Here is a 115,343-nt window from a genome sequence, read left to right as displayed (position 1 = left end):
AATGATGAAGTTCCCTTGCTCTCCGCAGATAGTCCTACTCCAGCAGAGAATTATTACACCCTTATAACGAAGGAGTATAATAGCCATTATAAAACCGATACTGATGGAATATTGAATTTAAGAATACCTCAGAATTTTTTTGATGGAAATGAAGTCTCGGTTGAAGTTGGTTTTTGGGATGTGCCTATATTTTTGGAAGAGATAAAAGGAGATTCACGAACAAATCCTGTAAGACGTAATCATTTTGGATACGGAACCCCTATGATACCTCTACTTGAGGCTCCACAATTTAAAATAGTTTGGAATACCAATGGACAAAATAACGAATGGAATGGAAACTGGGGATGGGAAGCTCAAAAACAAGTGATGAGACAGAACCAAAATACTTCAACTATTCCAGGTTATTCTTTTCCAACAGCACCCGAGCCTAGTGACTCCAATACAGAATTTAAAGTATCGGAAACCATTGTCATTAAAAACTCCACCGCTACATTTAACGATGACAGTCGTTTAGAAATTGACTTCAACTCAATTATGTCGGTTTTTTTTAATCCGAGTATTGTACCTTTTACCGATCCTCATTTTGTATTGTTTGGAATGCAATGGTGTCAACCGGTTTATGATGGAATAGAGGATCCTGATCCTGATGAAGGGCAACGTAGCAATAATATGTCATTTGTAAATATGAAGTGTAACAATCACTGGGTAAAGGGCTTGAATATGCATATTCCTTCAAAACATACTATTGGTAGTGGGCCGTATTATGGAACGTTTTCGAACACACCGCCTCACCCTAGAGGTACTAGACGACATACGGGGGTTGATCTTTACTCAGGAGAGGAAGGGCATAATGATGCTTACGCTATTCATGCTGGAGTGCTTTCTAAGCATACGGGTGGAGATTTTGGTCATCGAGCGTTTGTGCGTTTGGGAGGGATTGGTGAACCAGCATTTCATTATGCCCATCTAGATGAGGAGACGACACCTAAAGATTGGGTGATGTGTGGGGAAATAATTGGCACTTGCGGTTTAACAAGGAGTGCGACAAGTTATTTCAATGGTGAGCCTTACCATTTGCATCTTGAATATTATCCTACCATTACAAGCCTGACAGGCACCTTAGGTGTTTTAAATTCAAATAAGGTCGACTTTAGTGAGGTGGAAAATATGAATCCACCAGAAGGAGCTACTTATACTGCACCTACAGGTGCTAATGCTTTTTTGTTTCAGGGAAATAGACTCCCATTAATTATGCCATGTAGATCGGTCTATTGTAACGAGCCCAATGGAGTCCCTTCCTTTAAAGGATGTAGACTAAATGTAAATAGTATTGATTACAAGACTTGTTTTGCTATAAAAAGCTTCCCGTACTCTAACAATCTCTTACTTTCGAATATACCTTATCTTATTTCAGATGATTTGCACCCCGATACTGGATTGATTCGTTACATTTGTCCGTATATGGCGAATCTATCTGGAAAAGACGATGTTCGTTTGCAGATGAAAATTAAATTTATTTTGGTCAATAAGGAACGTTTTGCTCCTGAAATATTTACCTATGGAGCAAGTGAGCAAACAACTTTTAATTCATTCTTTAATTTTAACATAAATAACTTTAGCATAGACGGAGATATCGGAAATTGCACGAAAACTGGCATAAGAGCTTTAATTAGGGCACATTATTATTGTGAACACAGTAGTTTGGTTGATGCAGAACGAATACTTACGGAAGCTAATTCAGATATAAGTAATACAAAAATTCAAGATTTTATAGATTGCTGTATTGATGGTACAGCTATCTCTACAGATGAATCTTTCCAAAAAATCCGTGATTTCAATACGTGGTTTAATAATGAAGTAGACTTTGCCAACATGTATATGAATATTTAAATCAAAGAACAATGAAGAAAATAGCAATTGTAATCTTTGGACTGTGCATTTGTTTTATGGCAAATGCCCAAGTTCTAGGAAGTGGAGCTTATGCCAACGAGCTTGACTCCTTATTAAGGGAAAATAAAAGACAAGTAGATGAAATTGATAGTATGACGCTTTATAAAGCTATTAACGGAGATGATTATGGTTACAAAGCCCAGAGTAGTCAAGGTGCTTCAGTTGAGAACGAATATATTTTTTATTTTGATGAATCAGGTAACTTAAGAAAATACCATCTTTGGTCAAGTGATACGGATGCTGTTAATACAAGCTACTTTAATACTGAAGGTGGTGCTATACGATGTAGTTTTTTCACTTCATCTTATGATGAAGGTTATTCTATATATCATCTCTTTGATAAAGAGGGAGCTACTATCTTGTTTGATTTTAAACAAAAGATGTATACTCCAGATGAATACTTGTTAAAACATATTTTTTTATCAGAGATTTTTGGTCAATCATCCATAATTAAAAAGGATTCTGACGTTTATTATTATACTTCTATACAATCTACTAATAAGCTAGAGGATTTTTTATTAAAATGGAACAGGGTGGATAGTTTGTACAAACCACAATGCAGTATTTTGGTAAAGTTTATTCCAGCCAAAGTTGGTGATTTCACTTTTATAAACTGTAATTCTGTACCTGTATATGCAAAGCTTTCTGAATTTTCGGAGCCTATCGCCTTGTTTGATTATGGTAATATAGTCACTCTAATATGCAAAGAGGAAGAATGGTGTAAAGTTCAATACAATAACAACTATGGGAAAGTGGTTGTTGGCTATGTGAAAAAAGAATTTTTAGCTCCAATAGAGCTTACTCTAGATTAAAAAAATAATTACTGTATTAGCAAGGTTGTCAATATTGGGTGGCTAGTAAATACATTGGGGCTTTAGTTGATGAGTACGATAACTTTTTTAAAGAAGCAGTTAAAAAAGACGCAAAAGGAAAAGCTTTAGCCAATCAGAAAGAATTAGATGAAATAAAACAGGAGCGTTTAGATGCTCTAAAAGCAAAAGTGTCCGATTTAGAAATTTGGGAAGGTGTCGAAATTCGAAAAAGTAGCTACCGAACTAAATTTGTGAATGGTGCCCTTATGAGTTCTCCGATTATTATGGGGGAATATCTAATCTACAAATTAGGAAAATGGGTCTACGAGCGAATGGCTTATGGCGATAAAAAGGAAGAAGAAATTCCATTAAGCCCATTCCCTATTGCTAACCCAGTGGTTACCCATTTTCACCCAGTAGCTTTTGTGGAGCAGATGAGGAGGATGAGTGTAGATAGGGCTCCTTGGGTAGAAATTGCGATAAATGAGTGGAATTTATACAAAGGAGTTAGGCAAACTGAGAGTCCTTTAAAAGAACAAATATACAAGTACTTCGATTCTAGTAGTTACCCATCAGGAACCAATAAGACAAATTGGTGTGCTGCTTTCGTAAATTGGTGTTTTGAAGAAACTAAAGAATATAAGGGAACAAATCCAATAGCTAATGTTGCTGCGTATGATTGGTTACCTCCAAGTTCAGCTAAAGAACTTAGGGATGATGTGGACGGATGGAAAGAAGGCATAAAATTAGATAGTGTGGATGAAGCATTCGTTGGTGCTATTATTGTGTTTTCTCATTCACATGTTGCCTTTGTTGTTGGGCAAACTGAAGATAAAAAAAGCTTAATTTATTTAGGCGGGAATCAATCAGATGGCGCACCTAATGATGGCAAAGGGAAAAGAACAATATGCACAAATCCTAAGTTAAAAACAGGGTTTAATAGTTCCTTTTGGTTGATAAAACCTAAAAATTATAAGGTAGTAGGTAAAACACATTTGCCTATTATTTCATCCGAAGGAGCTGAATTGTCATATGAGGATACACATAGTTAAAACAAAGCAATGAATAAAATAATGAAATTTGTAATAGCATTGGTTTTAATAGGTTCGTTGACTGGTGCTCAGATGTTTGACTTTCAGAGGTCTGATAGAAAATCAAATGTATTAAGGAAAAATGAGATTCTCAAACAGAAACTTTGGGAACAACTACAAAATGGAGAATCTGCTTTGTATGATAACGCATTTGATATTGAGACATACAAATATACTAAAGATGATTATGAATGTTTAATTTCTTATTTGAAAGAGACTCTAAAGGAAGAAGGTTATAATACACCGAGCAAGGAAGTTTTTGCTCAAAAAGTAAGAAAGATATTTGGGCGTACAATAGATTACAGTACCTGCCTAAAGTATTTATATGTTAACATGGATAATCCAAAGGATAGAAAGCATAAGTATTTTCGTTCTGATAACTCTATAGAAATACACCCTTTGGGTATTTTTGTTAATAAGGAATACTGTTTCATTACTCAACTATATGCAATCCCTGAGATTATAGATTATAAGAAAGAATTTCCTGAAATTTATCAAAGGGAGTGTAAATTAAAGATAAACCAAAAGGACAAAAATAGTGAATCATTAAAACTATCTCTATGGAAAGATAATAAAGGTATTACTGTTGGTGATAATCTTAAAACGTTTATAGCAAGGAATCGATATTTACTAAATAATGACACTACTCAACTTGTATGGTTATTAAAACATGATGAATTATTCATGGAGGCCCTAATTAAGACGTATGGATATTATGAAAATAAAAAACATGTAGATTGGTATAATAAACGAAGATAATCCTACAAAGAGCCCTAAACAATCATTATATAGCTGATAAACTCTCTCATTTAGTTTGTAAACATTTTAACGAGTGGGCCTATGGAAGTAAATACATTGGGGCTTTAGTTGATGAGTACGATAACTTTTTTAAAGAAGCAGTTAAAAAAGACGCAAAAGGAAAAGCTTTAGCCAATCAGCAGGAATTAGATGAAATAAAACAAGAGCGTTTAGATGCTCTAAAAGCAAAAGTGTCCGATTTAGAAATTTGGGAAGGTGTCGAAATTCGAAAAAGTAGCTACCGAACTAAGTTTGTGAATGGTGCCCTAATGAGTTCTCCGATTATTATGGGGGAATATCTAATCTATAAATTAGGAAAATGGGTTTACGAGCGAATGGCTTATGGCGATAAAAAGGAAGAAGAAATTCCATTAAGCCCATTCCCTATAGCTAACCCAGTGGTTACCCATTTTCACCCAGTAGTTTTCGAAGATGTGTTGATATGTTAAATTCATGTGAATATACAGCTGTGTCTTCAACTGATAAATCGGTCGTACAAATGACAAAATATAAAAGTCAAGAAGATCAAACGTTAGTTCTTTAAAAAGTGATATAAAAGGGAATTGAGGTAATATATCAACATTTGGATGATGATATCCTTAGAAACGATTACCTGTTATTGATGAATTTTGATGTTTCTGGGAATAGTTTCGAACGAATCCAAAGGAGATAAAAGCAGCTAAACTATCGCTAAGTACAAAAGCCATCCAAATTCCCTGTAAGCCATTTGTCCAATTTAAAAAGTATACTATCGGAACAAAAAGAAGAACGGGACGAAGTATGGCTAAAAATGCAGCAATTTTATTGGCATGCATGGCCTGAAAGTATCGCGTAATAACAATTTGCAACATATAAAATGGAATGGATAAGGCAAATATTAGCAATGCCGGTTTAGTAATGCGAAGGATATTTTCGTTGTTGTGAATAAAAACACTGGTGATTTGAGTGGGAAATAATTCTATGATTGCGCTTCCTAGTAAAGCTACTAATCCTACCACTTTTAAGGCATAATCCAGAGTTTTTTTAGTGCGATCGGGGCGTTTTGCTCCAAAATTAAAACTAATAATGGGTTGCATGCCATCTCCTGTTCCCAAGGCAGTCATCATAAAAAAAGTATTGACAGCAAAGATAATTCCCATTGCTGCTACGGCGTGTATTCCGCCCGATTTAAGAAGTAAATTATTGGCAATTGCATTTTGAATACCCATGGCACTATCCATAATGAAAGGAGCCAATCCAACAGCAAGAATGGGTAGAATAATGTGTTTTTGAAGTTTGATATTTTTCCAAGCCAGTTTTACCAGACTCTTTCCCCTTATGTAATAGTGGAGCATAAGAAGTGAATTTACAGCTTGCGCAATAATGGTAGCCAAAGCCGCACCACTAACTCCCATCTTAAATATTTTCATAAATACAATATCTAAACAGATATTGATTAACGATGAGATAAGAATAAGTATAGCAGGCAAACGTGGATTTCCTTCGGCACGACAGGTAAATTCTAAAGCAAGAAAAAAAGAGAACGGAAAACCCATAATGATGATTAAAAGGTAATCGGACGATAAATTTAGAAGTGTTCCTTTAGCACCAAAAGCAGATAAAAGTGGTTTATAAAAGAGAAATCCGGCAAGAGTGAAAAGAATAGTAGTAATAAAAAGTCCAGCCATCATATTGCCAAGAACTTTTTCAGCTTCTTCTGGTTTTTCTTGTCCCAAATATTTAGCGATTAAAACTCCAGTACCACTTCCAAATAAAAGCACAAAAGCAAACTGGAAAATAGTGATTGGAAAAACAAATGTAACGGCCGACAAACCTTCTGCTCCCACAAATTGCCCAACAAATATGCGATCTACAATATTATAAAGGGCATTTACCAAAAGTCCTATTACGGCAGGACCCGCAAAAACGAAAAGTAGTTTACGAATGGGGTCGTCTTTAAGAGAATATTGTTGTGTATAATTTTTGCGTTTATTCTGATCCATTTTTCCCCCTCGAGTAGTATCGTTTACCGTTTTTCTTTGTTCCAGGTTCATTTAAATAAGGAAACAAAAGTATTTAAATATAGGCAGACTGAGCATTAGTAGATGGAAAAAAATAGAATTTTCTATTGATTTTGATACAAAAAAGAAATGGAGAGAGAGAAGGGGAATATTAGTATTTAGAGGAATACTTTTGCTCCTTTCGATATTGCAATAAGATATGTTCTAACTTTTTTTTGTTCGAGAAGAATAAATCTTTTTTATCATTTTGTTTTCCAAATGGATTACCAACAATTTCATATATAATAATTTTGCCTCCTAAAGTAAAATCGTTGTCGCACACATTGGTTTCTACCAAAATATCTTTTCCATTTTTTTGAATTGTACCTGTAAAGGTAGAGGGAATAGTTTTTATGAAAGCACCATCAAGTTTTGCTGTTCGTAAAATTATATTACCTAAACAATCAACTTCACCTTTGTATAAGGAAGTAAATTCAAAGCTTGCGAAAAGGTTTATAATGGGAAAATTACTTTTTTTTGTTCTACAGTAAACAACTCCATTTTGATTAATATTGCCTTGTAGTTCAGAGGAATAGTAGCCAAAAACAGAACCGGCTAAAGTGCGTGTTTTAAGCTGAAAATTTAGGTTTTTGAGTAATTCGTAATTCTCATTTGCAATTTGTCTAAATTCAGGATTGTTTGCTTCCAGTAAGGGTGCTAAAAGTTGATTTATAGTGTTTTTTAGTTCTATTTCTTTTTGTTTATACCTTATATATGTAATTATTGAGTCTCCAAACTCCTTTAGGCCATTCAATTTATTATTAATCTTTCGATATTGTTTTTCTAACTTTTCAATTTCCATTTTTTCGTAGAATTATAGCGAAGGGTAGTTTTTCGTTTGTAAGCTATTGACATTAATAATTAAGCTCTTTTTAGTGCAATTAATTTAGTATCATACGGTTTCTATTGCTCACAATCTTTTATTTATTTCTTCAAATCTTTGTTTAATTATTTGTACCTCTTTGTATTGCAAATTATCAAGTTTTACTGTTTTTTGATCTTCTGCTAATTCAATATTTATTTCTAATGTATCTATTGTAACTCTTTTCATCTCCGACCATTTTATTGTCTCAACAAGTTGGTTGTTTGGAAATAGATATCTGAATTCTTCAGTATCCCATTCTATAAAATACTTTTCATTTTTTCGAATTACATACCCAATAGTACAGAATATGATTCCTTGTAAGCAATAAATAATAGCATTCCAATTGCCTCCAGGAAAATCTGTATTAAAGCCCGTTTTAACTGTTTTAATTAAAAGAATAGAACCCATTACGATGCTAAAAAGTCCGAAAATTAGATAGAACCAAGCTAATCCCTTTTGTCTCTTGTAAATTTGAATTCTTTCCATGCTTTATCCATATTCGTTGTAAAAAAACTTTTGTGCTATGTTAGGTATTAGGTGCTACTCGTTTAATTTAGCTGATTTTGAGCTAAAATATGAAGACGGCGGTATTTTTCTTGAGCAATTTTCACCTTTGTTTTAATCACCTTTCTTGCCTGATAATCAATAAAAAGACTAATCCACCAAGCTGGCAGAAGTAAATATTGCCAAAAGTGAATTTGTGTTAGTTCGTAGTGAATTGTTGGAATTTCGTTGCATGCTTTTCGAAAAGCTTCATCTTCTATTCGTTCATCCACATATCTTTTCAGTTCGTTAGAGTATCTGGCAAAGGATTCTAGCTCTTCGGAGGAGTCGTTTCCATTCAGAATTCGTTCCGAGTTGGCTATAATATCTATAAGTTGCCTATTTAATAACAAATAAGCCTTTTCTTGTTTCATTGGGTAGGTTAGGTTTAGATGCATTTGTTAAGTGAGTATCGAATTTTAATGGATGGTTACTCTCTGTAACAAGTGCTAGTTTACTTCAAACTGCACAGGATCAATTTGAACGTAATCTGGTAAATCTTTAAACAAATCTTTATTCAATTGAAACACGCCTTTTTTCTTAAGAATTACCGTAAAGCTAGCTCCATTGGTATAATTTCCATTAAGGTAGCTGGTGGAATGAGATTGACTATTGATTGTAAAAATGTCGTTTTCAATAAAAGAAATGGAATAAGCTCTACTCATTAAACCACTTATTTTTATTTGGATTTTTTCCCCAACCACTCCTTGTCTAGGCATCTCAATCTGCACATTTTCACTAGCCGGTTTTATTACCTCCACTAATAATATATTCGATTGGTACTCTTTGCCCAAAAGTTTAATTTTAAAAGGACCAATAAGATTTTCTCCTAGCAATTCAGGTTTAATATCAATAAAGGTTCTAAAATCGTTTCCTTCCTGATGATCTTCAAAAAAGGCAACTTGACTTTTCTTGTTTTTAAAGATATCGCTCTCTACTCCTTGTAAGGATAAACGTACGCTAAGGCTTTCGCCCTCATAAATAGTATCTTGTGAAGTACTTGCTTCCAACTTTAAGTCATGTTGAACGCAAGTATTTTTTTGTACACAAGCATTTAATACTAGGCAAAATAGGAGCGTTGCCATTAAATTTAATCGATTCATAATTATAAAAAACCCTTCTTTAGTTTATAAATTAAGCACAATAGACCTGTTTGCACTTTCAAATTTTCTATAGTTAGCTTTAAGCTATTACTTGTTTTTCTAGTGTGATTGGGAAAAGGACAGAATAAATTTACATATTATTTTATTATGGATTACTAGTATGGTTAAATTAAGACAGTTTTTAAATAGGGAAGTTTGTAGAAACCTACAAATATGGCTTCCGAAAAACCTGCAAATAAAAAATAAAGCGGAACTGTTACTTATTGTAGTATAAAAATTAATGGTGTCACGGGTGTCCGTCTAGTTTGGGTATATTTTTCGGAAGTAGTGGGTTTTCAACGAGTTTTCTGTTCAGTCTTTTGCTTTAAGAAATACATCCAATGAGTGTTTTTGTGCAGTCTTTTGTTACAAGAAACACGTCTAACGATTATTATGTGCAGTCTTATGTTACAAGAAACACGCCTAACGAGTTTTTTATGCGGTGTTTTGTTATAAGAAACACGTCTAACGAGTTTTCTGTACAATCTTATGTTACAAGAAACACGTCTAACGATTTTTATGTGCAGTCTTATGTTACAAGAAACACGCCTAACGAGTTTTCTGTGCAGTCTTATGTTACAAGATATACCTTCAATAAGTTTTCCAACTTCTATTTTAATTGAAGATGATGCACTTTTTATTCTAACTCTAAATAATAAGAGGGTAGCTAGTAGTAGTCTTGAGTACTAAGCACTAGTAAATCTGGAAAGGAAACGAACAGGGAATAAATTGGTAAATACCACACTTTAAAATGGGATAGTGGCTTTTAGGTATAAGATGAAAGCATCCTTTTGGTGAGGATGCTTTAGTATTTTAGTTACGGATGCGATCAATTAAGTCCTGCATCTCTTTCATGGTATTTATTTTTGGTTTTCTACTCATTACCTTTTTCGTAGTAGGAACGTATTGATGTTTTGGTTTTAAGGCTCTTAGCTTTTGTTCTTCTCTTTTTTGAACAATTAATTCTAATTTTTTTAATTGTTTCAATCGTTTCTCTTCTTTCGCCAGTTCTGCAAGTTTATCTCTGTGTTTGTTAAAAGCCTGAATTGCCTTTTCGGAATCTTGCTCCATAGGAGCCGTTTGAGAGGCAAGAAAGTTGAAAAAATCTGTTAGGGTATTGTGTTCTTTGCTCATAAAGATCTGTTTAAATAGGGGTAACTTTAAAAAATAGTGACTTTAGAATGATATTGCTAAAACTTAAAACAGGAATATTGTTTAGCTTGATTATCCGAAAGTAATCATTTTTCTGTAATATGAATAATATTAGACAACATTAAAATCTGAAAAAAGCACGAAAAAGCAAGCTTTTCGATCTGTTTTTAGAAAAAATGAATGTAATTTTGCGATTCATAATACTTAGCAAGCTTAAAAAAAACCATTTATAAATCGAAAGTAATTTTATGCTAAAGAAGATTTTATTGCTTGGCTCGGGAGAGCTGGGGAAAGAATTTGCGATTGCAGCCCAGCGATTGGGACAAAATGTAGTTGCAGTAGATAGCTACGAGGGAGCACCAGCTATGCAGGTGGCCGATGCATTTGAAGTAATTAATATGCTCGATGGAGAAGCACTCGATGCTGTGGTAGCCAGACACCAACCCGATTTAATTGTACCCGAAATTGAAGCCATTCGCACCGAACGATTCTATGACTACGAGAAGCAAGGTATTCAGGTAGTTCCGAGCGCAAAAGCAGCTAATTTCACGATGGACAGAAGAGCTATTCGCGATTTGGCAGCTAAGGATTTAGGAATTAGAACTGCAAATTATTTGTATGCAAAATCGTTAGAGGAAATGTACGCGGTAGTCGAAAAAGTCGGAATGCCTTGTGTGGTGAAACCACTAATGTCATCCTCAGGAAAAGGCCAGTCGGTAATTAAATGCTACGAGGATATCGAAAAGGCATGGAATATTGCTGGTTCAAAAGGTCGCGGCGATTCGGGTGATGTAATTGTAGAAGCATTTGTGAAATTTACTTCGGAGATAACTTTGCTTACCGTAACTCAAAAAAATGGTGCTACTTTATTCTGTCCGCCAATTGGTCATGTGCAGGAGCGTGGCGATTATCAGCAAAGCTGGCAACCAGCGGTAATTTCCGATAAAGACGTAAAAGCAGCGCAGGAAATGGCCGCCAAAGTAACTAGCGAATTGGGAGGAGCTGGACTTTGGGGCGTAGAATTCTTTATCTGCGAAGATGGGGTGGTTTTTTCAGAATTATCGCCTCGTCCGCACGATACTGGAATGGTTACCCTTGCCGGAACACAAAACTTTAGTGAATTCGAATTGCATTGTCGTGCCGTGTTGGGTTTACCAATTTCCGAAATTACATTGGAAAGAGTAGGAGCGAGTGCCGTGATATTAGCCACTACCGAAGGAGTAAATCCTTACTTTGAAGGATTAGAGAAAGCAGCTATTTACAGCAAGTCGGATATCCGTTTGTTTGGCAAACCAACTAGTCGCGAATTTCGTCGCATGGGAGTGTGTTTAGCGTATAATACTATCGGCACCAATGTTTTTACTTGCGTAGATCAGGCCAAAGAAATGGCGGCTTTAATTAAGGTGAAGAATAAGTAGACGAAGGGTCGAAAAGTCTGGAACATCCTCTTTGTTCTTTGCTTGTTGCAATGTCAATTACTATTTTCGAGCCCGAAGGGCTCAAACCTGAATAGCCCGGGGTAAATGAGCACAGCGAATGTAAGCCCGGGATATGAATACAGCAGTACGTACCGGCGCAGTTTTAAAAATCATTTGGAAAGCAATTTTCATTTGCGTCGGAATAGCAAAAGGCAGATAATAGAAGGGTAATAGAGTAGAAAAAATGAATACCCTTCTTAATACAAAAGGAAAAGGATGTTCATCTGTTTAAGCGTCCTTTTTTCTCAATATTGTATTTAATTACTATTTTCGAGCCCGAAGGGCTCAAACCTGAATAGCCCGGGGTAAATGAGCACAGCGAATGTAAGCCCGGGATATGAATACAGTAGTACGTACCGGCGCAGTTTTAAAAATCATTTGGAAAGCAATTTTCATTTGCGACGGAATAGCAAAAGGCGGATAGTAGAAGGGTAAAAGAGTAGAAAAAATGAATACCCCGTCGAACTTAATACAAAAGGAAAAGGATGTTCATCGGTTTGAGCGTCCTCTTTGGTTTTCAGATTATATAAAGGCCACGGTATTTGTACCTAATCCGAAAATATATTAAATATGCCACAAATACCGCAGTGCTCTGCACCTAAAAAAATTAAGATTGCCTAATTCCTAATTCATCACTATTTTTTATCGTACGCATACCAGTATGCCGCACCAACAAACAATCCACCTCCAACAATATTACCAAGAGTAGCTGGAATTAAGTTTTTCACAATAAAATCGATCCAAGTAATTTCGGCACCATGAAAAATAGCAACCGGAATAAAGAACATGTTGGCTACGCAATGTTCAAAACCCATTGCCACAAATGCCATTACAGGAAACCAGATGCCAAGAATTTTGCCAGTGATATCTTTTGCTGCATAGGCCAGCCACATGGCTAAGGCTACCATCCAGTTACAGGCAATTCCTTTTAAAAATGTTTTGTAGAATGGGTTAGAAGTCTTTGCGATTGCTATATTAATTGCCGAATCAACCGATGGAGAATTTAGTAATGCTCCGGTGAGGTAAACCAAAAAGTAAGCAACAATAAGGGAGCCAATAAAGTTTCCGATGTAAACAATTCCCCAATTCTTTAGAGGTACTTTAAACGACATGCGTTTCGATAGTACCGATGGAATAAAGTAGGCGGTGTTTCCGGTGAAAAGCTCGGCTCCTGCAACCGCACAAAGAATTAGTCCTAAGGGGAAAACGGCTCCAAAAAAGAATTTTTGCAAACCTGGGTTACTCTGCGCTAACCCAGGCATAGCTCCACCAATTACTAAAGCAAGCAAACTTCCCATGGCAATGTATCCACCCGCTAAAACAGCAAGAACAAATACTTTATTGGCAGGAGTATTTTGTTTTGCTACTGCCGTATGGTTTACTACCTCAACAGTTTCGATAGGCGAATAGTAGCCCAATTGCGCTTTAGTAACTGTTTTTTTGTTTTCTATTTCAATACGATCAATTGATTTTGGAAAGGACATGTTTATTCAATTAATAATTAATAACTAGAAATTTCGATCTGTTGGAACAAATCTTTTCATTCATAATTGTTAATTCGTAATTTTTTAATTAATGATTACTTCTTTAAAGTAGGGAGAGAAAATATCTTTTGCAGCTTGAAGTTGTTCTCGTGTGTTTTCAGGAACACCGTGTAGTTTGTACTCCATTTTTAAATGCTCGTATTTATGAACTCCTAATTTGTGGTAAGGTTGAATTTCCAGTTTTTCGATATTATCGTATTCCTTAAAGTAGTTTCCCATTTCATGCATATATTCAGGCTGATCGGAGTAACCAGGAACCAATACGTATCGCATCCACACTTTCACATTTTTTTCGCGAAGGTAAGCTGCTAATTTAAGTGTAGTATCGTTTCGTTTTCCGGTAATTTTTTGGTGCCAATCGGGGTTGATATGTTTGATGTCCAGTAGTACCAAATCGGTATACTCCATTAGCTCCTTAACATCATCGGTAAGCACATTTCCATTACTATCGATACAGGTGTTAAAGCCTTCCTCTTTTAATTGCTTGAAAAGAATTTTTAGTTCTTTTGCTTGCCAAAGAGGTTCTCCTCCGGATATGGTAATTCCGCCAATTTTCCCGAAAAAAGGACGCTGATTACGTGCCATTCTCATAATTTCTTCGAGGGGAGTAGGTGTTCCTCCTTCAAAAGTTATGGTGTCGGGGTTGGCGCAATACAAACATTTAAAAGCGCATCCTTGTAAAAAAACAACCAATCGAATACCGGGGCCATCGTAAGTTCCTAATGATTCAAAAGAGTGAACGTTTAACATACTTGTTTAATAAATGTGTGAATGAGTATCCCATTAGTTATTGGGATTGTGAATGAGTGGTAAAAATAATTCAGGTCGCTGGTCACACACCAACGACCTTATTATTAATTCTTAACTGCTCATTATTAATCAAAAGAACAATTTGTTCTTTTCTACATTCTCTCGAAAAAGCTACGAGAGATTACCTCCAATTGCTGTTCACGAGTTAAACGTACAAAGTTCACAGCATATCCCGATACACGGATGGTAAGCTGAGGATACTCTTCAGGATGCTCCATTGCATCTTCCAACATAGCACGATCCAAAACATTTACGTTTAAGTGATGAGCTCCTTTCATAAAGTAAGCATCCATCATGGTAACTAGGTTATCCTGACGAGTTGCTGAAGTTGCACCCAAGGATTTAGGAACAATTGAGAACGTGTTAGAAATACCATCTAATGAATCTTCGTAGTTGATTTTCGCAACAGAGTTCAAAGAAGCAATTGCACCATGAGAATCACGTCCGTGCATTGGATTAGCGCCAGGAGCAAAAGGCACACCTGCAGCTCTTCCATCAGGAGTAGCACCTGTTTTAATTCCGTACACTACGTTCGAGGTAATGGTAAGAATCGACATGGTTGGTTCTGCATTTTTGTAGGTATGCAATTCTTTTAGTAAACCATTAAACAGATTAGGGATCTCAACTGCGAAACAATCTACTGCATCATCATCGTTGCCATAATATGGGAAATCGCCTTCAATTTTAAAATCGCAAGTTAAACCTTCCTCGTTACGAATAGCAGTTACTTTTGCATTCTTAATTGCAGATAAGGAATCGGCAACAATCGAAAGACCAGCAATTCCGTAGGCCAAATTAACCTTAGGGTTGGTATCTACCAATGCCATTTGAGCTTTTTCGTAGTAATATTTATCGTGCATGTAATGAATGATGTTCATGGAATCGTTGTAAACACGAGCCATTTCCTTCATTGCAATCATGTAATTTTTCATTACTTCCTCGTAGGTCAACTCATCGCTGCTCATTGCAGGAATACCATTAATCAATTGAGTTCCTGTTTTTTCACATCGTCCGCCGTTTAATGCTAAAAGTAATGTTTTGGCCAAGTTACAACGAGCACCAAAGAACTGGATTTGTTTTCCAATTTCTTGATAAGAAACGCAACAAGCAATACCATAATCATCCGATTTACGAGTATCACACATCAATTGGTCATTCTCGTACTGAATAGAGGAGGTGTCGATAGAAACCTTAGCACAAAATCTCTTGAATCCTTCAGGTAAAGTTTCCGACCAAAGCACGGTCATGTTTGGTTCTGGTGAAGCTCCTAAAGTATATAATGTATTTAAAAAACGGAACGAAGTTTTGGTAACTTTTGTTCTGCCATCAAGAGTGTTTCCTCCGATCGATTCAGTAACCCAAGTAGGATCGCCAGCAAAAATCTCATCGTAAGCATTCATACGAAGGTGACGAACCATACGCAATTTCATTACGAATTGGTCTAGCATTTCCTGAGCAAATTCCTCAGTAATAAAACCTGCCTCTAAATCTCTGTTGATATAAGCATCCAAAAAAGTAGAAACATTACCAAGCGACATAGCAGCACCATCTTGTTCTTTTACTGCAGCAAGATAACCCATATAAACCCATTGAATTGCTTCTTGAGCAGTTTCCGCCGGGCGATTTAATTCTAAGCCATATTTTTGGCCCAATTCTTTTATATGTCCTAGTGCTTTAATTTGCTCTGCTACTTCCTCACGAAGACGAATTAAATGATCCGTCATGGTTCCAGTTAAACCATCCAAATCTGCTTTTTTAGCTACTATCAAACGATCAATACCATATAAAGCAACACGACGGTAATCTCCAATAATACGACCACGAGCATAGTTATCTGGCAAGCCAGTAAGGAAACCTAAGGAACGAAACTTACGAATTTCGGCGGTATAAGCATCAAAAACACCATCGTTATGCGTTTTTGCATAATTGCGGAAGATATCTTTCACACGGTCCGATACTTCAAGACCTTGTTCGGTACAAGCTTTTTCAACAACGGCAATACCACCATAAGGCTTCATTGCTCTGCGAAGAAGTTCATCGGCTTGCAAACCAACAATTAACTCCAATGATTTATCGATATATCCAGCTCCATGAGAAGCAATGGTTGATACTGTTTCTGTATCAATTGAGCGAACTCCGTTATTTTCACGTTCTTCTTTTACTGCTTCTTTACAGATATCCCAAAGCTTTTTTGTACGTTCTGTTGCTCCTGTTAAAAAAGAGGCATCTCCTGTGTAAGAAGTTAAATTGTTACTAACGAAATCTCTAACGTTAATTGTTTTTTGCCATTCACCGGCTTTGAATTCAATTCTTTTCATTTGAATAATGATTTTTTCCAATGGTTGAATGGAACAAGCATCCGTCTTGTATTGGTTCAAAAAACCAAAAATACGATCTGACTCTTGGTGTTTGTTCGCTTAAAATTTTGGTATTATAGGTTCTCTAATTTTATTTTTTTGATGAGCAAAAGAAGAAGACCTAAGACTCTTTTTTGCTTTAAGTGGGCAAAGGAACTGTTTTCTATTTTCTCATACAATACCTAGTTATAGGGAGTTTTTTATTTGCAAACGATATTGTTCTTGCAAACGATCTGGTATTGGCTTACTTAGTGATTTTGATAAAACCTGTTAAAAAACATGTTATTTAGAATGATTAAAGTTAACATAGTAGTTTGAATTGGTGTTGGGAAAATTACTGACTACCCGAAAGCAGAAAGTAGAAAAGTGAAATTTTTGCTTCTTGATTAGTAAGAATTTAATACTAGAATAAGAACTTACATTAATTTGAAAAAGATGCTTAGCTACCAAATATAATGGCACAAAAATGGGCAGATTTCGGGAAAGAGAAAGCGTTGAAATCTCAATTTGTCTAATAGATAGGGAAAAGGGACGGATGAGGTAGGAGTAAGGAAGATTTTTGCTTGAAATAATTTGAAAATTATTTTGATGCGCTACATTTGTCGTTTATATTATGAGCTGGAATGAAATTTCGTAATAAATCAATTATACTGGTCGGGATCATTATTATTCTGAGTTTTGGGGCTGTTGCTTATCTAATAGGCGAAAAAATGGCTGTTACTGCCCGAAAAATGAGTCTCGATCTTGCTGTATCTAAAGCACAAAATAGTTTTCTAATCGTAAAAAACGAGCTAGATGCTAGTGTTGTGCGTACAGGTTTAATGGCAAATGCAATTGCTGAAGCGATTAACTTTACGAGTCAGGATCAAATTATTATTGAAAAAACGCTTCAGTCCGAACTAAAAATTAGAAATGAGCTGAATGCTTGCTGGTATTCGTCCATTCATCAAGAGGTTGATTCGGAGAAAAGTAGTCTGAAAATGTATTTCCGAAAAGTGGCGGATCAAATTGTTACAAGTGAGCTACAGGAGAAACAATTGTTACTACTTAAAAAAGTAATGCTACAGGGAAAAGAAATGATTTCGGCTCCCTATTGGAGCTTGGATAATCGTTTGCTTGCAACCGTGCTTGTGCCGGTGGTGAAGGGAGATAAAATGGTGGGAGTTATCGCAACAGATTTGGATTTGTATCATTTTCAGCAACGTTTTTACGACAACGAATCATTAGGAAGAGCTTATGTGACGATTATTTCGGAACAAGGATATTGCATTTCTCATCCCGACGAAAAATTAATAGGAAAACGAATGGATACTTTGGCTGAAGGGCTTAGGATTCATGAGGTGCTAAAATTGGGAGAAAAATACCAGGAAGAGGTTCATTCGGAGTTTTTGCAAGTTCCGGTAATAAGAGTTTATCAGCCAGTTACAATTGGTAATTTGGATAAGCAATGGTTGGTAACGGTAAGTGTGCCACTATTTAATGTGAGCGAATCGGTTCAGGAAATTCGTAATTCAACTTTTCTGATCGGTTTGGTGTTGGCCCTACTATTAATGGTATTTCTTTACTTTTCTCAGCGCAGATGGTTTCATGAATTTAACAAACGACAACGTGCCGAGAGCAAACATCGCAACGAGGTTAGTAAATTGTCTTCCATTATGGAGAGTACCGATCAAATCATGATTTTTTCGGTCGATAAGAATTATAAATACACTAGTTTTAATAGCGTTCATAAATTAGATCTAGAGAAAAATGAGGCCGATTCTATTCGTTTGGGAAGTAATTTATTGGATACTTATTCGGGCGATTTCCAAATTCAAATGAAAAAGTATTTGGATCGTGCAATTACAGGCGATCATTTTTTAGTGGAATTTCAACGGCACGGCATCGATTATCAGCAGATTTTTAATGCCGTATCCGATTCGGAAGGCAAAGTGATTGGTGTTTCGAGCTTTCGATTCGATATTAGTGAGACATTGGAGCTTCGGCGCAGGGCAGTGCAGGAGGAGGAAGAGAAAGTAAAAGCACAGCTAAAGAATATCAAAAATCAAATCAATCCTCATTTCTTATTCAACTCCTTAAATTCTCTTTATGCTTTAGTAGAAGGGGAGCCAGAACTGGCTAGGAAGTTTATTTTAAACTTATCGAAGGTGTATCGTTATTTGTTGGATAGCAATAACAGTAATCTGATAAGCTTAAAACAGGAGATGGATTTTATTAAGCAGTATCTTTTTCTGCAGAAAATTCGTTTTGGCGATCATTTACTTTTAGAATATGACATTAAAGATGAAGCGCTAAATAGAAAGTTGCCATCGGTAAGTATTCAATCTTTGGTCGAAAATGCCATTAAGCACAATATCATCACAAAAGAAAAGCCACTCACCATTCGGATATCCGTTTCCAACGAAAATTATTTACTAGTTGAAAATCCATATCAACCTCGTAAGGATAAAAGTCAAACTTCGGGCACTGGCTTAAAAACGCTCGGAGCCTTGTATGCTTTTTTAGGCGATAAACAACCTGTTTATGGAATTGAAAATGGTATTTTTCGGGTGAAATTACCTTTGTTTTAGTACCGAAAAGCAATTTTTCTATTTGTAGCGAAGTCTTCATACCTGTTTTTTTGCCATTCACTCCTTAATCTTTCCGGTTCACTCCTTTCTTTTTTCTTGTAGATAAGAATTAATTCATTTTTGTTTCGAATTTATTGCGTCACGCTACTTTCGACGCAATAGATAAAATAAAGCAAGTTTCATTATGTAGTTGAGTGAGTATTCGCATAGGGCGATGCTCACGACTACAATCAAAATATAGTAAATGATCTTAAGTACAATCACACCAAATCACACAATTACGCGACTGTTTTTAATGGCATGTATTCTGGGGGGAATAAGTTTGCCATCGCAAGCGTCGCATAAAATTACAACATCTTCCGAGGATGGAATTTTTACCTTCTGGAAAAAGAAGAAAGCGGAAACCGAATCGGATACTACGAAAGGAAAAGACAAAACGTCTAAGCTAAAAAAGTACGAGGAAATAGTTACTTCCGAAGCAACTACTAAAAAGGGAGTAATTGATATCCATAGAGTAAAAAAGGATTACTATTTCGAGATTTCCGATTCTTTATTAAGCCGAGACTTTTTGCTGGTAAATAAAATATCTAAAGTTCCTTCGGAAATAAATGAGTTGGGTTTTAACAAGGGAATCAATTACCAGAATTTATTAATTCGTTTCGAGTTGGATACTTTAGCCGAAAAAATTTGGGTGAAGACTTATCATCCTTACTACGAAGGAAAAGCTGGAGATGCAATTACTCAATCGGTGGAAGATAATTACATACCTTCTATCCGAGAAAGTTTCGATTTAGCTTGTTTTGGTAAAGATTCTTCGACTTACGTGTTTAAAGTAAATAAGGTATTCGACGGATCGGAAAAAAGCCTAAATGATTTGTTCGGAATATTAGGAATGCCAGGAGCTGCCGTGAAGGATCTTTCGACGATTAGTGCTGCAAAAAGCTTTCCTGAAAATTTAGTAATGAAGTCATTGCTAACAACTAAAGCAGAGGGGATTACGATAACCATAGAGGTAACATCCAATATCGTTTTGTTAGCGAAAGAAGCAATGAAACCACGATTTGCCGATCAAAGAATAGGATATTTTACTACAAAGCATTTTTATTATAGCGACGATCAGCAGGCTGTTGAGAATAGAGAGTTTGTGAATCGTTGGAGAATGGAGCCAAAACCCGAAGATGTGGAAAAATATTTGAACGGAGAGTTGGTAGAGCCTAAAAAACAAATTGTTTATTATATCGATCCATCTACACCACCACAGTGGCGGCAGGCTATAAAAAATGGAATTACCGATTGGCAAGCGGCTTTTGAAAAGGCTGGTTTTAAAAATGCTATTTTGGCAAAAGATGCACCGGCAAACGATGCTGATTTTGATGGAGATGATGTTCGTTATTCAATGATTACTTATGCTGCATCTAGTCAGGCAAATGCCATGGGACCATCTGTTATCGATCCTCGATCGGGCGAAATAATTGAAGCAGATGTTATTTGGTGGCACAACGTAATGACTGCCTTACATTCCTGGATTCGTATTCAAACTGGAGTAATTGATCCAAAAGCAAGAGATAATAAGTTTAGCGACGAACACATGGCTCATGCCATCCGATTTGTTTCCTCGCACGAAATAGGACATACCCTTGGTTTAATGCACAATATGGGAGCATCGGCCGCATTTCCTGTCGATTCATTGCGTTCCAAAACTTTTACAACAAAAATGGGAGGAACTGCCACATCGATTATGGATTATGCACGTTTTAATTACGTAGCGCAACCAAACGATGGAGTGGTAAATATTACTCCTCAAATTGGAGTGTACGATAAATATGCAATTGCTTGGGCTTACCGTTGGATTGATGAAGAAACTCCTTGGGATGAAGTAAAAGTGCTGAGTCAAATGATAAGGAAGCACGAGAATGACCCATTCTATCATTATGGTCCTCAGCAAGATGGAAAGAATACGATTGATCCATCCGCACAAAGCGAAGACTTGGGAGATAATTCGATGAAAGCTAGTCGTTATGGCTTGGAAAACTTAAAACGAATTGTTCCTGAAGTAGAAAAATGGACCTATGAAGAGGGAAAAGGCTACGAAAAAGCTGGTAAAATGATGATGGGAATAATCGGACAGTGGTTTACTTATGCCAATCATGTACTTGCAAATGTGGGCGGTGTTTATTTAGATCAACCAGTATATGGAGAAACTAAATCGGCTTACATTCAGGTTGAAAAAGCAAAACAAAAGGATGCCATAAAATATTTAATCGACGAGGTAATTAATATTCCTCAATGGATTGCTAATGCCGAGATTTATAAAAAGTCTTATCCTATTAAGGAATCGGTGATTGGTGATATTGAATATGCACCAACCACATTATTTAGAGATTTGCATGCACGTATTTTTTACTCATTATTAGAAAAAGAACGTTTATTGCGCATGCAGCAAAACGAGGCTGAAAATGGGGAGGATGCTTATACTTTAACAGAAATGATGAGCGATTTGCATCAAGGAATATTTAGCGAGACAATTAAAAATAAGAAGTTGGACGTGTTTACGCGTCAGTCGCAAAAAAACTTTGTAGATGTTTTAATTATTTCTCAAAATCAGACGCTTGAAAAGACGAGTAAAAAGTCTCTTCAAGAAAATCAGAAAGCAAATTGTTGCCCATTTCATCAGCACATGCCATTACTTTGCGATTATGGAGTAAAAAGCCGCGAATTGTTTCAGGATCACGAACAAGAGGATGAAACCAGTCGTTATGCTAATCGAAATTTATTTTATGCTACTATGAACCGAGTGTCGGATGATGTGTCGGTGAAGCGTGGGGAGATGCTGCGAATTAAAGACTTATTAACGAATAGGTTGAAGATTGCTGATGAAGCTACTCGCTTTCATTATCAGGATTTAATCCTTCGAATTGAAGAAGCAATGAATACACATTGAAAATAGACCCGACAGATAAAGTGTTTGAAAAAACGCTTTGTCTGTTTTTTTGTACGAATTAACCACTATTTTAATAATCTATAAAACTACAAATTTATGAAAAGACTGCTAAGCTTGCTTTTAATCTTGCTTCCCGTTTTCGGATGGGCACAGGAAATGAAGCAGATTAAAGGAACGGTTCTATCTGCTGGCGATGGTGAAGTTCTAATTGGCGCTTCGGTTTATATCGATAAATCGACCATTGGCACCGAAACCAACATGAAAGGGATTATCGAGAACATAACCTTAGGAACTATAACCGATTTTGATGGAAATTTTACCTTGGAAGTTCCTAAAGAATTAAATACAATTGCCTGTAGTTTTTTGGGTTTCGAAACTCAAATGGTTGATATTACAGGAAAATCATCTGTTACAATTAAACTTAGCGATTCAACAAGTGAGTTGGGCGAGGTGATCGTTACTGGATATCAGAAAATTGAAAAACGAAAATTAACTTCGGCAGTTGTTAAAGTTAATGCGGATAATATCAGACAAGCTGGTGTACCTAACGTAGATCAGATGTTGAGTGGGCAAATTGCCGGTGTAACTAGTGTGGTTCAAGGAGGAGCGCCTGGAGCTCCAGCAAAAATACGTATTCGTGGTACTGCTTCATTAAACGGAACACAAGATCCATTATGGGTTTTAGATGGAATTCCTTTGGAAGGAAATGAAGTGCCTGATTATAACGACAAAGATAATATCGATCAACTATATAACTCATCGGTTGGTGGATTAAATCCTCAGGATATTGCTGATATTACAATTTTAAAAGATGCAGCAGCTACCGCAATTTATGGAGCGCGTGCGGCAAATGGAGTGATTGTGATTACCACAAAAAAAGGAAAAGTTGGTAAAATGATAGTGAATTTAACCAGCAATACTTCTTTTATTTCTCGTCCCGATTTTGACAAGTTGAATTTGATGAATTCCGATGAGAAAGTTGATTTAGAGATGGCTTTAGCTGCTCGTACCGATCTTACTTATAACAGTCAATATGGTGGTGTATCTCAAATTTTAAATGCAAATAGCGATTGGGACAATTATCAATCTGGTGGCGTTTCTGCAATTTCATCTGAATCCTTAGATGCAATTAATGCATTAAGAAGTGTGGATGCTAATTTGGAAGATGAATTGTATCAAAATGCAGTGAATCAGGATCATTCTTTGAGCATTTCCGGAGGAAGCGACTTAGCAACTTATTATTTTTCATTAGGCGCTCATACCGAAAAAGGAACTACTATTGGTACTTCGCTGAATCGTTACAATGTAACTTTAAAAACAGATTTTAACTTACGTGATAATTTAAGATTAGGGGTTAGCTTATTTGCCAACGAACGCAAAAGTAAATCTTATCTTACCGGATCAAGTAAATTAACAAATCCTGCAAACTACGTGCGTTTAGCGAATCCATATTTAAAATTGCGCGATGAGGATAACAACTATGTGTATAATGTTGACGAGGATGGCTTGTATAATATCGCCTACATTCCTTTCAATATTTTAGAGGAAAGAGCAGGAACACAAAACAAATTAAAAGGACAAAGTATTAATGCTATTTTTGATTTAGAGTGGGATCTAAATGCTCATCTTAAATTCCGTACCCAATATGGCATTCAAATAGACAAAACAAATACTAAAAAAGAAGCAGAGGAGGAGACTTTCTTTGCAAGAAAAAGTCGTCATTTAAGTCGTTATTTTGAAGGTGGAGAACCATTTTATTTTATCCCTGAAGGTGGAGTTCTTCAAAATTGGGAAGCCGACAATACTGCTTATAATTGGAAGAATATAGTAGAGTACAATCAACTTTTTAACGAAAAACACGAAGTTGAATTGATGATTGGAAACGAGTTGCGTCAGAATGAATACACACAGGTTTTTTCCGCTGCTTACGGATGGAATGCAGAGAGAATGACTTCCAAGCCTGTTATTTTCAGAGATGAAGCAGATGCCGCATCTTTTCCATTATTTAATAAAACCTATAGAAAGAACCGTTATGCTTCCTTTTTTGCAACCGGTTCGTACACTTACGACCGACGTTATACTTTCTTTGGAAGTATTCGTTTCGATGGTTCGGATCTTTTTGGTGTAGATCCAAAATATAGATATTTACCATTATATGCTTTGAGTGGTGCATGGAATGCAAGCGAAGAGAGTTTTTTGACTAATGTCGATTGGTTAAGTTCTTTAAAGTTTCGTGCTTCCTACGGATTGCAAGGAAATATCGATAAAGAAAGTTCTCCATACATTATCGGCACACCAACTACAGTATCTAATCTTCCAGGAACTAACGAAGATGGGATAGATATTAGTGGTTTGCCAAACGAAAAATTACGTTGGGAAAAAACTTCTACCTATAATATTGGTGCTGATCTTTCTTTATTTCGTCATGCTATTCGTATGAGTTTTGATTATTACGAAAGAAAAGGAACCGATTTAATCGGAACTCAGAGTTTACCATACGAAACTGGTTTTAGTTCCATGTCGGTAAATTGGGCCGAAATGACTAATAAGGGATGGGAATTGAGTATATCTACCCGAAATATTAAAACAGATAATTTTGAGTGGAATACCAATTTTAATATTGCTCATAACGAGAACAAAGTATTAAAAGAAAAGATTCCGGCAAGTCAGTTTTTACCTTCTCGCGAAGGATACTCTGCAAATTCTGTATGGGTAATTAAAACAAAAGGTTTAGATGAGAACGGATATCCCTTGTTCGATAAAAATGGTACTGCAGTAACAGGTAAGGAATTATTCGATCTGTACGACCAATATGCCGATTTTTGGCCAGGTAATTATGCAGGATCAAATCTAAACACCGAGCAGGTACGAGATCTTTTCACCTATGCCGGCGATTCCGATCCTGAATATTCAGGCGGTATCATCAATACGTTTAAGTACAAAAATATCGATCTGTCAATTTCTGCTAATTTTAATTTAGGGATGGATATTTTGGCACAACCAACTTATAGCATGACCGAGTACGATCGTGGAAGAAATACATCTCGTAAATTATTAGATGTAATCAATGGAACCAATAAAACGCTTCCAAATTTGTTAGGGTCAACTTCAGCCGATGGTGCTTATTGGATGGAAAAACAATGGTACGATAATATTGATAATGCTGGTACATACCGTCATTTAGATACTTGGTTAAAAGAGGTAAACTACATGAGAATTAGCAGTATCCGTTTAGGTTATACCTTGCCGAATGAGATGCTAAAACGTGTCAGATTATCGAATGTAAGATTTAGTTTAGAAGCACGTAATCCATTTGTTATTTCAAATGGTTACGATGGTTATTTCGATCCAGAATCGTATGGTAATATCTATGCGCAACCACAGCAAAAATCTTATACTTTAGGTGTTAATTTAACTTTCTAATGACTTACACAATGAAAAAAATAAATAGATACATTGCACTATTGTTGGCAGTAGTATGCTTTTCTGCTTGCGACGATTATTTGGATGTGAAGCCAAAAGACAGGTTGATTCCAACAACAACAGATGATTTTCGAGCTTTATTAACAAGCGCATATAATGGTGTTCCTGCTGATAAAGCACGATTAACCTTCCGTACCGATGAATTAAAATTAGATAACAATGCCTGGGATTTAACTCAGGTGCAGGATATCTATTTATGGAAGGATGTCAACCAATCATCAAATACATTACTTTTTTCCTATCAGTCTTTTTATAAGGTGATTATGTATGCCAATCATATTATCGATGCAGGGGAAGATGCAACCGAAGGTACATCCGAAGAAATTGATCAGATTGTTGGAGAGGCATATCTTTTAAGAGCTTTGATGCACTTTAACTTGGTAAATCAATACGGATTAGCCTATAATGCTGCTACAGCAGCTACCGATCGAGGAGTTCCAATTTCTTTAAAAATTGATACCGAAGCCACTTATGCTGCAAGTAGTGTAGGTAAAGTGTATACTCAAATTTTGGCCGATATTACCAGTGCATTAAATAAAATTAATGTGGATACGTACGAAGAAGGTCTAAATTATCGTTTTAGTAGAATTGCAGCTTTAGCATTTCAATCAAGAGTATATTTATATATGAATGATACAGAGAATGCAAGAGCGACAGCGCTCGAGGTTTTAAAGCTTAAAGCCGATTTACAGGATTTAGTTGCCGATAATTCTCTTTCGGCTCATAAATACAATTCTGTGGAGAGTATTTTAGCATTAGAGGAAGTGTTTTCATACGAAATAGGAGGTTCTTCGTTTGTTTCCGATAAATTAGTTGGAATGTACGATCAGACGAACGATTTACGTTTTGCATTGTATTTTACTGATAATGGAGGTGGCGAGTTTAGCGTTAATAAAGGAACAGATGCCGCTTCAAAATGTACATTTAGAACCTCCGAAATGTATTTAACGATTGCCGAAAGTGCAGCCAAACTTAATGATTTAGATCAGGCCAAAAACTACTTAAATCAGTTGAAAGCAAAACGTTTGAGTGTTGATTTTTACAATGCCGAAGTTTTACGTGTTGCTACATTAAATAAAGAAGAGCTAATTGCTGAAATTGCTAACGAGCGTTATCGGGAATTTGCTTTTGAAGGACATCGTTGGTTCGATTTAAGAAGAACTACTCAGGAACAAATTATTCATGAGTACAAAACAGAATCTGCAACACTTCAAGTTGGAGATCCTCGTTATACCCTTCGTTTTCCGGATGAAGCAATTAATAACAATCCAAATTTGAGTAATTAGGTTAATTTGCATACCAATAAATCAAAATTAGGGGTTTTCCATTACGGATTACCCCTTTTCTTTTGTACTTTGGTCGGGGTAAAAATGGAAGGAAAATGATCAAAATAGCTATCGTTGAAGATGAACATTTGGCCGCACGCGAATTGGAAAAAATGCTGTGGAGTATTCGTCCGAATAAAATCGAAATTAAAGCCCATTTAGAGAATGTTGAACAGGCGGTAAACTACCTTTCTCAACATACTGTAGATTTAATCTTTATGGATATTCATTTGGGCGATGGAAATAGTTTTGAGATTTTCGAAAGTCTGAATATTGCAACACCTGTTATTTTTACCACTGCATACGATCAGTATGCAATACAAGCTTTTAAACAATGCAGTGTCGATTATTTATTAAAACCAATGGATACTGACGATTTGGAGGCTGCAATGGTAAAATTTGAAACATTGTTTCAGGAAAAAGAGTCTCTCGATTTTACTGCACTTCAAAAATCTTTAAATAGTCTTATGTCTGGCGATCAGTACCAAGAAAGATTTATGGTGAGTCGTGGCGACAGACTTAGTTCTTTAGAAGCTGAAAAAGTGGCCTATTTTATGGCCGATGGTAAAGCTTTGTATTTGTTTGGTTTCGATGGCAATCGTTATCTTTTTGATGGGACTTTGACTGCTTTAGAAAATAAGCTTAATCCCAAAAGCTTTTTTCGAATTAATCGCAAATTTATGGTCAGTTACCCTGCCATAGAGGATATGCACTACTATTCCAAAAATCGAATTAAATTAAATTTAAAGCCCAATCATGCCGAATGTATCGATGCCATTGTTAGTCAGGATCGGTGTTCCGAATTTAAAAAATGGATAAATCAGTAAACTTATATATCGGTTTTACCATAAAAGTGTGAATTATTTAACAGCAAGCTGTAATTATTGAATTCTATACAGATAAAAATAATTCGAACACGTATTATTGCATAATTTTTATTTATTGATAATTATAAAATAATATTGTGTTATGAAGAACTGTGTTCTTGTATCTATTTGTATTCTCTTTTTGTTCTGTTCATCTTCTTGTTCAAGCGATGATGGTTTATCTAAGAATGATTATTACAATCTTTCAAATTTGCCTGTAGATACTGGTGGAACTCATACCGGTCATATACTTACAGAAGCAAATGCTCCCTATGGTTATTATGCCTATCAACCTTTCGGATACAATGATGATTCTGATTCCATGTATCCTTTACTGATTTTTTTACATGGTTCGGGCGAAAAGGGGAATAGTTTAAAACATCCCGAATATTTAGAGCGAATTTTGGTAAATGGTATTCCTAAAATGATCGAAAATGGAAACTGGTCTCCGAAGTATCCTATGTTGGTAGTTTCTCCGCAATGTCACGATGATGGATGGCAACCAGCTACAATAAAGCGTTTTGTCGAATTTATTGTAGAAAAATATAAAGTGAACGAACGAAGAATTTATATTACTGGTTTAAGTATGGGCGGTTTTGGATGTTTTAGTTATGTAGGCACTTACGGTGACGATTCTCATATTACAGCAGTAGTTCCTATTTGCGGTGGCGGAAATGTTAGTCAAGCCGAAAATTTCAAAAATATACCAGTATGGGCTTTTCACGGCGAAAGCGATGCAACGGTAGCACCTTCCAAATCAAAAAGTATGATTGAGGCAATAAATAGTAGCAATCCTGTCGAAAAAGCGAAAATCACACTCTATCCTGATGTTGCACATGACTCTTGGACTTATACTTACGAAGGAACAGGAATGGGAAAAGAAAATGCAAACTACGATGCTTTCAATTCCGATATTTATACTTGGATGTTATCGCATGAGAATAAAGAGTAACAACTAGTTGACTAAATAGAAAAAAGCCATTATTTTTAATGAATAATGGCTTTTATTTCGTGTAAATAATTGCTGTATAGATTATTGTGCAGTTTTAATGCGAAAAATATCGTACGATTGGCGAAGGTTCTCTGGTAAGTGAATTTGTGAAGTTGTAAAGTAGATATTTCCATCTTTATCTTCGGCAAATGAATCTGCCCAACGTATTTTAGAATCTTGAATTACAGGAACCAGCTTCCCTTTGGAATCAATTTTACCTATCGAATTGTTCTCTAATCCTCCTAGCCAAAGATTTCCCTGTTTATCGAACAGCATTCCATCAGTTGCAGGAATTGTCATTACTTTGTTTACATTAACTGTAATCTGTTCCTCAGAAAGAGTTTCGTTTAATAAATCTGCTGTTGGTATCTGGTATAAGGAATGACCTGTTAGTGCCGTGTAAAACAAGTAATTCCTATCTGTGCTTAGTGCAATTCCGTCGGAGTGAACACTATTTTTCCATTGGTGACCATCACAAATCAGCGAATCAACTTCACTCTCTGTTGAATAATGATTATCGAGCAATCGACGAGATTCACCTGATTGTAAATTCAGCACAATAATAGCACCATTACCAGAATCAGTTAGGTAAGCAATCTCTTTATGAGTATCAATTCGAACATCATTAAAATAAGAATTTGCCATAAATACACCTTGAGGGAAAGTGTAAGCTTTCTCTTTCTGGTTGTTTTTTAAGTTGAACTGATATAAAACCGGTCCGCTTTCTAAAACACCAGCAAATAGAGGGTTTTTTGTGTCTAATATCCAAAGTCGATTTTTTTTATCAACGACTACCGATTGAACGGCGGTAAATACTTCTGGATTATCACTTTTATTCCACTCTTTATCAGGATAAGCAATTGCTTTTCCATCCACAATTTCAGCTACACTTATTAGCACATTATCCGACCATTTAGGGTAATTCACAAAAATCCTACCTTCCTGACTTACTGCGACTCCCGTCCATTGTAAATCCGAGGAGGCAACAAGTTCAAATTTTTGTTCTTGTATTGGTTTGCTATTCTGGCAGGCTCCAAAAGCCATTAGTAGAGCAAGTAATATTGATTGATTTACTTTTTTTATCATCGTGTGGTGTAAAATTTTAATGAGTTATACAAGTTAGTAATTTCTTACCTTTGTTAACAATTTAAAAGTTCGATATGAAAGAGAATACTTGCACCCCTAAAATAATTCAGTACGATGGAAAGGAATACATCTGTTCCCTTGCCTTTGCGCTTCATTTAATTGGAGACAAATATAAATCACTAATTCTTTTTCATTTAAAGGATGGTGAGATGCGATCTGGCGAACTTCAAAAATCCATAAATGGACTTTCAAATCGAATGTTTACATTTTCGATAAGAGCACTAGAGAACGATTTGTTGGTGAGTCGGGAAGTATTTCCCGAGGTTCCTCCTCGTGTGGTATATCGATTAACCGATTCGGGCAAAGCAATAATCCCCATTATCCTCGAATTGGATAAATGGGGACAACAATTTGCGAAAGATCATCATTTATATGCTCCTGGCGAATAATGCAATTCGTAGGAGTGAGAATAAATTTCAAATACATTTCCAAAAGGATCTTCTACATAACACATGCGATAAGGTTTTTCTCCAGGATAATATTCTCTGATAGGCATACGTTGTTTGCCACCATGTTCTACAATTTTAGCAACTAAACCTTCTACATCAGGGTCCTGAACCGAGAAGTGAAACAAACCAGTTTTAAACGGTTCAAATGTTGGTTTTTCCTCTTTACTTTCTTTAAACTCAAATAATTCAATTCCTATTCGATCTCCGGTAGAAAGGTGAGCAATGCGAAATGTGCCCCATCCTTTGCCAAATACATCAATACACATTTGACCAATGGCGGTTTCATTTTCTTCGGTAACCTCGGTGGGTGGCATAATAATATAAAATCCCATTACTTCGGTGTAAAACGCCACTGCTTTATCTAAATCCGGAACTGTAATCCCAATATGGGAAAAAGCTCTTGGGTACTCTTTTTTTCCTTCTTTCATATGATTATAATTTGTTTTTTAGTTGCCATATGGAACTTACCATGCTGGGATAATCATCTCCCTGTGTGTCAAAACACCCTTGTCATGGACGTTTCATATGATTATAATTTGTTTTTTAGTTGCCATATGGAACTTACCATGCTGGGATAATCATCTCCCTGTGTGTAGAAAGCTTTATACATGGACGTTTCATATCTTTCTTTTTTGCATCAGCATTGGTCGAAAAAAATAGACTAATGCTCAATAATAAAATTAAACTAACTCTCCTGTTTAGTTTTTTAAATACAATGCAATTTTAGTTTGATTTTAGGTCGCAAACAATATCTTACATGAATGATCTTTGGTTACATGAATGTGTAAAATACTGAATAGTAAGACTATGCGGACTTGTTAATGATTTGTTAAGAACAAAAAAACTGCCAACGGGTAAATTTGGCAGTTTGTAATTTCGTGATTAAAACAACTTATCGAATAAAGTTGGTGTATATTTTTTTCTCTTGAGTAGGAGCTTCTACTGTTTCTTTTCCATTTTCAACCAATTGCATAAGGTAAGCCATATTTTTGCCTAAAACTCTCATAATTTGCATCCCTTCTTCGTCTTGCAAAGCTTCCCCCGGAGAGGTTCCGTGAATTACATTCCAATAGTTCGAAGTAGGAATCATCATCTCAGAATAAGTAAGATAATTATTCAATTCGTTAAAGGTTGGTAAACCACCTGATCGACGAACGGCTACTACCGAAGCGCCAACTTTATGGCGTAATAAGTTTCCATTTGCACCACTCACATAGAAAGCACGGTCTAAAAACGATTTCATATTTGCTCCTAAAGATGCATAATGAACAGGTGAACCAAGCAAAATACCATCGGCTTCTTTCATCTTTTGAATCCAAAGATTCACGTCATCTCCTGTTAGGATACATTTTTCATCTTTATTTTTAGCGCATTGACCGCAGGCGGTACAACCTTTCACACCTTTGTTGCCAATAGGCACGATCTCGGTTTCAATACCTTGTATTTCCAATTGCTCTGTTACTAATTTAAGAGCATGGTAAGTGTTTCCTTCTTTTTTCGGACTTCCGTTAAATGCAACTACTTTCATATTTTAAGTTTTTTTTTCTGATTTCAGATTTGTGGAAAATGGAATGATTCTCACTAATCTGAAAGTGCAAAAATAAGTGTGAATCGAATACAATTTGTATAACGAAATGTTAATAGAATTATTCTATGGTAGGAATCTGATGTAAAACTAGAGTCTTTTATTAAAATTTAATCCGATTCACTTTTAAACCTTCCGATTGAATTCCTCTGGTATATTTCACTGCCGATTTACCAAATATCATAACATAGCCAATCGTATGATTTTTTGGTATGCCAACTAAAGTGCGCAATTCAGGATCAATATCATCAATAGCCCATTTTATCATTCCATTCCAAAGAGTACCAATTCCGTGAGAATTAGCTATTAGTTCAAAATAGCACAATGAAATTAAGCAATCGGCTAGTGGTGAGGCATCTGCTGATGGGGCAGATGCAATAATTAAGTGCGGAGCATCGCGAAAGATGATATCGGTACCATTAGCTTCCCATAATTTTTGGTAGGAGAGCAGGAATTGAAATCGCTTTTCAAGTGTGCCGGTCTCCCTGGCATTTTTTAGTGAGTCGTATACTTTTGATCGAAACAAATCTAAATCCTCTTTATTATCAATTAATGATATCAAAACAGCATTGTCATTATGTCCTGTTGGAGCATGTGCGGCCGTTTCAATCAATTCCTGAATTAATTCTTTATCAACATTTTCCTTTTTGTATTTTCGAATAGAGCGTCTGGTTTTCATCCATCTGCTAATTGCTTCGGGCTTTGGAATTTCCCCCGTTACAGAAATGCTATCTTCCGGATTTTTGCCTAAAATTGAAAGTGCCGCTGTCGGGCAAATAGCCAAACAGTGTTGGCATTTCAAGCAATTTTTTTCTTTTTCTTTGCGGATAATAGGTTTTGGATTCATCTCGATAATTCGAACGGGACAATCCTCGGCACATAAACCACATTCAATACATTTTTCTTCGTCAATCTTAAAATCTAACATTCTTTGCAAGCTTACTGTTTGTAGGCAAAGTTAATTTTTCCTCAGAATTAAATCGAAAAAGATTTACAGGAGACGTGCCAATTCAGGTTTTTTATTTTACATTTGTATTTATATAAACTAGGGGTGCCTAACTTTAAGGCTGAGATCATACCCTTTACCTGATCAGGATAATGCCTGCGTAGGAAAGTAAAGACAAGTCTACTTTATTTAGAGTAGGATAGCCCCTGTTTATTAATAGTATTTACTTAATAAACAATAAAATGGAGCAAATTGTATCAGCAGGAATCGTTGATTCCTATTTTAAAAAACTCAAAGAAAATTTATCGGTTGATGTGGCAATAGTTGGAGGAGGACCTTCAGGATTGGTAGCGTCCTATTATCTTGCCAAAAAAGGTTTTAAAGTCGCTTTGTACGAAAGTAAATTGGCTCCAGGAGGAGGCATGTGGGGCGGTGCTATGATGTTTAATGAGATTATCGTGCAAAAAGATGCCTTACATATTTTGAACGAATTAGGAGTTTCCTACCAACACTATCAGGAAGATTATTACACGCTCGATTCAGTACATGCAACCTCTGCATTAATTTATCATGCAACGCAAGCTGGCGTAAAAATATTCAATTGTTCATTTATCGAAGATGTGGTTTTTCAGAATGATAAAGTGTGTGGGGTTGTTTTAAATTGGTCTCCGGTTCGCAGAGAAGGATTGCATGTCGATCCTCTGGTAGTTATGGCAAAAGCCGTTGTGGATGGTACAGGTCACGATTGTGATATTGCTCGAACTTTGGAACGTAAAAATGACGTGAAACTAAATACCAAAACTGGTAAGGTGATGGGAGAGTGTTCCTTATCTATTGATGAAGCGGAGCGCACTACTGTTGAGAATACGAAAGAGATTTATCCAGGATTGTATGTGTCGGGAATGGCATCGAATGGCGTGAGTGGAGGTTTTCGAATGGGACCGATATTTGGAGGAATGCTACGTTCGGGGGAAAAATTAGCTGGTTTAATTGCTGAAAATCTAAGTAAATAAGATGGAAGACTTTGGTTTATACATTATTATTACAAACCCACAATCTACTTATCGTCAAATAGCAGAATCTTGTGTTAAACATGGAGTTAAGATGTTGCAATTGCGCGAAAAAGCCTTATCCGACAAGGATTTAATTAGGATTGGGAAAGAGATTCGTGCTATTACAAAAGGAAGCAAAACTAGTTTTGTGATGAACGATCGAGCGGATATTGCTGCAATTTGCGAAGCTGACTTTTTGCACCTTGGGCAAGATGATATGACGATGCAGGAAGCCCGCAAAATTGTGGGCGACATGAAAATTGGTTTGTCAACCCATTCGATACAACAGGTGAAAGATGCCTTGGTTCAACAACCCGATTATATTGGTTTTGGCCCAGTTTATCCTACCAATGCAAAAGCAAAACCAGATCAGCCAGTAGGTACTGAACAATTAAAACAAGTATTGGATTTAGTGAATATTCCTGTGGTTGCAATTGGTGGTATATTTCCGGAAAACATAGAAAATGTGCTGAAAGTGGGAGCTAAAAACATTGCGATGGTACGACATTTTATGCAAACAGATCAGATGGATCGGAGAATTCAAGACTATACTAATTTACTAAACAAAAAATAATGACTACACAAATACAGAAAGCCAAAGAAGGGGTTATTACACCTGAAATGAATATTGTAGCTCAGCAGGAAAATGTTGATATAGAGTGGTTGCGAAATGAAATTGCTCTGGGACACATTGTAATTCCTAAAAACAAGAATCATGATTTTCCGGTTATAGCAATTGGTAATGGTTTACGAACCAAAGTAAATGCGAATATGGGAACCTCCGAAAAACATTGTTTTTTTAAAGAGGAATTGGAGAAAATGGATGTGGCTATTGCCAATGGTGCTGATGCAATTATGGATTTATCAACTGGTGGCGATTTGCATATTATTTTGCAACGAATACTTCAGAAATCATCCGTAATGGTTGGAACTGTACCTATTTATGGTGTTGCTACACGTTTGTTGGCCGAAGGAAAAGAAATCAAGGAACTTGACCCAGAGGATCTGTTTCGCGAAATCGAAATTCAGGCAAAAATGGGTGTTGATTTCATGACCTTACATTGTGGAGTAACCAATGTTTCTCTTTCTTTTTTAGAGAATGAAAATAGAGTTTGTGGAATTGTGAGTCGTGGAGGAGCTTTGCTAAAACGATGGATGAAGGAGAACAAGAAAGAAAATCCTTTGTATGAGCAGTACGATCGAGTATTGGATATTTGCAAGCAATACGATGTTACCATCAGTTTAGGCGATGGTTTACGTCCGGGCGCTGGTGCTGATGCAACAGATCGTGCGCAGGTTGCTGAATTGTTGGTTTTAGGGGAATTGGTCGATCGTGCCAGAGAGAAAGGCGTTCAGATTATGGTGGAAGGTCCTGGACATATGCCATTGGATCAGATTGAGGCCAATATGAAATTAATGAAAAGACTTTGTGGCGAAGCACCATTTTATGTGCTAGGTCCTTTGGTTACCGATGCTGCACCAGGATACGATCATATTGTAGGAGCAATTGGGGGAACAATAGCAGCCATTCATGGAGCCGATTTTCTGTGCTATGTAACGCCTGCCGAGCATTTATGTTTGCCCGATGTGCAAGATGTAAAAGAAGGTGTAATTGCCAGTCGAATTGCTGCGCATGCTGCCGATTTAGTGAATAATGTAGCAGGTGCTCGTCAACGAGATTTAACTGTTTCGAAGGCGCGTTACGATCTCGATTGGGAAACCATGTTTCAGAATAGTATCGATCCTGTATTGGCTCGAAAACGAAAAATGGAATCGGAGAGTAGCGAAGAGGACCATTGCACGATGTGTGGAAACCTATGTGCAGTGAAAAACGACAAAAATATGTAGTTATGGAGTACTTTTTAACAATTGCAGCCTCGGATAGTAGTGGGGGCGAAGGAATACAACAAGATTGCAGCGTAGCACACGACTAAGTCCTTTGGGATGCATTGTGTATCTTTTTATTTAATATGGTTGTAGTAAGAAATCACAAGAAAAGATATTCGTAAGTATTTTGGTTGTTAGTGAGTTTTGTTATTAAAAGCGCCGTCAGGGGGAAAAAAACCACTGACGGGCTTATTCTAAAATTAAATTTTGGATGTTGATGTATTCTTGTTTTTGTTGATGGTAGCCAATAAAATTTTCTTCATCATCAAACCAATTGATTAATTCTTCACGTTTCAGATTACTCGTTTTTTTCGATAAGGCAGAATGGTAAGATGTCCATGGATAATCAATGGAGTTTTTACAAAATCCATGATGTGAAGGCTTGTTATGAATGTAGCTAAACAGTTCTTTAAAATAACTATCTGATGTAACTTGTTTTCGTTTGAAAGGACTTTCAAATAGACTCCCACTTCGTTTGTATTCCTTATTTATTGACTGAGCATATGCATTAAATAAGTGGGAGAACTGACGTGAGGGATCGTATTGTTTGGAAGAAACCCCGTCAGCGGTTTTTATCCCTGACGGTGGTGTTGTAATTATATGATTACTTCTTCGAACAGGAATAAATCCAATTTCATTTTTCTCTTTTATTCGCACTAAAATATGAAAGTGATTTTTCATAAGGCACCATGCGAAAGTATCAGCAATTTCTTCTATATATTTTTCATACAAATGAAGAAAATGGGCATGATTGTCGTTATTTCGAAATAAATCTTCACCGTTAATACCTCTGTTGTAGATATGATAATACTTGCCATGCTCAATTGCTTCAAGAAGTCTCATTTATAATAGATTTAGATGTTGCTACCTCTAGTTAATTTATAAGAATATTATTGTTAGCCCTCTACATAGGGACGCATTGTTAATAATTTTATATTTAATAGAATCCGAAAGTAACCATCTTTCCCTCTTGTTGCAAGAAATCACAAGAAAAGATATTTGTAAGTATTTTGGTTGTTGGTGAGTTTTGTTATTGAAAGCGCCGTCAGGGATAAAAAAAACCGCTGACGGGCTTTGTCTACTTGTATTTTTTTCCTTTGTGTGTCTTTATGACCTAGTGTTCTTGTGGTAAAATTAGATTTTTATTCAATCTCAAAACCATTAAAAGTTTCAAGCTTCCAAATTTCAATGGCATTCTTAATAGGCAATTCGTAAGGTTTATAGTTGCGGTTCGAGGATACCAAAAGGAGTGTTTGGTTTTTCTCTAATTGTTTGTACACCACTTTAAAAACAATCCCCTCTTCAAGTGTTACTATAATGCAGGGAGTGCCATCTTTAATTTGTTCCCAGTTTTGAATAAAGGATGCCGTAACCCATGCACCTTCGGGTATCGGAAGCATAGAATCTCCTGCAATTTGAAAAGTTCGGTAGGTTTTATCTTTGGGTAGAAAAGGCAATGAAAACTTGGGCAACGAGCCAATAAACTCTAAATCGCCATAGCTGTTTGTGTAACCGGCCTGGGCTTTTAAGGGAACCATTTCTATATTTTCTTCTCCATCACGATCGACCGATATGGTAAGCAAACGTAATTTTTTTCCGGTAACATCAATATCGAATCCATCTTCTATCTGCGAAAGCTGAAATTCCGATAATTCCTGCAAATTATAGCGCAACAATGCATCTATGGATACCCCAAAGTATTCTGCGAATTTAATTAACACTTTAAAAGGTGGCTGAACGCTTTTTTCATATCCTGCCAAAGTAGTTCTTGTAATGTCCAGTTGATCAGCTAAACTAAGCTGTGATCTTTTTCTTCGCTGACGAAGGAATTTAATATTTTCTGCAAAAAACATCGCTTTTTTTTCAAAGATAAGCAGAAAAGACTAAATTATAGTCAGAAAAATGACGAAAATATCGACAATTAGTGAGAAAGACAATATTACATATGGATTTGGATACTTTTTTTGTGTCCTGTGAACGGCTTTTAGACAGCAGGTTGAATAATCGTCCGGTACTGATTGGAGGAACATCGGATAGAGGTGTTGTTGCTGCCTGTAGTTACGAAGCGCGTGTGTATGGCATTCATTCTGCCATGCCAATGAAAATGGCTCGGCTATTATGTCCAGATGCCGTTGTGATAAGAGGAGATAGCGGGACTTACAGTAAGTTTTCGGATATGGTGACTGAAATTGTAAAGGAACGTTCGCCTATCTTCGAAAAATCTTCGATTGACGAATTCTATATTGACATTACGGGAATGGATCGTTTTGTGCAGACCAGTTATTTGTGGTCGAGGGAATTACGGGAGACGATTTTAAAAGAGACACACTTGCCTATTTCGTTTGGATTATCAACTAGCAAAACGGTTTCGAAAGTAGGAACAGGAGAGGCCAAACCCAATAATCATATCGAAATTCCGGAAGGCAACGAAATGCATTTTTTGGCACCGCTTTCCATCAAGAAAATTCCCATGGTGGGCGATAAAACTTATCAGAAGTTACGAAGTATGGGAGTAGAGAAAATACGAACCGTACAGGAAATGCCCATGGAATTAATGGAACGGGTATTGGGAAAAAATGGAACGGTAATCTGGAAAAAGGCACAAGGAATTGATAATACTCCTGTGGTGGCTTGGAACGAGCGAAAATCGATATCTAGCGAGCGAACTTTTGAGAAAGACACTACTGATATTGTAAAATTGCGCAGTTTGTTGGTAGCGATGGCCGAAAATATGTGTTATCAGCTACGAAATGGAAACAAACTAACTGCTTGTGTGATGGTTAAGATCAGATATTCCGATTTTCAGACCTACACCAAACAGAAGCGAATTCCCTATACATCTTTAGATCATACGCTAATCGCAGTAGTGCTCGACTTGTTTGAGAAGATGTATGAGCGCAGAGTACTGATTCGTTTGATTGGTGTTAGTTTTAGCAATTTGGTGGGTGGAACTTATCAAATTCGTTTGTTCGAGGATTCGGAGAAGCTAATTAAATTGTATCAAGCCATGGATCATGTGCGCAACCGTTACGGACAAAGTGCGGTGAAACGAGCCATTTCCATGGGGTCAAAAACCATTGGTGGCATGAATCCTTTTAACGGACAAGCGCCAATTATTCCAGCACACCGAAGGCGGTAATAAATTAGGAATTAATGATTACGAATTAAGAATGATGAATTAAAAATTTAAAGGGTGAAAATTACAATTGTTGGATTCTCCCTTTTCAGGGGAGATACCGATAGTGATTAAAATTAATAATGATGAATTAGAAATTATGAATTACGGCTTGTCGTATTGTTTTAGCTCAGGAATGAAGAGTTAAATCCTGAATTCTCCCTTTTCAGGGGAGATCCCGACAGGGAGAGGGGTGTTGAGTGAAGCAAATTAGGAATTATGAATTAGCAAGACCTTTCAAGACTTTGTCTGTTTTTACCCCAAACCCCTAAAGGGGCTTAAAAAGAATGCTGAAATTTAAATTAATAAGAAAAAGTCCCCTTTAGGGATCCCGATTTTTGGGCTAGGGGTAATAATTTAGTAGACCTTTCGACTGTTCAACTGTTCGACCTTTCGACTGTTCGACTTTTCAACCTTTCCAGACTTTTATAGACTTTATAACCATGCTTTTAAATTGCCATAGCTACTACAGTTTTAAATACGGAACACTTTCTGTTGAGGATCTTTTAAAAGAGGTTGTTACAGGAGGATTTTCTGCTGTTGCCTTAACGGATATCAATAATACCGCAGCAAGTCTCGATTTTGTGAGGCGATGCGAAGAGTTTGCTATTCGACCTGTGGTTGGTGTTGATTTTCGAAACGGAACGCAACAACAATATGTTGCAATTGCTAAAAATGCAAATGGATTTCGTGAAATCAATGAGTTTTTAACACCACATTTGCATGAAAAAAAGGAATTTTCGCCCATTGCTCCTGATTTTAAGCATGCCTGCATTGTATATCCTTTCACCTCAGAACTTCGTGATTTAAAGGAGAATGAATACCTGGGTGTGAGTCCAAAGGACTTACTTCGTTTGCCGTTTACCGCATGGAAAAACCAACCAGATAAATTGGTTGTTTTGCAAACGGCTAGTTTTCGGAATAAGCGCGATTACAATATTCATCGTTTGTTGCGAGCTATCGATAAGAATAGCTTATTAAGTAAGCTCTCTAAGAATGAGCAAGCCGATTTTGAAGATCAATATCGAAGTAAAAGCGAACTGTTGGAGGTGTATAAAGAATATCCGAAGCTAATAGAGAATACAGAAAATTTACTGAATTCTTGTAGCATGAAGTTTGAGTTTGGTACCAATAAAAACAAAAAGCGCTTTACCTTTTCCGAGGAGGAAGATTTTCAATTGTTAAAGCAGAAGGCTTGTGAGGGATTAAAATATCGTTACGAAGAGGTGACCGATGAAATTCTGGATCGTTTAAACAAAGAATTGAAAGTGATTCGGGAGTTGAATTTTTGTTCCTATTTTCTGATTAATTGGGATTTGGTAAAATATGCCATGAGTAGGGGATTTTATCATGTGGGACGAGGAAGTGGAGCCAATAGTTTAGTTGCTTACCTTCTAAGAATCACTAATGTTGATCCTGTTGACTTAGACCTTTACTTTGAGCGCTTCATTAATCCTTTTCGAACATCGCCACCCGACTTCGATATCGATTTTTCATGGACCGACAGGGATGATGTGACTCGTTATTTGTTTGATAAATATGGCTGGGATCGCGTGGTTTTGCTTGGCACTTTTATCACCTTTAATCACAAGTCTGCCTTTCGCGAAATAGGCAAGGTGTTTGGTTTGCCCGATGAAGAAATAACGCGCCTACAAAGGAATCCCAATCCTGATGATGCCGATGAATATGGCAAATGGGTAATTCGTTACAGCGAGTACATTGCAGGCTTTCCGAGTCATGGAAGTATCCACTCCAGTGGGATTTTAATAGCCGATAAACCAATAAGCAACTACTCGGCCACCGAACTTTTGCCCAAAGGCTTTCCATCTACTCAGTTCGATATGTATATTGCTGAAGATTTGGGTTTGCACAAATTCGATATTCTGAGTCAGCGGGGATTGGGAAAAATTAAAGACACGCTTAGCATTATCAAGCAAAATCATGGTATTGATATCGACATTCACAACACCAAACTGTTTATGGAAGATGTGCGGGTAAAGCGCATGTTGAAGAGAGGAGAAGCCATTGGTTGTTTTTATGTAGAATCGCCGGCCATGCGCATGCTTTTAACCAAACTAAAGGCCGAAGATTATAAGCGACTGGTGGCCGCAAGCTCTATTATTAGACCCGGAGTAGCCAAAAGCGGAATGATGCGGGAGTATATTCTCCGTTTTCAGGATGAAGGACGAAGGGAGCAAGCCAAACGCGAAATTCCCGATTTGTATCGGATTTTAGAAGAAACTTATGGTGTAATGGTGTATCAGGAAGATGTGATAAAGGTGGCGCATTATTTTGCCGGATTATCGCTCGACGAAGCAGATGTTTTGCGACGAGGAATGTCTTGGAAGTTCAAACAACGGAATGAGTTTGCTAAAATTAAAGACAAGTTTTTCTCTAACTGCAAACAAAAAGGCTACGTAGACTCTATTGTGCAGGATATTTGGCGACAAATTGAAAGTTTTGCCAATTATGCTTTTGCTAAAGGACATTCGGCCAGCTATGCTGTGGAGAGTTTTCAGGCGCTGTATTTAAAGGCATATTATCCTTTAGAATATATGGTGGCAACACTAAATAATGGCGGTGGCTACTATTCAGCACAGCTTTATCTGCACGATGCGATCATGCACGGAGCTACGGTCGAAGCTCCATGTGTGAATCAAAGTTGGTGGGAGAACAAAATTCAGGGCAGAACTATTTGGCTGGGTTTCTATTTGTTACACGATTTAGATAGAGCAACAGGAAGAAGTCTTATGAAGGAGCGGAAGGAAAATGGCTTGTTTTTAAGTTTGCGCGATTTTGTGAAGCGATTTCCTCTTAGTTTGGAGCAATTAATTATTTTAATACGAGTGGGAGCTTTCCGTTTTACGGGAAAAGAGAAAAAAGAATTGCTTTGGGATGCTCATTACCTATTGGGAAACAGCAAAAAGACCAAGCCCGAAAAAACATTATTCCAGACCGAAGTAAAAGAATTTAAGCTTCCCGAACTTTGGAAACATCAATTGGAAGATGCTTTTGATGAAATAGAATTGCTGGGTTTATCGATACAATCGCCTTTTGAATTGCTGAAAGATGAGCTTCCTTCCGATTTAAAAGCCTGCCATTTACCTCGATTGATTAATCGTTATATTCGCATTGTTGGTTTTTTAATTACCCGGAAACCCAGCAAAACAAGTAATGGGAAAATCATGTATTTTGGAACTTGGATCGATTTGGATGGACATTGGCTTGATACAGTCCATTTTCCGCCTGCAGCTAAAGAGTATCCATTTCGTGGACCGGGTTGCTACTGTATTGAAGGAAAAGTAACGGAGGAATACGGATTTATTAGTATCGAAGTTAGTAAAATGGAGCGGATGCCAAATTTAAGCTTGGAAGAGGTGGTGAAATAATTAAGAATTAATAATGATGAATTAAGAATTTGCAAAGTGTAAGGAAGGTGACTATTTTATCTTCGAGCTAAAATTGAAGACTAATATATTGAACTGTAGTTACTTGCGCACATCTACCCCAAACCACTAAAGCTTTCGGGATAGGGATCATAATTAGTAAGCTTTCGACCTTTCCAGACTTTTATAGACTGTTCGACGTTTGACTATTCGACCTTTTGACTGCTTGACTTTTCCAGACCTTTCAAGACCCTTTTCTAACCAACTCCTTATTGATAGATTTTACTAGTGCAGGTCCTTCATAAATAAAGCCAGTATATATTTGCACAAGCGATGCTCCAGCAGCCAATTTTTCCAAGGCATCTTCTTTTGTTAAGATTCCACCAACGCCAATAATTGGAATTCGGCCTTCAGATTTTTCATGGATGTATCGAATTACTTGCGTAGATTTTTCACGAAGAGGTTGTCCACTTAAACCGCCGGCGCCAACATGTTTAATTATACTTTCCGGATCGGATAATCCTTCTCGTGAAATGGTGGTGTTGGTAGCAACAATTCCATCAATTTTAGTTTCCTGAACAATTTCAATGATATCATCCAATTGTGAATTATTAACGTCTGGAGCAATTTTTAAAAGCACAGGTTTCGTTTTTTCCTTGCTTCGGTTCAATTCCATTATTTCATTCAAAAGCTTCTTTAAAGGTTCTTTTCCTTGTAGCTCTCTCAGGTTAGGAGTATTGGGAGAACTTACATTTACAACAAAATAATCAACGTAAGGAAATAAGGCATCAAAACATGTTAAGTAATCGCTTGTGGCTTCTTCGTTAGGCGTATTTTTGTTCTTTCCGATATTTCCTCCAATGATAATTTTGGTTCTTTTCTTGCGCAATCGGTTAACAGCATCTTCAACGCCTTCGTTATTAAAGCCCATGCGGTTCACCAATGCTTTATCGTTTACAAAACGGAACAACCTAGGTTTTGGATTTCCTGCTTGTCCTTTTGGAGTAAGTGTGCCAATTTCAATAAACCCAAAGCCCATACTTCCTAAAAAATCAAAAGCTTCGGCATTTTTGTCCAATCCAGCAGCCAAACCAACCGGATTTGGAAATTTCAGACCAAAAAGTTCTCTTTCCAAAGAGGAGTCTTTCACTTTAAACTGTGCAGAAACTAAAGAGCGAATGATTTTAAATTTTTGAAAGAATTTAAAACAAGTAAAAGTGAATCGATGAATTGTTTCAGGATCGAACTGAATTAAAAGAGGACGTATGAATAATCGGTATAAGCTCATTTAAAAATATATTTTACACAAAGATAATCAGGAATACGAATAGAAAAAGAGTTTTAAGTCTTATTTTATCGATGAAAGCTTTAAAGTGCTAACTTATGACAAATAGAAAAAAAGTGTTTTATTCACTTACTATAAGCACAAAAAATAATTTTGATTGATTAAGTTAAAATTTATTAAGGAAGTGCATATCAGGAATTAATATTTTATTTTTTGCTTTACCGAAGAATTTATCTTCAACATAATTTCTTTTTTATGAATGTTTTGTTACTTTTGTGCTCGGTTTTAAAAATCAATTGAAAAAAGATCTTTTTTTTTATTGAAAATTTAGAAAATAAAACGATGAAAACGGAATTTGAAAGCTGGTTAAAATTAGCTGCAGGTAAATTTATAAAAATTTATACAGGGCATAAGTCTATCATTCGAATGAAGTTTCTATTGGTAATTTTGCGAATTTTTTTTGCCGTACTGGCCATAATGTCGGCATTTCTAATATTCGGTTCCAATTTTATCGATATTAATAAAATTATAGGAACCAATTTGGGTTTTGTAACTATTCAGAAAATAGCAACTGAATACCCGATGTTTTTGAATGTTGTTTTTACTATTTCAGGAGTTTTATCTATATTAAATTGCTGGTTATTAAAGATGCTTTGGGCTAGTAATAAGCATGTCACAGAATTTTATTACTTTTGGGATAAGCATATAGAATCTGGCAGAAAGTTGTTGAAGGAAAATTTCTAATAGAAACAGGAAACGGGATTATATATTAAAAAATACAGATTTATTAATCTGTTTACGATACAAATAAGCAAAAAATGAGCGCATTAAAAGAAATATATTTAAATCAATTTCAGTTAAATATTTTATTGGACGAAGAGGAGAAGGAAGCCTATCGTTATATAGTACAGGAAGGTACATATTGTGTGCATTGTAAAGATGTGTGTAAAGAAGGAGTGGAAGTTCACGAAAATATTTTGAATGATATGAACGACATTTTAATAAAAGGAATTTGTAAAAAGTGTGGAGGACATGTAAGTCGTTTTATAGAATATGGAGAGTTTGAAGATTTTGTAGTTAAAGCAAATTCTTTTCGAAAAGCAATAGGGGAATAAAATTAGTAAGAATAAATTCTTATAAAATATAAAAAGGAATCCAGACAGGTTGAAAAACAAGTCTGGATTTTTTTTTAATGCTGATATCTTCTAAATATATAAGTGTTTGCGAGAAATTTCCTTGCACAAAAAGTAAAATAGCGTGGGAAGATAAATTTGTAAAAAACACCTTTTTGTGCGAGATTATTCTGGAATAAGCTAAAATTGCTTATTGAACCTCAATAAGCTGAATATCGAAAATGAGAACAGAACCTGCAGGTATAGATCCATAGTCGGTATTCCCATAAGCAAGTCGCGAGGGAATAAATAGAATACCTTCGCCGCCTTCTTTAAAATACTGAATTCCTTCCGTCCATCCTGGAATAACTGCCTCCATATTAATTTCTAGTCGTTCATTGGAATCGAAAGTTTCTCCATTGCTAAAATATCCGATGTAGCTAATGGTGATATTTGAATTACAGGAAGGATGCTTGCCTTTTCCTTCCTTGGATATCAGATAGTACAAGCCGCTTTCGCTACGTTGAGCTAATAGCTTATTTTTGGCAATATAAGTTTTTATTTCTTCTTCGTTTTTTAATCCAAATTTGTGTTTTTTCATTTTATATAATATGGTAAAAATTGAGTTCTTTAATTTATTAGTTTCCAAAATTGTTTCGAAACAAGATAAAGAGGACTTTTTTGCATAAAAATAGATAATTAATGTTCGAAGAGAATAATTTGGAGAGGAACAATTAAAATTTATTACAATTGTAGTTTACTCAATAATAGGAGAGGAAACTATTTTACAAGTCAATTTCGATAAATTAGAGCTTCCATTATTGCAAAACATCGTAAAATAATGCTTGGTTTATTTGAAAAAATGCTTTGTTTTGTATCATTAAATTAAAAAACACCAATCATGATAAGAAAATACTTACGGCTAATTATCGCCGGCATTCTATTTTTAGGATCTATCGCTCTTTTTGTTAAGGCTTTAGTGTCTTTAGGCATTTTAATACTTTTCGTTTCCGGATTATTTGTTTTGTTCCATTTTAAAAATGAGATGAACCTTTTTGCTTTTTATTTTGTTAGAAAAAATAAGTTTCAATCTGCAAGTAAAATTTTGGGACGTGTAAAGAGACCTGAAATGATGATTAAAACTCAGGAAGCGTACTACTATTTTCTTTCAGGTTTAATTGAGTCGCAAAAACAAAAGAATTCGGCAGCTGAAAAACACTTTAAAAAAGCATTGAATACAGGTCTTCGAATGGATACGGATCGAGCAATGGCGAATTTGAATTTGTCTGGAATTACATTGTCTAAACGAAATAAAAAGTTGGCTAACTATTATTTGTTGGAAGCTAAGAAATTAGACAAGCAAAAAATGTTGACAGCTCAAATACGAGAAATAGAAGGTATGATGAAGCGTATTTAATTATTGAAAGCTTTGTTTTCGAGCAATTCAAGTTTAAATAACGATATAAGTGATTTGAATGAGTCCGGAATTTTCCCGGACTCATTTTTTTTTGATACTCAAAATAGTTTAGCTAGAGTCGAAGCAAAATGAATCGGGATTTAAAAGCTCGTTTTTTGTTTAGAATTGGATAAAGGCTCCGTAAAAATTAGAATCATTTTACTTACATGTTGCAGATAGCTAAACTGTTTGCAGTTTCTTATCTATTTGATTAGAAATTATTCCCGCCCATTTTTCTAGCGTTTGCAATTCCCCGTTAAGATCAAGGCTTACTTCTGAATTGTAAAACTCCAACTCGATAGTGGATTGCTGTTTATGCAGAGGCTGAAAAGCCAATGCTAACCTATCGATATGTGTTGATTTATCTTTTGTACTATTTGCACGTCTAGCGATTAGTGCCTTAGCACTTTTAAAATCAGATAGATTAATTTGTTTTATTGTATGGTAGGGATCCTCTTTTTGAAAAAAGAAAACAACCTTAGTGTTTTTATCGATTCCGATTATAAATTTTCCACTAAACTCGTATTCATCGATAAGACAATTGTATTGTTTTGCAATATCCGATAAGATATTTGCGATTTGTTTATTGTTTCTTTTTTTGATGTATCCTAGTATAATAACTGGGATGATGAAGCACGACAACATAAGGATGCCGGCTATTGCTGTTCCTAATTCCATTCTATTTATTTTTTGAAAATTAATGCATTGAAGTTTCGGTAATGTTGACAAACAAAACCGTTAATAATAAGATTCGAAAGTGCTAAGCGAGTATGCTTACCAGAAATAATGGAAAGGAAAAATCAGATCTGATTTTCGGTATTGAATAATGAGAATTCTCGCAAGATTGAAATAGTGAGAATTTTCTGATATTAGGATTCTATTTTTAGAATCGAAAGCCACAGGAAAAACATGGGAAAATTCTTGTATGTTTTTGCTGGAAAAACAATTCAGGCTTTCGGCTAGATTTTCTATTTGAGGAATTTGACAATAAGGAGCGTTGGCCGTTTTTGTTAAATAGTTCTCAAAAGAATGTGATGATAAATCTTTTAAATCTGGCTGTGTTGACGAAATACTAGTTTGGCTTGTAACAAAGTAAAAGATTGTTACGAGTAAAATTGCTAGTGAGTATTTTAAAAGCCTATTCAATGTTGGTATTGTTACTTGTACATTTAATCAAACAAACAACTTGAGAGGTTGTGTTTGTGTAAGTAGGTATTTTCTAATATTTATTCTGTCAATACTTCTGTTCGTCAAAAAAAAGCCGTCCTATTTTTGTAATGATATTGCTTTTTGGTGCTTGCAAATCTACAAACTAGAAACTACATTTTTACAATTTTGAATAAAAATTTATACCATTTCTATTTAAGATATATGGAAACTTATCGCGCAGGAAAAATTAAGCTGACATTAGCTCCTTTGTCCTTGTTATTGGTGGCTTCAATTTCTCCATGGTGAGCATCCATAATTAATCTCACCAAAGCCAAGTCCAGGCCTTTATTTTGGTCGGAATACTCAGGACCTTGCGAAAATAGAGCAAATAAGTTTTTAATAGTTTCGGAATCAAATCCAATTCCCTGATCGATAAAGGAAATGCGTGTTTGTTTTTGATCGGTATCAATTTTCACCTGAATAGTACTTCCATTAGGTGAGTATTTAATGGCATTGTCAAGAATACTTTCCACACTAAATTCAAGTAATCCGATATCGCCATTTATAAATTTATTGTTTGTGCTTTCCTCGAAATGAATGTTTATATTTTTTGTGTTGAGTTTTTCAATAAGATGTTCCGTACTGGATTTAAGTAGGTTGTCGATATTTACTTCTCTTTTATCCAGCGCTAGTTGTTTGGTTTTTAATTCGGTTATTTTTAAACTCACTTTTGCAAAAGAATCGAGTCTATTTGCCGAAACTTCAAGGTAAGAGAACATTTCCTGCATGTGAGGATCGGTAAGTTCATTTTTCAAGATATCGATAAATCCAAGAATTCCATTTAATGGAGTATTAATTTGATGACTAATCATTGCTAAAAAATCTGATTTTGATTGATCGAGAACTTTTAGTTCCTGATAGGCTTTTTCTAATTTGAGATGGGATTCTTGAAGAGCTTGGGTTCGTTCTTCTACTTTTTCTTCAAGCCATTGGTTTACTTTCTTAAGTTGATCTTTACTTCGTTTTAATTCTACATGAGTTTTAACCCGCGACAAAATTTCATTGGAGCTAAATGGTTTGGTAACATAGTCTTGTCCACCTGCTTCAAAACCTGCAATAACATCTTTAGTATCGTTTAAGGCGGTAAGAAAAATGACTGGAATTTCTTTTAGAATTTCATTTTTGCGCATCGCCACACATGCCTCCAATCCATTCATTATGGGCATGTTAATATCTAAAAGCACTAAATCGAAATTAGGTGATTCCTCTAAAATAGTAAGCGCTTGTTGTCCATCGTAAGCAAATCCTATAGAATATCCGGCATCTCGCAGAATGCTACCAAGTACCTGAATGTTTTTCGGATTATCATCAACCGCTAAAATATTTATTTTTGGGTTTTCATTACCAGTATTCATGTACGTTTTATTTAGAGGTATAATTTTTCAGTTGCTCTGTAATGCTAGGAAATCGTTTCAATGATTGGCTTAGTTTGTCTATTTCAAAGTTATCAACAAAACGGCAAATTTCCTTGGCATAATTACTAAGAAACTCAATTTTATAATCTTCGGCAAGTTTTTTTAATTCTTTTCCAAATTTCTCAATATGATCGATCATCTGTGATTTACTTATTTTTGCATGCATGGGAATAAGTTGATTATCAAGAATAAATATAAGGTTTGGTAGTTGCTGAATTTGTTCTTTATTAAGGTGTATGCTTTTTTTAGGAGATTTTACCGGAGCAATTATCTCTGGTGTTTTGTAAGCAAGGTAGTTTTGCATTTTTTGAAATAAATCAGAAACATTTAAAGGTTTCATAAGGTATTCATTAAAAATATTTTTGGACCTACCTTCCCGCATAATTTTACGGGTAGAGGCAGAAATTGCAAATACCGGTATTGCTTTAGTTTTGGAGTTTTGTCTGAGTATTTCGGTTGCTTCGTAACCATCCATTATAGGCATACGCAAATCCATAAAAATAAGATCGGGAAGCTCTTTCGAAGCTATATTTACAGCTTCCTTACCATTTACAGCTTCGAAAAAATGTATTGGAGAGCAGTCTAATAAATCCTTAATTAGTTTTCTATTTTCAGAATTGTCATCGGCCAATAAAATTTTAGCAGCTTTAAATTCAATTCCTGTATGATCGAAAGTATCATCAGCAATTTCAATATCATCAGCGCATATGGTAATATTTTGAATTAGCACAGAAAAACTACTTCCTTCACCAATTTTACTTTCCAAACGGATGCTTCCGTCCATTTTTTCGATCAATTTTTTGGTAATCGATAAGCCCAAACCAGTGCCTCCGTATTTTGAACTTTGATTCTCTTGCTGACTGAAAGGCTCAAAGATCATTTCTTGCTGATTGGTAGGAATTCCTATACCAGTATCTTCTACTCGAAATAATAAATCTAATTTATCTTTAATAGGTGATGTATGTTGGGCATCAACAGTTACAATAACATGTCCTTTATCCGTAAATTTAATAGCGTTCCCAATTAAATTAAATAGAATTTGACGTATCCGAACTTCATCGAGCATTAGCAATTTAGGAATTACACTTTCGTATTCCACCGTAAAATAAATCTGTTTTTCTTTTGCGATTTGAACAAACATGTTTTTGATTTCGCTCATTAATGCCGGAAGATTTATCACTACAGGTAAAATATCAATTTTACCGGCTTCTATTTTCGAAAGATCCAGAATATCATTAATTATTTTAAGTAAGTTTTTACCACTGCTGCGTATCGATTCAACTTGCGAAAGTTGCTTTTCATTTTTAACCGATTTAGCAAGCAATTCCGAAAATCCGATCACCGCATTCATAGGAGTACGAATTTCATGACTCATATTGGCCAAAAATTCACTTTTTGCTCGGTTGGCCAAATCGGCGGCTTCTTTTGCACTAATAATAGCCTCTTCCGTAATTTTTTTGGTAGTGATATCGAATCGTACCGCCATGTACTGATAAGGTTTTCCCTTTTCATCCAGAAATGGTACAATGGTGGAGTCTACCCAATAAATACTTCCATCTTTGGCTTTGTTTTTAATTTCCCCTCTCCATACATTTCCATTGGCGATGGTATGCCATAAGTCGATAAAAAAGCTTTTGGGATGATATCCAGAATTGATAATACGATGATTCTGACCAATTAATTCAGTTTCGCTAAATTTGGAAATACTACAAAATAGATCGTTTACATAGTTAATCGTTCCTTTATTATCTGTTATTGCCACTATGCTTGATTCATCTAAAGCAAATTTGTAATCGGTAATTTCTTTAAAACTCCTTTTTAATTTTTGTTCAGAAATGGTTAGTTCTTTAGTACGTTCGGCAACCTTAATTTCTAAATTTTCCTGATGTTTTTTAATTAACTCGTTGGCTTGTTTTTGTTCCGTAATGTCCATATCAATTCCAAGAATTCGAACTGGGTTCTCCTCTTCATCAAAACTAACAATTCCATATCCTCTTACATAATGTATGGTTTTATCAGGCCAAACCACTCTAAATTCAGTATGGTATTCTTTTTTGCCATTGATAGCTTCTTCAATTTCTGATTCCAGTCTAGCTTTATCTTCGGGATGTAGTGCTGTTTCCCATGCCGTTGTTGGATCGATGGACATATCGGTAAAACCAAAAATTTCGTACATGGTATCGTCCCAAATTATTTCAGATGTTTTCAAATCTCTATCCCAAACACCAATATGAGCGGCGCTTGTTGCTAGTTGCAGACGGTTCGAGATATTTTGAATTTCTATTTCGGCTAATTTTCGTTCTGTGATATCTCGCATGGTGCCAATCATTCTTAATGGCCTACTTTTTTCATCCAATTCAAGTTGTCCCAGTCCATGTACCCAACGCACCTGTTTATCTATATTTCTAACGATTTTGTACTCTCTATCGAAAAAACGTTTATCCGTGATTGTTTCTTTCAGATAGATTTCTAGCTGGTCGCGATGATCGGCATGCAAAAGATCTAGCCATACATCAACAGAATGACTTTCTTTTGGTTCAATGCCAAGAATTCCATCAAGTACTTTTGAGCTGGACCAATGTCCCGAAAGAATATCTAAAGAGTAGCGTCCTAAGTTGGCTATTTTTTGTGATTGATTTAGCTGTCTTTCGTTTTCCTTTAACTCAAAGGTTAGACTTTCCGCTATTTTTTGCGCTTGGTATTTTGTGTCAATTAAGGATCTAGCAAGGAAAAGTAAGAGAATACTAATAACTATTCCCCCAAAAAAAACGGTCCACGCCGCAATGTAATCCGTAAATACATTCCCTTTTTCTTGAGCAAATATCAAACTCCAGTTATGACCGTTAAAGTTGATGATTGATTTGGAGGTGAAACGTATTTCTGTTGAGTCTTGTAAGGTTTTTGTATCGGCAGACGCGAATAGGAGCGATCTACTGTTACAATCCAATCCATCGTAAATGCTTAGATGTAGTGTTCTTTCCTCCTTTTTAAAATCCCAATCGTCTAATATCCCCCGAACTAGGTCGTTCATACGATAAGGGCTATATATCCAGCCAATAATAGCCGCTCGACGCTCTTTCAAATTGGTGGTTGGCATTCCTTTTTTATAGACTGGAACATACATAAGGTTTCCTGCCTGAACATCCGTATCCGTTTCCTGTACCAACAGTACTTTTCCCGAAAGAGCAGCGATATCTTCATCACGAGCTCGTTCCATTGCGTTTCTGCGCACAGGTTCGGTCATCATATCGTAACCAAAAGCACGTAAATTTTGTTCGTTGAATGGTTCCAATAGAACAATGGAGGTATAAGTATCTCTTTTTTGTTCAGGCCAAACTTTGTAATCGGGGAAGCCTGTATTTCTAACTTGTTTGCAATGTTCTTCCAGATCTTTCGACCGAATTAGTTTTGAAAATCCAGTGCCTAAAATTCCAGGTAAATCCTCCTTAATTTTAGATTTTGTTACAAATTCGCGCCAATCGTCACGCTCTACCATATCGGAAGCGCTCCAAAAAGCAACCCCACTTTGTAACAATCGGGCATGAGCATGTAGTCGCAGATCTGTTCTATTTGAAATTTCCTTACACTCAAAACCAAATTCTGTTTCGTTAATTTTATCAATATCTAATTTAATAAAGAATGTGGCTAAAAACGTACTTAGGATACCTACCATAAATAATAACAATACTCGCCAATCACTTCTTGTTCTCATAATTATTTTTTTATAGCGATATAGGAGTAAGTCATTACTATATTACCCCAACTAAAATGCTAAGTATTACTATACGCTCATAAAGAGTAAAAGATACGCATATCGCATATTAATTTCTACGATTCTATTTTTTATAACGCTAAGAAATTATAGTGCTAGTAACAAGTATATTAAAGGTTTTAATTAGATTGTTTTATTATAACAAGTAAAGCTTTATTTTAATGCTGATGCGAATATTTATTTATAATAGACGAGTAGTGGGTTTAGGAATAGACACTTCGAGAAAGGATGATTTAATTTCTACTTTCTATTTTTTAGGAGCTTTACTAGAAACCATATTGGGAACCGGAAGAAGGATAGCTTTTATCTGTAAATTTAAATCTATCTTTGCACTCCGCAAGGATAAAAAAAGAAGAATTTCTCTTAGCTTGCAATAATTTGGTGGTTACAGAGAGTGTTTTTCTCCTAATTAAAGAGATAAGCACAATTAGTCGATATACAATTAAGTAACATGAATATGAAAGATCTTTCCCAAGTAGAAAAGATAAACACAGTAATTGAGGAATATTTTAAGACAAATGCATCAATTACCATCGTGCCAGTAAAAAATTTGATGCCTGCTTTTATTCAAGCTGGAATATTTGCAAAAGATGTAAAAAAAGGATTGCCAATTCGTTTAGTTCTTAGAGATTTAGATGCAAGTAATCAGTTAGCTTTAATCCCCTTCGTGTATGCTGAAAGACACGGAGAACATACCTATTGGTATTTTGTGCCAGCCAATGTAAGCGCACCAAAAACGCCCTACAAACAGGAAAAGAAGAAGCCCGAAAATGATCCGATCGCCATTCGCTTAAATAGTGATGAAACCTATGTGATTGATTTGTGTGATAAAGTTTTAGCATTGACATCGGATCGTCAAAAAAGATTCGATTTTCTTTTGGGTGATTTGCACAAGAATGGAAAAAAACAGACCATGCTTCCTGTAGATGCTTATTATGAAGAGTTGCAATTGGTAGTAGAATATAAAGAAATACAGAATTTTAGACCACGTGCTGGTTTCGACAGAGACGAAGAAGAGCAAGACGAGGAAAGCACGAAGACAGTATCGAGAGAGGAGCAACGAAGAATTTACGATGAACGCAGAGCCAAAGTTCTTCCCGAGCATGAAATTTCATTGGTTGTAATTGCTTATTCTGATTTTGACTACGATGTGAATAACAAAATTATCCGCAAGGAAGAAAGTGATTTGAAAATAGTGCAAAAAGCATTGAAAGCTTTCTGCTAGCAAACGAAAAAGCACAAGAATTTTTAAGCTTGACAGAACTGAATGCTCAGACCTGTCAAGCTTTTTTTTGTGCGAAGGAGTAAGGATTTCCGGTTCATAGAAAGTCTAAGTCTGCTTCTTTTTTTCCAATTCTAGTTAATTAATTATCCTAACAAGTTTCTAAACTATTTTAGTATTGTTAAAGCTTGATCAGAAGTGATTTGGAATTTTTTTGCAACTTGGCAGGTTTGACAGCAGAATATTTATTTTGTTTTAATTACTATTGTTTCATAAATAATACTCAAAATACTATGAAAATTAAGAATCTTTTTGCAGTGGCTGTTTTAGCCTTGTTTAGTACCGGTTGCGGATCATCTGTTTTTTATCAGGTTTATAATGTTAAACCCGTAAATGTGGATACAACGAATAGTAATTCGTTAAAATTCGAAGATGAGAATTGTGTTGTAAATTATAATTTATGGGGCGAATATGGAAACATGAATTTTCGATTTTATAATAAAACGGATAAGAACATCTACCTTGATATGAGCGAAAGTTTTTTTATTATAAATAATGAGGCTCATGATTACTTTCAGAATAGAGTTTATAGCGAGTCTTCAAGTCAAGGAGTAGCCGCAAAAAAAACGCTTGCAGTTTCTGAAACTTCTTCGGTTTTGTCTCAAATAAGTCAACAGACTTTGGTAGCTTCTGGTACTGCAGCAATTTCAAAAGGCTATTCGGTATCAACTAGCGAGCAAAGAATTGTTTGTATTCCAGCAAAAACTTCCAAGTTATTTTCAGAATTTAAAATTAATAGCACCATACTCCGCGATTGCGATTTACTACGCTTCCCGAAACGAAAAGAAATAACTCCTAAAGCTTATGATATTTCGGATAGTCCTTTGGTTTTTTCGAACAGATTTCTTTACACGATTGGGAACTCGACAGAAGCAGTAAGCTTGGAAAATAAATTTTATGTTTCTGAAATTGCTAATTACCCACAAGAGGAAATGTTTGATATGGATTATGAAGAATTTTGTGGCGAGAAAAGTTTCGCGAAACGTAGCTATAATAAATATGTTTCTTCCAAAAGCTTTTACATTCAATATTCAAAAGGGATAGAGACTTGGAAACACTAGAAAGTACGGGACATTAGTATGCACTAAATTAAAGTATATTAAGACTCGCGGACAAGTTGTTATTCTAGGAATCAGGTTTTGAACCTTTAGTCAAGAATGCAAAACTGACATCCAACCAAGCAGATTAATTTTTAGGAAGAACTTAAATTCAGATCACTTAAAAATGAAGGTGTCCAAAAAAAATGGACATCTTCATTTATTATTTAATAGTTAGGTCTATGTGAAATACAGGTTTCTCGTCAGACCATTAATGCAATTGAGAAGGGAAAGTTTATTCCCTCTGCCATGTTGGCTTTAAAAATGGCACGTTTTTTCGAATGCAGAGTAGAAGATATCTTTAGACTTGAAGAAAACGATTAAATACAAAAAAGAGTCGGATAGCAGTTAGTTATTCGACTCTTTAAATTTGACTAATTAACAAGAGTTATTTGCCGATGCAAAAAGTAATTTAACTTGATAATCAATGAGTTATGTAGATTGGGCAACAAATAGGCAACAAAATCTGTAAAATTGGTGGCAAATAAGAGAAAATGCCTTTGTTGAATTAGAACCTATCTACGAGCAAATATAATCCTTTTTTCCTTGTTTTAGCTCTCAAATTGAGTTCTTGATACTTTGGTAGTTCGGAGCAATAAAGTTTATCATAAGGCTTTGCAAAGCCGTTCTTGACCATTATCTCGTTTAAGGTGTTGCCGTTAGGCAATACCACATAAGCCAAAGTTCTGCCGTATGGGTCTTGCTCGTTGCCTACTTCTTGAATTAATGTAATCCGCTTTCCAATCTTTGCCTTAGTTCTTAAAAATTCATAAGACTGGTGTGCAAGCTCTATCAAAAAACGCCCTGATAAATGAGTTTCTCTTTCGTCCTGCTTTAGTTTTTTGCAAGGTGTCAACTCTGGTGCATCAATACCATAAAAACGTATTTCTTCCTCTTTATTTGAGATTATATTCTTTGCGATTATACCGTCACCATCTACAACTTTTACTATTTCGTAGTTGGTTTTGATTGTGGTCTGACACTTTACATCTAATTGCTTCATATTGCACTATTTAAGTAATTGATTAACAGCTATTTATGTCGTAAATTTACAATAAATTTTTAACATAAAATACGTATTATTATGGCAAGACAGAAAGGACATATTAAATATGTCGGAACACTCGGAGAAGTTAGACACTTCAAAATTAAAGGTAATGATGGTTACTTTGCAGGCTTAAAGGGCGGACCATCTTCCGAACAGATTGCATCAGATCCAGCCTTTGTTCGTACTCGTGAGAATATGAACGAATTTGGTGGAAGTGCAATTGCAGGTAAATCCCTAAGAACAAGTATTGCAGGTTTAATTCGTAACAATGGCGATAGCCAAGTTACAGGAAGAGTAACCGCAATAATGAAAAAAATCAATCTGGAAGATGGTTCAGAGGCAAGAGGGCAAAGAGCTATTTTGGTAACTGTTGCACCTCAGTACTTACAAGGATTTGAGTTTAACAAATTCACTTCTTTCAATGGTGCTTTTAATGCTCCTTACACCATTACTCCATCAGGTGCAAGAGATAGTTCAACTTTGGATATTCCTTCTTTTAATCCTTTGGATAGAATGTATATACCTGCTGGTGCTACTCACTTCAAAATCATCAATGCTATTGCTGTTTTGTCCGACTTTGAATATAACAATGTAACTGGAGTATATGAGCCAAAAGATGCCACAACAAACGGTTTAACAGATGTGCAAGATTCAGGTTATCTTCCTGTTAATGCTGCAACTGGTTTGATTAGTGTTGTAAGTACTCTACCGGGTGCTCCTACTGTTTCTGCGGATGTGTCGGTTGTGAATGTGTTGGCAGTAGAATTTTATCAGGAAGTGAACTCAAACTACTATTTATTTTCGCAAGGAAATGCAATGAAAGTAGCTAAGATATTCTAATTCTTCATCAGTGAATTAGACGATTTCGGAAAATCGGGAAAGCCTGCTCAAATTGAGTGGGCTTTTTTCGTTTGCACCTTTTTTCCTATAATGGCGAAATATGGTTTAAATATATGTACCTAAACCATAAGACAACCATAGGAAAGGTTTTTTACCTCCTTTTGATGTAGCGGTAAAAAATTGCTCTTTTTGCATCATTGATAAGTAGCAAAGTTTCTTTGTATTTTTTCTCTTGCTGTTCTAAAATTTCCAATGCTTTTACTGACTTGTTGAAGCCTTTTAAATCCTTTTTGGCTTGCTCTAATCCGTTATTTATGGCTTGTTTACAATCGCCAATGGTAATGAATGGAATAACGGAACCTTTTAAGAAATATTCAAAGGATTTTGCCTTCCATAAGCCGAAACAAAGCGAGTAAAAAAACTGCTTTTCTTCTTCGGTTTTGGCGGTTAAAACAAAGCAATTCGGGCAAGGCTCGGAAAGTGGTTTTCCGCTGTTTTTTCCTTTGCATAGGATGTAAAAATGTGGCTCATTTATTTGAGCTTTTGGGCTGTACGTTTTAAGTGAGAATTTTGCCATTTTGAGATGATTTTGTTTGCTTCCGAAATCCCCTCTGACAAAAAATTTTTTGACAAAGAAAAAAACGAAAAAAAAAGAAAGCCATCTCATCAGGTGGTGGAGATTGGACAAGCAAGTTTTTTTGAAAAAATACTACCCGATAGGGTGGAGATTTTTTTAAAAACCCGTAGGGCTTGAACTTGAAGGGCCAATTGTAGCCACCTACTTTTGCTTCCTTTTTTATTCTTTTTGTTAAAACATCTCTTTAAACTCTAATCTTAATTGATACTTCTTTTTTTCAATTCCAATGGGGTAAACACTTCCAGAAAAAAAATAAACTATACCTTATTTGTGCGGTGGCTTGTGTGTGGCAAGTGTGGTGACTGAACGGAATGGAACGATTGCTTGGGTATGGAATGGAGCAATACTGTATGCTTTTGCAGGGTTGCAAACTTTGCAATCTTTACATTTCTGCAAAGTTTTATTGCGTTGGGGAAAGCATACGGATTGCGTAATGGAATTGTGCGGTGGGTTCGTGTAATGGAGGGCAGACACTACTCTTGCTGGCAAATTAGGCTGTAGTGGGTGCTATGTAGAGAAACGGAATAGTACCTACTAAAAGCCGATACTAAACTTCATAGTTTATTTTTTTTCTGACCGCTGAAAGGGTGGTGGGGAATTGGGTTTTTGGGTGGGTGCGGCTGGTTAAAACACGGCTCTGGACTGATAAGGACAGCTATGGTGCTGGATACTTAACATAATGTTATTATAGGACTGACTGTGCGGTTGGATGCTTGCATAAGCAGGGGAAAAGGCAGTACTATAATGCCACATTATGTTAATGTAGCTTCCGACATTTTTAATACTGGCATAAGCGAAATGGTGGTGGTGGTTGGAATGTAGCGGCTTTTTGTTTGGGCTGTGGAGGGTTGGCAACAGCTCTTTGCTTTTTTAGTTTATACCACTAAAAAAATAAATGCTTTAAACAAAAAAGCAATGTGCTGTATAGCGTGGGGAACAGCCCACACAAAAAGTATGACAGTTTAAAAATGGCGGCAGTACCATAGGATGCACTGAAGCGTTGGCATTGTGCGGTTGGCAGTGCATAAGCCGTGTTTTGTGCGGTTGCTGGGTGGGTCTTAATAAATTCGTGGCTCTGCTACATCTATTAAAAAAGGGTGCAAAGATACAATAATTAAGTTTGAAATACGTATCTTTGTGGTGTCGATATTAACGAAATAAATGGATTATTCAGCACTTGCAAGGTCATATAATACTCTAAGCTATACCAATCAGCTTAGAGACCTTCTTGCTGCTTTTTTCCAAACAGATAAATACAAAGATTGCAATAAATTTGAGCTTGCAAAAACGGTAAATGATGCTGTTTTTAAAAATTATGATGGTGAGCAAATTTTGAAATATCGTCTTGCTAAAGAGTTTGTAACCAAAAAATATGTTGCTGCATTTGAAGTAAAAGCAAAGACAAGTAGAACAGATTTTTTAGTTATCAATGGAGACACCAAATCATTTGAGGTAAAATCAAAAATTGATACTCTTAATAGACTTAAAAAGCAAGTCGAAGACTATGGAGATGTATTTGAATATAACACTGTCGTAATTGATAAAACTCATCTTGAAAAGGTTATTGAATTAATACCTGATTATTATGGAGTTTGGTATTATGAAAAATTAAAGAAAGTTGTCTATAGAGAAGCAAAATATAGCCCTAAGATTAATGCAGCTGAACAGCTTACTTTAATGAATAAAAAAGAGCTACAAAAGTATTTTGGCAGCACTAATAATGAACAAATCTTAAAAAACTGCAATGCTGCACAAATCAATAATACATTAAAACAAGCCTTAAAAGACAGGTATGATAAAAGGTGGTCATTTGTTCAAACCAATTGGAATAGCATTTTACCAATCGATTTACAATTCTTCTTTAACACAAATGTTAAGCCTGAAATAATTTACGGTAACTGATTGTTAGTTTGATGTAGATTATTAGATTCAATATTTACTTTCATACAATATAAATAATGGTCCATTGCTATTTTTTTGAATTTAGCTTGACTTTTGCCACTTTCCCCTCCAGAATTAATGTTTAATAAAGTTGAATAACCATTATTTGTAGGAGATAAATATGGAGGTGCTGCTGCTAACATACGTACCGTAGAATCTGAACTTAATATATCAGGAACAATTTTGTTTTCAAACTGGCTTAATTCTTTTATATCAGCTCTGTAACCGTAGTATTGATTTTCCGTAGCATCATAATAAATAAATCCAGGGCTTATAGTACCACCAGCTGTAAGGTCATCTTTTTTGACACCCACAAAATCACCAGTCGCATTTACTCCAAAATCAGTCATAATATCTACATCAATATGGCTATTGTCTGCTTCAAACACAACTTGACCGTGATCAAGTTTAATATTTTGTATTTCTGTATTAATTGCACTACGCAAGAGGATTTTACAACAACCTTCAAATGCTTTAAGAGCATTTACAATTGGTCGCAAAGGCGGACTTTTTGGATATGGTGTAATTTGGTCTAAGTCTATTATTATATAATCATTAGGTCTTACTAATCCTTGAACTATTGGGAAATCAACACTAAATGAAATGGGAAAAAGTCTGTACGCCAATCTTTCAAAATTAGGTTGTAAAAGATTTGTTTGCCTTTCAATACTATCAATTTCGCCTGTTTTGAATAAATAAGATGAAATAACTGGAATAGCTTTAGGGCTTGATACACTTAAACGATTGATGTACTCACTACGTTTTTCAATATCATTTATTACACTAAATGAAAATGACACTACTTCATCCTTTACTGAGCCCGATTGTTTTAAGTAAATTGGCAAGTCAATAAAAACGTGTTGAGCTGTTATTTCATTTATCAATTCATTATGAATTTCTTCAAATGTCTTTTGAGTATCTGCCTTTCTCGCTCTATCGTGCTCCTTTACAATTTCTAATAAAGGATATATATTGTTTCCAAAATCAAATGATTTTAAAACAATGGTTTCTTGTTGCCTAACTCTAAAAGTTGGCATATATATTAAGTTATTGTCCATAAGATACTTTTAGTTGTTTTATTGATTCAATATACTCTTCAGTTGGGTCAAAATTTTCATCATAAAAAGCTAATGTTGATGTGTAGGTTTCTATAAATGAATTAAATTCATCTGCTAACCATTTGTATTTAAGAAATATACTTTCAGAAATGGAGCTGGATAAGAGGTTTTCAGAAATGTAATGATTGTATTTCTCAAAGAAATATTCTTTGTCTTCTACTTTAAAAATATGATTAAAAACGTTTAAATATTGTATTTCGCAACTGACCTTTACCAAACTTGAATTTAGAATTGAATCAATTTCATATTCATCAATTGCTATGTGGTTGCTTAACTGTTTTACAAAGTCTTTAGAAAGGATAATACGAGGAAATACAGCAAGTGAAGATTCCATTTTATATGCTGTGGCTAATGGAACACCTAATGCAATTGAAGCCTTATCGATAAATAAACCATAATCAATACCACCTCTAAGAAAATAGCCTTTTTGAACAAATTCAAAATACAATTCTGAAATTACTAATAGAAGTTCAACAAGTGACTTTTCGCCATCATTACTAATGTTTTTTGCTGTAATGCAAATATTATCACTAAATAAGTAATAGCTAAATTTATCATTATCAAGCTTAGAGATAGCCTTGTTAAACGTTTCAATAAAATCAGTTGCTTTTTGAGAATAATATACCCGACCACCAACTTCATCTTCATCTGTATCATCTTCTATATTATCCGCTACAAAATCAGAATAGAATTGAATGGCTTCATCTTCAAATTCCTTTAGCTTGTTTTGAAAGCCAAGAACATCTAAGAATGCAACTGCACGATTTGTATATATGTAGTTTGGTTGCTCCATATTATTGCTCCGGTTCTGCTGCTATCGAAATATCACTGCTTGGGTTTATTTTATACTCCTTCGTTTTTGAAAATTCACTTGCCATCATTTTTGCTTGCTCAATTACTGTTTCTGTTGCTTTTAATTCTAAGTCTGGTGGATAGCCGTGTTTACGCAATATTTTCTTCACTGCTATTCTCATTTTGGCTTGTACGTTTTCTCTAACTGTCCAATCGATACTGCTGTTTTTACGAATGGTATCTACTAATTCTCTGGCAATGTGTCTTAAAATTTCATCTCCTAAAACAGCTACTGCACTATCGTTTACTTCTAATGCTGAGTAAAACGCAAACTCTCTAAAGTCTAAGCCCAAACCTTCTCCTTTACGGTCTGCTTCTTTTATTTCTTTAGCAAGATTGATTAGTTCTTCTATTACTTGTGCTGATGTGATTAAGTTATTTTGGTAGTTGCGTACCGCATTTTCTATCATTTCAGAAAACTTCTTGGATTGTACTATATTGGTTTTCTGTCTTGTCTTTATTTCATCATTCAATAATTTTTTAAGCAGTTCTAAGGCTAAGTTTTTATGCTGCATTCCTTTTACTTCTGCCAAAAACTCATCTGATAGAATAGAAATATCGGGTTTCTTGATACCTGCTGCATCAAAAATATCTACTACCTCATCTGCAACTACGGCATCTGATAAAATTTGCTTAATGGCTGTTTCTATTTCTTCATCACTCTTTGTTTTACTACTTTGGGTAACTTTTACAATTCTTGCTTTAATAGCTTGGAACAAGCCTACTTCGTCTCTTATATCACTTGTGTATGGATGCGGTACTGAAATTGCAAATGATTTTGAAAGTGCAGTTACGGAATTGGTATATCTTGCCTTGCCATCTTCTAAGCCTAAAATGTAGTTGGCTGCTTGAATAGGGAAATACAATTTTTCTTTTGGCGTAAGCCCAAAGAAACTTTTGTAATCAAAACCTTTAGGTTGAGATTTGTCTGTGGGTTGCTCTTCAAACATTTGAGCCACTATCTCATACTTACTCATCATTACTGATGCTGCTTCTTCCTGGTCAAAAGCTGGTTTTCCTTTACCACCGCTTTCTGTGTAAACAGAAAGGGCTTTTTTAAGGTCTGTTGCTATACCAATATAATCTACTACCAAACCGCCTTCTTTGTCTTTGTAAACACGGTTTACTCTTGCAATGGCTTGCATTAAGTTATGGCCTTTCATAGGCTTATCAATGTACAAGGTGTGCATACTTGGAGCATCAAAGCCTGTAAGCCACATATCCCGAACAATGGCTAATTTAAGGCTGTCTTTTGGGTCTTTTAATCTATCGCCTAATGCTTTGCGTTTTGGTTTGTTTCTTACGTGAGGTTGGAAGTTTAAGGGGTCTGATGATGAACCTGTCATAACAACTTTTATAGTTCCTTCTGCATCATCATCACTGTGCCAATCTGGTCTTATTTTAATGATTTCAGCATATAAATCCACACATATTCTACGGCTCATACAAACTATCATTGCTTTACCGTCTAATATGGAGTTTCGTTCTTCAAAGTGTTTCACAATATCAGCTGCTATGAGTGATAAACGGTGCTGATTACCAACAATTGCTTCTAATCTTGCCCATTTGGCTTTTAGTTTTTGTTGGTCTGTGAGTTCTTCGCTTTCCGTGAGTTCTTCAAACTCTGCATCAACTCTTGGTTTTTCTTCGTCTTTGAGATTAATTTTTGCTAAACGGTTTTCATAGAAAATACGAACCGTTGCACCGTCTTCAACTGCTTGTTGAATGTCGTACACATCTATATAATCGCCAAAAACAGCTTGGGTATTTTTATCTGTGTTTTCAATGGGTGTTCCTGTGAAACCTATAAATGAAGCATTGGGCAAAGCATCTCTCATATGTTTGGCAAAACCATCCATAAAATCGTATTGACTTCTGTGAGCTTCGTCTGCTATAACTACAATATTTCTGCGGTCTGATAATTCTTCAAATTGCCCTTTGATATTTTTAAATTGACCATTTCCTAAATCAATTTTTTCTTCTATTTCGGGTAAAAACTTTTGAATGGTTGTGAATACAATCCCACCTGATGTAACTGATAATAAATTTTTTAAATGGTCTCTGTTTTCGGCTTGTACAGGTGTTTGTCTTAGTATATCTTGACTTAATGAAAAGGTATCGAATAATTGGTCGTCAAGGTCGTTTCTATCGGTTAAAATAACTAATGTGGGGTTGTTGAGTGCCAACACTAATTTACCTGCGTAAAACGCCATAGAAAGGCTTTTACCGCTTCCTTGTGTGTGCCAAATAACACCTGCTCTTTGGTCTCCGTTATCTGCTGTTGCTTTACGTGCTGCTTCTACCGCTTTATTAACTGCAAAGTATTGATGATAACGAGGTACTATTTTGGTAATCTGTTCTTTGTTTTGGTGGAATATGGTAAAATGACGAATTAGGTCTGGCAATACTTCTTTATTGAGCATCCCTTTTGCCATTACTTCCATTTGAGGGATATTCTCGTCTGCTACTAATTGCCCATCAATAGATTTCCAAGGCACAAAAAACTGTTTGGGTGAAGTAAGCGAACCATATAAGGCATCCCACCCATCAGAAGCTATTAGTAAAGCATTGTATTGAAATAGGCTTGGTATGGTTTGTTTGTAGGTTTGTAACTGATTGAAAGCTGCATTGACATCTGCATTTTCGTCTGCTGCATTTTTAAGCTCTATCACAACCAAAGGCAAGCCGTTTACAAACAAAATAACATCAGGTCTTTTATTAGTATTGCCTTCTATCACGGTGAACTGGTTAATGACTAAAAACTCATTATTGCTTGGGGATTCATAATCTATGAGCCAAACTTTATCACCTGCAATACGGTCTGTTTTTCGGTATTCTACATCTACACCTTCGGTTAAGTATTTATGGAATTGGTAGTTGTTTTGAAATAACTCTGGACTATCAGAACGCAATACTTTACGCAAGGCTTCTTCTTGTGCTTCATAGGGGATAGTGGGGTTGAGTTTGGCAATGGCTTCTTGTAAACGGTTTTTGAGTACAACTTCGTTGTACTCTCTTTCAGGCATTGAGCCATCAGGCGAAATGTCTGTGCCATTGATGTACTGGTAGCCTAACTCAATAAACTCCTGTATGATTACTTGCTCTATGTTGTCTTCTGATATTACTGCCATAGGGTTATGCTTTTTCTGCCATTACTTCTGCTACTTCCAACTCTCCCGAAATGAGCTTGGGTAATAGCGTATCTCTTAGGTTGGTTAGTTCTTGGTTTTCTTTAGTGTTATTAAAAATTGATTCAAAAAATGCCTTTACGCAATTATCAAATGCAACATTAATCGCTTTAGGAGGCAATAATACTTTTGACACTTTTATTTCACTTGTTGAGAGATTAACTTGCACACCACTATTTGCTCTACTTCTTAAATCTTCTATAAAGTCATTACTATTAGTAAGAATGTATAAGTAAGGAAAATCAATACCTAAAGCATTGTTTGGTCTCAATAAGCCTACACGTTGATTAACTATGTATTTGTCATTTTCATTCATTAAAGCTGTATGCCCAAGTAAAGCAACATTGCCTTTCATATCTGTCATACACATTAATAAATCGCCAACTCTTAAAACATATTTGTTAAGTTTTTTAGCTTTTGATTTCTCATAATAACTTTTTGTACCGTCAGCATTTAAACCGCCACCTTTTTTGATATGACCCATTTTAAAAACGTGATAGCAATCGCCTATATCTTCTTTCAGTAATTCTTTACTCTTAAAAGCATTACCATTTGAAAAATCAATTAAATCTTCAAGTACGCCAACTTCCCACCCCTTCGGAATTTCGCCTAACTCACTATCTACCAAAGCACCACCTGATGATTTGTACGGTTCTCCCTTTTCGTTTGGAAACTCAAAATCTATAAACCACTGCTTAAATAGGGTTTGGGCAAGGTTTTCTAACTCTTGGTTTATTTTGTTGTTGAGTTCTATTTTATCGTCAAGAGAAGAAAGGATTTCTGCAATGGCAGTTTGTGTGGGTAGGTCGGGGATAGATAATTTTATTCCTTTCAAACCTGCAATAGTTAAGGCTGCTTGTGTTGATCCAATTGTTATACTATTAAAACCTTCTTTACCAAGCGGTGAACGCAGCCAATACAATAGAAACTTTGTATTAATCTCATCTGAAAAATCTTTAAACCAAGTTAGATTTCCATCTTTAAAATAGAAATAATCACTTTCTTGAACTTGATATGATACACCAAGTGTACCAACAGACGTTAAAAGAATATCACCTGCCAGTGGTACGCCAAACTTGTCTTTAATTTCTTGAAACTTGTCTTTTGTGATAAATAATTCAGTAGAAATATCGTTTCCATTTGCCTTTTCAATTATTTCTTTAGATCTAAAGAAAGGCACACCTTCTGAAACATACTCTTTATAAAAGATACGTTTACTTGATGTTATTGTACAAAGTTCTCCTAATTTATATTCTTTCCAGTTGGTCATATCTTAATCTTGCTCAATAAATGAGATTAATAAATCTGTTATTTTTGGGTCTTTTGAACCTGTTTTGAGTTCCTCTTTACGCTTCACAATAATATCATAAGTTTTATCCCATTTTATCTTGTATGCTACTTCTAAACGGTCGCTATCTAAGTATCCTTTTGATCTGTTTGTTTCATCTTCAAAATCTTCAAATTCGTAATGTCCCGTTTTTAAATTCAAGGCAGTAAAACGCCCTGTTATTTTTATATCATCGGTATCAGAAAACTCTAATGTTTCTAAATTTTGAAGAATAACCTTTGCCTTTTTATAATCAATATCACTATTTATAAAATGCTCTGAGATAGCATTTACATAGTTCAATTTAAAGTTTGTTTTTGCTCCTGTTATTGTTTTTAAAAGGCTTTTGTAACTATTGACTACCTTTTTATCTAAAGTAGAGATATAGGCTTTGAAATCCTCTATGTTGTTTGAAGATTCGTAAAAGCCAATTACAAATTCTACAAATTTATCCTCGGTTGATTTAGTGCCTGGAAAATTAATTTCATTGCCAACTGGCTTGAATAATGCACCAAAAGAATTTCTGGTATTGCCAATGTAATGAAAGGTTGATGCTCCTTGTAAAAGTGCTGTATCAATCTTGACATTATCTTCTTTAGCTTTACGCTTTGTTTTGTTTATATAGTCTTTTTTTAGCCCTTTGTTAATTGCAACAAATTGTATTAATGAGTTTGCCCATAATTCGGCATCAATAGTGCCATAACCTACTTTTTCGGAGTTACCGAAATATGCTTGAAATATACCTTGATTGTGTTTTTTGGAATAGCTGCTTAAATCAACTTGTTGTTTGAGTGGCTCAAAACTGTATAGGCTGTTTTTATTCGGCAAATAAGATTCTGGTAACTCATAAATATATAATAATTCAAAATTGTGATACTGAATATCTTTATCAATATCTACCTTATACACTAAGCCAGCATCTAATTCTGTAATAAGTTGATGTAGTGATATTTTACGATTTAAGTAGTCTTGAAGTTTAACTATGCTAATATTGATAATGAGCCATCTATTATAAGTAGCATCGGTATCTACCCAATAAAATAAATAATCTTCACCCGATAAACTTTGATAATGAGAAAGCAAAGGGCCATCATAATATATGAGGTCGCTTACTTTGACTAAGTCTTTTAGCCAATCGGACTTAATTGATATGCCTTTTACTTTTTCCATTATAGCTTTTCTATAACATTAAATTTGTTCTTTAATTCTACATTTTCAAACTCATAGAGACCAAAGTGAGATGAGTAGTTTTCTTCTGTAATTAAACCATCCTCAGCATCAAGAATACCATTAGCAAGGTGTGTGCCTGCTGTTTTATTGAAATTTGGAAAAGAATTTGCTAATTCATAATATTTCTCTTTTGCACCTTCAATTTTAGAATACATTGATAAGTTTAAATAATCACATTTTTTCTTACCATTTGCATCTATAAATCTTGCAGGGTCATCTTTTAATTGTGGTAAAAAATTGCTCTTATAATTTATGTCTTCAAATACATAGCGGTATGCTTCAAAAGTGGTTATTGCTTTTAAATCTTTATTTGGACAATCACAATTATGTTCATTTTTGATATTGTCCATATCTTCTTGATATTTGAATTTTTTAGCCATTATATCTCAATACCTACTTTTACCAAATTCGTTTTAATACGCTGTTGCAACTCAATAGATTTTTCAAAATAACCTTTTAGGTTTTCTGAAATGGTGGCTACTTTTTCTTCATAGGGTATGCCGTCATCTTCTACTTCTTCAGTGCCTACATATCTTCCCGGAGTTAGTACAAAGTTGTTGGCTTCTACTTCTGCAAGGTTTGCAGACTTGCAAAAACCTTGAACATCTTCATAATTACCGTCTATGTTTCTCCAGTTGTGATAGGCATCTGCTATTTGGGCAATGTCTGTGTCTTCAAATGCTTTGTTTTTACGGCTGGTCATAGTGCCTAATTTTCGGGCATCTATAAACAGTATTTCGCCAGAACGATTGCGGAATTTGTGATTGGTTCGGTTACGAGCCAAGAACCACAAACAAGCGGGTATTTGTGTGTTGTAGAATAGTTGCGTTGGTAAAGCAACCATACAATCTACTAAACCCTCTGTAATGAGTTGTTTTCTTATTTCGTTTTCTGTACCTGCATTGGTAGTCATAGAGCCATTGGCTAATACAATACCTGCTGTTCCTGTGGTGCTTAGTTTATTAATAAAAAGTTGTAACCAACCGTAATTTGCATTACCTACTGGTGGTACTCCGTACTTCCATATATGGCTGTCTTGCAATTGCTCACCACCCCAATCTGAAATATTAAACGGTGGATTGGCAATGATATAATCTGCTTTTAAGTCTTTGTGTCTATCGTTGTGGAAGGTGTCGCCTAATTCAATTTTTGCATCAATACCTCTAATGGCTAAATTCATTTTTGCCAATTTGTAAGTAGTTGGGTTGCTTTCTTGACCATAAACTGCTATATCTCCAATTCTACCACCGTGAGCTTTTAAGAACTTCTCACTTTGCACAAACATACCACCACTACCACAACAGCCATCATAAATACGACCATTGTAGGGTTCGAGCATTTCAACTAAAAGTTTTACGATACTTTCAGGTGTGTAAAACTGACCGCCTCTTTTACCTTCGGCATCAGCAAACATTCCTAAAAAATATTCATATACTCTACCTAATAAATCTTTACTGCTGTGTCCTTCTTGTTTGAAACCTACATTACCAATTAAATCTACCAATTCGCCTAAACGTTTTTTGTCTAATGCTGGTCTTGCATAATCCTTTGGCAAAACTCCTTTAAGTGTAGGGTTGTCTTTTTCGATGGCATCCATAGCATCATCAATATCTTTTCCTATGCTTGGAAGTTTGGCTCTTTGGTGTTGTAGATAGTTCCATCTTGCAGACGGTGGCACATAAAAAACATTTTCTGCCAAGTACTCGTCTTTATCTTCTGCATCAGAAAGTTTGTCTTCTTTGAGCCTGTTGTATAAATCTTCAAAGCTGTCTGAAATGTATTTTAGGAAAATCAAGCCCAATACAATATGCTTGTATTCTGCTGCATCCATATTGTTACGCAACTTATCAGCCGTAGCCCAAAGGGTTTTTTCGAGTTCTTGATCCATATTTATTTCTTATCGATTTCAGTTAATACTATTTTTAAAGCATCTGTTGCACAATCTTCATTATGTACCACAGTCAGCACTTTTTCGGCAAGCCAAAAGGGCAAAAGGGTTTTTTCTGTTACGTGGTAAAACTTTGCTAACGATTTCAGTTTTGTACGACTAACTGGTTTATCGTTGTTTTCCATTTTACTCACATAGGCAGTATCTACGCCTAAAGCGGCTGCTACTTGCCTTTGAACTAATCCGTTGCTTTCTCTTAACTCTTTGAGTTTTTCTCCAAGCATATTTCCCTTATTTGTTCTTGTCCTTAAAAGGACAAATGTACTGAGTTATTTACAATTTTTGTTAGTTATTCACAATCTTTCGATAATGCCCTGTCTTTGGTTTCTCCAAAAGCATTGGTACAGAGTTGTTTAGGAAATCATCAACTGACCTTTCGGATAATCCTAACTTTTTACCAAGTGCAACTGCTTCTTTGCGTTGAAACTCCTGTGGCAACTGGTCTAAGAGCTGTTTTTTGTTGTTTGGCATCTTGTACAGAATAGGGTCTTTGTTTTCTTCCAGATTGTTGAACATTAAAAGACTGTGTTGCAAATAGACTTCTGAAAGCATCAAAGATGCTTCAAAGTCATCATCAGTACAGGTTACATCTTTTGAGCAATCGCCATTTTCAAACTTCCGCAAGGAAGTGAAAATCATACAAAAGCGGTAAAGGATTAAGCCCAAACGAAATACCACACTTGCTGCATCTTCCCCTGTAAAAATCACTACGTTTTTGAGCTTGTCGAAAAAAACTTGATTGAGTTTATTCCATTGGTTCTGCGTTAAAAATACTTCTGTTGGGTACTGGTTTAAAAAATCAACAATCTTTAGTACTTCGTTTGACAATGCTTCAAAGTGGTCATTGTAAACTATTCCGCCTGGTCTTGGTGATGGGTCTTGCCAAACGATTTCGTTTTTAAACGCATAGAAAATAAAGCGACTAAACAAACCATCTTCTGCCGAAGCGATTAGCTTTGGCACTTGGGCAGGTGTGCCTGACAAGGCCACCGCCAATTGTGGGTGTTTTATTTCTAAAAGTTCTCGGTTGGTTTTTCTTGCTGCTGATATTTTTTCGTGATGAAAAGCGGCTCGCATAATGTGAGAATAGTTGCCCCAATCTTGTTTGTTTGCTCCACTCATTGCATCTGCTTCTGTTTCGCAAATAATGCCTCTACCGTCATTGTCTTGAAGTATTTGCATCATCATAGCCTGACTGCAATCGGCAGGAATGAAAAGCAATTTAAAGGCAGGTTCTTGTGGCTTTTCGGGTATTGGGTCGTCTTTCTTACGCTTGCTTAATTGGGCTTTGTATTCAACCATTTCGTTTTCGTGTTGGTCTTTGGCTTGTTTGCTGCTTTCCACCATTCTTTCGTGGATTTTATCGCCTAACCTTTTGGCATTTTTTAAAACGCCTTTACCACTTGCAGCTGGAGCAATAATGAAAGAAAATAAATGTGGATAAACCCGTTCTTGATGATATACCCCTTGAACATCAGGCAGGCAACCGCTTATGATACACAAAGCACTGGTTAAGAAAACATCTCTTTTTCTTGGGTCGGCATCAAAAGCTCTTGCACCTTCTTGAAATAAATCGGGCATTAAATTGATAGCTTCTATCGGAATGGTTGGTGTTGTTTTTAGGTAGTCTTCTGTAGTATCGTTTGTAATTTCTTTTTTTTGCGAACCTGCAAGGTTTGCAAACTTGCCAAACTCTGCTGCATTGTTTTGATAGGCACTTTCAATTGACTTGCGTATTTCGGTTTGGTCTTCGTGGTAGAAATTTGATGTAATCAAAGTTTCTGCCTCTGGATGTGGTATGCCTCTGCGGTTGCAATTGCAAGCCAACTGATATAAGTAGTTGTTTCGGTTGCCGTTATTGAAAGTTAGGATGTTGTTAGTGAAACTAACACATTCATCAAAAATAGTATTGAACGAATTTTGAGCTTGCTCAAAAAGAGGTTCGCTTAAAGGAGCTTGCTCCTGCAAAGCAATTTCAAAAGTGCTTGCACTTTCATTTATAAAGGCGTTTTTGTCGTCAGACACAAAACAAAGCCTTGTAATATCTTTACATTTTGGGTCGGCTTCAATACCTATTTCTTTTTCATAAAAAATTTGTACTTGCTTATATACCAATTCGTGGAAGCCTTGATCTGTATTTACCTTAATGAAGATTTTTAAACCATCACCACTTGGGCTTGTGAAACAAGCAAAAGTGAAAGGAATTTTGACCACAAGGTCAAAAGACTGTTTTAATTCTTCGGGTGTTAGTTTATCAAAATCAAGATGAACGTAACCGCTGTAAGCGGTAAGTAAATCTTTTTTACGTCCATCCTTAAAGGTAGCTGAAGGCGTGAACGCCAAAAGCTCTTTTTTAAGTTGGTCGGCTCTTTCGGGTTTACCCATACTTTTAGCCATACGAATAGCATTTATGCTATCGTGGTAAGTGCCGGATTTGATATTAGAAATGATTGAGGATAGTGAAACGTCCTCAATAGGTATATTGAAATTTTTATAAGTCGTTATTGTCGCCATCAGTTGAAATTTTAAGGTTATTGATACTATTTGCAGGAATGGTACTTTTTTGGAGTAAGTCCATTATGTCAGAAAGTCGGTAGTAGATTTTGTTACCTACTTGCGAATACGTTATGACATTTTCGGTACGCCAATAAGCTGCGGTACGCTTGCTTATGTTCATAATCTGGAGGAACTCCTGATTGTCGTACCAAATTTGGTCGGGTTCTGTTCTTTGCTTTTGCTTTAAAGTCAAAGCAATATCATCTAAACGCAGTTTGATGTCTTGAACCTCTTCTTCGGAAAATCTATAAAAACCCATAATTATTTACGTTTATTTCTGATTAAATAATTAGCGGCTGCTGTTTCTATGTCTTCCGAAGTTTCCTGCTTATTACGCATTAACCATTCGTCTATTTCTTGGCGGTTGAAATAGAGTTTCTTTCCCTGTGGGCAAAAATGCGGGATTTGCTTTTGAGAGGTAAGTTTGTAGAGATGTGATGCACTTATGTCAAGATACTTGCAGGCATCATTAAAATTGAATACTTCTTTTTTAAGAAGATTTTGCTCGTCAATTTTTAGTTCTAATTGACTTAGCTTTTCGAGAATTTGATTTACTTCCATCATTGTATATTTTTATGATTACGGAAGCAAAACAAGGCACTTTATGAGTGCTATGGTAGTTGCATAGGGTTGTACAACCTTATGTTATTGTATTTGTTATCAGTTACTTATCTTGTTTATTTTTGTTTATCTTTTTTTACATTGTCTCTTAATCTGATAAATTTTTCAAACCAAAAATCCATTGCGTTGAAGTCTGGAGTATCAAAAGCGTTCTTGATTGAGTTGACACTAACATCTTCTTTTTGCTTGGATGAAAAGCTCTCGGCAATGAAATTGAAAATGTCGGTTTTGTGTTTAGCATCAATGATACCTTCATCATTTAATACTCTGAATAAATAAGCTATTTCTTTAACTGTTAGATTAGTTTTTAGCTTTGCTTTAGGCTCTTGCTGGGCTTGAATAGAGAAGTCGGCAAATGAACCTAAATAGCCTTTTTTGAAGTCTTGCAGGGCTTGTTCTGTGGCTTCTTGAAATAAGTGGAAATGTTTCTCATACCATTTGAAAACGTGACCGAAATACTTGTTTTCATACTCTGACATTTTAGAGTAATGATCTGGTTCAACATTAGGATACCAGTAATCTCTATAATACTGTTCTTTCATAGCTTCAAAGCGTAGCTTTGGACTATGGGTTTTAAACTGGCTCAATGATACCGTAAGGTATTTATTGATTTCATTGTTGTTGAGGTGTTGGGTTCTTTTGTAAATGGTTTGAACAAATTCACTCAATAAAGGACCTTCCATAAATCGGTTGAAATAATCAGGGTCGAATTTGTATTGCTCCCAAAAGTTGTCAAACTTATGTTTGTACTCAACAGCTTCAATTGAAATTCTCAATTCAAGTTCTTCTACTAAAAATATTTGCGGTGCTTCCATACTTATAATTTGATTTTGATTTTGTTGGCAGCTTCCACCTTTTTCTCGTTGATAACCTTTGCGTATATCTCGGTAGTAGAAAGGTTTTTATGCCCTAATAATTTTGAAACGGTGTAAATGTCTGTGCCTAAAGTCAACTGAAGCGTAGCGTAAGTATGACGAGCACAGTGGAATGTGATGTGCTTATTGATGCCTGCATCAATTAACCAATCCTTTAAGTAGGTTTTGTTCCAGTTGCCATATTTAAGCCCTGTAAAAACCTTTTCTTTTGGCTCTTTCTGTTCGCCTAACAATTCTCTTGCTTCTTCTGCAATAGGTAAGGTTTCTGCTCCGTTGGTTTTTTGCTGACGAAAACGAATGAAGTAGCCTAAATTTTCTGAGTGCTGAATTTCTGACCATTTAAGTTTCTCAATGTCTGACCATCTTAAACCAGTTAGACAAGAAAAAATGAACATCCGCTTTAGCGTTTCATTTCGGCAATGGGTGTTGGCTAATTTTTGTAATTCTTCAAGGGTTAAAAATTCACGTTCTACATCATCCTGTTGGAATGGTTCTACTTGCTCCGCAGGATTGAATTTGATTAGACCTTCTTTTAATGCTTGTTTGAGTGCAGCTCTTAATTTGTTGAAATAGCTGTACTTGGTATTTAGTGAAATGCCGTCACCTGTTTTTGTTTTGGTTTCATAGTCCAGGTAATCTTTGAACCCTTCAACCCAATCTTTATCCAATCGCTCAAAGGTTACATCTTTAGGATTGTAGGCTTTTATCAGAATACGGACTGCATTCCAATTGCCATAATTGCCTAAGCTTGCTTTTTTCTTTTCGGTAAGTGCATCAAAAAATTCAAAGAAACTGCCTTTCAATTTCTCTTTATCTCGGAAACCGTAAATACTGTTTTGAACTTCTAAATGTCTTTTACTTCGGATGCTCTCTGCCAATTCAAGGATTTTTTTGTTCTCGTCCTTTTGGGCTTTGGTTAAACTTCCTTTGTCGGGTTCGGGTGTGAGGTATAAACCTAAATGCTCATACTCTCGCTTGCCTTGGTCGTAGTAGTCAAGGTAGAGGGTAATCTTGTTACCCTTTTTGCGTTGTCTTAATGTTATTTTCATTGCTCATCAGTTAAAAAGATTATCAATTTCGGAACGTGGTATAATGGTTCTTCTGCCCAGCTTACCTGCTTTTATGTCTTCTCTTTGAATCATTCGTTGAATTGTCCATCTGCTTGCACCTAATAAAATGGCAGCTTCTTGAACGCTTAAAAACTCCTTATCTCTAAGATTGATAAAATTGCCTGTTTGAATTGGCAGACTTTGCAGACTTTGCAAGTTTTCGGAATTTGCAGAAGTAACGGATTTGATTTGCTCCTTTAGAGTAGCCTGTACTTTTTCCTCTCTCTTGATTTGCTTGTAGTGTCGGGAATTACAAGTTTTTGAGCAATACCGTGTTGTAGTGGTTTGGGCAACAAATGCCTGACCACAATATTGACAGAATTTCGGAATTTTAATGTTACTACTCATTTGGTGCTTATTAGTGCCTGATATTGCTCGGTGGTGCTGATTGGTGCATCATTTCACCAGTACCTACTAATTTGTGCCTTTGGGCAACAAATTTGTTGTTTGAGCAACAACTGGGCAACAAAAATAAGCAATAAAATGCAATTGGGCAACAAATAAGAGAAGAAAGTGAACCTATAAACCTAACAATAGTAGGCAGTTAGCAAATAAGAGAAGGATAACTACTTTCCGATGCAAAAATTCTTAAAGATATTCCCTAGAACCTCGTCAGTAGATATGTCCCCAGTTATCTCTCCAAGGAAATGAAGACATTCGCGAATATCCTGAGCAAGAAAATCGGTTGGAATTTGATTTTCCAATCCGTTATTTACTCTGTCTATACTACCTAAGGCATTTTTAAGAGCTTCAAAATGGCGAATATTGGTTACAATTACATCTTGCTCATTAATTTTACCCATATTAACGGTTTTTAAAAGTTCGTTAGTTAGAGTATCTATATTTTGTTTTTGTTTGGCCGAGATCAAAATGATTTTGTCTTCGGTTTTTAATCCAACTAAATGCTTTGCGACATCCTGTGGATCAGGAATTAGATCAATTTTATTAATACAAACAATTAATTGTTGAGTATCACGATCGATCGTTTGATTTACTTTTAGAATAGAATCATTTATGGCTTCAATGTCACGGTCGGCATTTATCAATAGCAGAACAATTTGAGCCTGTTTCATCTTGCTGTAAGTGCGTTCAATTCCCATGCTTTCAATACGATCAAGAGTTGTTCTAATTCCGGCAGTATCAATAAAACGGAAGGTAATTCCGCCAAGGTTAATTGTATCCTCAATTACATCGCGTGTTGTTCCTGCAATATCAGAAACTATAGCTCTATCTTCGTTTAAAAGTGCATTTAACAGAGTCGATTTTCCCACATTTGTATTTCCTACAATAGCAACAGGAACCCCGTTCTTAATAACATTCCCTAACTCAAAAGAGTTGGTTAATTTCTGAATTAAGCTTTGTATTTCGTTTACCAAATTAGTCAACTGAGTTCGATCTGCAAATTCAACATCTTCTTCTCCAAAATCAAGTTCCAATTCAATTAGGGATATAAAATTCAATAATCGACCGCGTAAATTGGCAATTTCATTCGAAAACCCACCACGCATTTGTTGCAACGCAACTTTGTGTGCAGCTGCCGAACTAGATGCAATTAAATCGGCGACAGCCTCTGCTTGAGAAAGGTCCATCTTCCCATTTAAAAAAGCACGTTGCGTATACTCTCCAGGCTTGGCGCTTCTCGCTCCGTTTTTTAGTAAAACCTGAAGGATGCGATATTGAATAAAAGGTGCACCATGACAAGCAATTTCGATGCTATTTTCGCCGGTATAGGAGTGAGGAGCTCTAAAAATACTTACCAGAACCTCGTCGATAATTTCATTGCCATCTTGAATGGTTCCAAAGTGAACTGTGTTCGCCTTTTGCTCACTAATTTTTTTTGAACTTGCTGCGGTAAATACTTCATCGCAAATTGTAAGAGCATCAGCTCCCGAAAGGCGCACAATCGCAATTGCTCCATTCCCTGGGGCAGTCGAAATTGCGCATATAGTAGTTTGATCTATCATAGTAATGCAATTGTAATAATGAAACACAAAGATAAAAGAGAATAACGATTTTTGGGTAATTCGTGATTGCTTTTCAAAAAATTACACCTATTCCCAATTTAGATTTATTGAAAAATCATTATTTCTAGGTATTGATTTCATCAAACAGAGATTATAAATTTGTAATGGAACTTAAGAAATACTTTTGACTATGATATATAATAGAATCTCTAATGGATCACTGTTTAGATGTGATTCCTGCAAATTAATTCATCTCGAATTTAATAATATAAATATTAATTTTCCAAGTGAAGAAAAGTATCAACAGTTTGCTGAATACATTCACGAATTGGATATAGAAAAGGTCGTGCAAAAAAATGCTCACTCCCCATATCATAGAAAAATAATTATTCCTATAAATGGTGGAGCTTGTAATTATATTCTGCATGCAGGGGAGTTGAGCGATCTAAAAAGATTGTGTATTCGTCAATTGAATAATCAGTTTCCGAGTGATGCAAAACTTGAGATTGATTTTAGTTTAAACTAGAAATTGTTTTCTATTTTTGATGTGAATTCAGAATTAAAAGTAGGAGAATGAAAAATATTACTGGTCGCTGGACATTTAATGAAGATTTTGGTTTTGGCAAAGATGAAGGTTTTGCAGAATTTACTCAAGAAGGTGAGATCATAAAAGGAAAGGTAGTGTATACCGAGAGAATTGACGATGAAATTCCATTTAGAGTTCAACAGGAAGTAGAAGGGACTTTTGATGGGGTACATCTTACGATTACTGGAACTTCGGTAGAGCTTTTAGATGTAGAAACTCAGTTTGAATATCATTTGGATACTTGGGAAGGAATCTTGAATGCAAACAATCAGATTGTAGGGCATAGTTACGACGATCATGATTGTTTTGGGGTTTTTGTATTAGAATACATTGACCTGTAATTGAATCTATATCAATGATATATGGTAAAAGTTCGATGCTTTATGTATCGAACTTTTTTGTTTTGCTTAGAGCATTTTGTACTTAGTGAAGCATATTAATTCATAATATTAAAAATTGCCAGAGCGAATAAGTAAAAACGTAAAAAACGGAACAATCCGTATAAAAGATATTTTTTAAAGCTAAAATTAATGATTCCAGAAGCCATGCTCACCATAGAGAATGGTAGTGGTAATAAGGCACCAACAACAATTAACAGACCACCCCATTTTTTTAGGTTAGTGATATGCTTTTGCATTTTGTTTTCTACTGTTTTTTTTACAACTGGAATGCTGAGCACTGTTTTCCCGATAAAATAGGATACACAACCTCCCAAATACGAAAGCATAGCCAGTAGGAAAAGATTAAGTCCCGGATTGGATAGTGTTTTTACCCATGCAATAAATAATTCGGGAGGAATTAAACCTAATAGCGATTCTGAAGTAAAAAAAATCGTGAATACGCTAATTGGCGAATAATCTTTAGTGATTTCATGAAATAAACTATGAAAATCCACCACATAGTATTCTATAAAAAGAACAAGACCAACCAGAACAGCAAATGGAATTGCAACCTTCTTTAAGCTCGATCCAATAAATTGGTAAAAGCCTGTGTAGGAATAATATTGGTGAAGAAGTTGAATTTTTGGTTTGCGATTTTTTCGCACAATATTTGATTTCATTAATTATAGTACTGGTTGGGTTATCAGAGAAATACAATAAAATGTATGCCTTAAAATATCTTGGTATGACTGTTTTTTTTTCAATCTAAAGATATCTTATTCATTGCTATGAATTTGAAGTGTTTATACAATTCCTTAATTCTTAATCAAGAGTGAACATTGCAATAACAACAAATTAATATGGAAGTAAAATTTAAGATTGCGGAGGTGGTGATTCCAGTTTTCCTTTGTCGCAACTACTTAGATTAAAGCTTAATTTGCTATAAGTATTAGCCTTGAAAGCGAAAAATTTAATTCTATTAATAGAGAACAAATCCAAATCTGAAGCTTCACTATCATGGTATTCCGAGGCAGCTTCATCTGTTTCTGGCAGAAGGTCAGCAACCAATGCATGCTTATTTTCCTGCTTTACTACAATCATCTGTTGTATGATTGGTATCACAAGAAATAGTATCGATAAGAGAACCAATAAAACAGTTGGATTTTTCATGAATCAAAATTCTATACGCAAATGTATCAAAAAATTCAATTGTAAGGTAAAAGGGTGGTTAATTTAGAAAAGGATTTTTACTTTGCACTTAGTTTTAGTTTACCGATACAAATAGATCATTATTTTATGGACTCTTTATTGATTTGAGTTATTTAATAGTAAGACTCCTACGTAAATTTTAGGGATTTAAACCTGATGAATTCATAAAGCCGAATTATAAACTCAAATTAGGTAAAGATGTGGAGACTATCTGTAAAAAAGACTTCTTGTTCTATTAGTAAATGTGGGAAGTAAGCTCTTTTCCTTTCTCTTTTTAGTTTTGATTTTCAATTAAAATTAAATAGTTTTAAACTTATGAATTGAGAAAAAAAATGAAAATTATTTCCAGAAAATTTAAATTAAATTAGAAGCAAGGTGTCAGTTTAATAAACTCTACAAAAAGAGTGGATACTAAGTGAGAATAAAAATAAAATGATGATACAATTTTTGAAAGAAAAAAAAATATTTGATCGAATTAAAGATCCTCTTGTCGAGTTTATGCGAATGGAAGCATTCGGAGGAATAGTGCTGATGTTTTTTACCATTTTAGCAATGGTATTAACTAATTCTATGTTTGGAGAATCCTTTTTAGCTTATTGGAAACAGCATTTTGGAATCCATTTCGGAGAGTGGGAGCTAAGTAAAACTTTAATACATTGGATTAACGATGGCTTAATGGCAATTTTCTTCTTTGTAGTAGGCTTAGAAATTAAACGTGAAGTACTTACTGGTGGTTTGTCATCAATTAAAAAGGCTAGCTTACCAATTTTTGGTGCTATTGGAGGTATGGTAGTGCCTGCATTAATCTATATTGCTTTTAATTTATCAGGATCAGGAACACATGGATGGGGTGTTCCAATGGCAACAGATATTGCTTTTGCCTTAGGAATATTGCTTCTTTTAGGAAAAAGAATTCCTACATCGCTTAAACTTTTATTAACCTCTATTGCAATTGTTGATGATATAGGCGCAGTAATTGTTATTGCTTTGTATTATACAAACCAAATAGATTGGATTTACCTTCTTTATGGAGGAGGAATATATGCTATACTATGGGGGCTTAATTTGCTGAAAGTTAGAAAACTACCAATATTCCTGTTTTTTGGTGTATTGCTTTGGTTTACCCTACTTAAATCGGGGGTGCATGCTACTCTTGCGGGTATTTTACTAGCATTTACAATTCCTGCACACGCAAATCGAAATGTTAGCGAATTTATTCGATCGAATACAGTATTATTGAAAGAATTAGGAACAACACTTTTAAAAGATAAAAAATTAAAAGAGAAAAAAATACAATCTTCAATTACTGCAGTAGAAGGGAATTGTATCGAAGTAATATCTCCTTTAGAGCGATTAGAACATTTTTTCCACCCTTGGGTTGCCTATTTTATAGTCCCTTTATTTGCATTCTCAAATGCAGGAGTAATTCTAGGAGGGGATGTAATAAGTAATATTCTAAATCCTATTTCTCTAGGGGTAATTTTAGGATTGTTTTTAGGAAAACCAATTGGGATCTTTCTATTTTCTTATTTGGGTGTGAAAATGGGTTTTGCTCAAAAACCTAAGAAAATTTGTTGGTCGCAAATTATTGGAATTGGTTTTCTGGGAGGAATTGGTTTTACGATGTCATTTTTTGTCTCGCAACTTGCTTTTTCTGATCCCTTAATTTTAAATCAAGCAAAAATTGCAGTACTAGTAGCATCAGTTATGTCAGGATTACTTGGATTTATTATTTTGAAAATGGTGAGTTCAAAAGTCGAGAAATAGATGTTTTTCCTTACTAAATTCATTTTTCAAAGGCCGAAACAATTGTTTCGGCTTTCTTTTTTATTTTTACGGATGAAGTATTCATAAATTTTTTTATTTTTTTTATAATGCGATGAGCTTGTAATTCAGAGCGTTTAGTGCTGTAATGCCTATTATTAAAGAGTTGTAGTGTTTTTTTTCTAGCAAAAACATTTGGAGGATAAGAAAAAATCCCCATCTTTGCATCGCAATCAACAGAAACGCGGATGTGGCGTAATTGGTAGCCGCGCTAGACTTAGGATCTAGTGCCGAGAGGCGTGGGGGTTCGAGTCCCTTCATCCGCACAAAGAGACTGATACGAAAGTATTAGTCTCTTTTTTTATACTAATCTCCACTTATAAATTCTCGATTTTCTTTGTACCTTCTTAATATCAATCCTTTTATTATGAAGAAAAAATTTAGTCTGAGCCAAATTCTAGGAATAGAGCATTCAATATTGCTCGCACCTATGTTTTTAGTAAGTAATTCCAAAATGGTAATTGCTGCATTACAATGTGGTTGCACTGCTGCAATTCCAGCTCTAAATTACCGAACAAATAAGGAATTACGTGAGGCTATAGTGAAAATCCGTCACGCAAGTTCTAAACCTTTTGGAGTCAATTTAATTGTAAATAAATCCAATCCAAAATTAGCATCTCAATTAAAGACATTGATTGAATTAAAAGTGGATTTTATAATTACCTCCTTAGGAAATCCTAAAGATGTTATTGTAGCCTGCAAACCTCTTGGGATAAAGGTTTTTTGTGATGTTATAGATGTTGTTTATGCCAAAAAAGTAGAGGAGCTGGGAGCAGATGCTATTATTGCAGTTAATTCACAGGCTGGCGGACATTGTGGTAATTTGTCTGCAAAAGAATTGATGCACCAGTTGATTCAATCTATATCATTACCAATTATTGCGGCAGGAGGAGTTACTTCTAAAAAGGATGTGACGCAAATGATGGAGTGGGGTGCTGCTGGCGTAGCAGTTGGAACCATTTTTATTGCTACCCACGAATCAGATGTATCCCAGGAGTATAAGCAGGCCATGATTCAATACAATTCAAAAGACATAGTAACATCAACCAAGTTAACTGGTTCTCCTCTTACCGTAATTAATACCAAATATGTACAGAAAATAGGAACAAAAGCAAATTTTTGGGAATACCTCATTAATCATAGTTCCATTTTAAAAAAATATGCAAAATTAATTCTTGCTTGGCAAGGAATGAGCAAGATAAAAAAGGCTGCATTTAGAGTAAGCTATAAAAATGTTTGGTGTGCTGGCCCAAGTATCAAGGCGGTCCAAAGAGAACGTTCCGTGCAAGAGGTAATGAAAGAGTTACTGTAATGTGTTTTTTAGTTGATTTTCAAAGCTTCTCCAGCCAACCCAATTTTGTGTTTCTACATCGGTAACAATGCCTGTTAACCGAGAGGTAAAGTCTTTTCTGATGCCATTTTGATCCAGATAAGTTATTGCTTCAGTAAAAGATTTAAGCATACTCTTGTAAAATGCTTCTTTATGGATATATTTTTCGGACGTATAGGTAAGAGCTATTTCAATATGGTATAGCATCACATCTGCAATAAGACCAGGTTCTACGCCAAGTTTTTTAAAATGACGAATAAAGTTCTGAGCAACAGAACGCCTCATTTTGGCTCTACGGCCTGATAAAGGAAAATATTCCTTCGAGATTTTAAATTTACAGTCTTCCAAGAGTTTATTTTCTTGCGGATTAAATGCAAAATCGTAAAACTCCTTTACTTCTTTAAATCTGGTATAAAGATCAAGAATTTGTTCTTGAAGCTGTTTCTTATTTAATGGTTGAAGGTATTCTTTTAGTTCACGTTTACTCATATTTAAATTTCAGAAAAGTTAAAGTTATCACTGGATTTTAGATTTACTAATAAATTATATTTTTTTGTGTGCTTATGCTACTTTTATTAGGTGTATAATTTGAATTTAATTAAAAAGAAAAATAGATGAATTTAATCTCCAAAAGCAACAATTACTGCTTTTTGTTTAATTTAAATTAAAAATTCAAGCAGTTTTTAGGCTGTCGTTTAATTTTAATCCTACGAAACTGCAGATTAGTCATTTAATAATGTGTTTTAATGTAAATAATCTAGGTTACCCACTTACACTTCCGTAAATTTATTTTGTTGATTAAAAAGAGAGCTGATATTTAATTATGCTTTAAACATGTTGAATTTTCTATTTATTCCAGTATCAGTAGGAAGTTGTTATTTTTATTTAACATTGTAAATTAAATTTTAAAATATAATTGTGAATTACGCATTGAAATTATTAAGATTTTTTCATTTAGGTATGCAAGCATGCCTTTGGATGATATCTTCACTTCTAATAGGTAATTTAAATCCTAAATTAAATATATCACTTCAGTTTCAGACGATCCCTTTTTATTCAAAACATCCTTTTCAGAAGAAAAATTGATTTAGAAAAGAAGGGATATCAGTTTTCGAAACAAAAGTACATTTTCCAACTTCAAAATTAAATTTTAATAAAAATAAACTATTTAAACCGGATGAAGTTTTGAATCTTTTTAAACTACAACCATAAAAATTCAACTAAGAAAAACTTCATCGAAATATTCATTTAAACCTTAAAAAATTCTACAATGAAAAAATTAATGTTAATTATTACGGCTGTAGTTCTTACTACAAGTGTATCTTTAGCTCAGGTCAACCAATCAAATGTTGATCAAACAGGTACCGATAATGGTGCCACTGTTGAGCAAGTCGGTCTTTTAAATATGAGTGATGTAGCACAGATTGGAAATGATAATACTGCTGGTGTTACTCAATCAGGAATGCTTAATCAGTCATTCATTACAACATGGGGAAGTGCTAATTCAGCAATGGTGAACCAAATGGGGACTAATTATTCTACTATTTTTCAGTGGGGAAATGATAATAGTGCTGATGTAACTCAAACAATGGGTAATCATTCCACTATTAATCAGTTTTGGACAGTTAATAACTCAGCTAGTGTGGAGCAATATGGTTTTAATACTTCTGTTGTTAATCAATTTATAGGTGTTGACAATATTGCTGGTGTATATCAGTGGGGAATGAACTATTCAGAAATTAATCAAACGTTTAGTGAATGGGTTGAGGCATATGTAGAGCAATATGGATTTTTTAATGAGTCATATGTAAATCAATCCAGCGTTTGGGATATTGCAAATGTACTTCAAGATGGTTGGTTTAACTTATCGTATGTTAATCAGGAAGATAATTTCTGGTCGAATGCATTAATTAATCAATATGGTGACTATAACTGGGCTAAAGTAGATCAAGCTGACGGTTATCGTGATTTTGCAGGTATTATTCAAGATGGTTATGCAAATCAAGCAAGAATTCGTCAATATGGTAATGAGAGTAATTGGGCTGGTATTGTTCAAACAGGAATGTTCAATTTAGCCGATGTTTATCAAGTTGATGGAATTGTTAATTCTTCTTACGTTACACAAGAAGGTAATGCTAACTGGGCTTTCACAAATCAAATTGGTGGTTTTTTCAACGATATTGAAGTTGAGCAGTTTAATAATTTCAATACAGCTGTTGTTAATCAAAATGAAGGTGAGTTTAATACAGCATACGTTGGACAATCAGGAGATTGGAATTTAGCTCAAATTAAACAAGAAAAAGGAGCCAATAACTATGCAGGTATTGCACAGGTTGGTAATGTTAATAATGCTTCTATTAAACAAATTAAAGGGGAGATGAACTGGGCTGGTTTAGTGCAAATTGGCGATTTTAATAAGGCTACAGGAATTCAAAGAAAAGGATCTGGTAATGAAATGTATTCAGAACAAGCAGGTAATGAGAATACTGTAATGATGAAACAAATTGGTGGCGAAGTAAATATGGCCGAAGTTTACCAAATTGGAGATAATAATTACACCTATACTAAACAAATTGGTGGAGTTAGTAATTCCATTTTTGTAGAACAAGAAGGAACAATGAACTATACCGAAACTTATCAGTTTGGTGGCGAAGGTAATCTTGCTATAGTTAATCAATTAGGCAATCATAACTATTCTGGTATTTTGCAACAAAATGTAACTAATTCTGGTGCTGATGTAAATCAATCAGGTGATTTTAACGAATCTGTTATTCTACAGTACAATGGTGATGCCAACTTTGCAATTGTTACTCAAACTGGTGATTATAACTATTCTGGAATATTACAAGATGGTTCTTTTAATGAAGCAGAAGTTACTCAAGATGGTTTAGGACACTTAAGTGTTGTAATGCAAAATGGTAATGGAAATAGTGCTTTAGTTGAGCAAGCTAATACAGTTAATCCGTAAGAAAGTATTTAGCTGTCTTTATTTCTAAAGACAGCTAAATTTAAAAAATTGAGTTGATTTTGTTTTAAAGTTTGAGTCAACTTTAATTAGAAATGAAATCTAGAAAGTATTCGTAATTTGTGTGGTTGTAAATTGCGAAAGTGAATTAGATTTTATTAAGAGCGAGATAAGGAATGTTCAATTTGGGCATTCCTTATTTTTTGATACAAAAAGAACCGATAGTCATCTTTGTCGAGATTAAACTATCGGTCCTAACCACTTAACTGCCTATGTCTAGTGTTAAATTTTGTAGTTTTAAGCGTTTAAATATTTATGTATGGAGAGCGCGGTTTTACGACCATTATCTAATGCTCGAACAACCAAACTTGCACCTGATGCAGCATCTCCAGAACAGAATATTTTTGAATTTGAAGTCTGTCCTTTGGCATCAGTTTTAATATTTCCTCTGCCATCTAATTCAAGACCTAATTCATTAACTAACCCTTCGTGTACAGGATGAACAAAGCCCATTGCTAATAAAACTAAATCAGCATCAATAGTTTCTTCTGTTCCTGGAACTTCACTCATTTTAAATTGACCTTTTTCATCTTTAGTCCATTCAACCTGCGAAATAGTTAATTTTTTCACTATTCCATCCTCACCAAGTAGCTCTTTAGAGCCAAGAGACCATCTTCTTTCACAGCCTTCAAGGTGAGAGCTGGAGGTTCTTAGTGTTTGTGGCCAGTAAGGCCAAGGATTTTCTTCAATTCTTTCTTCTGGTGGTTTGGGTAGTAATTCTATCTGTAAAACAGATTTTGCTTTCTGACGAATTGAAGTACCAACACAATCGGAACCAGTATCACCGCCACCAATTACTACAACACTTTTACCTTTAGCAGAAATTCTTTCCTGCTTGGTAAATTCGTCGCCACGAATTAATTTATTTTGTTGTTTAAGAAAATCCATTGCAAAATGTACACCTTCTAGTTCACGACCTTTAATTGGTAAGTCGCGAGGCTTCATAGCACCAATAGCTAGGCAAATGGCATCGTATTCAGCTTCCAATTCGGCAAAGGAAACATCTCCGCCTACATTCTGATTTGTTTTGAATTCTATTCCTTCCTCAATAAAAAGTTCTAATCGCCTGTCAATAACACCCTTATCTAATTTAAAATCAGGGATGCCATATCGAAGCAATCCCCCAATAGCATCATCTTTTTCAAATACGGTTACGCTGTGTCCTGCTCTGTTTAGTAAATCAGCAACCGACAATCCAGCTGGTCCTGAGCCAATTACAGCAACTTTTTTACCAGTACGCTTTTTTGGAGGTCTAGCTTTAATATATCCATATTCAAAAGCCTTTTCAATAACGGCAGCTTCATTTTCGCGAATGGTTACCGGGGAATTGTGTAAAGCCAAAACACATGATTTTTCGCATGGTGCGGGACAAATTCTTCCAGTAAATTCAGGGAAGCTATTTGTCGAATGCAATATTTTGCTTGCTTCTTCCCAATTTTCGCGATAAACGGCATCTTGCCATTCCGGAATTTTGCTGGCGGTGGGGCATGCCCAATGACAAAAGGGAACACCACAATCCATACATCGGGCAGCTTGATCTATTCTGTCCTCCAGATTTAAGGTTTGTTCCACTTCTCCAAAATCACCAACTCTATCTCTTACCGGACGGTAACCGGCTTCTTTTCTTTTTATTTCTAAAAAACCTTTCGGATTTCCCATATTCGTTCTGTTTGTTAATGAATAGTGCGGTAATTAAAGGAAAGGATTAATCTTTCACTTACTCCTTTCCTTAAAATTAATTACTCGTGAACTTCTGTTTGCGATTGAGCGGCTTTTAATTTCCGGTGAATCTTCTTCAGTTTTTTCTCCTCAAGTACTTTTTTATACTCATATGGGATTACTTTCACAAAATGTGGCAGATATTCTTCCCAATGGGTAAGTATTTTAGAGGCAACACTACTCTGAGTTAATAACAAATGTTCGTGGATCATTCCTTGAAGCTCATGAACATCTTGCATATTTTCAACTGGCTCGAGGGAAACAAGACTCTTATTGCAAAAATAATCTAATCGCCCTTCCATATTAAGTACATAAGCAATTCCACCACTCATACCTGCGGCAAAGTTTCTTCCAGTTTTCCCTAAAATTACAACTCTACCTCCGGTCATATATTCGCAACCATGATCGCCTACACCTTCGACAACTGCTATACTTCCTGAATTACGAACACAAAAACGTTCTCCAGCCATTCCTCTAATAAAGGCTGCCCCGCTAGTTGCTCCATAAAGAGCAGTGTTTCCAATAATTATTTGTTCTTCAGGTTTAAATTTACTTTTCTCCGAAGGATATACAACCAGTTTTCCTCCTGATAAACCTTTTCCAAAGTAATCATTAGAGTCCCCAATCAAACGGAACGTTATTCCTTGTTCAAGAAAAGCTCCAAAACTTTGACCGGCAGATCCTCTAAAAATGCAATGAATAGTATCCTCTTCTAAAACTTTTTTTGGTTTCATTAAGGCAACTTTACCCGAAAGCATAGCTCCTGTGGTTCTGTCTGTATTGTTTATTTTCTGATCGATCCAAACTTTTTCCCCATCGTGTAAGGCTTTTGAAGATTGTTTAATTAGCTCATGGTCAAGAACTGTACCAATAGATTTAATTTTAGCATTCATCCCACAGATCGTATGTCCATCTGTTTTTGGTAAGTGAATTAAATTGTCGATGCTAACGGTTTTGGCTTTCCAATTAGTGATATCTTTTCGTTTGGTTAATAAATCAGAACGTCCTACTAAATCATCAAATTTTCGAATTCCTAATTCAGCCATTAATTCCCGACACTCTTCTCCTAAAAATGTGAAGTAGTTTACCAACCATTCAGAACGTCCAAGGAATTTTTCTCTTAGCTCTTTATTTTGAGTTGCAATACCGACTGGACATGTGTTAAGATGACATTTACGCATCATTACACATCCGAGTACAACTAAGGCACTTGTAGCAAACCCGAATTCTTCAGCTCCTAATAAAGCCATAGAAATAATATCTCTACCCGTTTTTAACTGTCCATCAGTTTGTAATTTAATACGACCTCGTAAGTCATTCATTACAAGTGTTTGTTGCGCTTCAGCTAATCCTAACTCAACAGGCAAGCCTGTATGTTTAATTGAACTTAAAGGACTTGCACCTGTTCCACCTTCGCAACCTGCAATCACAATAAGATCTGCATTTGCTTTAGCAACACCCGCGGCTACTGTACCTACACCATTTTCTGAAACTAATTTTACACTAACACAGGCTGTTGGATTTACATTCTTTAAATCGTAAATCAATTGAGCCAAATCTTCTATGGAGTAGATATCATGATGTGGAGGAGGAGAGATCAAAGTAATTCCTGGTGTAGAATTTCTAAGTTTTGCAATAATATTGTCTACTTTAAATCCCGGTAATTGACCACCTTCTCCTGGTTTTGCACCTTGAGCTACTTTTATTTGTAATTCATCCGCATTTACAAGGTATTCGGTATTTACACCAAATCGACCAGATGCAATTTGTTTGATGGAACTTCGAGCACTTGAATAAAAGCGCTTCGAGCTTTCTCCACCTTCACCAGTATTACTTCTACCACCTATTTTATTCATGGCAATAGCTAAGGCTTCATGAGCTTCCTTTGAAATAGAACCATAAGACATAGCGCCAGTACAAAATCGCTTCATTATTTTTTCCACTGGTTCCACCTCACTGATATCAATTGGGTTCTTTTTATATTCAAAGAATCCTCTTAAGAAGTTTGGCGAAGCGGTTTGCTTATTTACAATAGTGCTGTATTCTTTAAACTTACTGTAATTGTTTGTTCTTGTTGACCATTGTAATAATCCTATTGTTTCAGGATTCCAGCTATGTGGTTCTCCATTTTTTCGGTAATGTATGTTCCCATTATTGGTCAACAAATCCTGATTATCGAAAGGATCTTCTGGGGAATAAGCTTTTTTGTGATGACATAAAATTTCTTCTGAAATTTCTTTCAATCCTATTCCTTCAATTCTAGAAATTGTGCCTGTGAAATATTTGTCAACCACATCCTTACTAACCCCAAGAGCTTCGTAAATTTGGGCGCCTAAATAGCTTCCAATGGTTGATATTCCCATTTTCGACATCACTTTAAGTAGTCCCTTATCTACAGCTTTTATATAGTTTTTACGAGCTGTTTTGTATTCCAGACTAATTCTTCCGTCTTTTACCAATTTGTCAATAACCGCATAACTCATGTATGGGTTAATTACACTTGCTCCATATGCAATTAGTAAGGCAATATGATTTACTTCACGAGCCTCGCCTGTTTCCACAACAAGTCCAATCTGCATCCTCTTTCTTTTTTTAATAAGATGATGATGAACGGCAGCTACTGCTAACAGTACTGGAATAGGAGCCATGGTTGCTGATAAATTCCGATCCGTAAGAATAATATAGTTTTTTTGTTCGTCAACAGCTTTTTCCGCTAACAAACAAATTGAATCCAAAGCATTCTCTAATCCAGCTCCATTTTCCGATGCCTTAAACAGCATGTCAATGGATTGATGTCTGAATTCTTCGTGCTTAAGCTTCTTAATTTTTCCTAAATCGGTATTTGTGATCAGCGGACTCTTAAAACGAATTAACTTACAATGTTGGGCTGTTTCATCCAAAAGATTCTTTTGAACTGCACCGATATAATTTGTTAAATCCATCACCAAATTTTCACGTATCGAATCGATAGGAGGATTGGTTACTTGAGCAAATAATTGTCGAAAGTAGTTGAAGAATAACTGTGGTTTTGGTGATAAAACAGGTATTGGCGCATCATTACCCATTGATCCAACAGGTTCTTGTGCACCCGTTGCCATTGGAAGAAGAACTCTTTCAAAATCTTCTTTACAATAGTTAAATGTTTTTTGACAAATATTAAAATGATCTCCAATATCTGAAGGTACTCGTTTTTCAACGGGAATAGCCTTTAGGTCTAAACGATTCTCCTTCAGCCAGTTTTGATATGGATTTCGATAAGTCAGTTGAGATTTCACTTCCTGATCTGGTATAATAATTCCAAGCTGGGTATCAACAAGTAATAATTTACCAGGTCTCAATCTTCCTTTTTCTTTAATCTCTTCGGGTTTAAATTGTTGAATTCCAACTTCGGAACCCATAACAATCATGTCATCTTGAGTAATTACATAACGAGAAGGGCGCAGACCGTTTCTATCTAAAGTTCCTCCAATATATCTTCCATCGGAGAATACAAGCGAAGCTGGTCCATCCCAAGGTTCCATAAAGGTGGAGTGGTATTCGTAAAATGCTTTTAAACTATCTGGGATAGGATTTTTTTCATTCCAAGATTCAGGCACCATCATACTCAAAGCATGTGGCAAGCTTCTCCCGGTAAGGAATAAAAATTCAAGAACATTATCGAAAGAAGCAGAATCACTCTTGTTTGGTTCAACAACAGGGAACAGTTTTTTGATATCTTCGCCATACATCTCTGATTTTAGAAGAGATTCACGAGCTTGCATCCATAAACGATTACCTTTAATTGTATTAATCTCACCATTATGAGCGACAATACGAAATGGCTGAGCTAAATCCCACGAAGGAAACGTGTTAGTGCTAAAACGGGAGTGAACCATCGCAATAGCACTTTCCATACGGTCATCTTGAAGATCCCCATAGTATTTTCCTAACTGGTCGCTTGCAAACATTCCTTTATAAACCAATACTTTGGAGGAAAGGCTTGGGATGTAAAACATCTCCTTTTCCTTCATCTTAGTGGCACGAATGTAGCTTTCAGCTTGTTTTCTTGCTAAATAAAGCCGACGTTCTAACTCATCTTGTTCGTAATTTCCACCAACAAAAATTTGTTTGATTACAGGTTCCGATTGTCGAGCAATCTCTCCAATGGCATCTGTGTCAGTAGGTACATCCCGTAGTTGAATAAATTTCAATCCTTCTTCTTCCAGAATTTGGATAAGTACTTCAATACAGAATTTTTCTTCAGTTTCGTCTTTTGGTAAAAAGATTAAACCGGTACCATACTTTCCAGCTAATGGAAGTTTAATTCCGATTTTTTTGTAGAAACTGTGAGGCAATTGCATTAAAATTCCAGCACCATCACCACTTACATTATCGGCACCACGTGCACCACGGTGTTCCATATTGCATAGCACCTCCAGTCCACGAGTAATTATCTCGAAAGATTTTTTTCCTTTAATGTTGGCGACAAAGCCAATCCCACAATTGTCATGTTCGTTCTGAGGGTCGTAAAGACCCTGTTGTTTTGGTCTAAGGTTTCGCATAGGCAATTTTTAGTGCGAAGCCAGGAAATGATTTTAACTTTTAAATTTAAGGACATGAAAAAATGAATAGAAATCCCCATTCTATATCATTTAGTAACGATTTTTAAAAATCCGACAATCGTTGCCTTAACTTAAGAAACACCCAAAGATGGAGGTGATTAATTTTTTGCTTGTCTAATCCGTTCAACAAATATAATACAAATAAATCTAAAATAGCAATTATTATTGTTAAGCTAGTTAGCGAAAACGTTTGAGAAGAAAAAAAAACATGATATTTATCATTGCAATGGTTTGCATGATATTCAATACATTAGAGAATTGAAAAAATGAGAATATAAATTATCCAAAGAATATTTTATCGATAACTATGCTTTATGGTATTATGTTGTGTTGAGCGTTTTCAACTACAGTTTGTACTTTAAGAAGTTTAAGTAATCGCTTTTCAATCCATTTAGGAAGGTATTTTCCATATTTTAATATGAATTGTTTCCCCAAAATATAAAGGGAAGAATAGAAGAAAACTTTATTCAGTACATACACAGATGCTGTTAGTAAAATAATTTTACTAGAACCAGATAGAATAAAAGGTAAGGATAAGTAGAGGAAGAAAGTAATAATAGCTAAACCCAACAGCACAAATCCAACAATTTTTTTTAACTCCATGGTATTACAAATCTTTTAATTTTAGATACTTAATTGAATTCTACGGCGCAAGTTATAAATGGTTAGTGAAAAATTGAATTTAAAAGTGTTAAAAATACATAACGTCTTGTTATTTAGACGAAAAGAAAGGTTTTGCAAATTAAATTTGATTCTTGTATTCATTGGTTTTACAGTGAAAATATTCAATTAATAAAATGAGGTCTATAATTTAATAGAGTATTGAAGTAAAAAGAGTATGGTTTTTTTTATGCAAAGGTTATAAATTAGTAGGGCTTGAAAAAAAAACTTGATTTATTAGGATATTACTGATTTTTGCATTTATCTTTGTAGACAACAAATAAAAAGAAGCATGGAACATATGCAAATTATTCGACGACGCTTTATTAGATCTTTATCGCAACGATAAGGTATAAGCATTGGTGTAATTTTTTCCAAGCTTTCCCTGTCGGAAAGCCTTTTTTTTGATTAACAAACAAGGAAAATTTAATAAATGATTTTATTTCACAACATACTACGACGAAGACAGAGTGCTCCCTTAGGGAAAGCGGTTGGTGTCTTATTGTCGTTTAATCAGTGATTTACAACAATATTTAAAGGCTTACCGTTTTTACCGGTAAGCCTTTTTTTTGAACTAATTTTTACAGAAACAAATGAAGCAAATCATCTATACTCAAAGTCGACGCCATTTGCGCAGTAACTGTTACCCAGGAGGAACAGATGAGCTTGCTATTTCTGTAATTGAAATATCGTAATTTATAAGCTTACTGTTCACGGACTGTAAGCTTTTTTTGTATAAACTAAAATTAAAAAAAATGAATTTTTTCAACTCCTTAGATTTTCGAAGACGATGTTTTCGAGAGCACAACAATCAAACCGCAAGAGCGGACTTTTTTGTAGAATTAAATAATAGGTGGTTATGCTTAACTGCGGTAGCACTTTTTTGGGAAATTTAGTCTTAGTTAGAATAAAATGATAGATACATCAATGGAAGTTGAGCAAAAGTTAAGTGTCATTATAGCAGGTTTGAGGCATTACGATTATGCCCAAGAAATTTGTGATATGATTGAAAGTGCAGCGAAAATTCGCGGTACAGGAATTGCAAAAAGAGAACCTTTGTACATCGTACAAAAAATTCAGGAAGGAAAGGCAATCATTGCCTTTGATCAGGAGAAAGTAATAGGTTTCTGCTATATAGAAACCTGGGAACACGGCAAGTATGTTGCTAATTCGGGACTTATTGTCGATCCGGATTACAGAGCGGTAGGTTTAGCTAAAATGATTAAAGCTAAGGCATTCGAGTTATCCAGAAAACGTTATCCTGAGGCCAAAATATTTGGACTCACCACCAGTCTTCCTGTAATGAAAATCAATTCAGAATTAGGGTATAGACCAGTTACCTTTTCGGAGCTAACTACTGATGATACATTTTGGAAAGGATGTAGCGGTTGTGTGAATTACGACATACTGCAACGAACCAATCGAAAAATGTGTTTGTGTACTGGTATGCTTTACGATCCCAATAAAAAGGAGAAAAAATAATTTTGAAACGTAAGCAATTTTATCAATTTATGAACAAGATTTTAAAAATCTACAAAAAACAATATAATGACATCAACTAAGAAAAAAGTAGTATTAGCATATAGCGGAGGTTTGGATACAACTTACTGTGCACTTTATTTATCTAAGGAGTTAAACATGGATGTGTACACAGTTTTGGGGAATACAGGAGGCTTTAGTGATGCAGAATTGGCTGATATAGAGAACAGAACTAAGCAACTGGGGGTTGTACAGCACGCTTCTCTGGATATTACCACAGAATACTACGATAAATGTATTAAATACATGATAATGGGAAATGTTTTGAAGAACAATACTTATCCATTATCTGTAAGCTCCGAAAGAGCTTTTCAAGCTATGGCAATCGCTCAATTTGCCCATTCTATTGATGCGGATTATATCGCTCACGGCAGTACCGGAGCAGGTAATGATCAGATAAGATTTGATTTGATCTTTAAAATAATGGCTCCTAATGCCGAAATTATTACTCCTACAAGAGATATGGAGTTAAGCAGGGAAACGGAGATCAATTACCTAAAAGAAAATGGCATTTCAGCCAATTTCGAAAAAATGAAATATTCGATTAATGCTGGAATTTGGGGAACAAGTATTGGTGGTAAGGAAACATTAACATCAGATCAACCATTACCAGAAGAGGCTTATCCTAAGCAAGTTGTTAAAACGGAATCGGAGAAACTAATCATTGGTTTTGAAAAAGGAGAATTGGTAAGTGTAAATGGCGAAAAAGTAAAACATCCACTCGAAGCAATTAAAAAAATTGAAGCTATTGGATCTCAATTTGGCATTGGAAGAGATATGCACATTGGCGATACAATTATTGGGACAAAAGGAAGAGTCGCTTTTGAAGCTGCTGCACCCTTGATGATTATAAAAGCTCATCAAACGCTGGAAAAACACACGCTTACCAAGTGGCAAATGCATTGGAAAGAGCAAATTGCAAATTTCTATGGTATGCTACTGCACGAGGCTCAATATTTAGAGCCAGTAATGAGAAATATGGAAACTTTTCTGGTTGATTCTCAAAAGAAGGTGACTGGAACAGTTATTTTAAATTTAAATCCTAAGCATTTCTTTGTGGAGGGAATTACTTCACCAAACGACTTAATGACTGATTTATTTGGTCAGTATGGAGAAAGTAGCAAAGGATGGACTGCTGATGATGCAAAAGGATTTACCAATATTCTGGCGAATTCATTGAAGATATATTACACCGTAAACAAACAATAATTATGGTGAATGTAGGAATTATAGGTGGAGCAGGTTATACGGCAGGAGAGTTATTACGGATATTGATCTGGCATCCCCAAGCACATATTAATTTTGTTCAGAGTACAAGTCATAGGGGACATCCAATTTCGGATGTCCACCGAGATTTGTTAGACGAAACTAACTTGATGTTTTCCGAAGCAGATTTTCAGGCAATTGATGTTTTATTTATTTGCTCGGGACATGGGAAAACAAAATTATTTTTGGAAGAGAATGTTTTGCCAGCAAACGTGAAAATTATCGATTTAAGTACTGATTTTAGACCGAGAACAAATGGAAATGGATTCGTTTACGGCTTGCCCGAAATAAATAAGGAAAAAATTGAGCGTGCGGATAAAATTGCTAATCCAGGATGTTTTGCTACATGTATTGAATTGGGATTATTGCCTTTAGCGAAAGAAAATAAATTGAAGGAAGAGGTTCATGTTAATGCGATTACCGGATCAACCGGAGCAGGTCAGAATCCAACAAGCACTTCACATTTTAGCTGGAAAAACAATAATGTATCGGTTTACAAAGCATTTACTCATCAGCATTTGGCTGAAATCACAGAAACAGTTTTACAACTTCAGCCAAACTTTAATAAATCGATCAATTTTATTCCTGTAAGAGGAAACTTTAGTCGAGGAATAATGGCAACCATTTATACAGATTGTGATTGGTCTGTTGAGGAAGCCATTGAAAAGTACAAATCATATTATAAAAATCATCCATTCGTTTCAATAACCAATATAGTACCCGATGTAAAACAGGTTGTAAATACCAATAAATGTGTATTGTACCTTGAAAAACATGGGAGTAAACTGATGATTATTTCAGTGATTGATAATTTATTGAAAGGTGCTTCTGGTCAGGCAGTTCAGAATATGAATTTATTATTTGGAATGCCGGAAATATTAGGACTAGGATTAAAGCCGATTGGATTTTAAAAAAAAGCAAAATGGAATTATTTAACGTATATAATTGTTACGATATAAATTTGGTAAATGGAAAAGGATCCTATATATCGGATGATAAAGGAAATAAATATTTAGATTTTTATGGCGGACATGGCGTAATTTCAATTGGTCATAGTCATCCACACTATATTTTTAGAATTGAACATCAACTTCATTGTTTAGGTTTTTATTCAAATGCAGTAAGAAATGATATGCAAGAGAAGTTAGCCAGTAAATTGGGGGTTCTTTCAGGATATGATGATTATAATCTATTTTTATGCAACTCAGGTGCTGAAGCAAATGAAAATGCTTTAAAAGTAGCATCTTTTCATACAAGGAAATCTAAAATTATTGCGATAAAAGGTGCTTTTCATGGACGAAGCAGTGGTGCTTTAGCAATTACCGATAATCCTGTTTTATCGTCAGATTTTAATGCAAAACATGAGGTTGTTTTTGTTGAAATGAATGATATTTCTGCTCTAGAAAAGGAAATTAGTAAAAATGATGTTGCCGCAGTAATTATAGAAGGAATACAAGGTGTAAATGGAGTTATTGAACCTGGAACTGAGTTTTTGAAAGCTGCAGAAAGTTTGTGCAAAAGTCATAAGGTAATTTTAATTCTCGACGAAGTTCAATCGGGTTATGGAAGAACAGGGAAATTCTTTGCACATCAACACGCAGGAATAAAGGCGGATATTATCACAACAGCTAAAGGAATGGGAAACGGGTTCCCAATTGCAGGGGTGATTATTTCGCCAGCTATAAAAGCTTGGAGTGGAATGTTGGGAACAACCTTCGGAGGAAGTCATTTGGCTTGTGCAGCAGGAATGGCTGTATTGGAAACAATTGAAGAGGAAAAGCTAATTGAAAATGCAACTGAATTAGGAGATTATTTAATTTCTAAATTAAAAGACGATAAAGCAATAAAAGCAATAAGGGGAAAGGGATTAATGATTGGTCTTGATCTGGAAAATATGCCTAAAGTTAGAAAGCAACTTCTTGAAGAATTTGGAATTTTTACTGGATCATCTGGTAGTTCAACACTTCGTCTGTTACCACCACTTTCAATTACTAAAAAGGAAGTAGATCAATTCATTCATGCATTTCAAAAAATAACCCAAATTGTACCAGTATGATAGATTTAACAGTAGTAAAAGTTGGAGGAAACGTAATTGACGATCCCGAAAAACTAAATGATTTTTTAGATGCCTTTTCGAATTTAAATGGCAAGATTGTTTTGGTTCATGGAGGAGGGAAGCTTGCATCTGATTTAGCTGGCAGTTTAGGTGTTCAAACCAAAATGGTTGATGGTAGACGAATTACGGATGCAGAAAATCTGAAATTGGTGACCATGGTTTATGCTGGTTTAATCAATAAAAATATTGTTGCAGCTTTACAAGCTCTTGGCGTTAATGCGATGGGAATGTGTGGTGCTGATTTAGATTTAATTAGGGCAGAGAAGAGAAGTAATTCAAAGGTTGATTTTGGTTTTGTAGGTGACATTACAGCAGTGAATACCTTGGCATTATGCAAGCAAATTGAATGTAATTCAGTGCTGGTAATTGCTCCAATTACTCACGATGGAAACGGTCAGTTATTTAATACGAATGCAGATACTGTAGCAACGGAAGTTGCAGTTGCTTTGAGTCGTTTTTACAAAGTAAAATTGGTATACAGTTTCGAAAAGCTTGGTGTGCTGATAAATCCAGATGATGATAGCAGTGTAATGCCAGTTCTTTCAAGTGAAAAATGTGCAGAAATGGTAAAGCTGAATAAAATAAATACTGGAATGTTACCCAAAACACAAAATGCATTCTATGCCTTATCTAAAGGAGTTGAAGAAGTGGTAATTGGGAATTTTGTTTCCATTGAAACTAATCATTCTTCAGGAACACAAATCGTTAATTCTTAGCTTATGGAGATGGATGTAAAAAAGTATAGCGAAATAGCTTTGAGCACTTTAAAACAACTAATTTCAATTCAATCCTACAGTAAAGAGGAGCATAAAGTTGCCGATTTAATAGAGCAAAAATTGAATGGTTTTGGTTATCAGGTTCACCGAAAAGGAAATAATGTTTGGGCTTACAATAAGGATTTTGATGATAATAAACCGGTTCTGTTACTAAATTCTCATTTGGATACAGTACATCCTTCTGAAAAATATACCAAAGATCCTTTCAATCCGGAAGTAACTGATGGTAAATTATACGGTTTGGGGAGTAATGATGCTGGAGGGTGTTTAGTGTCCTTATTTGCTAGTTTTCTTGCTTTAGAAGGGACAAATCAGGCATATAATCGTGTTTTTGTAGCTTCGGCAGAGGAGGAAATATCAGGAACCGGAGGTTTTGAGTTGGTGCAGGATGAAATTGGTCGTATAGATGTTGGTATTGTAGGAGAGCCTACGCTTATGGAAATGGCTATTGCCGAAAAAGGTTTAATGGTGTTGGATTGCGATGCAATTGGGGTTCCAGGACACGCTGCCCGTAACGAGGGAGTAAATGCTATAACTATTGCAATGAGAGATATAGAATGGCTTCATTCCTATAAATTCGCTTTAGAATCGGAAATGTTGGGTGCAGTTAAAATGACTGTAACCCAGATTAATGCAGGGAAACAGCACAATGTTATTCCATCCTCCTGCAAATTTGTTGTGGATGTTCGTACAAACGAGCATTATTCTAACGAAAAAGCATTTGCAATTATCGTCGAAAAATTAGAAAGTGAAGTTACAGCAAGATCTTTCAGAATGAATTCTTCTGGAATTCCTTTGGAACATCCTCTTATTCAAAATGGAATAAGTTTAGGCATGACTTATTATGGTTCGCCAACGACCTCTGATCAAGCGATAATGAAGGGATTTCCAACTTTAAAATTAGGACCTGGAGATTCTGCCCGATCTCATACTGCCAATGAGTTCATCTATATTGATGAAATTGAGAATGGAATTAAAAAATATTATAACTTGTTGAACGGTTTGAAGATATAAGCCTAAAAAAGTTATAAAATACGAATCAGACAATTAAACAATAACATATACTCACACCTACTTTAAAGAGAATTACTATGAAACTTTGGGACAAAGGCGTAAAAGTCGACAAAAAAATAGAACAATTTACTGTTGGAATGGATCGCGAATTGGATGTACAATTGGCAGCCTTTGATGTACTTGGATCGCTTGCACATATTGAAATGCTCGAATCTATAGGGTTATTGGAGAAAACAGAATTAAAATTGATTCAGGAAGAATTACGAAAGATTTATTCTTCGATAAAAAATGATGCTTTTGTAATTGAAGATGGCACAGAGGATGTCCACTCTCAAATCGAATATCAACTCACTTTAGCTTTGGGAGATATTGGAAAAAAAATTCATAGTGGTAGATCTAGAAATGATCAGGTTTTGTTGGATTTAAAACTATTTACCCGAAATAAACTAGAAGAAATTGTTAGGGAAGGCAGATTGCTCTTTGATGAGTTGATTGCAAAGAGCAATGAAAATAAGGATGTATTAATACCTGGATATACTCACTTACAGGTTGCTATGCCATCTTCATTTGGTTTGTGGTTTGGGGCCTATGCCGAAAGTCTAACCGACGATATGATGGTGTTGCAAGCGGCTTATAAAGTGGTTAATCAGAATCCATTAGGATCTGGAGCCGGCTATGGTTCCTCTTTTCCATTAAACAGACGAATGACTACCGAATTGTTAGGTTTTAGAGACTTAAGTTATAATGTGGTTTATGCGCAAATGGGACGTGGAAAAATGGAATTTTCAGTATTGTCTGCTATTGCAAATATGGCCATGACCATTGGGAAATTAGCGATGGATGCTTGTCTTTACAACAGTCAGAATTTCAACTTTTTAAGTTTTCCTGATGAATTAACAACTGGTAGCAGTATCATGCCTCACAAAAAGAATCCTGATGTATTTGAATTAATTCGGGCACATGCAAATGCTTTACAAATGTTGCCAGCACAAATTCAGGCTGTTACCTCCAATCTTCCTTCCGGATATCATAGAGATTATCAGCTCACAAAGGAATTTTTCATGCCTGCGTTTGATAAAATGATTGCTTGTTTGGAAATGACAAGAATCATGCTTTCCGAGGTGAAAATTAATAAAAATGTTTTAGAGGATGAGCGTTATAAGTACATGTTTACTGTAGAAGAAGTGAACCAGATGGTATTGAACGGGGTTCCTTTTCGCGATGCTTACAAGAAGATAGGACAAATTGTGGAAGAAGGTAAATTTGAATATAAAGGTAGCGTGAAACACGTTCACGAAGGCAGTATTGGAAATTTATGTAATGATAAAATTGTAGATAAGATGAATGAGATTTTCATTGGTTTTAACTTTAACAAAACCAAAGAGGCCTACATGAATTTATTGAATAGAATTTAGATCATTGAAAAGAAATTTATATTTAACCATTTTATAGAACTTTTATGTCAGAAGAGACAAAAGCTAAATTAATTTTACAAGATGGATCGGAGTATGTCGGCACATCTTTTGGATACCAGGAATCTATTTCCGGAGAAATGGTGTTTAATACTGCAATGACAGGTTATCCAGAAAGTTTAACCGATCCTTCGTACCGAGGACAGATTTTGGTTAGTACTTTTCCTTTAATTGGAAACTATGGTGTTCCTGGAACACTTCAGGAAGATGACTTGTTTCGTTTTTATGAATCGGAAAAAATTCAGGTATCTGCATTTATTGTATCAGATTACACCGAGGAATTCAGTCATTGGAATGCGAGTTTAAGTCTGGGAGATTGGATGAAACAACACAAAATTCCAGGAATTTATGGTGTTGATACTCGAGCATTAACTAAAAAACTTCGCGAACAAGGCAGTATGCTTGCTAAAATTGTTTTTGAAGGCAAAGAACCTGAATGGAAAGATCCTAATTTAGAGAATCTGGTAGCGCAAGTAAGCACAACAGAGAAATTAGTTTACGGCAATGGAAAACACAAAGTTTTATTGTTGGATTGTGGTGTGAAAAATAACATTATTCGTTGTTTGTTAAAACGTGATACTACCGTAATTAGAGTTCCACACGATTACGATTTTACTCAAGAAGAATACGATGGATTATTTATTTCTAATGGTCCTGGAGATCCAAAACAAAATACAGAAGCAATTGCAAATCTCGCAAGTGTTTTTACTAAGAATACTCCAATTATGGGTATTTGTTTAGGTACTCAACTAATGGCATTGGCTGCTGGTGCTGATACCTATAAGCTAAAGTACGGACACCGTAGTCACAATCAGCCGGTTGTATTGAAAGGAAGTAAACGTTGCTTTATCACCTCTCAAAATCACGGATACGCCATTAATATGGATACTTTACCAAAGGAGTGGGAACCTTTGTTCGTTAATGCGAATGATAACACATGTGAAGGAATTAAGCATGTGAGTAAACCATTTTTTGCTTCTCAGTTTCACCCTGAAGCTTCCAGTGGTCCAACAGATACCGAATTCTTATTCGATGATTTCATTAATATGATGGAAGAATATAAAAGTAAAAAGCAATAGTTAAGCCCTTTAAATTCGCAAATAAAATGAAGCAAGATATTAAGAAAGTACTGGTATTAGGATCTGGAGCACTTAAAATTGGTGAAGCAGGGGAGTTTGATTATTCAGGGTCTCAGGCATTAAAAGCCATGAAGGAGGAAGGTATTTATACGGTACTTATCAATCCCAATATTGCCACGGTACAAACTTCGAAAGGGGTTGCCGATCAAATTTATTTTCTGCCAATTACACCGTTTTTTGTAGAGCAGGTAATCTTAAAAGAAAAGCCAGATGGAATTTTGTTGGCTTTTGGAGGACAAACCGCATTAAATTGTGGTATTGAACTATTCAATGCAGGTTTACTAAAAAAATACAATCTTCAGGTTTTAGGTACTCCAATAGAGACAATTATTAAAACAGAAGACAGAGAGATATTTGCCAACGAGTTGCGCAAAATAGATGTAAAAACTCCAAAATCTTTTGCTGTAGGATCTATTCCAGATGCTTTAAAAGCCGCCGAAGACTTAGGATTTCCGATTATTGTACGTGCAGCCTTTACTTTAGGTGGACAAGGTAGTGGTTTTTGTTCCAATATGTCAGAACTAGAAAAGTTGGCAGAAAATGCTCTTTCCTATTCAAGTCAGATATTGGTAGAGGAGTCCTTGAAAGGCTGGAAAGAGGTAGAGTATGAGGTTGTAAGGGATGCTTACGACAACTGTATTACTGTTTGTAATATGGAGAATTTTGATCCGCTGGGAATTCATACCGGAGAGAGTATTGTTATTGCGCCATCGCAAACACTAACAAATTCGGAGTATCACAAATTAAGGTCTTTAGCCATTAAGATTATCCGCCATATGGGTGTAGTGGGAGAATGTAATGTTCAGTATGCTCTTGATCCTAATTCGGAAGACTATCGTGTTATTGAAGTAAATGCACGATTATCAAGATCTTCTGCCCTGGCATCCAAAGCAACAGGATATCCTTTAGCTTTTGTGGCTGCCAAACTTGGTTTAGGATATGCTTTGCATGAACTTAAAAATACGGTAACACAAACAACTACAGCTTGTTTTGAGCCTGCTTTGGATTACGTGGTTTGTAAAATTCCTCGTTGGGATTTGAATAAATTTGAAGGGGTAACCAAAGAGATTGGGTCCAGCATGAAAAGCGTTGGAGAAGTTATGGCCATAGGTCGTAATTTCGAAGAAGCCATTCAGAAAGGTTTGCGTATGATTGGTCAGGGAATGCACGGTTTTGTTGGTAATGTTCATTCTAAATTCGAAGATATTGATCGTGAATTATCACATCCAACTGATATGCGTATTTTTTCGATCGCACAAGCTTTTGAAAACGGGTATTCTATCGATAAAATACACGATTTAACAAAAATCGATAAATGGTTCTTGAGCAAACTGGAGCACATTGCTAAATTAAAATGGGACCTTCAGAAATACAATAGCTTACAAGAATTACCTGATGCAGTACTTAAAGCTTCTAAAGTGTATGGTTTCTCTGATTTTCAGTTAGCCCGATTTGTGCTAAAACCGAATAATACGGATATGCAATCGGAGCTTTTAGAGGTGAGAAAACATCGAAAAGCAAAAGGCATAGTTCCTGTTGTAAAACAAATTGATACACTTGCTGCAGAATATCCTGCACAAACCAACTATGTTTATTTAACTTACAGTGGCGATGAAAATGACATCACCTATGTAGACGACAATCAATCGGTTATTGTATTGGGATCGGGGGCCTACAGAATAGGGTCTTCGGTAGAGTTTGACTGGTGTAGTGTGAATGCATTAAACACAGTTAATAAAGAAGGATTACGATCGGTAATGATTAATTACAATCCAGAAACAGTAAGTACCGATTACGATGTATGTGATCGTTTGTATTTCGATGAACTTTCATTCGAAAGAGTTTTGGATATTATCGATTTAGAATCACCTCGAGGAGTAATTGTATCGGTTGGTGGTCAAATCCCACAAAATTTGGCAATGCGTTTATATAAAGCAGATGTTAAAGTTTTGGGAACTTCTCCAGAATCAATCGACAGAGCAGAAAATCGCCAGACCTTCTCCGCAATGCTTGATGAATTGAAGATTGATCAGCCAAGATGGAAAGAGTTAACCAGTAAGGAAGCAATTAACGACTTTATTGATGAAGTAGGCTTTCCCGTCTTAATTCGGCCAAGTTACGTGCTTTCAGGAGCTGCAATGAATGTGGTTTCGAATCACGACGAATTGGGACATTTCTTGGATTTAGCAGCTCAGGTTTCTAAGCAATATCCTGTGGTGGTAAGTGAATTTATTCAGGAAGCCAAAGAAATTGAATTTGATGGGGTAGCTAAAAATGGAGAAATTATAATCGATGCCATTTCGGAACACGTTGAATTTGCTGGAGTTCATTCTGGAGATGCAACATTAGTGTTTCCGCCGCAGAAGCTTTATTTCGAAACCATTCGACGAATTCGAAAAATAGCAGGGAAAATTGCAAAATCGTTGAATATTACCGGACCATTCAATATGCAATTACTGGCAAAAGATAACGACATAAAAGTAATTGAGTGTAACCTGCGGGCAAGTAGAAGTTTTCCTTTTGTATCGAAAGTTATGGACTTTAATTTTGTCGAAACTGCTACTCAAGCAATGTTGGACGTTACTATACCCAATAACTTGCCATCTATGTTCGAGTTGGAGCATATTGGTATAAAAGCTTCCCAATTCTCCTTCTCACGACTATCAAAAGCAGACCCTGTTTTGGGGGTTGATATGTCATCTACAGGCGAAGTTGGTTGTATTGGTTCTGATTATTACGATGCTATCTTAAAAGCTATGCTATCAGTAGGTTATCGGATTCCGAAGAGTGCTATTCTTATTAGTAGTGGACCTATTCGCTCAAAAATTGAGCTTTTAAAAAGCGCTAAAATGCTTGAAGAAAGAGGACATAAATTGTATGGTACTAGAGGAACTGCAAAATTCTTGGAAGAGAACGGAATAAATATCGAAAGTGTTGGCTGGCCCGATGAAGATGTAGCAATTACTGCGCAAAATTTAATTAAGGAACGAAAAGTTGATTTAGTAATTAACATCCCTAAAAACTTAAGCAAATCGGAGCTGAATAACGACTATCTGATAAGAAGAACAGCGATTGATTTAAACATTCCCTTGGTAACCAATGCTCGTTTGGCATCTGCTTTTATCTATTCATTCTGCAAAAAATCTATTAACGATTTAGGAATTGATAGCTTTAGCGATTATGTGGATAAAAAAGATGGATTTTAAATTTTTATAACTTAAACTCTAATAGTAGTTATCCGTATTCAATTACCAGTATAATTCTTTAAGCCCCGATAGGTTTCGAAACCTATCGGGGCTTTTTAAGTTTCCTCCAAAAGGAGTATTCGATCTTTTCGTTTGGCTTAATGTTAGGGCTGAGAAGATAATATTTTACGCTATTTACATGATTTAGAATCTTAGTTTCGATTTGTATTATGTAGTAATTATCATACAAATTAATGTATTATGCACACTAATAGATAATATTAATATGATAATCTTTAAGCTTTGTATCGTTATAATTTATTTTTAATTCATAACTATTAAATAAATATATTCGTGACTTCACAGTTGTTTTAATTATAAAAGAAAATTTGTGCGCTTTTTTGAGTGATAAATACAAACATAACTTGATGTATTGTGCATGTTTTTTGTATTTAAATAAGAAAATAGTTTATTTTTCATCTTTAATTAACTATTTGTATAGTAACGTAATTATCTTTTTTACAACTTAATTTTTTATGCGTAATAATGTTTAATACTAGGAAACATAGTGCTTTGATAAGGTCAGGATCTGTAGTTGATAATAATTTTTCAAAAATTTTATAATTTTTTGGGTTACCTTTTTACAATATGGGGAATAAAAGGGTGTGGTAATTAATTTCGCATTTTGAAAATTGTGAGTATTTGGACTAAATATTCATTCAAATTATCACAATCAATTACCAAATGATAATAACTAAAAAATTTACTTATGAAAAAAACATTTTACACCTTATGGGGATGGGCTATTGTTCTTATCCTTGCAACCTCCTTTAATGCTTTTGCTCAAAAGCGAGAACACATTAAAATCAATCCGAATAATCGTAACGACAAAAATGAGATGAGTCTAAAATCATCTGCTGGAAACGATTATGTTCTTGATTTTACCTTAAACTCTTACGATCTTATTTGGATTGAAAAAGAAAGTGCCTATAAAGTAGAAGCCAGCAACATGGGCGATATTCTACAAAAAGGTGATCCTGCGTTGCCTCGTTACGCTCAATCCATCATGATTCCTGCTAGCGCCGACATGCAGGTCGAGATTCTTGCCTCAGAGTTTATAGAAATAAACGATATCAAAATAGTCTCTTCGAAAGGAGATCTAACTAGAGATATTGATCCAAAGACTATTCCATATCAATATGGCGATAGCTATGGTAAAGATGCTTTTTTCCCAACAGAATTGGCACTATTGAACGATCCGTATATCTTACGAAGTGTTCGTGGACAAGCCGTTGTTGTGCAACCAATTGTCTATAATCCAATTCAGAAAAAGTTGAGGATTTATACTCATCTGGAAATAAAAGTGAGTCCAAGTCAAAAAATGTCAACTAAAAATGTAATGTCGAGTACCAAATCGCTTGTTGCGGATAATGATTTTGATAAAATCTATCAAAGTCATTTTCTAAATTATTCAAGTACTAGTACTAAATATACTGCATTGAATGATGCTCCTGGTAATATGTTAATTATTTGCTATGACGATTTTATGGACGAAATGGCAGATTTTGTAGCATGGAAAAAACAGAAAGGAATAGCCGTAGAAATGGTTGCAGTAAGTACAATCGGAAATGCTTCGGCAATTAAAACCTATGTAAGTAACTACTATAATACGCATGGTTTAACCTTTCTTTTACTTGTAGGGGATGCCGCACAAGTTCCAACATCATCCACTAGTGCAGGAGATTCCGATAATAATTATGGATTTATTGTTGGTAGCGATCACTATATCGATATTTTTGTTGGTCGGTTTTCAGCCGAAAATGCCAGTCAGGTAACCACTCAGGTTAATAGAACAATTTACTACGAAAGAGATGTAACTTCTGCTGATACATGGTTATCTTCAGGTGTAGGTATTGCTTCCAACGAAGGTTCTAATCCTTCTGATGCGGAGCACATGAATACAATTCAAGGCAAATTGGAAGGATATGGATATGGTATTACTCGTTGCTATCAGAGTGGTGGAAGTGCCAGTCAATTAACTAGTTTGCTAAATTCAGGTAAAAGTTTAATTAATTATGTGGGACATGGCTCCAATACTAGTTTTGCGAGTATGGTATATACCAGTTCCAATGTAAATAGCCTAACTAATAAAAACAAGCTTCCTTTTATTTTTGATGTAGCTTGCGTAAATGGAAACTTTAAATCAATCACTTGTTTTGCCGAATCATGGTTAAGGGCAACAAATAATGGTGTTGCAACAGGAGCGATAGCTATTTGTGCTTCTACTATCAATCAATCATGGGTGCCACCTATGATTGCTCAAACCGAGATGAATGATATTTTAGTAGAGAGTTATGCCAATAATATTCGAAGAACATTTACAGGTTTGGCTTTAAATGGAATGTTTAAAATGGTAGATGTTTACGGATCTGGAGGTGAAACCATGTTAGATACTTGGACTATCTTTGGAGATCCATCATTGCAGGTGAGAACAAAAACACCTGGTAATTTGCAAGTGAGTCATTCAGGAACTCTTGCTCCAAATAGCAATCAATTGGTAGTTACTTGTACAACTAATGATGCATGGGTTTCTTTAACTTTAAATGGGGAAATTTTAGGAACTGCAAAAACCAGTAGTGGATCGGCAACAGTTTCTTTTAGTCCTCTGCCTACATCAGGTGTGGTAAAAGTTACCGTATGTGCTTATAATAAAATTCCTTACACTGCAAATGTAAATATTTCAGGATCAGGATCTAGTGATGTTATCGCAAATTTCACCACCAACAAAACTACTATTTATGAAGGTGAAAGTATTAGTTTCTCCGATTTATCATCAAACAATCCAACAGCTTGGAATTGGTCTTTTATTGGTGGAACTCCAACAACTAGCTCTAAACAAAATCCAAATGTAATTTATAATACAGAGGGAACCTACTCAGTCTCTTTAACTGCATCTAAAACAGGCAGTACTGATACAAAAACAATTGCCGATATAATTACAGTAAGTGCTCCAACTCAACAAAGTTATTGCGAGGCAACAACCAATGGATGCAGTTCTTACGAATACATTTCGAGTGTTTTGTTTGGAACAATCAATCAGACTTCCGTTTGTAAAAAATATACCGATTACACTTCTCAGCAAGCTTTGGTTGAGCCAGGTGGGACTTACGCTATAACTATAAATGTTGGTCGTCCGGACTCTCGAGACTATGTAAGTGTTTGGTTTGATTGGAATCGAGATGGTGATTTTGAAGATGCCAATGAAGAATATGCATTAAGTTATAGCATTAGTGGTGGACTAGGACAAGCAGTTGGTTCAATTTCAGTTCCTAACAATGCAAATTTAGGAACCACAAGAATGAGGGTTCGTTTAACCTACAATACAAGTCCGTTAGCTTGCGGTAATACTAGTTATGGCGAAATAGAAGATTATGGAATTAAAGTGGAAGCTAGCAGAGAGGAAAGAGAACGAGAAATTTCCAATAATGCTGCAGTTAGCCTTTATCCAAATCCAGCGGTTGATTTTTTCAAAATAGAATTAAAAGGTGTTTCAGCTGAAATGACTGTTAAAATAGTAAACCTTACAGGAAGTGTAGTTCGAACTTATAAAACAGATGGCTCAAAAGAGATTGATGTAACAGGTTTGAATGCAGGAGTGTACATGGTTAAAATTGATGCAGATGGTAACAGTTGGACCAAAAAATTGATTGTGAATCGATAAAAATGTTCTAGTCAACATTTTAGAACTGTTGAGATATTATCTCAGCAGTTCTTTTTTTTTATGTATTTCTTAAGGAAAATTTTAATTCTTATTTCTTAAATATTATTAAATTTAACTTTTCAATAAAAACGAGTTTAATGGTAAAATATATATACAAAATCAAGTTTAAAGTTCGAGATTACGAGTGTGATATTCAGGGAGTTGTAAATAATTCGGTCTATCAAAATTATTTAGAGCATGCTCGTCATGAGTTTTTGGAATCTATTGGCACTAATTTTAAAGCACTGCACGAACAAGGTACAGATGCAATGGTATCACGAATTGAAATAGATTACAAAACCTCATTAACATGTGGGGATGAATTTGAGGTTCGCTTAAATATTGAGCGGGAAGGAGTAAAATTGGTGTTTAATGAAGATATTTATCGATTATCTGATAATAAAATTTGCGCGAAAGGGAAGGTATATACGATTTGTTTGGTGCATGGTCGTTTATCGAAGGGCGAACTGTTCGATGAACTATTTGCTACATATCTCTAGCATAAAATTAAGAATTAATCCTCTGCTTAAACAGAGGATTGATAGTATTTAATACTTGGTATTATTTTTTTATACTATTTTAATTGATTGGGATTATTGGGGAATCTGCTATGTTTTGCAACCTAAAAGAAGAATTGGAATCAAAAAAAAAGGATCAGCAACCAACTGATCCTTTTAAATTTAACCCCAATCTCAATCTATGATAAAACTACTTAATCTTTTGTGCTACACCATGAAGTTAATATAAAATATAGTTAAGAGCTATTAAGGGAGGTTAAATAAAATTAAAAGGGTGGTTGTCCAATTTTTGGAGTAAAATTTAAGTTTCTATCTGTTAGGGATAAATAAATTTTGACTTCTATAATATCTTTCTATATTATGCAAGATAGAAAGCCTTCCATTATTAAACATCACTAATTTTAGCACATCACAATTGTAACGTTTAAGATGCTTCGTGCGACTATATTATACTTGTAGCTATAGGTGCACCATTTGTGGTATTAGGTCCGATTTTAATAGAGTTTGCGGTTTTAAAGGCTATAGCAGGATGGTTGGAATTGGTTTTTGGCGTGATTATTTTGAAACTCATAGATAAAGTCTTTCAGAATAGAGGAGGTGATAATATACTATTTACTAATCCTAAAGTCGATTTTAATGTGGCAATAGTTTCGCTAGTAATTTTTGCTGGGATAATTCCTTCAAAACGTGTAGTGGAAATACGTCCTATTGATTCAATTCGCGAAGAATAATTTGACATTTCATTATTCATATTAAGTCTATTTAATTTGTTTTGTCCATAAAAAACATCGAATCCCAGTCGTAAAATAGTATTTCAACTTGAAAATTGCTTCCGTAATAAAATTTACTCCTGCTATTTCCCATATCAAAGCCTTTTTAGCTTGCTGTTTCGGATGTTTTCTATAAATTTATTGCAAATAAGAGGCTTTACGGGGTAGAATACTATATTCAGTAAACTTTTTACTAATCCAACCGTACAATTATTTGTTATTCTTGAATTGTATTTTAAAATGTACTGTTGCATAGATACTATGTGAGTTTGATAAGTTGTTTTTATTTCTGAAATAATAAAATCAAACTTATTCATAAGTATTTTTTATAGATTCATTTTTGTGATGAATGAGGGATGAATGAGGGATGCGAAAATCAAATAATGATTAGATGAAAAGACTTTTACTCTTTGTAGTGCTTTTTTTATTATTATTTGCTTCGGTTGGAATGGGAACATTTAGCCGGTTATCTGCTGGTGGAAAATTGAATAAGGATCAGTTTTTTAATTTAGCTCCACTTCCTATTCCAGCTCCACCTGTCCCAACAAATGATTATTCCTGTGCCGCTATATCACTGATTGTTTCTAGTTCTTGTTCTTTTTCTCAATTCACCAATGTCGGTGCAACAATTTGGTCGCCAGGAGACCCCGAATATGTGAATGATGATGGGTTAAGCGATTTTGATGGAGGAGATGTTTGGTTTATAGTTACCGTTCCTACATCAGGAGAACTTTTCATAAAAACCGTTTCGGATGATGAAAATGATGCTTGGATGGATAAAGTTAGATTTGCAATTTATAAGGGTGCTTGTAGTTCTCCAACGATATTAGAAGATGCTCAACTTGATAATGATGAATCTCTTGAAATTACCGGAATTTCAGGCGTTAATGCTGGTGATGATTTATTAATTCGTGTTTGGGATCACCATAATGTTACGGGTGGTATTTTTGAACTATGCGTTTACGATGAATGTGTAGGTATTGTTGTAGACGCAGGCCTCAATGATACAATTTGTAAGTCTGCATTATCTTATTCTATTTCCGGCACATCTTCGGCCAACACATCATCAGTAACATGGACTACTTCTGGAGATGGAGGTTTTGATGATTCGTCACAAGAAAATCCGATATATACATTAGGAAGTAATGACAAAAACAATGGTTCTGTTACGCTTACAAAAACAGGCTACAATTCACTAGGATGTTCCGATGTTATTGATGAGATGATCTTAACGATTTCTCCTGACCCGATAGCAGAAGCAGGAGACGATGATGCGATTTGTGAAACAGAGCTTTCATATACTTTTAGTGGGCCAACTTCGTCTAATGGTGATATTCAATGGTCTACAACCGGAGCAGGAACATTTAATGATGCAACACTCGAGAATCCGACCTACACGTTTGATTTATCGGATTCTGAAACCCTTACATTCACAAAAACTGTGAGTGTAAATGGATGCTCAAATGCGAACAATATGGATTTGACTATTTCTGAATCTACAATAGCTATTGCAGGCTCTGGTGGTGAATCTTGTGATGTGGATTTTACTTTTGATGCCACAACACCAAGTGTTGGTATAGGTACTTGGTCTATCGTTTCAAAGCCAATCACTGGAGGAATTTTTAGCTATTCAACGAACAATAACGATCCTAAAACGACAGTTACCGTTACTGCTCCTGGTAATTATGAATTTGCATGGACAGTTGTAAATGGAGCTTGTACAGATGCGGATACAATAGGTGTTGTTTTTATTCAAAATATTTTTTCAGTACCTGGACCTAATAGTAATGTTTGTGATACGAAAATCGGTAGATTAACAGTAATCAGTAATAGTGTAGGAACTCCACACTGGAACTTAAAGTCAGGGCCAGGAACAGCGGATATTAAAACACCAAACTCTTTTGAATCTGATGTTGAAGTAAGTGTGTTTGGCTTATATGAGTTTACACTAACCGTTACTAGTGGAAGTTGTTCAGTTAGTAATGATATGCAAATTGAATTTCACCAATCGCCAATTATAGAAGGTGTTGTGGCTGCCTCAATTTGTAAAGATTCTCCATCTTATGAAATTACAGGCAGTAGTTCAATAAACGCTACTGATATTTTATGGTCTACATCAGGCAATGGAACTTTTGACGATGCAACTGTAGAAAATCCTATTTACACAATTGGATCCAGCGATATTAGTACGGTAACTTTAACAAAAACAGTTAGTAATATAGGATGTACTCCGGTTAGTGCTGATATGATTTTAACTATTTCAGAACCTTCAACGGTAACTATGGGTTTGAATGATGAAGTTTGTTCAAGTGCGAATTCCTATAAAGTTACTGGGAGTACATCTACAAATGCCTCTTCAATTTTGTGGACAAGTTCAGGATCTGGGACTTTTGATGATGATAGTGCTGAGAATCCAATTTATATATTCGATTCGAACGAAAGTGGAGTAGTAACCTTAACAAAAACAGTTAATAATTTAGGTTGTTCTTCGGTTAGTGCTGAAATGCTTTTAACAATAACACCTGCTCCAGAAGGAAATGTTGGAGTAGGTGGTGATGCATGTGGCCTGTCTTATACTTTAGCCGCTACAGTAAGTGCAGGAACAGGAATTTGGTCACAAGTTACCGGGCCAGTAGGCAGTTCAACAATTTTTAGTGCAATTAATTCAGGAAGTTCAACAGCTACGGCAAGTGAATACGGAACTTACGTTTACCGCTGGACCATTTCCAATGGAATCTGCACACCATACAGTGCAGATATTACTGTAAATTTCTATGAAACACCAAGTACTGCAACAGTTGGTGCAAATCAAGATATTTGTTCCGATCTATTTACAACAAGTTTAGGCGGAAATACTCCTGCAGTTGGAAATGGAGAATGGTCACAAGTTACCGGACCAGTAGGAAGTTCAACAATTTTCAGTGCAATTAATTCAGGAAGTTCAACAGCTGCTGCAAGTGAATATGGAACTTACGTTTACCGCTGGACCATTTCCAATGGAACTTGTACACCATCCAGTGCAGATGTTACTGTAAATTTTTATGAAACACCAAGTACTGCAACAGTTGGTGCAAATCAAGATATTTGTTCCGATCTATTTACAGCAAGTTTAGGCGGAAATACTCCTGCTGTTGGAAATGGAAAATGGTCTCAAGTTACCGGGCCAGTAGGCAGTTCAACTACTTTTAGTGCAATTAATTCAGGAAGTTCAACAGCTGCTGTAAGTGAATATGGAACTTACGTTTACCGCTGGACCATTTCCAATGGAACTTGTACAGCATCCAGTGCAGATATTACTGTAAATTTCTATGAAACACCAAGTACTGCAACAGTTGGTGCAAATCAAGATATTTGTTCCGATCTAATTACAGCAAGTTTAGGCGGAAATACTCCTGCTGTTGGAAATGGAACTTGGTCTCAAGTTACCGGGCCAGTAGGCAGTTCAACTACTTTTAGTGCAATTAATTCAGGAAGTTCAACAGCTACTGCAAGTGAATACGGAACTTACGTTTACCGCTGGACCATTTCTAATGGAACTTGTACAGCATCCAGTGCAGATATTACTGTAAATTTCTATGAAACACCAAGTATTGCAACAGTTGGTGCAAATCAAGATATTTGTTCCGATCTATTTACAACAAGTTTAGGTGGAAATTCTCCTGTAGTTGGAAATGGAGAATGGTCACAAGTTGCCGGGCCAGTAGGAAGTTCAACAATCTTTAGTGCGATTAATTCAGGAAGTTCAACAGCTGCTGCAAGTGAATACGGAACTTACGTTTACCGCTGGACCATTTCCAATGGAACTTGTACACCATCCAGTGCAGATGTTACTGTAAATTTCTATGAAACACCAAGTACTGCAACAGTTGGTGCAAATCAAGATATTTGTTCCGATCTATTTACAGGAAGTTTAGGCGGAAATACTCCTGCTGTTGGAAATGGAGAATGGTCACAAGTTGCCGGGCCAGTAGGCAGTTCAACAATTTTTAGTGCAATTAATTCAGGAAGTTCAACAGCTGCTGCAAATGCATACGGAACTTACGTTTACCGCTGGACCATTTCCAATGGAACTTGTACAGCATCCAGTGCAGATATTTCTGTAAATTTCTATGAAACACCAAGTATTGCAACAGTTGGTGCAAATCAAGATATTTGTTCCGATCTATTTACAGCAAGTTTAGGCGGAAATACTCCTGCTGTTGGAAATGGAGAATGGTCTCAAGTTGCCGGGCCAGTAGGCAGTTCAACAATTTTTAGTGCAATTAATTCAGGAAGTTCAACAGCTGCTGCAAGTGAATATGGAACTTACGTTTACCACTGGACCATTTCCAATGGAATCTGTACACCATCCAGTGCAGATATTACTGTAAATTTCTATGAAACACCAAGTACTGCAACAGTTGGTGCGAATCAAGATATTTGTTCCGATCTATTTACAGCAAGTTTAGGCGGAAATACTCCTGCTGTTGGAAATGGAACTTGGTCACAAGTTGCTGGGCCAGTAGGCAGTTCAACTACTTTTAGTGCGATTAATTCAGGAAGTTCAACAGTTGCTGCAAGTGAATACGGAACTTACGTTTACCGCTGGACCATTTCCAATGGCACTTGTACAGCATCCAGTGCAGATATTACTGTAAATTTCTATGAAACACCAAGTATTGCAACAGTTGGTGCAAATCAAGATATTTGTTCCGATCTATTTACAGCAAGTTTAGGCGGAAATACTCCTGCTGTTGGAAATGGAACTTGGTCTCAAGTTACTGGGCCAGTAGGCAGTTCAACAATTTTTAGTGCAATTAATTCAGGAAGTTCAACAGCTGCTGCAAGTGAATACGGAACTTACGTTTACCGCTGGACCATTTCCAATGGAATCTGCACACCATACAGTGCAGATGTTACTGTAAATTTCTATGAAACACCAAGTATTGCAACAGTTGGTGTTAATCAGGATATTTGTTCCGATCTATTTACAGCAAGTTTAGGCGGAAATACTCCTGCTGTTGGAAATGGAGAATGGTCACAAGTTACCGGGCCAGTAGGAAGTTCAACAATTTTTAGTGCAATTAATTCAGGAAGTTCAACAGCTGCTGCAAGTGAATATGGAACTTACGTTTACCGCTGGACCATTTCCAATGGCACTTGTACAGCATCCAGTGCAGATATTACTGTAAATTTCTATGAAACACCAAGTACTGCAACAGTTGGTGCGAATCAAGATATTTGTTCCGATCTATTTACAGCAAGTTTAGGCGGAAATACTCCTGCTGTTGGAAATGGAACTTGGTCTCAAGTTACCGGGCCAGTAGGCAGTTCAACTACTTTTAGTGCAATTAATTCAGGAAGTTCAACAGCTGCTGCAAGTGAATATGGAACTTACGTTTACCGCTGGACCATTTCCAATGGAATCTGTACACCATCCAGTGCAGATATTACTGTAAATTTCTATGAAACACCAAGTATTGCAACAGTTGGTGCAAATCAAGATATTTGTTCCGATCTAATTACAGCAAGTTTAGGCGGAAATACTCCTGCTGTTGGAATAGGAACTTGGTCTCAAGTTACCGGGCCAGTAGGCAGTTCAACAATTTTTAGTGCAATTAATTCAGGAAGTTCAACAGCTGCTGCAAGTGAATATGGAACTTACGTTTACCGCTGGACCATTTCCAATGGAACTTGTACACCATTCAGTGCAGATATTACTGTAAATTTTTATGAAACACCAAGTACTGCAACGGTTGGTGTTAATCAGGATATTTGTTCCGATCTATTTACAGCAAGTTTAGGCGGAAATACTCCTGCTGTTGGAAATGGAGAATGGTCTCAAGTTACCGGGCCAGTAGGCAGTTCAACTACTTTTAGTGCAATTAATTCAGGAAGTTCAACAGCTGCTGCAAGTGAATATGGAACTTACGTTTACCGCTGGACCATTTCTAATGGTAGTTGCTCGTCAAATAGTGCTGACATAACCGTGACTTATTATGAAGAAGCTAGTACTGCAACGGTTGGTGTTGATCAATATTATTGCGATCAACTAAGTAGTGGAAGTTTAGAAGGAAACACTCTATAGTACCCTCGTTTTGTTGGACCAAGATTTCTGTTTTCTAAGTTGAATTTAAGCTGCCATATTATAGATTATAAACGGCTTCTTCCTATCGATGCCTTGATGATCTCTGTTATGATATCTATCAA

General features: G+C 35.5%; 87 protein-coding genes, 1 tRNA gene and 1 riboswitch (1 of these 89 running past the window's edge). Of the genes, 45 read left to right on the top strand and 43 right to left on the bottom strand.

Annotation, left to right across the window (positions count from 1 at the left end; all coding sequences use genetic code 11):
* The 5 genes from BZG02_RS07300 to BZG02_RS07280 form a co-directional block, all read left to right on the top strand.
* Positions 1-1,890, top strand: partial view of a M23 family metallopeptidase gene (locus tag BZG02_RS07300; RefSeq protein WP_101260766.1) — the 3' portion only. It extends 321 nt beyond the left edge of the window; the window shows 1,890 of its 2,211 coding nt (coding positions 322-2,211); its start codon lies off the left edge, out of view; it ends in the stop codon at positions 1,888-1,890.
* 11 nt (positions 1,891-1,901) lie between these two features.
* The gene (locus tag BZG02_RS07295) at positions 1,902-2,762 is read left to right on the top strand and encodes an SH3 domain-containing protein (protein ID WP_101260765.1); all 861 of its coding nucleotides are present in this window, start codon (positions 1,902-1,904) and stop codon (positions 2,760-2,762) included.
* A 38-nt stretch (positions 2,763-2,800) separates the two neighbouring features.
* Positions 2,801-3,814: a CHAP domain-containing protein gene (locus BZG02_RS07290; RefSeq protein ID WP_101260764.1), complete on the top strand. Its 1,014-nt coding sequence runs from the start codon at positions 2,801-2,803 to the stop codon at positions 3,812-3,814.
* 9 nt (positions 3,815-3,823) lie between these two features.
* Positions 3,824-4,612, top strand: a complete 789-nt coding sequence (locus BZG02_RS07285) for a hypothetical protein (protein WP_101260763.1) — start codon at positions 3,824-3,826, stop codon at positions 4,610-4,612.
* 230 nt (positions 4,613-4,842) lie between these two features.
* Complete coding sequence (locus BZG02_RS07280; RefSeq protein WP_101260762.1) at positions 4,843-5,100, top strand: hypothetical protein; 258 nt, start codon at positions 4,843-4,845, stop codon at positions 5,098-5,100.
* 150 nt (positions 5,101-5,250) lie between these two features.
* Here BZG02_RS07280 and BZG02_RS07275 read toward each other — a convergent pair whose 3' ends face one another.
* From BZG02_RS07275 to BZG02_RS07250, 6 genes are all read right to left on the bottom strand, one after another.
* The gene (locus BZG02_RS07275) at positions 5,251-6,684 is read right to left on the bottom strand and encodes an MATE family efflux transporter (protein WP_101260761.1); all 1,434 of its coding nucleotides are present in this window, start codon (positions 6,682-6,684) and stop codon (positions 5,251-5,253) included.
* 118 nt (positions 6,685-6,802) lie between these two features.
* Positions 6,803-7,492 (bottom strand): hypothetical protein, encoded by a 690-nt coding sequence (locus tag BZG02_RS07270; RefSeq protein WP_101260760.1) that lies wholly within the window; start codon positions 7,490-7,492, stop codon positions 6,803-6,805.
* A 108-nt stretch (positions 7,493-7,600) separates the two neighbouring features.
* Positions 7,601-8,041, bottom strand: a complete 441-nt coding sequence (locus tag BZG02_RS07265) for a hypothetical protein (protein WP_101260759.1) — start codon at positions 8,039-8,041, stop codon at positions 7,601-7,603.
* 62 nt (positions 8,042-8,103) lie between these two features.
* Positions 8,104-8,472: a hypothetical protein gene (locus tag BZG02_RS07260; RefSeq protein WP_101260758.1), complete on the bottom strand. Its 369-nt coding sequence runs from the start codon at positions 8,470-8,472 to the stop codon at positions 8,104-8,106.
* A 75-nt stretch (positions 8,473-8,547) separates the two neighbouring features.
* The gene (locus BZG02_RS07255) at positions 8,548-9,201 is read right to left on the bottom strand and encodes a hypothetical protein (protein ID WP_101260757.1); all 654 of its coding nucleotides are present in this window, start codon (positions 9,199-9,201) and stop codon (positions 8,548-8,550) included.
* A gap of 852 nt (positions 9,202-10,053) precedes the next feature.
* Positions 10,054-10,374: a hypothetical protein gene (locus BZG02_RS07250; protein ID WP_101260756.1), complete on the bottom strand. Its 321-nt coding sequence runs from the start codon at positions 10,372-10,374 to the stop codon at positions 10,054-10,056.
* A 266-nt stretch (positions 10,375-10,640) separates the two neighbouring features.
* Here BZG02_RS07250 and purT point away from each other — a divergent pair, with 266 nt between their 5' ends.
* On the top strand, positions 10,641-11,810 hold the full coding sequence (purT, locus tag BZG02_RS07245) for a formate-dependent phosphoribosylglycinamide formyltransferase (RefSeq protein ID WP_101260755.1): 1,170 nt from the start codon (positions 10,641-10,643) through the stop codon (positions 11,808-11,810).
* 695 nt (positions 11,811-12,505) lie between these two features.
* Here purT and BZG02_RS07240 read toward each other — a convergent pair.
* From BZG02_RS07240 to pflB, 3 genes are all read right to left on the bottom strand, one after another.
* Entirely contained in the window at positions 12,506-13,354 is an 849-nt protein-coding gene (locus BZG02_RS07240; RefSeq protein ID WP_218972177.1) for a formate/nitrite transporter family protein, read from the bottom strand.
* An 84-nt stretch (positions 13,355-13,438) separates the two neighbouring features.
* A complete protein-coding gene (gene pflA, locus BZG02_RS07235; protein WP_101260754.1) occupies positions 13,439-14,164 on the bottom strand; it encodes a pyruvate formate-lyase-activating protein in 726 nt (241 codons plus the stop codon).
* A gap of 152 nt (positions 14,165-14,316) precedes the next feature.
* Positions 14,317-16,542 carry a formate C-acetyltransferase gene (pflB, locus tag BZG02_RS07230; RefSeq protein WP_245868064.1) on the bottom strand — a complete coding sequence of 742 codons (2,226 nt, stop codon included), beginning with the start codon at positions 16,540-16,542 and terminating at the stop codon, positions 14,317-14,319.
* 662 nt (positions 16,543-17,204) lie between these two features.
* Between pflB and BZG02_RS07225 the strand changes: the two genes are divergently transcribed.
* The 6 genes from BZG02_RS07225 (at position 17,205) to BZG02_RS07200 (ending at position 28,718) form a co-directional block, all read left to right on the top strand.
* Positions 17,205-19,151 carry a histidine kinase gene (locus tag BZG02_RS07225; protein WP_101260753.1) on the top strand — a complete coding sequence of 649 codons (1,947 nt, stop codon included), beginning with the start codon at positions 17,205-17,207 and terminating at the stop codon, positions 19,149-19,151.
* A gap of 244 nt (positions 19,152-19,395) precedes the next feature.
* The gene (locus tag BZG02_RS07220; RefSeq protein WP_101260752.1) at positions 19,396-22,092 is read left to right on the top strand and encodes a zinc-dependent metalloprotease; all 2,697 of its coding nucleotides are present in this window, start codon (positions 19,396-19,398) and stop codon (positions 22,090-22,092) included.
* A 96-nt stretch (positions 22,093-22,188) separates the two neighbouring features.
* Positions 22,189-25,515 (top strand): SusC/RagA family TonB-linked outer membrane protein, encoded by a 3,327-nt coding sequence (locus BZG02_RS07215; protein WP_101260751.1) that lies wholly within the window; start codon positions 22,189-22,191, stop codon positions 25,513-25,515.
* Between the two features lie 11 nt (positions 25,516-25,526).
* Positions 25,527-26,861, top strand: coding sequence for a RagB/SusD family nutrient uptake outer membrane protein (locus BZG02_RS07210; RefSeq protein ID WP_180335659.1), 1,335 nt, complete (start codon positions 25,527-25,529; stop codon positions 26,859-26,861).
* 95 nt (positions 26,862-26,956) lie between these two features.
* Positions 26,957-27,727 (top strand): LytR/AlgR family response regulator transcription factor, encoded by a 771-nt coding sequence (locus tag BZG02_RS07205; RefSeq protein ID WP_101260749.1) that lies wholly within the window; start codon positions 26,957-26,959, stop codon positions 27,725-27,727.
* 142 nt (positions 27,728-27,869) lie between these two features.
* Positions 27,870-28,718: a carboxylesterase family protein gene (locus BZG02_RS07200; RefSeq protein ID WP_101260748.1), complete on the top strand. Its 849-nt coding sequence runs from the start codon at positions 27,870-27,872 to the stop codon at positions 28,716-28,718.
* Between the two features lie 81 nt (positions 28,719-28,799).
* Here BZG02_RS07200 and BZG02_RS07195 read toward each other — a convergent pair whose 3' ends face one another.
* On the bottom strand, positions 28,800-29,843 hold the full coding sequence (locus tag BZG02_RS07195; protein ID WP_101260747.1) for an SMP-30/gluconolactonase/LRE family protein: 1,044 nt from the start codon (positions 29,841-29,843) through the stop codon (positions 28,800-28,802).
* 74 nt (positions 29,844-29,917) lie between these two features.
* Here BZG02_RS07195 and BZG02_RS07190 point away from each other — a divergent pair, with 74 nt between their 5' ends.
* Complete coding sequence (locus BZG02_RS07190) at positions 29,918-30,292, top strand: winged helix-turn-helix transcriptional regulator (protein WP_101260746.1); 375 nt, start codon at positions 29,918-29,920, stop codon at positions 30,290-30,292.
* Here BZG02_RS07190 and BZG02_RS07185 read toward each other — a convergent pair.
* The 3 genes from BZG02_RS07185 to BZG02_RS07175 all read right to left on the bottom strand — a co-directional run bounded on the left by BZG02_RS07185 (position 30,268) and on the right by BZG02_RS07175 (position 32,865).
* Positions 30,268-30,780: a lactoylglutathione lyase family protein gene (locus BZG02_RS07185; RefSeq protein ID WP_101260745.1), complete on the bottom strand. Its 513-nt coding sequence runs from the start codon at positions 30,778-30,780 to the stop codon at positions 30,268-30,270. The two genes, BZG02_RS07190 and BZG02_RS07185, sit on opposite strands and share 25 nt — an antisense overlap.
* Positions 30,781-31,244: 464 nt before the next feature.
* Positions 31,245-31,880 (bottom strand): flavodoxin family protein, encoded by a 636-nt coding sequence (locus BZG02_RS07180; RefSeq protein ID WP_101260744.1) that lies wholly within the window; start codon positions 31,878-31,880, stop codon positions 31,245-31,247.
* 160 nt (positions 31,881-32,040) lie between these two features.
* On the bottom strand, positions 32,041-32,865 hold the full coding sequence (locus tag BZG02_RS07175) for a nitroreductase family protein (RefSeq protein WP_101260743.1): 825 nt from the start codon (positions 32,863-32,865) through the stop codon (positions 32,041-32,043).
* Between the two features lie 109 nt (positions 32,866-32,974).
* A riboswitch (TPP riboswitch) is annotated at positions 32,975-33,067 on the top strand.
* Positions 33,068-33,125: 58 nt separating this feature from the next.
* On the opposite strand from BZG02_RS07175, the gene BZG02_RS07170 reads away from it, so the two are divergent.
* From BZG02_RS07170 to thiC, 3 genes are read left to right on the top strand one after another with little or no spacing between them, the layout of a single operon-like run.
* Positions 33,126-33,896: a sulfide-dependent adenosine diphosphate thiazole synthase gene (locus BZG02_RS07170; protein WP_101260742.1), complete on the top strand. Its 771-nt coding sequence runs from the start codon at positions 33,126-33,128 to the stop codon at positions 33,894-33,896.
* Between the two features lies 1 nt (position 33,897).
* Entirely contained in the window at positions 33,898-34,509 is a 612-nt protein-coding gene (gene thiE / locus BZG02_RS07165) for a thiamine phosphate synthase (protein ID WP_101260741.1), read from the top strand.
* Entirely contained in the window at positions 34,509-35,783 is a 1,275-nt protein-coding gene (gene thiC, locus BZG02_RS07160; protein WP_101260740.1) for a phosphomethylpyrimidine synthase ThiC, read from the top strand. The genes thiE and thiC overlap by 1 nt, the downstream gene beginning before the upstream one ends.
* A gap of 228 nt (positions 35,784-36,011) precedes the next feature.
* Here thiC and BZG02_RS07155 read toward each other — a convergent pair whose 3' ends face one another.
* Positions 36,012-36,665 (bottom strand): hypothetical protein, encoded by a 654-nt coding sequence (locus BZG02_RS07155; RefSeq protein WP_101260739.1) that lies wholly within the window; start codon positions 36,663-36,665, stop codon positions 36,012-36,014.
* Between the two features lie 299 nt (positions 36,666-36,964).
* Entirely contained in the window at positions 36,965-37,675 is a 711-nt protein-coding gene (locus BZG02_RS07150) for an XRE family transcriptional regulator (RefSeq protein WP_101260738.1), read from the bottom strand.
* Between the two features lie 71 nt (positions 37,676-37,746).
* Between BZG02_RS07150 and dinB the strand changes: the two genes are divergently transcribed.
* Together dinB and BZG02_RS07140 are read left to right on the top strand one after the other, a co-directional pair.
* Positions 37,747-38,961 carry a DNA polymerase IV gene (gene dinB, locus BZG02_RS07145; protein ID WP_101260737.1) on the top strand — a complete coding sequence of 405 codons (1,215 nt, stop codon included), beginning with the start codon at positions 37,747-37,749 and terminating at the stop codon, positions 38,959-38,961.
* Positions 38,962-39,440: 479 nt separating this feature from the next.
* Complete coding sequence (locus BZG02_RS07140; protein ID WP_101260736.1) at positions 39,441-42,386, top strand: DNA polymerase III subunit alpha; 2,946 nt, start codon at positions 39,441-39,443, stop codon at positions 42,384-42,386.
* Between the two features lie 241 nt (positions 42,387-42,627).
* Here the strand turns inward: BZG02_RS07140 and BZG02_RS07135 are convergent, their stop codons facing one another.
* Entirely contained in the window at positions 42,628-43,671 is a 1,044-nt protein-coding gene (locus BZG02_RS07135; protein ID WP_101260735.1) for a quinone-dependent dihydroorotate dehydrogenase, read from the bottom strand.
* A 339-nt stretch (positions 43,672-44,010) separates the two neighbouring features.
* Here BZG02_RS07135 and BZG02_RS07130 point away from each other — a divergent pair, with 339 nt between their 5' ends.
* Both BZG02_RS07130 and BZG02_RS07125 read left to right on the top strand, forming a co-directional pair.
* Positions 44,011-44,412 carry a hypothetical protein gene (locus tag BZG02_RS07130; RefSeq protein WP_101260734.1) on the top strand — a complete coding sequence of 134 codons (402 nt, stop codon included), beginning with the start codon at positions 44,011-44,013 and terminating at the stop codon, positions 44,410-44,412.
* 74 nt (positions 44,413-44,486) lie between these two features.
* Positions 44,487-44,783, top strand: coding sequence for a hypothetical protein (locus BZG02_RS07125; protein WP_101260733.1), 297 nt, complete (start codon positions 44,487-44,489; stop codon positions 44,781-44,783).
* Positions 44,784-44,991: 208 nt separating this feature from the next.
* Here BZG02_RS07125 and BZG02_RS07120 read toward each other — a convergent pair whose 3' ends face one another.
* Positions 44,992-45,381, bottom strand: a complete 390-nt coding sequence (locus BZG02_RS07120; protein WP_101260732.1) for an FKBP-type peptidyl-prolyl cis-trans isomerase — start codon at positions 45,379-45,381, stop codon at positions 44,992-44,994.
* Between the two features lie 300 nt (positions 45,382-45,681).
* Here BZG02_RS07120 and BZG02_RS07115 point away from each other — a divergent pair, with 300 nt between their 5' ends.
* Positions 45,682-46,197 carry a hypothetical protein gene (locus tag BZG02_RS07115; protein WP_101260731.1) on the top strand — a complete coding sequence of 172 codons (516 nt, stop codon included), beginning with the start codon at positions 45,682-45,684 and terminating at the stop codon, positions 46,195-46,197.
* 219 nt (positions 46,198-46,416) lie between these two features.
* Here BZG02_RS07115 and BZG02_RS07110 read toward each other — a convergent pair whose 3' ends face one another.
* The 3 genes from BZG02_RS07110 to BZG02_RS07100 form a co-directional block, all read right to left on the bottom strand.
* The gene (locus BZG02_RS07110; protein ID WP_101260730.1) at positions 46,417-46,914 is read right to left on the bottom strand and encodes a hypothetical protein; all 498 of its coding nucleotides are present in this window, start codon (positions 46,912-46,914) and stop codon (positions 46,417-46,419) included.
* Between the two features lie 701 nt (positions 46,915-47,615).
* Positions 47,616-48,800: a hybrid sensor histidine kinase/response regulator gene (locus BZG02_RS07105; RefSeq protein WP_101260729.1), complete on the bottom strand. Its 1,185-nt coding sequence runs from the start codon at positions 48,798-48,800 to the stop codon at positions 47,616-47,618.
* A 7-nt stretch (positions 48,801-48,807) separates the two neighbouring features.
* Positions 48,808-52,572 (bottom strand): CHASE domain-containing protein, encoded by a 3,765-nt coding sequence (locus tag BZG02_RS07100; RefSeq protein ID WP_101260728.1) that lies wholly within the window; start codon positions 52,570-52,572, stop codon positions 48,808-48,810.
* Positions 52,573-53,089: 517 nt separating this feature from the next.
* On the opposite strand from BZG02_RS07100, the gene BZG02_RS21005 reads away from it, so the two are divergent.
* The 3 genes from BZG02_RS21005 (at position 53,090) to BZG02_RS21200 (ending at position 55,335) form a co-directional block, all read left to right on the top strand.
* Entirely contained in the window at positions 53,090-53,857 is a 768-nt protein-coding gene (locus BZG02_RS21005) for a hypothetical protein (RefSeq protein WP_218972176.1), read from the top strand.
* Between the two features lie 290 nt (positions 53,858-54,147).
* Positions 54,148-54,975 (top strand): hypothetical protein, encoded by an 828-nt coding sequence (locus BZG02_RS07085; RefSeq protein WP_101260726.1) that lies wholly within the window; start codon positions 54,148-54,150, stop codon positions 54,973-54,975.
* Between the two features lie 225 nt (positions 54,976-55,200).
* Positions 55,201-55,335, top strand: a complete 135-nt coding sequence (locus BZG02_RS21200) for a helix-turn-helix transcriptional regulator (protein WP_101260935.1) — start codon at positions 55,201-55,203, stop codon at positions 55,333-55,335.
* Between the two features lie 184 nt (positions 55,336-55,519).
* On the opposite strand, the gene BZG02_RS07075 is transcribed toward BZG02_RS21200, so the two are convergent.
* Positions 55,520-56,014, bottom strand: a complete 495-nt coding sequence (locus tag BZG02_RS07075) for a thermonuclease family protein (protein ID WP_101260725.1) — start codon at positions 56,012-56,014, stop codon at positions 55,520-55,522.
* An 81-nt stretch (positions 56,015-56,095) separates the two neighbouring features.
* On the opposite strand from BZG02_RS07075, the gene BZG02_RS07070 reads away from it, so the two are divergent.
* A complete protein-coding gene (locus BZG02_RS07070) occupies positions 56,096-56,899 on the top strand; it encodes a hypothetical protein (protein ID WP_101260724.1) in 804 nt (267 codons plus the stop codon).
* 151 nt (positions 56,900-57,050) lie between these two features.
* Here the strand turns inward: BZG02_RS07070 and BZG02_RS07065 are convergent, their stop codons facing one another.
* Positions 57,051-57,476 carry a DUF6943 family protein gene (locus BZG02_RS07065; RefSeq protein WP_101260723.1) on the bottom strand — a complete coding sequence of 142 codons (426 nt, stop codon included), beginning with the start codon at positions 57,474-57,476 and terminating at the stop codon, positions 57,051-57,053.
* Between the two features lie 1,221 nt (positions 57,477-58,697).
* Here BZG02_RS07065 and BZG02_RS07060 point away from each other — a divergent pair.
* Complete coding sequence (locus BZG02_RS07060; protein WP_101260722.1) at positions 58,698-59,438, top strand: sce7726 family protein; 741 nt, start codon at positions 58,698-58,700, stop codon at positions 59,436-59,438.
* Here the strand turns inward: BZG02_RS07060 and BZG02_RS07055 are convergent.
* The 15 genes from BZG02_RS07055 to mnmE all read right to left on the bottom strand — a co-directional run bounded on the left by BZG02_RS07055 (position 59,426) and on the right by mnmE (position 76,265).
* Positions 59,426-60,535, bottom strand: coding sequence for a beta family protein (locus BZG02_RS07055; RefSeq protein WP_101260721.1), 1,110 nt, complete (start codon positions 60,533-60,535; stop codon positions 59,426-59,428). The genes BZG02_RS07060 and BZG02_RS07055 overlap by 13 nt on opposite strands.
* The gene (locus tag BZG02_RS07050) at positions 60,525-61,388 is read right to left on the bottom strand and encodes a hypothetical protein (protein ID WP_101260720.1); all 864 of its coding nucleotides are present in this window, start codon (positions 61,386-61,388) and stop codon (positions 60,525-60,527) included. The genes BZG02_RS07055 and BZG02_RS07050 overlap by 11 nt, the downstream gene beginning before the upstream one ends.
* A 1-nt stretch (position 61,389) precedes the next feature.
* Positions 61,390-64,578, bottom strand: coding sequence for a type I restriction endonuclease subunit R (locus BZG02_RS07045; RefSeq protein ID WP_101260719.1), 3,189 nt, complete (start codon positions 64,576-64,578; stop codon positions 61,390-61,392).
* A gap of 4 nt (positions 64,579-64,582) precedes the next feature.
* The gene (locus BZG02_RS07040; RefSeq protein WP_101260718.1) at positions 64,583-65,905 is read right to left on the bottom strand and encodes a restriction endonuclease subunit S; all 1,323 of its coding nucleotides are present in this window, start codon (positions 65,903-65,905) and stop codon (positions 64,583-64,585) included.
* 3 nt (positions 65,906-65,908) lie between these two features.
* Entirely contained in the window at positions 65,909-67,132 is a 1,224-nt protein-coding gene (locus BZG02_RS07035; RefSeq protein ID WP_101260717.1) for a DUF6575 domain-containing protein, read from the bottom strand.
* Positions 67,132-67,542: a hypothetical protein gene (locus tag BZG02_RS07030; protein ID WP_143470431.1), complete on the bottom strand. Its 411-nt coding sequence runs from the start codon at positions 67,540-67,542 to the stop codon at positions 67,132-67,134. The genes BZG02_RS07035 and BZG02_RS07030 overlap by 1 nt, the downstream gene beginning before the upstream one ends.
* 29 nt (positions 67,543-67,571) lie before the next feature.
* Positions 67,572-69,080, bottom strand: coding sequence for a class I SAM-dependent DNA methyltransferase (locus tag BZG02_RS07025; RefSeq protein WP_101260715.1), 1,509 nt, complete (start codon positions 69,078-69,080; stop codon positions 67,572-67,574).
* Between the two features lie 2 nt (positions 69,081-69,082).
* A complete protein-coding gene (locus tag BZG02_RS07020; RefSeq protein WP_101260714.1) occupies positions 69,083-69,364 on the bottom strand; it encodes a helix-turn-helix domain-containing protein in 282 nt (93 codons plus the stop codon).
* Positions 69,365-69,425: 61 nt separating this feature from the next.
* A complete protein-coding gene (locus tag BZG02_RS07015) occupies positions 69,426-71,654 on the bottom strand; it encodes a DUF3987 domain-containing protein (RefSeq protein ID WP_101260713.1) in 2,229 nt (742 codons plus the stop codon).
* Positions 71,632-71,955, bottom strand: a complete 324-nt coding sequence (locus tag BZG02_RS07010; RefSeq protein ID WP_143470430.1) for a helix-turn-helix domain-containing protein — start codon at positions 71,953-71,955, stop codon at positions 71,632-71,634. The genes BZG02_RS07015 and BZG02_RS07010 overlap by 23 nt, the downstream gene beginning before the upstream one ends.
* Before the next feature lie 2 nt (positions 71,956-71,957).
* Positions 71,958-72,257 (bottom strand): helix-turn-helix domain-containing protein, encoded by a 300-nt coding sequence (locus BZG02_RS07005; protein ID WP_101260712.1) that lies wholly within the window; start codon positions 72,255-72,257, stop codon positions 71,958-71,960.
* Between the two features lie 116 nt (positions 72,258-72,373).
* Positions 72,374-73,132, bottom strand: a complete 759-nt coding sequence (locus tag BZG02_RS07000; RefSeq protein WP_101260711.1) for a hypothetical protein — start codon at positions 73,130-73,132, stop codon at positions 72,374-72,376.
* Positions 73,133-73,134: 2 nt separating this feature from the next.
* Positions 73,135-74,241, bottom strand: coding sequence for a site-specific integrase (locus BZG02_RS06995; RefSeq protein ID WP_101260710.1), 1,107 nt, complete (start codon positions 74,239-74,241; stop codon positions 73,135-73,137).
* 6 nt (positions 74,242-74,247) lie between these two features.
* Positions 74,248-74,649, bottom strand: a complete 402-nt coding sequence (locus BZG02_RS06990) for a helix-turn-helix domain-containing protein (RefSeq protein ID WP_101260709.1) — start codon at positions 74,647-74,649, stop codon at positions 74,248-74,250.
* Between the two features lie 218 nt (positions 74,650-74,867).
* Positions 74,868-76,265 carry a tRNA uridine-5-carboxymethylaminomethyl(34) synthesis GTPase MnmE gene (gene mnmE, locus BZG02_RS06985; protein ID WP_101260708.1) on the bottom strand — a complete coding sequence of 466 codons (1,398 nt, stop codon included), beginning with the start codon at positions 76,263-76,265 and terminating at the stop codon, positions 74,868-74,870.
* 190 nt (positions 76,266-76,455) lie between these two features.
* Here mnmE and BZG02_RS06980 point away from each other — a divergent pair, with 190 nt between their 5' ends.
* Positions 76,456-76,791, top strand: coding sequence for a DUF6686 family protein (locus tag BZG02_RS06980; RefSeq protein WP_101260707.1), 336 nt, complete (start codon positions 76,456-76,458; stop codon positions 76,789-76,791).
* 47 nt (positions 76,792-76,838) lie between these two features.
* Positions 76,839-77,192, top strand: a complete 354-nt coding sequence (locus tag BZG02_RS06975; RefSeq protein WP_101260706.1) for a hypothetical protein — start codon at positions 76,839-76,841, stop codon at positions 77,190-77,192.
* Between the two features lie 95 nt (positions 77,193-77,287).
* Here BZG02_RS06975 and BZG02_RS06970 read toward each other — a convergent pair whose 3' ends face one another.
* Positions 77,288-77,911 (bottom strand): YqaA family protein, encoded by a 624-nt coding sequence (locus tag BZG02_RS06970; protein WP_101260705.1) that lies wholly within the window; start codon positions 77,909-77,911, stop codon positions 77,288-77,290.
* Between the two features lie 193 nt (positions 77,912-78,104).
* Positions 78,105-78,401, bottom strand: coding sequence for a hypothetical protein (locus tag BZG02_RS06965; RefSeq protein WP_143470429.1), 297 nt, complete (start codon positions 78,399-78,401; stop codon positions 78,105-78,107).
* 471 nt (positions 78,402-78,872) lie between these two features.
* On the opposite strand from BZG02_RS06965, the gene nhaA reads away from it, so the two are divergent.
* From nhaA to BZG02_RS06945, 3 genes are all read left to right on the top strand, one after another.
* On the top strand, positions 78,873-80,207 hold the full coding sequence (gene nhaA / locus BZG02_RS06960; RefSeq protein WP_101260703.1) for a Na+/H+ antiporter NhaA: 1,335 nt from the start codon (positions 78,873-78,875) through the stop codon (positions 80,205-80,207).
* A 241-nt stretch (positions 80,208-80,448) separates the two neighbouring features.
* Positions 80,449-80,530 (top strand) — tRNA-Leu (locus tag BZG02_RS06950).
* A gap of 101 nt (positions 80,531-80,631) precedes the next feature.
* Complete coding sequence (locus BZG02_RS06945) at positions 80,632-81,576, top strand: NAD(P)H-dependent flavin oxidoreductase (RefSeq protein WP_101260701.1); 945 nt, start codon at positions 80,632-80,634, stop codon at positions 81,574-81,576.
* On the opposite strand, the gene BZG02_RS06940 is transcribed toward BZG02_RS06945, so the two are convergent.
* On the bottom strand, positions 81,568-82,083 hold the full coding sequence (locus BZG02_RS06940) for a DUF6155 family protein (protein ID WP_101260700.1): 516 nt from the start codon (positions 82,081-82,083) through the stop codon (positions 81,568-81,570). The two genes, BZG02_RS06945 and BZG02_RS06940, sit on opposite strands and share 9 nt — an antisense overlap.
* A gap of 781 nt (positions 82,084-82,864) precedes the next feature.
* Here BZG02_RS06940 and BZG02_RS06935 point away from each other — a divergent pair.
* On the top strand, positions 82,865-84,562 hold the full coding sequence (locus BZG02_RS06935; protein WP_101260699.1) for a hypothetical protein: 1,698 nt from the start codon (positions 82,865-82,867) through the stop codon (positions 84,560-84,562).
* A gap of 294 nt (positions 84,563-84,856) precedes the next feature.
* On the opposite strand, the gene BZG02_RS06930 is transcribed toward BZG02_RS06935, so the two are convergent.
* From BZG02_RS06930 to BZG02_RS06920, 3 genes are all read right to left on the bottom strand, one after another.
* Positions 84,857-86,278: a glutamate synthase subunit beta gene (locus BZG02_RS06930; protein WP_101260698.1), complete on the bottom strand. Its 1,422-nt coding sequence runs from the start codon at positions 86,276-86,278 to the stop codon at positions 84,857-84,859.
* Between the two features lie 80 nt (positions 86,279-86,358).
* Positions 86,359-90,879 carry a glutamate synthase large subunit gene (gene gltB, locus BZG02_RS06925; RefSeq protein ID WP_101260697.1) on the bottom strand — a complete coding sequence of 1,507 codons (4,521 nt, stop codon included), beginning with the start codon at positions 90,877-90,879 and terminating at the stop codon, positions 86,359-86,361.
* A 372-nt stretch (positions 90,880-91,251) separates the two neighbouring features.
* Positions 91,252-91,542: a hypothetical protein gene (locus BZG02_RS06920; RefSeq protein ID WP_101260696.1), complete on the bottom strand. Its 291-nt coding sequence runs from the start codon at positions 91,540-91,542 to the stop codon at positions 91,252-91,254.
* Between the two features lie 969 nt (positions 91,543-92,511).
* Between BZG02_RS06920 and BZG02_RS06915 the strand changes: the two genes are divergently transcribed.
* From BZG02_RS06915 to BZG02_RS06855, 13 genes are all read left to right on the top strand, one after another.
* Positions 92,512-93,081 carry a GNAT family N-acetyltransferase gene (locus BZG02_RS06915; protein ID WP_245868063.1) on the top strand — a complete coding sequence of 190 codons (570 nt, stop codon included), beginning with the start codon at positions 92,512-92,514 and terminating at the stop codon, positions 93,079-93,081.
* A 66-nt stretch (positions 93,082-93,147) separates the two neighbouring features.
* The gene (locus tag BZG02_RS06910; protein ID WP_101260694.1) at positions 93,148-94,347 is read left to right on the top strand and encodes an argininosuccinate synthase; all 1,200 of its coding nucleotides are present in this window, start codon (positions 93,148-93,150) and stop codon (positions 94,345-94,347) included.
* Between the two features lie 2 nt (positions 94,348-94,349).
* Entirely contained in the window at positions 94,350-95,315 is a 966-nt protein-coding gene (argC, locus tag BZG02_RS06905) for an N-acetyl-gamma-glutamyl-phosphate reductase (RefSeq protein ID WP_101260693.1), read from the top strand.
* Between the two features lie 11 nt (positions 95,316-95,326).
* Positions 95,327-96,460 carry an aspartate aminotransferase family protein gene (locus BZG02_RS06900; RefSeq protein ID WP_101260692.1) on the top strand — a complete coding sequence of 378 codons (1,134 nt, stop codon included), beginning with the start codon at positions 95,327-95,329 and terminating at the stop codon, positions 96,458-96,460.
* A complete protein-coding gene (gene argB / locus BZG02_RS06895) occupies positions 96,457-97,236 on the top strand; it encodes an acetylglutamate kinase (RefSeq protein ID WP_101260691.1) in 780 nt (259 codons plus the stop codon). The genes BZG02_RS06900 and argB overlap by 4 nt, the downstream gene beginning before the upstream one ends.
* Positions 97,237-97,239: 3 nt before the next feature.
* Complete coding sequence (locus tag BZG02_RS06890) at positions 97,240-98,310, top strand: M20 family metallo-hydrolase (protein ID WP_245868062.1); 1,071 nt, start codon at positions 97,240-97,242, stop codon at positions 98,308-98,310.
* Between the two features lie 77 nt (positions 98,311-98,387).
* Positions 98,388-99,725, top strand: coding sequence for an argininosuccinate lyase (gene argH / locus BZG02_RS06885; RefSeq protein WP_218972175.1), 1,338 nt, complete (start codon positions 98,388-98,390; stop codon positions 99,723-99,725).
* Positions 99,726-99,769: 44 nt separating this feature from the next.
* Complete coding sequence (gene carA, locus BZG02_RS06880; protein ID WP_101260689.1) at positions 99,770-100,861, top strand: glutamine-hydrolyzing carbamoyl-phosphate synthase small subunit; 1,092 nt, start codon at positions 99,770-99,772, stop codon at positions 100,859-100,861.
* A gap of 26 nt (positions 100,862-100,887) precedes the next feature.
* Complete coding sequence (carB, locus tag BZG02_RS06875; RefSeq protein ID WP_101260688.1) at positions 100,888-104,127, top strand: carbamoyl-phosphate synthase (glutamine-hydrolyzing) large subunit; 3,240 nt, start codon at positions 100,888-100,890, stop codon at positions 104,125-104,127.
* Between the two features lie 748 nt (positions 104,128-104,875).
* Positions 104,876-107,827, top strand: coding sequence for a C25 family cysteine peptidase (locus tag BZG02_RS06870; RefSeq protein WP_101260687.1), 2,952 nt, complete (start codon positions 104,876-104,878; stop codon positions 107,825-107,827).
* Between the two features lie 137 nt (positions 107,828-107,964).
* Entirely contained in the window at positions 107,965-108,366 is a 402-nt protein-coding gene (locus tag BZG02_RS06865; RefSeq protein WP_101260686.1) for an acyl-CoA thioesterase, read from the top strand.
* Between the two features lie 494 nt (positions 108,367-108,860).
* Positions 108,861-109,115, top strand: coding sequence for a hypothetical protein (locus tag BZG02_RS06860; RefSeq protein ID WP_101260685.1), 255 nt, complete (start codon positions 108,861-108,863; stop codon positions 109,113-109,115).
* A gap of 430 nt (positions 109,116-109,545) precedes the next feature.
* Complete coding sequence (locus tag BZG02_RS06855; protein ID WP_101260684.1) at positions 109,546-115,221, top strand: beta strand repeat-containing protein; 5,676 nt, start codon at positions 109,546-109,548, stop codon at positions 115,219-115,221.
* Positions 115,222-115,343 lie beyond the last annotated feature (122 nt).

This window comes from Labilibaculum filiforme, from assembly GCF_002843315.1.
Classification (GTDB): Bacteria; Bacteroidota; Bacteroidia; order Bacteroidales; family Marinifilaceae; genus Labilibaculum; species Labilibaculum filiforme.
Note: the sequence above shows the minus strand (reverse complement) of the source record. Positions and strands in the feature narration are given on the sequence as shown.

Excerpts from the sequence above, each read along its gene's own strand:
- BZG02_RS07285 (WP_101260763.1), top strand. The coding sequence starts at position 3,824 with ATGAATAAAATAATGAAATTTGTAATAGCATTGGTTTTAATAGGTTCG.
- BZG02_RS06930 (WP_101260698.1), bottom strand. The coding sequence starts at position 86,278 with ATGGGAAATCCGAAAGGTTTTTTAGAAATAAAAAGAAAAGAAGCCGGT.
- BZG02_RS06945 (WP_101260701.1), top strand. The coding sequence starts at position 80,632 with ATGAAGAAAAAATTTAGTCTGAGCCAAATTCTAGGAATAGAGCATTCA.
- purT (WP_101260755.1), top strand. The coding sequence starts at position 10,641 with ATGCTAAAGAAGATTTTATTGCTTGGCTCGGGAGAGCTGGGGAAAGAA.
- mnmE (WP_101260708.1), bottom strand. The coding sequence starts at position 76,265 with ATGATAGATCAAACTACTATATGCGCAATTTCGACTGCCCCAGGGAAT.
- BZG02_RS07110 (WP_101260730.1), bottom strand. The coding sequence starts at position 46,914 with ATGGAATTAGGAACAGCAATAGCCGGCATCCTTATGTTGTCGTGCTTC.
- BZG02_RS07100 (WP_101260728.1), bottom strand. The coding sequence starts at position 52,572 with ATGAGAACAAGAAGTGATTGGCGAGTATTGTTATTATTTATGGTAGGT.
- BZG02_RS07185 (WP_101260745.1), bottom strand. The coding sequence starts at position 30,780 with ATGAAAGAAGGAAAAAAAGAGTACCCAAGAGCTTTTTCCCATATTGGG.
- gltB (WP_101260697.1), bottom strand. The coding sequence starts at position 90,879 with ATGCGAAACCTTAGACCAAAACAACAGGGTCTTTACGACCCTCAGAAC.
- BZG02_RS07195 (WP_101260747.1), bottom strand. The coding sequence starts at position 29,843 with ATGATAAAAAAAGTAAATCAATCAATATTACTTGCTCTACTAATGGCT.
- BZG02_RS07015 (WP_101260713.1), bottom strand. The coding sequence starts at position 71,654 with ATGGCGACAATAACGACTTATAAAAATTTCAATATACCTATTGAGGAC.
- BZG02_RS07205 (WP_101260749.1), top strand. The coding sequence starts at position 26,957 with ATGATCAAAATAGCTATCGTTGAAGATGAACATTTGGCCGCACGCGAA.
- BZG02_RS07020 (WP_101260714.1), bottom strand. The coding sequence starts at position 69,364 with ATGCTTGGAGAAAAACTCAAAGAGTTAAGAGAAAGCAACGGATTAGTT.
- BZG02_RS07045 (WP_101260719.1), bottom strand. The coding sequence starts at position 64,578 with ATGGCAGTAATATCAGAAGACAACATAGAGCAAGTAATCATACAGGAG.
- BZG02_RS07105 (WP_101260729.1), bottom strand. The coding sequence starts at position 48,800 with ATGAATACTGGTAATGAAAACCCAAAAATAAATATTTTAGCGGTTGAT.
- BZG02_RS07200 (WP_101260748.1), top strand. The coding sequence starts at position 27,870 with ATGAAGAACTGTGTTCTTGTATCTATTTGTATTCTCTTTTTGTTCTGT.
- BZG02_RS06890 (WP_245868062.1), top strand. The coding sequence starts at position 97,240 with ATGGAGATGGATGTAAAAAAGTATAGCGAAATAGCTTTGAGCACTTTA.
- BZG02_RS06980 (WP_101260707.1), top strand. The coding sequence starts at position 76,456 with ATGATATATAATAGAATCTCTAATGGATCACTGTTTAGATGTGATTCC.
- BZG02_RS07010 (WP_143470430.1), bottom strand. The coding sequence starts at position 71,955 with ATGGGTTTTTATAGATTTTCCGAAGAAGAGGTTCAAGACATCAAACTG.
- BZG02_RS06970 (WP_101260705.1), bottom strand. The coding sequence starts at position 77,911 with ATGAAATCAAATATTGTGCGAAAAAATCGCAAACCAAAAATTCAACTT.
- argC (WP_101260693.1), top strand. The coding sequence starts at position 94,350 with ATGGTGAATGTAGGAATTATAGGTGGAGCAGGTTATACGGCAGGAGAG.
- BZG02_RS07180 (WP_101260744.1), bottom strand. The coding sequence starts at position 31,880 with ATGAAAGTAGTTGCATTTAACGGAAGTCCGAAAAAAGAAGGAAACACT.
- BZG02_RS07060 (WP_101260722.1), top strand. The coding sequence starts at position 58,698 with ATGGATTATTCAGCACTTGCAAGGTCATATAATACTCTAAGCTATACC.
- BZG02_RS07255 (WP_101260757.1), bottom strand. The coding sequence starts at position 9,201 with ATGAATCGATTAAATTTAATGGCAACGCTCCTATTTTGCCTAGTATTA.
- thiE (WP_101260741.1), top strand. The coding sequence starts at position 33,898 with ATGGAAGACTTTGGTTTATACATTATTATTACAAACCCACAATCTACT.
- BZG02_RS07140 (WP_101260736.1), top strand. The coding sequence starts at position 39,441 with ATGCTTTTAAATTGCCATAGCTACTACAGTTTTAAATACGGAACACTT.
- BZG02_RS07070 (WP_101260724.1), top strand. The coding sequence starts at position 56,096 with ATGGCAAGACAGAAAGGACATATTAAATATGTCGGAACACTCGGAGAA.
- BZG02_RS07225 (WP_101260753.1), top strand. The coding sequence starts at position 17,205 with ATGAAATTTCGTAATAAATCAATTATACTGGTCGGGATCATTATTATT.
- BZG02_RS06935 (WP_101260699.1), top strand. The coding sequence starts at position 82,865 with ATGAAAAAATTAATGTTAATTATTACGGCTGTAGTTCTTACTACAAGT.
- BZG02_RS07135 (WP_101260735.1), bottom strand. The coding sequence starts at position 43,671 with ATGAGCTTATACCGATTATTCATACGTCCTCTTTTAATTCAGTTCGAT.
- carA (WP_101260689.1), top strand. The coding sequence starts at position 99,770 with ATGTCAGAAGAGACAAAAGCTAAATTAATTTTACAAGATGGATCGGAG.
- BZG02_RS07050 (WP_101260720.1), bottom strand. The coding sequence starts at position 61,388 with ATGGAGCAACCAAACTACATATATACAAATCGTGCAGTTGCATTCTTA.
- BZG02_RS07155 (WP_101260739.1), bottom strand. The coding sequence starts at position 36,665 with ATGAGACTTCTTGAAGCAATTGAGCATGGCAAGTATTATCATATCTAC.
- BZG02_RS06965 (WP_143470429.1), bottom strand. The coding sequence starts at position 78,401 with ATGAAAAATCCAACTGTTTTATTGGTTCTCTTATCGATACTATTTCTT.
- pflB (WP_245868064.1), bottom strand. The coding sequence starts at position 16,542 with ATGAAAAGAATTGAATTCAAAGCCGGTGAATGGCAAAAAACAATTAAC.
- BZG02_RS06870 (WP_101260687.1), top strand. The coding sequence starts at position 104,876 with ATGAAAAAAACATTTTACACCTTATGGGGATGGGCTATTGTTCTTATC.
- BZG02_RS07000 (WP_101260711.1), bottom strand. The coding sequence starts at position 73,132 with ATGGAAGCACCGCAAATATTTTTAGTAGAAGAACTTGAATTGAGAATT.
- BZG02_RS07125 (WP_101260733.1), top strand. The coding sequence starts at position 44,487 with ATGAGCGCATTAAAAGAAATATATTTAAATCAATTTCAGTTAAATATT.
- BZG02_RS07215 (WP_101260751.1), top strand. The coding sequence starts at position 22,189 with ATGAAAAGACTGCTAAGCTTGCTTTTAATCTTGCTTCCCGTTTTCGGA.
- BZG02_RS07075 (WP_101260725.1), bottom strand. The coding sequence starts at position 56,014 with ATGAAGCAATTAGATGTAAAGTGTCAGACCACAATCAAAACCAACTAC.
- BZG02_RS07240 (WP_218972177.1), bottom strand. The coding sequence starts at position 13,354 with ATGTCCTTTCCAAAATCAATTGATCGTATTGAAATAGAAAACAAAAAA.
- BZG02_RS07065 (WP_101260723.1), bottom strand. The coding sequence starts at position 57,476 with ATGGCAAAATTCTCACTTAAAACGTACAGCCCAAAAGCTCAAATAAAT.
- BZG02_RS07005 (WP_101260712.1), bottom strand. The coding sequence starts at position 72,257 with ATGGAAGTAAATCAAATTCTCGAAAAGCTAAGTCAATTAGAACTAAAA.
- BZG02_RS06915 (WP_245868063.1), top strand. The coding sequence starts at position 92,512 with ATGATAGATACATCAATGGAAGTTGAGCAAAAGTTAAGTGTCATTATA.
- BZG02_RS07190 (WP_101260746.1), top strand. The coding sequence starts at position 29,918 with ATGAAAGAGAATACTTGCACCCCTAAAATAATTCAGTACGATGGAAAG.
- BZG02_RS07175 (WP_101260743.1), bottom strand. The coding sequence starts at position 32,865 with ATGTTAGATTTTAAGATTGACGAAGAAAAATGTATTGAATGTGGTTTA.
- BZG02_RS07260 (WP_101260758.1), bottom strand. The coding sequence starts at position 8,472 with ATGAAACAAGAAAAGGCTTATTTGTTATTAAATAGGCAACTTATAGAT.
- BZG02_RS06900 (WP_101260692.1), top strand. The coding sequence starts at position 95,327 with ATGGAATTATTTAACGTATATAATTGTTACGATATAAATTTGGTAAAT.
- argB (WP_101260691.1), top strand. The coding sequence starts at position 96,457 with ATGATAGATTTAACAGTAGTAAAAGTTGGAGGAAACGTAATTGACGAT.
- BZG02_RS07120 (WP_101260732.1), bottom strand. The coding sequence starts at position 45,381 with ATGAAAAAACACAAATTTGGATTAAAAAACGAAGAAGAAATAAAAACT.
- BZG02_RS07275 (WP_101260761.1), bottom strand. The coding sequence starts at position 6,684 with ATGAACCTGGAACAAAGAAAAACGGTAAACGATACTACTCGAGGGGGA.
- BZG02_RS07085 (WP_101260726.1), top strand. The coding sequence starts at position 54,148 with ATGAAAATTAAGAATCTTTTTGCAGTGGCTGTTTTAGCCTTGTTTAGT.
- BZG02_RS07265 (WP_101260759.1), bottom strand. The coding sequence starts at position 8,041 with ATGGAAAGAATTCAAATTTACAAGAGACAAAAGGGATTAGCTTGGTTC.
- BZG02_RS06910 (WP_101260694.1), top strand. The coding sequence starts at position 93,148 with ATGACATCAACTAAGAAAAAAGTAGTATTAGCATATAGCGGAGGTTTG.
- argH (WP_218972175.1), top strand. The coding sequence starts at position 98,388 with ATGAAACTTTGGGACAAAGGCGTAAAAGTCGACAAAAAAATAGAACAA.
- thiC (WP_101260740.1), top strand. The coding sequence starts at position 34,509 with ATGACTACACAAATACAGAAAGCCAAAGAAGGGGTTATTACACCTGAA.
- BZG02_RS07270 (WP_101260760.1), bottom strand. The coding sequence starts at position 7,492 with ATGGAAATTGAAAAGTTAGAAAAACAATATCGAAAGATTAATAATAAA.
- BZG02_RS07115 (WP_101260731.1), top strand. The coding sequence starts at position 45,682 with ATGATAAGAAAATACTTACGGCTAATTATCGCCGGCATTCTATTTTTA.
- BZG02_RS06990 (WP_101260709.1), bottom strand. The coding sequence starts at position 74,649 with ATGAGTAGTAACATTAAAATTCCGAAATTCTGTCAATATTGTGGTCAG.
- carB (WP_101260688.1), top strand. The coding sequence starts at position 100,888 with ATGAAGCAAGATATTAAGAAAGTACTGGTATTAGGATCTGGAGCACTT.
- BZG02_RS06940 (WP_101260700.1), bottom strand. The coding sequence starts at position 82,083 with ATGAGTAAACGTGAACTAAAAGAATACCTTCAACCATTAAATAAGAAA.
- nhaA (WP_101260703.1), top strand. The coding sequence starts at position 78,873 with ATGATGATACAATTTTTGAAAGAAAAAAAAATATTTGATCGAATTAAA.
- BZG02_RS07150 (WP_101260738.1), bottom strand. The coding sequence starts at position 37,675 with ATGTTTTTTGCAGAAAATATTAAATTCCTTCGTCAGCGAAGAAAAAGA.
- BZG02_RS07025 (WP_101260715.1), bottom strand. The coding sequence starts at position 69,080 with ATGGATCAAGAACTCGAAAAAACCCTTTGGGCTACGGCTGATAAGTTG.
- BZG02_RS07295 (WP_101260765.1), top strand. The coding sequence starts at position 1,902 with ATGAAGAAAATAGCAATTGTAATCTTTGGACTGTGCATTTGTTTTATG.
- BZG02_RS07035 (WP_101260717.1), bottom strand. The coding sequence starts at position 67,132 with ATGGAAAAAGTAAAAGGCATATCAATTAAGTCCGATTGGCTAAAAGAC.
- pflA (WP_101260754.1), bottom strand. The coding sequence starts at position 14,164 with ATGTTAAACGTTCACTCTTTTGAATCATTAGGAACTTACGATGGCCCC.
- BZG02_RS07130 (WP_101260734.1), top strand. The coding sequence starts at position 44,011 with ATGAAAACGGAATTTGAAAGCTGGTTAAAATTAGCTGCAGGTAAATTT.
- BZG02_RS07250 (WP_101260756.1), bottom strand. The coding sequence starts at position 10,374 with ATGAGCAAAGAACACAATACCCTAACAGATTTTTTCAACTTTCTTGCC.
- BZG02_RS07030 (WP_143470431.1), bottom strand. The coding sequence starts at position 67,542 with ATGGACAATATCAAAAATGAACATAATTGTGATTGTCCAAATAAAGAT.
- BZG02_RS06855 (WP_101260684.1), top strand. The coding sequence starts at position 109,546 with ATGAAAAGACTTTTACTCTTTGTAGTGCTTTTTTTATTATTATTTGCT.
- BZG02_RS06920 (WP_101260696.1), bottom strand. The coding sequence starts at position 91,542 with ATGGAGTTAAAAAAAATTGTTGGATTTGTGCTGTTGGGTTTAGCTATT.
- BZG02_RS06865 (WP_101260686.1), top strand. The coding sequence starts at position 107,965 with ATGGTAAAATATATATACAAAATCAAGTTTAAAGTTCGAGATTACGAG.
- BZG02_RS07170 (WP_101260742.1), top strand. The coding sequence starts at position 33,126 with ATGGAGCAAATTGTATCAGCAGGAATCGTTGATTCCTATTTTAAAAAA.
- BZG02_RS21005 (WP_218972176.1), top strand. The coding sequence starts at position 53,090 with ATGAAAGATCTTTCCCAAGTAGAAAAGATAAACACAGTAATTGAGGAA.
- BZG02_RS06975 (WP_101260706.1), top strand. The coding sequence starts at position 76,839 with ATGAAAAATATTACTGGTCGCTGGACATTTAATGAAGATTTTGGTTTT.
- BZG02_RS06995 (WP_101260710.1), bottom strand. The coding sequence starts at position 74,241 with ATGAAAATAACATTAAGACAACGCAAAAAGGGTAACAAGATTACCCTC.
- BZG02_RS07040 (WP_101260718.1), bottom strand. The coding sequence starts at position 65,905 with ATGACCAACTGGAAAGAATATAAATTAGGAGAACTTTGTACAATAACA.
- BZG02_RS07220 (WP_101260752.1), top strand. The coding sequence starts at position 19,396 with ATGATCTTAAGTACAATCACACCAAATCACACAATTACGCGACTGTTT.
- BZG02_RS07210 (WP_180335659.1), top strand. The coding sequence starts at position 25,527 with ATGAAAAAAATAAATAGATACATTGCACTATTGTTGGCAGTAGTATGC.
- BZG02_RS07055 (WP_101260721.1), bottom strand. The coding sequence starts at position 60,535 with ATGGACAATAACTTAATATATATGCCAACTTTTAGAGTTAGGCAACAA.